This window comes from Corallococcus silvisoli (assembly GCF_009909145.1).
Classification (GTDB): Bacteria; Myxococcota; Myxococcia; order Myxococcales; family Myxococcaceae; genus Corallococcus; species Corallococcus silvisoli.
Map to the genome: position 1 here is coordinate 55,892 of NZ_JAAAPJ010000006.1, position 112,676 is coordinate 168,567.

The 112,676-nt window shown below is 70.8% G+C and carries 99 protein-coding genes (2 of these 99 running past the window's edge); 68 read left to right on the forward strand and 31 right to left on the reverse strand.

Translation table 11 applies throughout. The annotated features are described in order from the left end of the window. Nucleotides 1–923: the 3' portion of a DUF2185 domain-containing protein gene (locus GTY96_RS38225; RefSeq protein ID WP_143906531.1), read on the forward strand. The gene continues 388 nt to the left of window position 1, outside the view; only the last 923 of its 1,311 coding nucleotides appear in the window; its start codon lies off the left edge, out of view; its stop codon occupies nt 921–923. A gap of 111 nt (nt 924–1,034) precedes the next feature. Here the strand turns inward: GTY96_RS38225 and GTY96_RS11830 are convergent, their stop codons facing one another. Beyond that, a complete protein-coding gene (locus tag GTY96_RS11830; RefSeq protein WP_161664766.1) occupies nt 1,035–2,534 on the reverse strand; it encodes a sigma 54-dependent Fis family transcriptional regulator in 1,500 nt (499 codons plus the stop codon). A gap of 510 nt (nt 2,535–3,044) precedes the next feature. On the opposite strand from GTY96_RS11830, the gene GTY96_RS11835 reads away from it, so the two are divergent. The 4 genes from GTY96_RS11835 (at nt 3,045) to GTY96_RS11850 (ending at nt 5,969) form a co-directional block, all read left to right on the forward strand. Beyond that, nucleotides 3,045–3,614 (forward strand): FHA domain-containing protein, encoded by a 570-nt coding sequence (locus GTY96_RS11835; protein WP_235685557.1) that lies wholly within the window; start codon nt 3,045–3,047, stop codon nt 3,612–3,614. Between the two features lie 239 nt (nt 3,615–3,853). Next, complete coding sequence (locus GTY96_RS11840) at nt 3,854–4,168, forward strand: hypothetical protein (RefSeq protein WP_235685558.1); 315 nt, start codon at nt 3,854–3,856, stop codon at nt 4,166–4,168. Between the two features lie 143 nt (nt 4,169–4,311). Next, nucleotides 4,312–4,908 (forward strand): hypothetical protein, encoded by a 597-nt coding sequence (locus tag GTY96_RS11845; protein ID WP_235685559.1) that lies wholly within the window; start codon nt 4,312–4,314, stop codon nt 4,906–4,908. Nucleotides 4,909–5,165: 257 nt separating this feature from the next. Then, nucleotides 5,166–5,969, forward strand: a complete 804-nt coding sequence (locus GTY96_RS11850; RefSeq protein WP_161664768.1) for a lectin OAA family protein — start codon at nt 5,166–5,168, stop codon at nt 5,967–5,969. Nucleotides 5,970–6,034: 65 nt separating this feature from the next. Here the strand turns inward: GTY96_RS11850 and GTY96_RS11855 are convergent, their stop codons facing one another. After that, a complete protein-coding gene (locus GTY96_RS11855; RefSeq protein WP_161664769.1) occupies nt 6,035–7,294 on the reverse strand; it encodes a Fic family protein in 1,260 nt (419 codons plus the stop codon). A 201-nt stretch (nt 7,295–7,495) separates the two neighbouring features. On the opposite strand from GTY96_RS11855, the gene kdpF reads away from it, so the two are divergent. From kdpF to GTY96_RS11885, 6 genes are read left to right on the forward strand one after another with little or no spacing between them, the layout of a single operon-like run. Next, complete coding sequence (gene kdpF, locus GTY96_RS11860; RefSeq protein ID WP_143906525.1) at nt 7,496–7,585, forward strand: K(+)-transporting ATPase subunit F; 90 nt, start codon at nt 7,496–7,498, stop codon at nt 7,583–7,585. 9 nt (nt 7,586–7,594) lie between these two features. Beyond that, a complete protein-coding gene (kdpA, locus tag GTY96_RS11865) occupies nt 7,595–9,313 on the forward strand; it encodes a potassium-transporting ATPase subunit KdpA (protein ID WP_161664770.1) in 1,719 nt (572 codons plus the stop codon). Nucleotides 9,314–9,315: 2 nt separating this feature from the next. Then, entirely contained in the window at nt 9,316–11,376 is a 2,061-nt protein-coding gene (gene kdpB / locus GTY96_RS11870) for a potassium-transporting ATPase subunit KdpB (protein WP_161664771.1), read from the forward strand. Nucleotides 11,377–11,398: 22 nt separating this feature from the next. Continuing rightward, nucleotides 11,399–12,031: a potassium-transporting ATPase subunit KdpC gene (gene kdpC, locus GTY96_RS11875; protein WP_161664772.1), complete on the forward strand. Its 633-nt coding sequence runs from the start codon at nt 11,399–11,401 to the stop codon at nt 12,029–12,031. 37 nt (nt 12,032–12,068) lie between these two features. Then, the gene (locus GTY96_RS11880; protein WP_143906517.1) at nt 12,069–13,235 is read left to right on the forward strand and encodes a sensor protein KdpD; all 1,167 of its coding nucleotides are present in this window, start codon (nt 12,069–12,071) and stop codon (nt 13,233–13,235) included. Continuing rightward, a complete protein-coding gene (locus GTY96_RS11885) occupies nt 13,232–15,067 on the forward strand; it encodes a HAMP domain-containing sensor histidine kinase (protein ID WP_143906515.1) in 1,836 nt (611 codons plus the stop codon). The genes GTY96_RS11880 and GTY96_RS11885 overlap by 4 nt, the downstream gene beginning before the upstream one ends. 3 nt (nt 15,068–15,070) lie before the next feature. On the opposite strand, the gene GTY96_RS11890 is transcribed toward GTY96_RS11885, so the two are convergent. Together GTY96_RS11890 and GTY96_RS11895 are read right to left on the reverse strand one after the other, a co-directional pair. Then, entirely contained in the window at nt 15,071–15,532 is a 462-nt protein-coding gene (locus GTY96_RS11890) for a hemerythrin domain-containing protein (RefSeq protein WP_161664773.1), read from the reverse strand. Nucleotides 15,533–15,692: 160 nt separating this feature from the next. After that, entirely contained in the window at nt 15,693–17,042 is a 1,350-nt protein-coding gene (locus tag GTY96_RS11895; RefSeq protein ID WP_143906636.1) for a sigma-54-dependent transcriptional regulator, read from the reverse strand. Between the two features lie 193 nt (nt 17,043–17,235). Here GTY96_RS11895 and GTY96_RS11900 point away from each other — a divergent pair, with 193 nt between their 5' ends. The 5 genes from GTY96_RS11900 to GTY96_RS11920 all read left to right on the forward strand — a co-directional run bounded on the left by GTY96_RS11900 (nt 17,236) and on the right by GTY96_RS11920 (nt 21,054). Beyond that, entirely contained in the window at nt 17,236–17,646 is a 411-nt protein-coding gene (locus GTY96_RS11900; protein ID WP_255442760.1) for a hypothetical protein, read from the forward strand. Between the two features lie 35 nt (nt 17,647–17,681). Beyond that, the gene (locus GTY96_RS11905) at nt 17,682–18,005 is read left to right on the forward strand and encodes a hypothetical protein (RefSeq protein WP_143906511.1); all 324 of its coding nucleotides are present in this window, start codon (nt 17,682–17,684) and stop codon (nt 18,003–18,005) included. A gap of 178 nt (nt 18,006–18,183) precedes the next feature. Continuing rightward, nucleotides 18,184–18,537: a hypothetical protein gene (locus GTY96_RS11910; protein WP_143906509.1), complete on the forward strand. Its 354-nt coding sequence runs from the start codon at nt 18,184–18,186 to the stop codon at nt 18,535–18,537. A gap of 56 nt (nt 18,538–18,593) precedes the next feature. Further along, nucleotides 18,594–19,094 (forward strand): PTS sugar transporter subunit IIA, encoded by a 501-nt coding sequence (locus GTY96_RS11915; protein ID WP_143906507.1) that lies wholly within the window; start codon nt 18,594–18,596, stop codon nt 19,092–19,094. Nucleotides 19,095–19,461: 367 nt separating this feature from the next. After that, complete coding sequence (locus GTY96_RS11920) at nt 19,462–21,054, forward strand: methyl-accepting chemotaxis protein (RefSeq protein ID WP_161664774.1); 1,593 nt, start codon at nt 19,462–19,464, stop codon at nt 21,052–21,054. 78 nt (nt 21,055–21,132) lie between these two features. Here the strand turns inward: GTY96_RS11920 and GTY96_RS11925 are convergent, their stop codons facing one another. Next, nucleotides 21,133–22,785, reverse strand: coding sequence for a formate--tetrahydrofolate ligase (locus GTY96_RS11925; protein ID WP_143906504.1), 1,653 nt, complete (start codon nt 22,783–22,785; stop codon nt 21,133–21,135). A 177-nt stretch (nt 22,786–22,962) separates the two neighbouring features. Here GTY96_RS11925 and GTY96_RS11930 point away from each other — a divergent pair, with 177 nt between their 5' ends. Then, nucleotides 22,963–23,754 (forward strand): hypothetical protein, encoded by a 792-nt coding sequence (locus tag GTY96_RS11930; RefSeq protein ID WP_201756022.1) that lies wholly within the window; start codon nt 22,963–22,965, stop codon nt 23,752–23,754. Between the two features lie 3 nt (nt 23,755–23,757). Here GTY96_RS11930 and GTY96_RS11935 read toward each other — a convergent pair whose 3' ends face one another. From GTY96_RS11935 to GTY96_RS11950, 4 genes are all read right to left on the reverse strand, one after another. After that, complete coding sequence (locus tag GTY96_RS11935; RefSeq protein WP_161664775.1) at nt 23,758–24,513, reverse strand: AAA family ATPase; 756 nt, start codon at nt 24,511–24,513, stop codon at nt 23,758–23,760. Nucleotides 24,514–24,609: 96 nt separating this feature from the next. Continuing rightward, nucleotides 24,610–27,324, reverse strand: coding sequence for an AsmA family protein (locus GTY96_RS11940; RefSeq protein ID WP_161664776.1), 2,715 nt, complete (start codon nt 27,322–27,324; stop codon nt 24,610–24,612). A gap of 251 nt (nt 27,325–27,575) precedes the next feature. Then, the gene (locus GTY96_RS11945; protein ID WP_161664777.1) at nt 27,576–28,046 is read right to left on the reverse strand and encodes a fibril protein; all 471 of its coding nucleotides are present in this window, start codon (nt 28,044–28,046) and stop codon (nt 27,576–27,578) included. A 159-nt stretch (nt 28,047–28,205) separates the two neighbouring features. Further along, complete coding sequence (locus tag GTY96_RS11950; protein WP_143906496.1) at nt 28,206–29,123, reverse strand: iron-containing redox enzyme family protein; 918 nt, start codon at nt 29,121–29,123, stop codon at nt 28,206–28,208. 62 nt (nt 29,124–29,185) lie between these two features. On the opposite strand from GTY96_RS11950, the gene GTY96_RS11955 reads away from it, so the two are divergent. After that, nucleotides 29,186–30,124, forward strand: a complete 939-nt coding sequence (locus tag GTY96_RS11955; RefSeq protein WP_143906494.1) for a dimethylarginine dimethylaminohydrolase family protein — start codon at nt 29,186–29,188, stop codon at nt 30,122–30,124. A 68-nt stretch (nt 30,125–30,192) separates the two neighbouring features. Here GTY96_RS11955 and GTY96_RS11960 read toward each other — a convergent pair whose 3' ends face one another. Then, a complete protein-coding gene (locus GTY96_RS11960; protein ID WP_143906632.1) occupies nt 30,193–30,942 on the reverse strand; it encodes a sterol desaturase family protein in 750 nt (249 codons plus the stop codon). A 374-nt stretch (nt 30,943–31,316) separates the two neighbouring features. Here GTY96_RS11960 and GTY96_RS37175 point away from each other — a divergent pair, with 374 nt between their 5' ends. Next, the gene (locus tag GTY96_RS37175; RefSeq protein WP_201756023.1) at nt 31,317–31,655 is read left to right on the forward strand and encodes a hypothetical protein; all 339 of its coding nucleotides are present in this window, start codon (nt 31,317–31,319) and stop codon (nt 31,653–31,655) included. 124 nt (nt 31,656–31,779) lie between these two features. Here the strand turns inward: GTY96_RS37175 and GTY96_RS11970 are convergent, their stop codons facing one another. From GTY96_RS11970 to GTY96_RS11980, 3 genes are all read right to left on the reverse strand, one after another. Next, nucleotides 31,780–32,883, reverse strand: a complete 1,104-nt coding sequence (locus GTY96_RS11970; RefSeq protein WP_143906492.1) for a hypothetical protein — start codon at nt 32,881–32,883, stop codon at nt 31,780–31,782. Between the two features lie 28 nt (nt 32,884–32,911). Continuing rightward, nucleotides 32,912–34,447 carry a vWA domain-containing protein gene (locus tag GTY96_RS11975; RefSeq protein ID WP_161664779.1) on the reverse strand — a complete coding sequence of 512 codons (1,536 nt, stop codon included), beginning with the start codon at nt 34,445–34,447 and terminating at the stop codon, nt 32,912–32,914. Nucleotides 34,448–34,581: 134 nt separating this feature from the next. Further along, entirely contained in the window at nt 34,582–37,428 is a 2,847-nt protein-coding gene (locus GTY96_RS11980; RefSeq protein ID WP_143906482.1) for a PAS domain S-box protein, read from the reverse strand. A gap of 277 nt (nt 37,429–37,705) precedes the next feature. On the opposite strand from GTY96_RS11980, the gene GTY96_RS11985 reads away from it, so the two are divergent. Further along, complete coding sequence (locus GTY96_RS11985) at nt 37,706–39,421, forward strand: sensor histidine kinase (protein ID WP_235685560.1); 1,716 nt, start codon at nt 37,706–37,708, stop codon at nt 39,419–39,421. Nucleotides 39,422–39,430: 9 nt separating this feature from the next. Here GTY96_RS11985 and GTY96_RS11990 read toward each other — a convergent pair whose 3' ends face one another. Further along, nucleotides 39,431–39,946 (reverse strand): GreA/GreB family elongation factor, encoded by a 516-nt coding sequence (locus GTY96_RS11990; RefSeq protein WP_143906478.1) that lies wholly within the window; start codon nt 39,944–39,946, stop codon nt 39,431–39,433. Between the two features lie 88 nt (nt 39,947–40,034). On the opposite strand from GTY96_RS11990, the gene GTY96_RS11995 reads away from it, so the two are divergent. Together GTY96_RS11995 and GTY96_RS12000 are read left to right on the forward strand one after the other, a co-directional pair. Continuing rightward, a complete protein-coding gene (locus GTY96_RS11995) occupies nt 40,035–40,316 on the forward strand; it encodes a rhodanese-like domain-containing protein (RefSeq protein ID WP_143906476.1) in 282 nt (93 codons plus the stop codon). Nucleotides 40,317–40,384: 68 nt separating this feature from the next. Next, complete coding sequence (locus GTY96_RS12000; RefSeq protein ID WP_161664780.1) at nt 40,385–41,278, forward strand: DMT family transporter; 894 nt, start codon at nt 40,385–40,387, stop codon at nt 41,276–41,278. A 31-nt stretch (nt 41,279–41,309) separates the two neighbouring features. Here GTY96_RS12000 and GTY96_RS12005 read toward each other — a convergent pair whose 3' ends face one another. The 3 genes from GTY96_RS12005 to GTY96_RS12015 form a co-directional block, all read right to left on the reverse strand. Then, on the reverse strand, nt 41,310–42,242 hold the full coding sequence (locus tag GTY96_RS12005; RefSeq protein ID WP_143906472.1) for an alpha/beta fold hydrolase: 933 nt from the start codon (nt 42,240–42,242) through the stop codon (nt 41,310–41,312). A 145-nt stretch (nt 42,243–42,387) separates the two neighbouring features. Beyond that, nucleotides 42,388–42,960, reverse strand: a complete 573-nt coding sequence (locus tag GTY96_RS12010; RefSeq protein ID WP_255442757.1) for a class I SAM-dependent methyltransferase — start codon at nt 42,958–42,960, stop codon at nt 42,388–42,390. A gap of 45 nt (nt 42,961–43,005) precedes the next feature. Next, a complete protein-coding gene (locus tag GTY96_RS12015) occupies nt 43,006–43,809 on the reverse strand; it encodes a prolipoprotein diacylglyceryl transferase (RefSeq protein ID WP_143906471.1) in 804 nt (267 codons plus the stop codon). 535 nt (nt 43,810–44,344) lie between these two features. Here GTY96_RS12015 and popC point away from each other — a divergent pair. Together popC and popD are read left to right on the forward strand one after the other, a co-directional pair. Further along, the gene (popC, locus tag GTY96_RS12020; RefSeq protein ID WP_143906469.1) at nt 44,345–45,754 is read left to right on the forward strand and encodes a subtilisin-like protease PopC; all 1,410 of its coding nucleotides are present in this window, start codon (nt 44,345–44,347) and stop codon (nt 45,752–45,754) included. A gap of 59 nt (nt 45,755–45,813) precedes the next feature. Then, nucleotides 45,814–46,245 carry a PopC secretion inhibitor PopD gene (gene popD, locus GTY96_RS12025; RefSeq protein ID WP_143906467.1) on the forward strand — a complete coding sequence of 144 codons (432 nt, stop codon included), beginning with the start codon at nt 45,814–45,816 and terminating at the stop codon, nt 46,243–46,245. Nucleotides 46,246–46,565: 320 nt separating this feature from the next. Here the strand turns inward: popD and GTY96_RS12030 are convergent, their stop codons facing one another. Then, complete coding sequence (locus GTY96_RS12030; RefSeq protein WP_161664782.1) at nt 46,566–47,168, reverse strand: malonic semialdehyde reductase; 603 nt, start codon at nt 47,166–47,168, stop codon at nt 46,566–46,568. A gap of 139 nt (nt 47,169–47,307) precedes the next feature. On the opposite strand from GTY96_RS12030, the gene GTY96_RS12035 reads away from it, so the two are divergent. Beyond that, nucleotides 47,308–47,697 (forward strand): winged helix-turn-helix transcriptional regulator, encoded by a 390-nt coding sequence (locus GTY96_RS12035; RefSeq protein WP_143906463.1) that lies wholly within the window; start codon nt 47,308–47,310, stop codon nt 47,695–47,697. Between the two features lie 28 nt (nt 47,698–47,725). Here the strand turns inward: GTY96_RS12035 and GTY96_RS12040 are convergent, their stop codons facing one another. The 3 genes from GTY96_RS12040 to GTY96_RS12050 all read right to left on the reverse strand — a co-directional run bounded on the left by GTY96_RS12040 (nt 47,726) and on the right by GTY96_RS12050 (nt 50,330). Then, the gene (locus GTY96_RS12040) at nt 47,726–48,472 is read right to left on the reverse strand and encodes an SDR family oxidoreductase (RefSeq protein ID WP_143906461.1); all 747 of its coding nucleotides are present in this window, start codon (nt 48,470–48,472) and stop codon (nt 47,726–47,728) included. A gap of 167 nt (nt 48,473–48,639) precedes the next feature. After that, nucleotides 48,640–49,857 (reverse strand): aminotransferase-like domain-containing protein, encoded by a 1,218-nt coding sequence (locus GTY96_RS12045; RefSeq protein WP_161664783.1) that lies wholly within the window; start codon nt 49,855–49,857, stop codon nt 48,640–48,642. A gap of 2 nt (nt 49,858–49,859) precedes the next feature. Continuing rightward, nucleotides 49,860–50,330: an Lrp/AsnC family transcriptional regulator gene (locus GTY96_RS12050; protein WP_143906457.1), complete on the reverse strand. Its 471-nt coding sequence runs from the start codon at nt 50,328–50,330 to the stop codon at nt 49,860–49,862. Between the two features lie 386 nt (nt 50,331–50,716). Here GTY96_RS12050 and GTY96_RS12055 point away from each other — a divergent pair, with 386 nt between their 5' ends. The 12 genes from GTY96_RS12055 to GTY96_RS12110 all read left to right on the forward strand — a co-directional run bounded on the left by GTY96_RS12055 (nt 50,717) and on the right by GTY96_RS12110 (nt 66,078). After that, nucleotides 50,717–51,445: a TetR/AcrR family transcriptional regulator gene (locus GTY96_RS12055; RefSeq protein WP_161664784.1), complete on the forward strand. Its 729-nt coding sequence runs from the start codon at nt 50,717–50,719 to the stop codon at nt 51,443–51,445. A gap of 9 nt (nt 51,446–51,454) precedes the next feature. Continuing rightward, nucleotides 51,455–52,450, forward strand: coding sequence for a 3-oxoacyl-ACP synthase III family protein (locus GTY96_RS12060; RefSeq protein ID WP_143906454.1), 996 nt, complete (start codon nt 51,455–51,457; stop codon nt 52,448–52,450). A 37-nt stretch (nt 52,451–52,487) separates the two neighbouring features. Beyond that, nucleotides 52,488–54,044: an acyl-CoA synthetase gene (locus tag GTY96_RS12065; protein ID WP_161664786.1), complete on the forward strand. Its 1,557-nt coding sequence runs from the start codon at nt 52,488–52,490 to the stop codon at nt 54,042–54,044. Nucleotides 54,045–54,089: 45 nt separating this feature from the next. Next, on the forward strand, nt 54,090–55,145 hold the full coding sequence (locus GTY96_RS12070; protein ID WP_143906450.1) for an alpha/beta hydrolase: 1,056 nt from the start codon (nt 54,090–54,092) through the stop codon (nt 55,143–55,145). A gap of 132 nt (nt 55,146–55,277) precedes the next feature. After that, nucleotides 55,278–57,263 (forward strand): esterase/lipase family protein, encoded by a 1,986-nt coding sequence (locus GTY96_RS12075; RefSeq protein ID WP_161664788.1) that lies wholly within the window; start codon nt 55,278–55,280, stop codon nt 57,261–57,263. Nucleotides 57,264–57,280: 17 nt separating this feature from the next. Further along, complete coding sequence (locus GTY96_RS12080) at nt 57,281–58,792, forward strand: acyl-CoA synthetase (protein ID WP_161664790.1); 1,512 nt, start codon at nt 57,281–57,283, stop codon at nt 58,790–58,792. A gap of 233 nt (nt 58,793–59,025) precedes the next feature. Further along, on the forward strand, nt 59,026–59,763 hold the full coding sequence (locus GTY96_RS12085; RefSeq protein WP_161664792.1) for a response regulator transcription factor: 738 nt from the start codon (nt 59,026–59,028) through the stop codon (nt 59,761–59,763). Further along, the gene (locus tag GTY96_RS12090) at nt 59,760–61,205 is read left to right on the forward strand and encodes a HAMP domain-containing sensor histidine kinase (RefSeq protein WP_328700840.1); all 1,446 of its coding nucleotides are present in this window, start codon (nt 59,760–59,762) and stop codon (nt 61,203–61,205) included. Before GTY96_RS12085 ends, GTY96_RS12090 begins: the two co-directional genes overlap by 4 nt. Before the next feature lie 45 nt (nt 61,206–61,250). Beyond that, nucleotides 61,251–62,591 carry an efflux RND transporter periplasmic adaptor subunit gene (locus GTY96_RS12095; protein ID WP_161664794.1) on the forward strand — a complete coding sequence of 447 codons (1,341 nt, stop codon included), beginning with the start codon at nt 61,251–61,253 and terminating at the stop codon, nt 62,589–62,591. A 54-nt stretch (nt 62,592–62,645) separates the two neighbouring features. Continuing rightward, a complete protein-coding gene (locus tag GTY96_RS12100; RefSeq protein ID WP_161664796.1) occupies nt 62,646–63,392 on the forward strand; it encodes an ABC transporter ATP-binding protein in 747 nt (248 codons plus the stop codon). Next, entirely contained in the window at nt 63,389–64,621 is a 1,233-nt protein-coding gene (locus tag GTY96_RS12105) for an ABC transporter permease (RefSeq protein WP_143906437.1), read from the forward strand. The genes GTY96_RS12100 and GTY96_RS12105 overlap by 4 nt, the downstream gene beginning before the upstream one ends. Further along, complete coding sequence (locus GTY96_RS12110; RefSeq protein ID WP_161664797.1) at nt 64,621–66,078, forward strand: TolC family protein; 1,458 nt, start codon at nt 64,621–64,623, stop codon at nt 66,076–66,078. The genes GTY96_RS12105 and GTY96_RS12110 overlap by 1 nt, the downstream gene beginning before the upstream one ends. A 45-nt stretch (nt 66,079–66,123) precedes the next feature. Here the strand turns inward: GTY96_RS12110 and GTY96_RS12115 are convergent, their stop codons facing one another. Next, nucleotides 66,124–66,729 (reverse strand): DUF2378 family protein, encoded by a 606-nt coding sequence (locus GTY96_RS12115; RefSeq protein WP_143906433.1) that lies wholly within the window; start codon nt 66,727–66,729, stop codon nt 66,124–66,126. A 180-nt stretch (nt 66,730–66,909) separates the two neighbouring features. On the opposite strand from GTY96_RS12115, the gene GTY96_RS12120 reads away from it, so the two are divergent. After that, nucleotides 66,910–67,329 carry a hypothetical protein gene (locus GTY96_RS12120; protein ID WP_143906430.1) on the forward strand — a complete coding sequence of 140 codons (420 nt, stop codon included), beginning with the start codon at nt 66,910–66,912 and terminating at the stop codon, nt 67,327–67,329. A 296-nt stretch (nt 67,330–67,625) separates the two neighbouring features. Beyond that, nucleotides 67,626–67,991 carry a helix-turn-helix transcriptional regulator gene (locus GTY96_RS12125; protein ID WP_143906428.1) on the forward strand — a complete coding sequence of 122 codons (366 nt, stop codon included), beginning with the start codon at nt 67,626–67,628 and terminating at the stop codon, nt 67,989–67,991. Nucleotides 67,992–68,027: 36 nt separating this feature from the next. Here GTY96_RS12125 and GTY96_RS12130 read toward each other — a convergent pair whose 3' ends face one another. The 4 genes from GTY96_RS12130 to GTY96_RS12145 are packed head-to-tail and all read right to left on the reverse strand — an operon-like array spanning nt 68,028 to nt 72,966. Beyond that, on the reverse strand, nt 68,028–69,560 hold the full coding sequence (locus tag GTY96_RS12130; RefSeq protein ID WP_143906426.1) for an ATP-binding response regulator: 1,533 nt from the start codon (nt 69,558–69,560) through the stop codon (nt 68,028–68,030). Next, the gene (locus GTY96_RS12135) at nt 69,553–71,601 is read right to left on the reverse strand and encodes a hybrid sensor histidine kinase/response regulator (RefSeq protein ID WP_161664798.1); all 2,049 of its coding nucleotides are present in this window, start codon (nt 71,599–71,601) and stop codon (nt 69,553–69,555) included. The genes GTY96_RS12130 and GTY96_RS12135 overlap by 8 nt, the downstream gene beginning before the upstream one ends. Continuing rightward, on the reverse strand, nt 71,598–72,302 hold the full coding sequence (locus GTY96_RS12140) for a hypothetical protein (RefSeq protein WP_161664799.1): 705 nt from the start codon (nt 72,300–72,302) through the stop codon (nt 71,598–71,600). The genes GTY96_RS12135 and GTY96_RS12140 overlap by 4 nt, the downstream gene beginning before the upstream one ends. A gap of 4 nt (nt 72,303–72,306) precedes the next feature. Further along, a complete protein-coding gene (locus tag GTY96_RS12145; protein WP_143906420.1) occupies nt 72,307–72,966 on the reverse strand; it encodes a cobalamin B12-binding domain-containing protein in 660 nt (219 codons plus the stop codon). 293 nt (nt 72,967–73,259) lie between these two features. Between GTY96_RS12145 and GTY96_RS12150 the strand changes: the two genes are divergently transcribed. From GTY96_RS12150 to GTY96_RS12170, 5 genes are all read left to right on the forward strand, one after another. Beyond that, a complete protein-coding gene (locus tag GTY96_RS12150) occupies nt 73,260–73,883 on the forward strand; it encodes a hypothetical protein (RefSeq protein WP_235685562.1) in 624 nt (207 codons plus the stop codon). Nucleotides 73,884–73,892: 9 nt separating this feature from the next. Continuing rightward, a complete protein-coding gene (locus GTY96_RS12155) occupies nt 73,893–74,453 on the forward strand; it encodes a hypothetical protein (protein WP_161664801.1) in 561 nt (186 codons plus the stop codon). A gap of 179 nt (nt 74,454–74,632) precedes the next feature. Beyond that, entirely contained in the window at nt 74,633–75,112 is a 480-nt protein-coding gene (locus tag GTY96_RS12160) for an RNA polymerase sigma factor (RefSeq protein WP_143906418.1), read from the forward strand. Continuing rightward, on the forward strand, nt 75,109–75,954 hold the full coding sequence (locus tag GTY96_RS12165) for an ActD-like protein (protein WP_143906416.1): 846 nt from the start codon (nt 75,109–75,111) through the stop codon (nt 75,952–75,954). Before GTY96_RS12160 ends, GTY96_RS12165 begins: the two co-directional genes overlap by 4 nt. Beyond that, on the forward strand, nt 75,951–78,212 hold the full coding sequence (locus GTY96_RS12170) for a caspase family protein (protein WP_161664803.1): 2,262 nt from the start codon (nt 75,951–75,953) through the stop codon (nt 78,210–78,212). The genes GTY96_RS12165 and GTY96_RS12170 overlap by 4 nt, the downstream gene beginning before the upstream one ends. Nucleotides 78,213–78,255: 43 nt before the next feature. On the opposite strand, the gene GTY96_RS12175 is transcribed toward GTY96_RS12170, so the two are convergent. Next, nucleotides 78,256–78,756: a DUF6748 domain-containing protein gene (locus GTY96_RS12175; RefSeq protein ID WP_143906412.1), complete on the reverse strand. Its 501-nt coding sequence runs from the start codon at nt 78,754–78,756 to the stop codon at nt 78,256–78,258. A gap of 272 nt (nt 78,757–79,028) precedes the next feature. On the opposite strand from GTY96_RS12175, the gene dnaN reads away from it, so the two are divergent. The 8 genes from dnaN to recF all read left to right on the forward strand — a co-directional run bounded on the left by dnaN (nt 79,029) and on the right by recF (nt 88,160). Beyond that, entirely contained in the window at nt 79,029–80,135 is a 1,107-nt protein-coding gene (gene dnaN, locus GTY96_RS12180; RefSeq protein WP_143906410.1) for a DNA polymerase III subunit beta, read from the forward strand. 111 nt (nt 80,136–80,246) lie between these two features. Then, nucleotides 80,247–81,440 carry an ATP-binding protein gene (locus tag GTY96_RS12185; protein WP_255442752.1) on the forward strand — a complete coding sequence of 398 codons (1,194 nt, stop codon included), beginning with the start codon at nt 80,247–80,249 and terminating at the stop codon, nt 81,438–81,440. 79 nt (nt 81,441–81,519) lie between these two features. After that, nucleotides 81,520–82,263, forward strand: a complete 744-nt coding sequence (locus GTY96_RS12190) for a hypothetical protein (RefSeq protein ID WP_161664805.1) — start codon at nt 81,520–81,522, stop codon at nt 82,261–82,263. Then, nucleotides 82,256–83,323, forward strand: coding sequence for a site-2 protease family protein (locus tag GTY96_RS12195; RefSeq protein ID WP_161664807.1), 1,068 nt, complete (start codon nt 82,256–82,258; stop codon nt 83,321–83,323). The genes GTY96_RS12190 and GTY96_RS12195 overlap by 8 nt, the downstream gene beginning before the upstream one ends. 200 nt (nt 83,324–83,523) lie before the next feature. After that, complete coding sequence (locus tag GTY96_RS12200) at nt 83,524–84,924, forward strand: hypothetical protein (protein ID WP_235685563.1); 1,401 nt, start codon at nt 83,524–83,526, stop codon at nt 84,922–84,924. Between the two features lie 10 nt (nt 84,925–84,934). Further along, nucleotides 84,935–86,422: a hypothetical protein gene (locus GTY96_RS38555; RefSeq protein ID WP_161664809.1), complete on the forward strand. Its 1,488-nt coding sequence runs from the start codon at nt 84,935–84,937 to the stop codon at nt 86,420–86,422. 14 nt (nt 86,423–86,436) lie between these two features. After that, nucleotides 86,437–86,904: a hypothetical protein gene (locus GTY96_RS12210; RefSeq protein WP_143906400.1), complete on the forward strand. Its 468-nt coding sequence runs from the start codon at nt 86,437–86,439 to the stop codon at nt 86,902–86,904. A gap of 125 nt (nt 86,905–87,029) precedes the next feature. After that, complete coding sequence (gene recF / locus GTY96_RS12215) at nt 87,030–88,160, forward strand: DNA replication/repair protein RecF (protein WP_143906398.1); 1,131 nt, start codon at nt 87,030–87,032, stop codon at nt 88,158–88,160. Here the strand turns inward: recF and GTY96_RS12220 are convergent, their stop codons facing one another. After that, a complete protein-coding gene (locus GTY96_RS12220) occupies nt 88,161–88,505 on the reverse strand; it encodes a hypothetical protein (RefSeq protein WP_328700843.1) in 345 nt (114 codons plus the stop codon). It abuts the gene before it with no gap. A gap of 401 nt (nt 88,506–88,906) precedes the next feature. On the opposite strand from GTY96_RS12220, the gene GTY96_RS12225 reads away from it, so the two are divergent. From GTY96_RS12225 to GTY96_RS12280, 12 genes are all read left to right on the forward strand, one after another. Further along, on the forward strand, nt 88,907–89,416 hold the full coding sequence (locus tag GTY96_RS12225; RefSeq protein WP_143906395.1) for a hypothetical protein: 510 nt from the start codon (nt 88,907–88,909) through the stop codon (nt 89,414–89,416). Continuing rightward, nucleotides 89,413–90,204: an MlaE family ABC transporter permease gene (locus tag GTY96_RS12230; RefSeq protein ID WP_143906393.1), complete on the forward strand. Its 792-nt coding sequence runs from the start codon at nt 89,413–89,415 to the stop codon at nt 90,202–90,204. Before GTY96_RS12225 ends, GTY96_RS12230 begins: the two co-directional genes overlap by 4 nt. A 14-nt stretch (nt 90,205–90,218) precedes the next feature. Then, the gene (locus GTY96_RS12235) at nt 90,219–91,049 is read left to right on the forward strand and encodes an ABC transporter ATP-binding protein (protein ID WP_143906392.1); all 831 of its coding nucleotides are present in this window, start codon (nt 90,219–90,221) and stop codon (nt 91,047–91,049) included. Further along, a complete protein-coding gene (locus GTY96_RS12240) occupies nt 91,046–92,245 on the forward strand; it encodes an MlaD family protein (RefSeq protein WP_143906390.1) in 1,200 nt (399 codons plus the stop codon). The genes GTY96_RS12235 and GTY96_RS12240 overlap by 4 nt, the downstream gene beginning before the upstream one ends. A 197-nt stretch (nt 92,246–92,442) precedes the next feature. Further along, a complete protein-coding gene (locus GTY96_RS12245; protein WP_143906388.1) occupies nt 92,443–93,342 on the forward strand; it encodes a zinc metalloprotease in 900 nt (299 codons plus the stop codon). A gap of 190 nt (nt 93,343–93,532) precedes the next feature. Next, on the forward strand, nt 93,533–94,432 hold the full coding sequence (locus tag GTY96_RS12250) for a zinc metalloprotease (protein ID WP_161664810.1): 900 nt from the start codon (nt 93,533–93,535) through the stop codon (nt 94,430–94,432). A 184-nt stretch (nt 94,433–94,616) separates the two neighbouring features. Further along, nucleotides 94,617–95,777, forward strand: coding sequence for a pyridoxal-phosphate-dependent aminotransferase family protein (locus tag GTY96_RS12255; RefSeq protein ID WP_161664811.1), 1,161 nt, complete (start codon nt 94,617–94,619; stop codon nt 95,775–95,777). A 254-nt stretch (nt 95,778–96,031) separates the two neighbouring features. Then, nucleotides 96,032–96,661 carry a TIGR02265 family protein gene (locus GTY96_RS12260; protein WP_143906382.1) on the forward strand — a complete coding sequence of 210 codons (630 nt, stop codon included), beginning with the start codon at nt 96,032–96,034 and terminating at the stop codon, nt 96,659–96,661. A 288-nt stretch (nt 96,662–96,949) separates the two neighbouring features. After that, a complete protein-coding gene (locus tag GTY96_RS12265) occupies nt 96,950–98,578 on the forward strand; it encodes a hybrid sensor histidine kinase/response regulator (RefSeq protein ID WP_143906380.1) in 1,629 nt (542 codons plus the stop codon). Further along, entirely contained in the window at nt 98,575–98,952 is a 378-nt protein-coding gene (locus GTY96_RS12270; protein WP_143906378.1) for a response regulator, read from the forward strand. Before GTY96_RS12265 ends, GTY96_RS12270 begins: the two co-directional genes overlap by 4 nt. Nucleotides 98,953–99,059: 107 nt before the next feature. Further along, on the forward strand, nt 99,060–101,219 hold the full coding sequence (locus GTY96_RS12275) for a cation:proton antiporter domain-containing protein (RefSeq protein WP_143906376.1): 2,160 nt from the start codon (nt 99,060–99,062) through the stop codon (nt 101,217–101,219). Between the two features lie 5 nt (nt 101,220–101,224). Then, the gene (locus GTY96_RS12280; RefSeq protein WP_143906374.1) at nt 101,225–102,043 is read left to right on the forward strand and encodes a helix-turn-helix domain-containing protein; all 819 of its coding nucleotides are present in this window, start codon (nt 101,225–101,227) and stop codon (nt 102,041–102,043) included. A 257-nt stretch (nt 102,044–102,300) separates the two neighbouring features. Here the strand turns inward: GTY96_RS12280 and GTY96_RS12285 are convergent, their stop codons facing one another. Continuing rightward, entirely contained in the window at nt 102,301–103,053 is a 753-nt protein-coding gene (locus GTY96_RS12285) for a GNAT family N-acetyltransferase (RefSeq protein WP_143906372.1), read from the reverse strand. Between the two features lie 106 nt (nt 103,054–103,159). Between GTY96_RS12285 and GTY96_RS12290 the strand changes: the two genes are divergently transcribed. Together GTY96_RS12290 and gyrB are read left to right on the forward strand one after the other, a co-directional pair. Further along, entirely contained in the window at nt 103,160–103,615 is a 456-nt protein-coding gene (locus GTY96_RS12290) for a hypothetical protein (protein ID WP_161664813.1), read from the forward strand. Nucleotides 103,616–103,736: 121 nt separating this feature from the next. After that, entirely contained in the window at nt 103,737–106,190 is a 2,454-nt protein-coding gene (gyrB, locus tag GTY96_RS12295) for a DNA topoisomerase (ATP-hydrolyzing) subunit B (RefSeq protein WP_143906368.1), read from the forward strand. A 142-nt stretch (nt 106,191–106,332) separates the two neighbouring features. On the opposite strand, the gene GTY96_RS12300 is transcribed toward gyrB, so the two are convergent. Beyond that, complete coding sequence (locus GTY96_RS12300; protein ID WP_161664815.1) at nt 106,333–106,890, reverse strand: hypothetical protein; 558 nt, start codon at nt 106,888–106,890, stop codon at nt 106,333–106,335. 162 nt (nt 106,891–107,052) lie between these two features. Further along, the gene (locus tag GTY96_RS12305; RefSeq protein WP_143906364.1) at nt 107,053–109,896 is read right to left on the reverse strand and encodes a serine/threonine-protein kinase; all 2,844 of its coding nucleotides are present in this window, start codon (nt 109,894–109,896) and stop codon (nt 107,053–107,055) included. 299 nt (nt 109,897–110,195) lie between these two features. On the opposite strand from GTY96_RS12305, the gene GTY96_RS12310 reads away from it, so the two are divergent. Together GTY96_RS12310 and GTY96_RS12315 are read left to right on the forward strand one after the other, a co-directional pair. After that, the gene (locus tag GTY96_RS12310) at nt 110,196–111,605 is read left to right on the forward strand and encodes a hypothetical protein (RefSeq protein ID WP_328700844.1); all 1,410 of its coding nucleotides are present in this window, start codon (nt 110,196–110,198) and stop codon (nt 111,603–111,605) included. Further along, nucleotides 111,602–112,676 carry the 5' portion of a metallophosphoesterase family protein gene (locus GTY96_RS12315; RefSeq protein ID WP_255442749.1) on the forward strand. Its footprint extends 47 nt past the window's final position, so only the first 1,075 of its 1,122 coding nucleotides appear in the window; it begins with the start codon at nt 111,602–111,604; the stop codon falls past the right edge of the window. The genes GTY96_RS12310 and GTY96_RS12315 overlap by 4 nt, the downstream gene beginning before the upstream one ends.

The following is a 112,676-nucleotide window of genomic DNA, read 5'->3' on the forward strand; positions in this document are numbered from 1 at the left end:
ACAACGGCCTGTGGGCGGTGGTGGCGGGGGCGCTGCCCCGGGGCCGCGCGTTGCAAGTGGTGGGGATGCCGATGCCGCCCGGGGAGTTTGGAGGGCGCTGGCGCTCCATCGACGTGGTGGTGGACGGCGAGGCGAAGGCGGTCCGCTCCGAGGAAGTGGCGGGGGTGATGGTGGACCACGGCCAGCTCTTGTTCGCCGGACTGGGCCCGATGGGGCACTTCCGCATGTGGGAGCCGGAGGACGGGCTGGCGGACTACGTGTTCCACGGCAGGGACGCGCCCGCGCTGGCGAAGGAGCTGGGCGCGAGCGACCTGGGGGGCGGGCTGTTTGGATGGAGGGACCTGCCCCTGGAGCGGGTGGGGGAGAAGGCGACGCCGTTGCAGGAGCGCATCGAGAAGGACTCGCTCGCGGTGGGCGTGGACTACCGGCCGCACTGCAACCTGGAGAAGTTGAACGCGGGGCTGCGCGCGAGCGCGGAGGACGCGGCGTCGCTCGTGCTCGACGGTGCGCGGGTGGTGGGGTGCGGGAACCGATGGGGAGACGGGGTCTTCGCGGTCAGCCGGCACTTCGACGCGAAGGGCAGGGTGGTGCGCGTCCGGGTGGAGCTGGGCACGGAGGAGCGGCAGCGGCTGCTGCGCCGGATGCAGCTCCGGCAGCGCGGCGCGATTGTCACCCGGGCCATCCTGGATGACGGTGAACCCATCCGCTTCGCGGAGCGCATGAAGCCCAGCAACGCGCAAGACAGCGGCTGGGCGTTCTCTTCAGGCGTGGAGGATGCGGCCTACATGAAGAAGGCCTCGAACCTGGTGGTGGTGTCGCTGCGGTCGTTGCTGGGCCGGTGCAAGGAGTTGGATGCCATCCTGGACGCGCCGGTGGGCGCGGTGTTCCGGCGCGAGGGCGACGGGTTCATTCCTGACGTGTGACTCATGTCGAGACAGGGACTCGCGAATGGTGAATGGCGCGGGAGGGGTTTTCCTACGCCGCTCGGGAAGACTCTGCGGCGAAATGTGTGTGGCGCCAGTCGAGTGCTCCACTCACTCGAGGCTCAAGGCGCGCATCCGAGCCTTGAGCGTGTTGGGAGCGATCCCCAGGTCTGACGCCGCCCGGGTCTTGTTGCCCTGGTTGCGGCGAAGGCTCTCGCTGATGTCCTCTTTGGTCAGATCTCCTGGGCGCTTGCGTGGCGGAGGATAAGGGATGGCCCTAATGGATGTGTGTGTCTTGGGCTGAGCGGCCTTGGGGGATGCGCCGAATCCCTGCTCTCGCTTGGAGAGGTAGGTCTTGACTGCCTCAAGGGTGATCATCATCTTCGCTGCGCCCACGCCATCGATGTCACGAATGGCTGCTGCCCGAGACACGACAGCCCTGATGGTAGCCTCGAGCTCTCGAATCTGACCGGGCCATTCAGCCTTCTGCAGATGAGCCAGCGCATCGCTCGTGAGCTCAGCGTCATATTGCTGCCCGACGAAGAGCTGATGCAGAAAACCATCGATCAAGACGGGAATGTCTTCCCGACGTTCTTCCAGAGAGGGCAGGACGATGACGTCGCCTGCGGCAAGACGCTGAGCCAGATCAGGTCGCAGCTCAGTCTCCTGAAGTGGAGTCTTCGATGCGGAAACGAGCCTGAAGCGGGGGGGTGGATCTCTGAAATCAGGGGGCGCACCCAAAGGAGCAAAACTTCCTGAACCTTCCAGGATGTCGATAAGGAAGTCCTGGGCGATTGGGGGCAGGAACTCCACTTCATCGAGGAAGAGAGTGCCCCCATTGGCACTGAAGAACTTCCCAATCCGGGGCATGACGGCCCCCGTAAAGGCACCTTTGACGTGTCCGAGCAGTTCACTGCTGAGGGAGTTGACGTCGGTGGGGAGGCGGCCACAGTTCAGGATGACGAAATTACCGGTGGCCCGACTTTGGGTGTGGATCTCCCGGGCAATGAAGGTCTTGCCTGTACCGGATCGGCCGAGGATAAACACGGGCAGCTGATGCCGGGAGCAGATACTGACAGCGAGCTCAAGCTGCTTGGTCGCAGGTGAGCGTGACTTCGTGGTCCGAGGGTCGGCAAGAAGCCCGCGAGGCGCTTCCGCGAGGAGCGTGATGCGGCTCCTCCCGTTGCCGAGCAGGATGGTGTGCCCGGCTTCCACTACATAGTCCTCCGCGGAGGGGATGATCAGTGATGATTCCCGTTCGTCGCCTTGCCGTTGCCAGTCCCCCTCATGGAGGAAGCTTCGATTCCTGGAGTTCAGGTCTCTGTAGACCCAACGGTCGTCCTCTCGAAACGAGAGACGACCGTGTTGGCGCGATACCGCGTCATGCGGAAAGACGACAGTGGACTCAGGTGCTCGACCGAACACGTATGAGCGGTCTGGGTACAGCGGGACGAGAAGATCATCGATGCCTTCTCGTTCGACGCGGAGCGCCTTGGGCTCGCGGTAGGTGATCCTGGCGGAGTCGTCGGAGGTGTCACCTTGCTCATCCAGGAGCTGGGTCTGCTTCTCCTTCTTCGGGCGAAAATTACGAGTGGATTCCCGGCTGGTCATGGAGTGGCTCAAGTAATGGGGAGCTGCGGCCCAGCAGATTCATTCGAGGGCAGTGGGATGGGGCGCCCAGGGCTCCTCCAGGCTCCAATGGCCCCCTCATGCTTCCGTCGGCCTGACTGCTCCTGCCAGGGCCCTCGTCAATATTGATAGCAGCTTTGATCGGTGGCGCGGTGCGCCGGGGCTGATTGTTGGTTGTCCGAGCGTAAGTGCCTGAAATGACTGCCTGTCGTCCATGTCAGTAGGTCGGCACAGCCTGTGCTTAGTGCCTAGGCATGCGGTGCTCAGGACGCCGCTGCCGCTCCCCGAATAGCGAAGAGGACGCCATGAAGATCAATCCCAAGGTCGTGATCAAGCTCGTGAAGCTCGCGGTTCAGATCGCGGAGGTGATCATCAATAAGAAGTAGAGGCCATTGCGGATGGGTAGCCGGACTGTTCCTTTGTTGGTTGTGCGGGCGCGTCCGGCATCAATGCAATCTGAATGGATTGGTAGGCAAGCTCTTGGGGTAAAGAATGCTCGACATCATCGTGGGACAGCGTGGGGTCAGTCGCTCGAAGCGCGGAACCTTCGAAGTTCGTGAAGTCTTTGTCGGCCGTAGCGATGCTTGTGACTTGCATCTTGGGGATGGAACCGTTTCGGGCGTGCATTGCCGACTGGTGGCAATCGCTGGGGCAGCGGTCGTCATGGATGAGCGGTCGACCAATGGAACTTGGGTCAACGGAGTCAAGATTAGCCATCCTGTGGTGATCACGTTCGGCGATGAGCTTCGCATCGGCCCGTATGTGCTGCGGATTCAGTCGCTTGCTGGGGGAGGTGCTAGGGCTTCGACGCAGCGCGAAAAGCCATCTTCCACAACTTTCCCAACCGATTCCTATGCTGCAGTGGAGCCAAGGTTCTGGGAGGTGCTCTCCATTGGAGTCGGCTCTTCACTTCAAGATGCCCGAGCTGCCTACTATCGATTGATCGCTCAATATCATCCGGACAAGGTTGCTCATCTTGGAAACGAGCTGAGGGAGTTGGCGGCCAGCAAGTGCCGGGAGATCAATGCAGCCTGGGAGCAGGCGAGTCAGGTGTGCAGATGACGGGGCCGGGGCGGCGCGAGGGAAGCTGATGCGTGGTGTCCCGGCGGGATGGGGGACCCGTTCATTCCCGACGCGTAACTCTCAGATTTCTGGGAGGAGTGAGGTGTGCCTTCATGGCAAGGGTGCGGAATCGTTCTGAAGACCCGCTGGTCCGCGCATTGCTGGGAGCCTTGCGAAGTCATTCGGACGAAGGAGCCACGATGCGCTGGATGCAGATGCTGGGATGTTGCCTGACAGTCATGAGCTTGTCGGCCTGTGGTTCGGATGACGCGGGGAAACAGGGACGGCTGGTGCTGCGCGATGCGCAGTCGCTGGACCTGGCGCAGGAGTGTGGTGTGGACCTGCCCCAGTGTCCCCAAGGCACCGCCTGCATCGCGTTCAAGATCGAGGGGACGCTTCGGGTGCGGTGCGTGGATGAATCCAAGGTGTGTGGAGAGATCGTGTCATGCACCGGCGGCACCGAGTGCGCAATCCTGACCTCGTATCCCGGTCAGGTCATCTGCTCTGGCAAGTGCACGTCTGACTGCGACTCAGCCGTGTCCAACACCCCGTGAGTCTGTATGACGTTGTGAGTGGGGATGGGGCTGTACGTCCTGCCCTCTATTGTTCAGGATAGGAAACGAACCCGCTCCAAGGCTGGACGCCTTTTCCTTGAACTATATACATCGCGTCCCTGACTTGCTCCGTGGGGGCTGTGATGCGGAACTCCAGCAACATCATCCAGTTGTGCGTGGTGTTGCTCGTCACGGCGTGTGGCGGAGCAACCGCTCAGCGCGATCCGGCGGACGCGCAGGGTGAGGATGCGCCCGGGGCGGCCACGTCGGAGCTCTTGAGCTGCGGTCTGATCATCACCCGGGTGGTCAACCCCGGGGTCCCACTCACCTATACCATTCGGGTGCAGCGGGTGAACTGCACCGTGCCCCCCGAGTCCGTGGTGCTGGGCAACTCCATTGGCCATGACCCGGTGCTGTCGTTGGTCAGCAGCGAGCTGGGAGCCGTCGCCACCTACACGCAGAAGCAGAGCGTCAGTGGCAGTTCGCCCGTCACCCTCGGAGTGGTTCACGTCGACCCGGAGACGCTGGCCATCGTCAGGAGTACGAACCTGGCCGTGTACCTGGGGCGCGGCAACATCTCCTCGGGCACTCCGCGAATCGAAGCGGATGGAACGACCCTGACGGTGAGCGGCACCAAGAGTGGTGTCCTCCTGGGGGAGGTTGGCGGCGGAAGTCATTACGTCGCCACATACCCAGACTTCTTCACGAGCACGCTGGCTCCGACCCTCGTGGCTTACTGAGCGCGAAGGCGCGGTTGAAGCAGGGTCAGTAAGGGTAATCCCGTATGCGTCTGCGGTCGACGCGTGCGCGTCAGTCTGGAACGCAAAAGACAATCAAGAATGGCGGTGTGCTGGGCCCCGTTCGAGGGGGGCTCCCTGGAAAACACAGCGGCACGAGAGCTGCTTTGTTGTTTGAACGAACCGGACCCGTCCCCGCGTCCTGGTTCCCAACCCGTGGTTGGAAAACCCTCCAACCACCATTTGAAAGGGCGTCAAAGATGACTGCGTATGTCGTTCAGAATCAGTGGGGTGGTTCGGGTGCCCCGTGGAATCCGGGCGGTCTCTGGGTCATCGGCAGCCGGCCCGGCCAGGGCGTCGTCGCGCTCAACGTCACGTCCAGCGACGGCGGCAAGACGCTGACGGGGACCATGACCTACAACGGTGAGGGCCCCATCGGCTTCCGCGGCACCCTGTCCGACGGCAACAACTACACGGTGGAGAACCAGTGGGGCGGCTCCTCCGCGCCCTGGCAGCCCGGCGGTGTCTGGGTCCTCGGCGCTCGGAAGGGCCAGCACATCGTCGCGCTCAACGTCACGTCCAGCGATGGCGGCAACACGCTGCTCGGCACCACGACCTACAACGGCGAGGGCCCCATCGGCTTCCGGAGCGAGCAGTCCAACGGCGGCGCGTACACGGTGGAGAACCAGTGGGGAGGCGCCTCCGCGCCCTGGCAGCCCGGTGGTGTCTGGGTCCTCGGCGCTCGGAAGGGCCAGAACGTCGTCGCGGTCGCGGTCACGTCCAGCGACGGCGGCAAGACGCTGACGGGGACCATGACCTACAACGGTGAGGGCCCCATCGGCTTCCGCGGCACCCTGTCCGACGGCAACAACTACACGGTGGAGAACCAGTGGGGCGGCTCCTCCGCGCCCTGGCAGCCCGGCGGGCTCTGGATCATCGGCGCCCGGCAGAACCAGAACGTCGTGGCCCTCAACTTCACCTCCCCGGATGGTGGGAAGGCCCTGACGGGGACCACGACCTACAACGGTGAAGGCCCCATCGGCTTCCGCGGCAAGTTGAACTGACCCCCACGTATCAAGAGCAGCCCCACCGGGCGGCCCCGCTTCAGGGTCGCCCGGATGCGCGGCGTTCAGCGCGGCGACAGGTACTCGGTGATCGCGTAGGTCCAGAGCTCCGTCGCGAGCGTGAGCGCGGAGACGCCGTGCTCGACCTCGGCGTCGAGCCCATCCCGCGACACGCTGAAGGTGTGTCCGGTGGGCACCGCCGAGGAGAAATACTTCAGGGCGATGCGCTCCGGACTGGGGGCGGTCATGCGAATGCCCGGAGGGACCGCACCCGCATCCGGAACCGGTGGCATCGAGTGGAAGAAGATCTCCACCTGTCGACCCTGGTGCTGGCCACGGATGCTGAAGAGCGCCAGGGAGGTCTCTTGAAGGGGCGCCCACTCACGCTCCGTGAGCGCGGCCAGCTCGGAGGTCTGGAGCCTCGGACGACCGCTCTCGGGAGCGCGCACTTCCAGCCGTGCCGCGACCTCCCGGAGCGCTTCGTGGAGGGCGCGGGCGGCCTCGTACCACCTGCTGAACCGGGTCGGCGTCTCGGCCCGTGACGCTTCCATGTCGGGCTCGAGGACCTCACCGGCCGCTCGTTCGTACTCGTCGAAGCGCCGCTCCACCCCGTCGAGCGTCAGCTCCACCAGCGCGGTGATGTCGCTCGAATGGGAGGACTGGAGCGCCGCGTGATACCGCGCACGGTCCTCGACCCTCAGCGCGATGGGGGGATAGTGCTCCCGCATCAGCAGCAGGTTGGCGAGCAGTCTCCCTGTCCGGCCGTTCCCATCCGTGAAGGGATGAATCGCCGCGAACCACGCATGCGCGATGGAGGAGGCGACCACCGGATGCTCGGTCCTGACTCCCGCCAGCCACGCGCCGAAAGTCCGCATCGCTTCGGGCACGTGGGTCGCTTCGGGAGGCACATGCGGTGTGCCCTCCATCCTCAGGTTGAGCCGCCGGTACACCCCCGCGTCCAGGGGCTCGATGCCGCGCAGGACGATGCCGTGCAGCTCGCGCACGTCCTGCTCACCCGGAGCCGTGTCCTCGCGGGACCGGGTCTCGATGAGGTCGAGCGCATGCGCGAGGTTCACCGCCTCGAAATGGTCCTTCAGGGGCGTGCCCGCGATGACGATGCCATCCTTCAGCACCGCGTGGGTTTCAGGCAGGGTCAGCCGGTTCCCTCCCATCGCATTCGAGTGGTACGCGTGCTCGCTCCGGAACGCGTGCCGCAGACTCTCCAGCGCCGAGGGCGGAGTCCTGGCGCAACGCAGCCGCCGCAGCCGCTCGGTCGCTTGCCGAAGCCTGGGCTCGATGCGCTCGCTCCACCGGTACGGATCCACGGCACGCACCTCCAGTTCCCACGATAAGCACTCGCTTCAACCGGCCCGTCCACCATCGTGGCCTTTCACCCTGCGGACCTCGGCGGCGCCGGTTCGTGCACATTGCAACCCGGGCCCGGGGATGGCTCGCGCAACTCCCCGGAACATCTGGGCTCGACCTGGGGTCGCCCCGGTACGGCGGATGCAAAAGCCCCTCGGGTCATGACCTTCGAATACGCCGCGGGGATCGCGCTCGCGCTCCTGCTGACCGTCTATCTCGTCTACGCCCTGCTCCTGCCAGAGCGCTTCTAGGTGCCCGCCATGACCCTCATTGGCTGGCTTCAGATCCTGTTGTTCTTCGCCGCGGTCCTCGCGTTGACGAAACCCGTGGGCCTCTACCTCTTCCACGTCTTCGAGTCCCCCACCCAGCCCCTGCCCCGAGTGCTCGGCCCCGTCGAGCGCGTCCTCCTGCGCCTGTGCGGCGTGGACCGCGCGCGGGAGCAGACGTGGGGGCGGTACACCGCCGCCCTGCTCGCCTTCAGCGCCATGAGCGTCGTGGGCCTCTACGTCCTCCAGCGGCTCCAGCACGTGCTCCCGTTCAATCCCCAGCACCTGCCCGCGGTGGGCCCGGCGCTCGCGTTCAACACCGCCGCCAGCTTCACCTCCAACACCAACTGGCAGTCGTACGCCGGTGAATCCACGATGAGCTACGCCACCCAGATGGTGGGCCTCACGTGGCAGAACTTCGCCTCCGCCGCCGCGGGCATGGGCGTGGCGCTCGCCCTGGCGCGAGGCCTCACCCGCCGGCCCGGCCCGGACGGCCACAAGACCCTGGGCAACTTCTGGGTCGACCTGGTGCGCGGCACCCTCTACGTGCTCTTGCCCCTGAGCTTCCTGGTCGCCCTGTTCTTCGTGTCCCAGGGCGTGCTCCAGAACCTCTCGCCGTACCACCCGGTCACCACCGTGGAGGGCGTGAAGCAGACGCTCGCCTTCGGGCCCGTGGCGTCGCAGGAGGCCATCAAGATGCTGGGCACCAACGGCGGCGGCTTCTTCAACGCCAACAGCGCCCATCCCTTCGAGAACCCCACCCCCCTCACCAACTTCGTCCAGCTGCTGCTCATCTTCGTCATCCCCGCGGGCCTCACGCACACCTACGGGAAGATGACCGGCGACACGAAGCAGGGCTGGGCCCTCTTCGCCGCCATGTCCGTCCTCTTCCTCGTGGGCGCTGGCGCCAGCTACGCCGCCGAATCCCACGCCAACCCCGCGCTCGCGTCCGCCCACGTCCTCCAGGACGGGAACCTGGAGGGCAAGGAGGCCCGCTTCGGCGTCGCGGCCTCCACCCTGTTCGCCACCGTCACCACCGACGCGTCGTGCGGCGCGGTGAACTCCATGCACGACAGCTTCACCGCGCTGGGCGGACTGGTGCCGCTGGTCAACATGCAGCTGGGCGAGGTCATCTTCGGCGGCGTGGGCGCGGGCCTCTACGGCATCCTGGTGATGGCGGTGCTCGCGGTCTTCATCGCCGGCCTGATGGTGGGCCGCACCCCGGAGTTCCTGGGCAAGAAGATCGAAGCGCGCGAGATGAAGCTCGCGATGCTGTACGTGCTCGTCTTCCCGCTGGTCGCCCTGGGGTTGTCCGCCGTGGGCGCGGTGCTGCCGCAGGGCACGTCGTCGCTCAACAACGCGGGCCCGCACGGCCTGTCGGAGATCCTCTACGCGTACACCAGCGGCGTCGCCAACAACGGCAGCGCCTTCGCCGGCCTCAACGCGAACACGTCGTTCTGGAACATCAGCCTGGGCATGGCGATGCTCGCGGGCCGCTTCCTGATGATGGTGCCGGTGCTGGCGCTGGCGGGGTCGCTCGTGGGCAAGAAGGTCGTGCCCCCCGGCCCCGGCACCTTCCCCACCCAGGGCGTGCTCTTCACCGGCCTGCTCGTGAGCGTCGTCGTCATCGTGGGTGCGCTGACGTTCTTCCCCGCGCTGTCCCTGGGCCCCATCGTCGAGCACTTCCTCGGCGCGGCCGGAAAGGTGTACTGACCATGGCCCCCGCCTCCAAGCCGGCGTCCCTGCTGGACCCCGCGCTGCTCAAGCCCGCCGTCTGGGAGAGCCTCAAGAAGCTCCGCCCGCGCGACGTGGCCCGCAACCCGGTGATGTTCGTGGTGTGGGCCGGCAGCCTCCTCACCACCGTGTTCGTCCTCAAGGACCTGGTGAGCCCCCACGGTGGCAGCGCGCCCCTCTGGTTCACCGTGGGGGTGACGCTGTGGCTGTGGTTCACCGTCCTCTTCGCCAACTTCGCGGAGGCCGTGGCGGAGGGCCGGGGCAAGGCCCAGGCGAGCGCCCTGCGCCGCATGCGGCAGGACACCCAGGCCCGCCGACTCCGCGACGACGGCCGCGAGGAGCGCGTCGGCGCGCCCGCCCTGCGCAAGGGCGACCGCGTGGTGTGCGAGGCCGGCGACGTCATCCCCGGCGACGGAGACGTGGTGGAGGGCATCGCCAGCGTGGACGAGTCCGCCGTCACCGGTGAGTCCGCCCCCGTCATCCGCGAGTCCGGCGGCGACCGCTCCGCCGTCACGGGCGGCACCAAGGTGCTGTCCGACCGCATCGTCATCCGCATCAGCGTGGACCCCGGCGAGTCGTTCCTCGACCGGATGATTGGGCTGGTGGAGGGCGCGGCCCGCAAGAAGACGCCCAATGAGATCGCCCTGCACATCCTGCTGGTGGGCCTCACGCTGGTGTTCCTCATGGCGTGCGTGACGCTGGTGCCGCTGGCGCTCTACTCCGGCGTGCGGCTGTCCGGCACCGCGGTGGTCGCGCTGCTGGTGTGCCTCATCCCCACCACCATTGGCGGACTGCTGAGCGCCATTGGCATCGCGGGCATGGACCGGCTGCTGCGCAAGAACGTGCTCGCGCTCAGCGGGCGCGCGGTGGAGGCGGCGGGCGACGTGGACACGCTGCTGCTGGACAAGACGGGCACCATCACCCTGGGCAACCGCATGGCCACGGAGCTGTTGCCCCTGCCGGGCATCCGCATCGAGGAGCTGGCGGAGGCCGCGCAGCTGGCGAGCCTGGCGGACGAGACCCCGGAGGGGCGCTCCGTCGTCACGCTGGTGAAGGACACCTACAAGATGCGGCCGCGCGAGCTGCGCGCGCATCAGGCCACCTTCGTGCCCTTCACCGCGCAGACGCGCATGAGCGGCTGCGACCTGGTGGATCCGCACCCGCGCAGCATCCGCAAGGGCGCGGTGGACGCCATCATGCGCCACGTGAAGGAGCAGGGCGGCGCCGTGCCGGTGGAGCTGAGCCAGGCGGCGGACCGCATCGGTGACGCGGGCGGCACGCCGCTGGCGGTGGCGGACGGCGCGCGGGTGCTGGGCATCATCCACCTGAAGGACGTGGTGAAGGGCGGCATCCATGAGCGCTTCGACCGCTTCCGCGCCATGGGCATCCGCACGGTGATGATCACCGGCGACAACCCGCGCACCGCGGCGGCCATCGCGCGCGAGGCCGGCGTGGACGACTTCCTGGCGGAGGCGACCCCGGAGGCGAAGCTGGCGCTCATCCGCGCGGAGCAGGGCAAGGGCAAGCTGGTGGCGATGACCGGCGACGGCACCAACGACGCGCCCGCGCTGGCCCAGGCGGACGTGGGCGTGGCCATGAACACCGGCACCCAGGCGGCCAAGGAGGCCGGCAACATGGTGGACCTGGACTCCAACCCCACCAAGCTCCTGGAGGTGGTGGAGGTGGGCAAGCAGCTGCTGATGACGCGCGGCACGCTGACGACGTTCTCCATCGCCAACGACGTGGCCAAGTACTTCGCCATCCTCCCGGCGCTCTTCATGGGCGTCTTCCCCCAGATTGCCCCGCTCAACGTGATGGGGCTGACGTCGCCGTTCAGCGCCATCCTGTCCGCGGTCATCTTCAACGCGCTCATCATCGTGGCGCTCATCCCGCTGGCGCTGAAGGGCGTGCGCTACCGCCCGCTGGGCGCGGCGGCCCTCTTGCGCCGCAGCCTGCTCCTCTACGGCGTGGGCGGCGTCATCGTCCCGTTCCTGGGCATCAAGGTCATCGACGTGCTGCTCACCACCGTGGGCCTGGCCTGAGCCGGAAAGAGGAATCCACACCATGGTCTCCGTGCTGCTCACCGCCCTGCGCGCCAGCGTCGTCACGCTGGTCCTCACGGGCGTGCTGTACCCCCTGGCCGTCACCGGCGTGGCGCAGGGGCTCTTTCCCCATGAAGCCAACGGGTCGCTGGTGAAGGACGGCCAGGGCCGCGAGGTGGGCAGCGCGCTCATCGGTCAGGGCTTCACCCGGCCCGCCTACTTCCAGCCGCGCCCCTCCGCCGCGGGCACGGGCTGGGACGCGACGGCCTCTGGCGGCAGCAACCTGGGCCCCACCTCCCAGAAGCTCCAGGAGCGCGCGGTGACGGACGCGGAGCGGCTGCGCCGGGAGAACCCGGAGGCCCCTGGCCCCGTGCCCGGCGAGCTGGTGACGGCGTCCGCGTCCGGCCTGGACCCGCATGTGTCGCCGGAGGCCGCGCTGTGGCAGGTTCCCCGCGTGGCGCGGGCGCGCGGCGTGGAGCCCGCGCGGGTGCGGACGTTGGTGATGTCACAGGTGGAGGGCCGGACGTTCGGCGTGCTGGGCGAACCCCGGGTGAACGTGCTCACGTTGAACCTCGCGATGGATCGACAGTTCGGCGGACCCCTCCCCCCTCCCTCGTCGCCCGTGCCCACCCCCGCGGGAGGCGCGTCCCCGTGAGCCCCGCTGGCGCCGCGCCGCGAGGGAGTTTCCAGCAATGACGACGCGACGCCCTCGCGCGGAGGACTTCCTGGAGCTGGTGGAGCGCGGCCGGCGAGGCCGGCTGAAGCTCTACATCGGCTTCGCGGCGGGCGTGGGCAAGACGTTCCGCATGCTGGAGGAGGCACACGCGCTCAAGGCGCGCGGCGTGGACGTGGTGCTGGGGTTCATCGAGACGCATGGCCGCCCGGAGACGGAGGCGCTGGTGACGGGGCTGGAGGTCGTGCCCCGGATGCGCCTCACCTACCGCGACGTCTCCGTGGAGGAGATGGACCTGGACGCCATCCTCGCGCGCCGGCCGCAGGTGGCCATCGTGGATGAGCTGGCCCACACCAACCTGCCGGTGTGCCGCCACCGCAAGCGCTACCAGGACGTGCAGGAGCTGATGGCCGCGGGCATCAACGTCATCGGGGCCTTCAACGTGCAGCACCTGGAGAGCCTCAACGACCTGGTGGAGCGCAACACCGGCGTCACCGTGCGGGAGACCCTGCCCGACAGCTTCCTCAAGACGGCGGATCAGGTGGTGAACCTGGACCTCGCGGTGGAGGACCTCCAGGAGCGGCTCAAGGCGGGAAAAATCTACGCGCCCGACAAGGTGGCGAGCGCGCTGGAGCGCTTCTTCACGGGCGACAACCTCTCCACCCTGCGCGAGCTGGCGCTGCGCGAGGTGGCGGAGAGCCTGGACCGCGCCACCACCGGACGGCAGGCGCTCGCCGGCGAGGAGCCCTCCCCGAAGGGCGGTGGCGCCTGGGGCCGCGTGCTGGTGGCCCTCTCCAGTCACCCGCCGCACGCGGCGACGCTGCTGCGCCGGGGCTCGCGCATGGCGGGCCGGCTCAACACGGACTGGTTCGTGGTGTACGTGGAGACGCCCCGCGAGGCGCCGCACCTCATCGACGCGGAGGCGCAGCGCCACCTGCTGTCGAACATCGAGAAGGCGAAGGAGCTGGGCGCGGAGGTGGTGCGCCTGCGCTCCGGCGACCCCGTGGCGGCGCTGCTGGACTTCGCGTGCTCGCACGGCGTGGGCCACATCATCATCGGTCGCTCCAACCAGCCGAAGTGGCGCCAGCGGCTGGGGTTGACCACGGACGCGCGCCTCCTGCGCGAAGGGGAGGGCTTCGACATCCACATCGTGTCCTTCGAGCCCCACGAGGAGAAGCGCCCATGACGCTGCGCTCCCGACTGCTGCTGGCCCAGGCGCCGCTGGTGCTGGCGCTCCTGCTGCTGGGGGCCATGGCCGTCGTCACCCTGGCGCGCGTGGGCGAGTCCGGCCAGCGGGTGCTGGAGGACAACTATCGCAGCGTGCTCGCCACCCAGCGCATCACCGAACAGCTGGAGCGCATGGACAGCGCGGCGCTCTTCATCATCGCGGGAGAGCGCGAGCGGGGCGTGACCCAGCAGGCCGCGCAGAGGCCGTCGCTGGAGGCGGAGCTGGCCATCCAGAAGGGCAACATCACCGAGCCGGGCGAGGGGGAGGCGACGCAGCGGCTCCAGGCCGCCTGGGCGAACTACCAGTCCACGTTCGATGCCTTCCTCCAGGAGAAGACTCCGGAGGACGCGCGGACGCGCTACTTCGCCTCGCTCGCGCCCGCCTTCCAGGAGGCGAAGTCCGCCGCGTCGTCCATCCTCGCGCTGAACCAGGACGCGATGGTGCGCAAGAGCGACGGGCTGCGGAAGCAGAGCGAGCGGGTGAACACGCTGATGGCGCTGGCGATGGTGGCGGCGCTGGGCTTCGGCCTGTTCTTCACCACGTCGCTGGTGCAGCGCGCGATCCGTCCGATATCGGTGCTGTCTCAGGCGGTGCGCCGGCTGGGGCAGGGCGACGTGGAGGCGCGCGCGGTGGTGGAGGGGCGGGATGAGATCGCGCAGCTCGCCCGCGACTTCAACACCATGGCGGAGCGGCTGGGGCAGTACCGCAAGAGCAGCCTGGGCGAGCTGCTCCAGGCGCAGGCGGTGTCCCAGGCGGCCATCGACAGCCTGCCGGACCCGGTGCTGGTGCTGGGCGCGGACGGCGGCCTGCTCAACGTGAACGCCGCGGCGGAGGACACCTTGCATCTGCGGCTGGACGAGGGCGGGGATGCCCTGGGGCGCGTGGAGCCGGAGGTGCGCGCCGTGCTGGAGCGCGTGCGCGCGTACGTCGTGGGCGGGCGCGGCGCGTACCAGCCCCGGGGCTACGAGGAGGCGGTGCGGGTGGAGGCGTCCGCGGAGGGAGGCCGCTGGCTGCTGCCGCGCGGCAGCCCCGTGCACGGGGAGACGGGGGAGGTGGTGGGCGCCACGCTCATCCTCCAGGACGTGACGCGGCTGCGGCGCTTCGACGAGCTGAAGAACGACCTGGTGGCCACGGTGGCGCATGAGTTCCGCACGCCGCTCACGTCGCTGCGCATGGCCATCCACCTGGTCGCGGAGGGCGTCGTGGGGGAGGTGACGGAGAAGCAGGCGGACCTGCTCTTCGCGGCGCGCGAGGACTGCGAGCGCTTGCAGGGCATCGTGGACGACCTGCTGGACCTGTCGCGCATCCAGTCCGGGCAGCTGCAGCTGGACGTGCGCGAGGTGTCCACGGAGGAGCTGGTGGCGCACGCGCTGTCCGCCCAGCGCACGGTGGCGGAGGACCGGGGCGTGCGCCTGTCGCAGACCCTGTCACCGGACGTGGAGACGGTGCGGGTGGATCCAGACCGGCTCCAGCTGGTGCTGGGCAACCTGGTGGGCAACGGCGTGAAGCACACGCCCCGGGGCGGCGAGGTGTCGGTGCACGTCCGGCGCGACGGCATCCACGCGCGCTTCGAGGTGCGCGACACCGGCGAGGGCATCCCCGCGCAGGAGCAGGCGCGCATCTTCGAGAAGTTCTACCGGGCTCCGGGCGCCACGGGCGGCGGCGCGGGTCTGGGGCTGTCCATCGCCCGGGACGTCGTCCAGGCGCATGGCGGCGAGCTGGGCGTGGTGAGCACCCCGGGCCAGGGCAGCACCTTCTGGTTCACGCTGCCTCAGCCCGAGCAGGCCTGAGGTTCACCGCGGGGCGGAGGCATCCAGCTGGCGCATGGCCTCGCGGCGCGCGTCGGACGCGGAGCGGACGATCTCCGAGCTGGACAGGCCGAACGCGCCCGCGTCCACCTGGCGCAGCCGGGGCAGCACCTCGCGCTCCTCCTCCGCCATGTGGTTCGCCACCACCGCCTCCAGCTCCCGCACCGTGGCCTCCCTGCGGGGCACGTCGCGGCGCGCGCGCAGCAGCTCGGCGAGCAGCTGGGTCATCTCCCCGTGCTCCTCCACCGCGAAGTCGATGCGGGACCCGTCGACGACGCTTCGCGCGACCGGATACACCCAGCGCTCCTCGATGGTGCTGTGCATCGTGAGCGCCTCGGCCAGGCGCACGCACAGCTCAGGCTTCTCTTCGTCCGGGGCGTTGCGGTAGGCCTCGAAGAGGGCCTCGGCATCCCGGTGCTGCTGGATGAGCACGTCGATGAGGTTCATGAGGTATCCGTGGAGGGACACGCCAGGCGGCGGCAGCGGCGGTCCGTCCGCAGGGTTCTCACGCGCGCGCAAGGGCGCAATCCACGCTCCGGGACGAGCGCCCTTGGACGCCCCGGGCCCCGGGGTCATGCCGCCATGCACTGGCGCACAGGCCTTCGCCTCACGCGTCCGGCTTCGCGTCCGCCTCGTACTTCTTGCGCTTGCGCCACAGCGTCGACGCGTCGATGCCGAGCAGGCGGGCCGCCTCGTCCAGCGTCGGCGCGGAGGCCATCACCCGCAGGATGTGTTCGCGCTCCACCTCTTCCAGCGTGTGCGGACCGCCCAGGCTCACCCCTGGCCCCGCGGCGGACGCGATGCGCTCCGGGAAGGCCTGCGGCTCCACCACGCCCGAGGCCCCCACGATGAGCGCCCGCTCCAGGGCGTTGCGCAGCTCGCGCACGTTGCCCGGCCAGGGGTAGGCCCGCAGCATCGCCTCCGTGGCGGGTGACAGCTCCGGCGCCGGGCGCTGCGCGGCCCTGGCGAAGAAGGCGATGAAGCGGCGTGCCAGCGGGAGGAGGTCCTCGGGGCGCTCGCGCAGGGCGGGGAGCTTCAGCTCCAGGACGTTCAACCGGTACATCAGGTCCTCGCGGAAGCGCCCCTCCGCCACGTCCTTCTCCAGGTCGCGGTGCGTGGCCGCCACCACCCGCACGTCCGCCTTGCGCGTGCGGCCCTCTCCCAGCCGCTCGAACTGCTTCTCCTGGAGGAAGCGCAGCAGCTGCGCCTGGAGGGACGGGCTCATCTCCGCCACCTCGTCCAGGAAGAGCGTGCCCCCTTCCGCCTGCTCCACGCGCCCCGGCTGGTCCTTCACCGCGCCGGTGAAGGCGCCGCGCGCGTGGCCGAACAGCTCGCTCGCCAGCAGTTGTTCGGACAGGGTGGGGCAGTTGATGGTGACGAAGGGCCGCTTGCGCCGGGCGCTCATCGAATGCAGCGCCCGAGCGAGGACGCCCTTCCCGGTGCCGCTCTCCCCGCGCAGCAGCACCGCCGCGTCGGACGTGGCCGCGCGCGTGATGAAGCCAAGGGCCGCGTGCATGGCGGGCGACGCCGTCTCCAGCGTGGCCTCTGGCACCGCCTGCGCGAGCTGCCCCTCCAGGTCGCCCAGGTGCGAGGTCAGCTCGCGCTGGGCCCTCGCGCGCTCCAGCACGTGGCGGATCTGCGCGGGGGTGAAGGGCTTGGGCAGGTAGTCGCGCGCGCCCCGCTTCACCGCCTCCACGGCGGTGTCGAAGGTCGCGTACGCGGTGATGAGGATGACGTCCAGGGCGGGCGACTCGGCGAGCAGGCGGGGCAGCAGCTCCAGGCCGGAGGCGTTGCCCAACCGCAGGTCCACGAAGGCCAGGTCCGCCGGCCCCTGCGCGAGCGCCGCCAGCGCGGCCTCCGGCGTCGCGGCCTCGCGCACCTCGCAGCCCAGGCCCTCCAGGCACACCCGCAGGGTGTGGCGGATGTTTCGCTCGTCATCCACCACGAGCACCCGCATGGGGCGCTCCTGTGCTTCCGGGCCGGCACGGACTTCCATGAGGCGAGTCTAAGAGCATGCCGTGTGCCGGGCCCCATCTGTTGGATGCCAGGCGCCCGGGAGTGCCGGCGCGCACCGCGAGCCGCAAGGTCGGCCCCGGATGGCGGTTGCAAGGTGCAACCCAGGGCCGGCTGGTGTCTGCTGGGGTACGGCCGTGCGGCTGGCACGCGCCATGGATGGAATGGAGCCCATGGGCAACGACGGGACGCCCCCGGAAGAAGGGGGTGAGGACGGCAACATCTTCGCGAAGGAGCTGGCCCCCCCGCCCGACCGCTGGCTGCGCCGGGGCACGTGGCTGGGCGTGCTGCTGCTGGTGCTGGTGGGCGTCTTCCTCTGGCTCCAGGGCGGGGAGAACCGCGCGCTGCAGGCCCTGTCGCCCTCGCAGCGCGAGGCCCTGTTCCAGGAGACACAAGAGGAGTTCCGCCTGCTGTGCCTGCCTGACGGTGGCGGCACGCGCTTTCCCAAGAAGTGCGCGCGGCACGCGGACTTCCTCATCCGCTTCTCCGAGTGCGACGACGTCTGCAGGCGCGAGGTGGAGCCCTTCGTCACCAGGCCCACGCGCTGAAGTCCGCGGCATGTGTCTTGCCCAGGAGCCGGGGCATGGACTCTTCAACCCCGCGTCCCACCGCCGTGAAGGGCGGGCTGTCCCGCCCCGGGTGGAGGGACCTGCCCGGCTGGTTGCTGCTCTGGGGCCTGGCGGCCGTGGCGCTCGCCAGCACGTGCTCCGACCGGCGCGGCCTCCAGGGCTTGCCCGCTGGAGAGCGGGCCGCCCTCTTCCAGCAGACCTCCGAGAGCTTCCGGGCCTTGTGCGAGGGACCGCGCGCCGGGGACTTCCTTCCGCGCTGCCGCGAGCAGGCCCGCTTCCTCTTGGGGTTCCCCGAGTGTGACGGCGTGTGCCGCGCCCGGCTGGGGCCGTGGCGCTGAGGCGAGGCGGCACCGCGTCCTGCATGGCGCCAGCGTGCAGGATGAAACCGCGCGCGAAGCAGGGGGAGGGAAACCCCTGGAAGAACGCGGGGATGGAGTGCCGCCGCCCCGGCACGCGGGGTGCTCCTGGGGGTGGGCGGCCCGGTGGAGGAACCCGGGCAGCCAGGAGTGGAATGCCATGGGAAGCGTCGCCATGTTGAACGCGTGGGCCGCCGTGAGGCGGCCCTGGGAGCACCGCGCAGGCACCCTCGAGGAGGGCTCGCTCAAGGCGGTGCGGATGCTGGGGGCCCGCGGCCTGGGGGACGCCCGACGCCGCGCCGGACGCGCGCTGGAGAAGGCGTGGCGCTGCACCTGCTGCCGCGGCCTGCTGGCCCATGTCTTCGAGCGCGTGGGCTCCACGCTGTTCCTGGACGACGACCCGGAGGTGCTGGCGCAGGCGTTCGACGACAGCGAGCGTGACGGCTTCAGCGCGCGAGTGCTCGCCGCCTGCATCGTGATGGTGGGGCGCGAGCGCGTCGCCGTCGCCACCTGAAGTGGGGGAGTGCTTCAAGACGACATTCGCGGCCACGAGGGCCGGGAGGCATGGACATGCGGTGGATGGATTTCCTGTCGTTGGAGGCGATCCGCCCGGCCTTACGGGCGCACGACCGCGACTCGCTGTTGGACGAGCTGGCGGGGCTGATGGCCCCGGAGTCGGGCGTGGCGCCGGAGGTGATTGCCTCCCAGCTCCGGGCGCGGGAGGCGCTGGGCGCCACGGTGATGGCGGGGGGCGTGGCCATCCCTCACTGCCGCGTGGAGGGGGCACGGGGCATCGTCACCTGCCTGGGAATGAGCCGCCGCGGCCTGGTCTTTGGCGCTCCCGAGGACGGGCGGGTGCGCATCTTCGTCGGCCTGGTGGCGCCGACCGACACCGCGGGCCTGCACCTCAACGTGCTCTCGCGCATCGCGACGCTGCTGCGCGCCCCGTCCCTGCGGGACGCGCTGCTCGCCACGACCACCGCCCGCGAGGCCTACGCCCTGCTGTCCTGGGCGGAGTCCCTCCACCCCCAGCCAGTGGAGTCACCGCTCCCGGACAGCCTCCACGGGTGAGGTCCGCCGGGTCACTCGCGCCCGGGCTCCTCCCGGAGCGCTGGGATGATCGCCCCACGGGGCGCCCGCGTGTCTCCTGGCTGACGTGAGGCGTCCTCTTTCGCCTGTCCCACCTGACAGGACGAAGTGTCGCGCCTGACCCTGAGGGGTCGGGCGGACCCGTTTCGAGGATATTTCAAGGGACGCGGGCTTGAGTCGGGGGGAGAGGTGTTGTCTATCCTACGCGTCCAGGCGGAGCCTCGGCCGTCGGGGGGTCCGTCCGGGCCGCGGAAGGATGAGCGACAATGAGCTGGCGCTGCAGGCCCCGCGCGGATGCACGTCCGCGCTTCATCGGGATGTGTGACGTGGGCCCGCGAGGGGGTGTGTGATGGCGTTGAGGCTCAAGCAGAAGATGATGGTGCTGCCCGTGGTGGCCGCGGGGTTCCTGGTGGCCATCGTGGCGGTGACGGTGGTGCTGGGGTCGCGCACGCGGCAGGCCGCGGAGCGCATTGGAACCAGCCTGGCCCCGTCGGTGAGTCTGGCGCAGACGGCGCGGGCGGGCTTCGCCGCGTTGCACCAGGACGTGGGCGACGCGGTGGCGTTGCACGCGGTGCAGCAGCAGACGCTGGACGCGGAGGTGGCGGAGTTCACGAAGGGGCTCACGGCGCTGGTCGCCCTGCCGGACGTGGACGCGGGCCGGGTGGAGGCGGTGCGCAAGGACTTCACGCGCTACTGGCAGGAGGCGTCCGCGGTGGTGGCGCTGGCGGCCCGGAGCGACGCGACCGCGGAGGCCGCGCTCGCGAAGCTGGAGCCCGCGTACAAGGCGGTGCATGGCGGGCTGGAGGCGGTGACGGCGCAGCAGGAGGCGTCGCAGCAGGAGGCCTTCACGGAGGTGTCGTCGCTGCACGGCACGACGCTGACGTGGGTGTTGGTGCTGGCGGTGGGCTGCATCCTGGCGCTCGCGGTGGCGACGCTGTGGCTGCTGCGCGAGGTGACGACGCCGCTGGCGCGGCTGACGGTGACGGCGACGCGCATCGCGCGGGAAGGCGACCTGTCGCTGAGCATCGACACCAGCGCCCAGGACGAGGTGGGCGAGCTGGCGCGCAGCATCCAGACGCTGATGACGCGGCTGAGCGCGGTGCCGGGCACGCTGCACGCGGTGGTGACGGAGCTGACGGCGGCGGCGGCGCGGCTGAACTCCGCGAGCCACGAGCAGCTCAACTTCCTGACCAGCCAGTCGCGCAGCCTGACGGAGGCCAGCTCCACCATCGCGGAGATCGCGCAGACGTCGGGCATGGCGGCCAGCCGCGCGGAGATGGTGTTGAAGGTGGCGGCGCAGGCGGACGCGTTCAGTTCATCCGGGCAGCTGTCCATCGAGCGGAGCGCGGAGGGGTTGCAGCAGATCCGCGCGCGGGTGGGCGCGCTGGTGGGGAGCATCGGGCACCTGTCGGAGCAGGCGGTGCACGCGGGTGAAATCATCGGCAGCGTGAAGGACCTGGCGGACCAGTCCAACGTGCTGGCGTTGAACGCGGCCATCGAGGCGGCGCGGGCGGGGGAGGAGGGGCGGGGCTTCGCGGTGGTGGCCAAGGAGATGCGGGCGCTCAGCGGGCAGTCGCTGCAGAGCACGCAGCGCATCGGGAAGATCCTCCTGGAGATCAACCAGGCCATCCGCCAGACGGTGGGCATCGCCGAGGGGGACAGCCAGAAGATGGAGGAGGGCATCGAGCAGGTGCTCGCGTCCGCGACGACGCTGAAGGACATCACCCAGGTGGTGCAGGAGAGCAGCCAGGCCGCGAGGCAGATCGTCGCGTCGGTGACCCAGCAGAACGCGGGCATCACGCAGATGACGGAGGTGGTGACGCAGCTGTCGGAGATGATGAGCGACGTGGTGATGGCCACCACCAACGCCGAACAGGCGGTGGGGCAGATCAACACGTCCCTGGGCAAGCTCCAGGAGCTGTCCACCACCTTCCGCGTCTAGCCGCGGTCCGCCCGGCGGACGCCGCGGGCCCACGGGCCGTCCCGGAATGCACCGGGGCGGCCCGTTTTCGTTGGGGGGCTATTCGCCCTGCATCAAGCCCGTGATGCGGCCGTCCGGGTGGACGGTGACGCGCCGGGCGGCGGGCTCACGGGGGAGGCCCGGCATGGTGAGCAGCTCTCCGGTGAGCGCCACCAGGAAGCCCGCTCCCGCGGACAGGCGCACCTCGCGCACCGTCAACGTGAAGCCCCGGGGCCGCCCTGTCTTCGTCGGGTCGTCCGACAGCGACAGGTGCGTCTTGGCCATGCACACCGGCAGCCCCGCGCCTCCCAGCGCCCGCGCCGTCTCCAGGTCCTTGCGCGCCCCTGGCGTGAACGCCACGTCGTCCGCGCCGTACACCGTGCGCGCGATGGCGCGGATCTTCTCCTCCGGCGTCTGCTCCAGCGCGTACAGGAAGCGCGGCTTCGGCGGCGCCGCGTCCGTCGCGTCCAGCATCGCCAGCACCGTGTCCGCCAGCTCCAGCGCGCCTTCGCCGCCCCGGCCGAAGCCGTCGCACACCGCGATGCCCACGCCCCGCGCCTTCGCGAACGCGCGCAGCTCTTCCAGCTCCGACTCCGTGTCCTGCGGGAACTTGTTCACGCACAGCACCGCCGGCAGGCCGAACGCCGCCACCGACTCCAGGTGCTTCTCCAGGTGGTCGAAGCCCTTCAGCAGCGCCTCGCGGTTCGGATCCGCGACCTGCGCGGGACTCGCGCCGCCGTGGTGCTTGAGCGCTCGCAGCGTCACCACCAGCATCACGCCCCGGGGCCACACGCCCGCGCTCCGGCACTTGATGTCCAGGAACTTCTCCGCGCCCAGGTCGAAGCCGAAGCCCGCCTCCGTCACCACCTCGTCCGCGTACGCCAGCGCCAGCCGCGTGCCCATCACCGACGAGCACCCGTGCGCGATGTTGCCGAACGGCCCCGCGTGCACGATGGCCGGGCCCCCCTCGCGCGTCTGCGCCAGGTTGGGCATCAGCGCGTCCTTGAGCAGCGCCACCATGGACGCCGCCGCGTTCACGTCGTTCGCGCGCACCGGCGAGCCGTCCGGCGCCTGCCCCACCACGATGCGCCCCAGCCGCGCCTCCAGGTCCTGGAGGCTCTCCGCGAGCGCGAGGATGGCCATCACCTCGCTGGCGGCCGTGATGTCGAAGGACGTCTCGCGCGGAACGCCGTGCGCCTTGCCGCCCAGCCCCACGATGACGTTGCGCAGGAACCGGTCGTTCATGTCCAGCGCGCGTCGCCACCGCACCCGCGTGCCCTCCAGCGCCACCGGGTGGCCGTAGTACAGGGCGTTGTCCACCAGCGCCGCCAGCAGGTTGTGCGCGCTGGTGATGGCGTGCAGGTCCCCCGTGAAGTGCAGGTTGATGTCCGCCGCCGGCTCCAGGCTGGCCTGCCCGCCCCCCGTGCCGCCGCCCTTCACCCCGAAGACGGGCCCCAGGGACGGCTCGCGCAGCGCCGCCACCGCCTTGCGGCCCCGCTTGCGCAGGCCCATGGCCAGCGCCACCGACATGGTCGTCTTGCCCTCTCCCGGCGGCGTGGGGTTGATGGCCGAGACCAACACCATGCGGCCCTGGCCCGAGCGGCGGCCCAGGGCGTCCAGCGACACCTTGGCGCGGTCGCGGCCCCAGGGGAGGACATCTTCCGGCGCGAGGCCCAGCTCGGCGCCGACTTCTGCGATGGGACGGAGCGTCATGGCGGGGGACTCTCGGTGTCCCGACCGGAGAGGTCAACGCTCACGGCACGGGGAGCGGGCAGGCACGCGCGCCAGGCCGTTTCCCCGTGAGGCGGGCGGGTGGGAGGATGCCGGCGCTGGACGAACCCCGGGGACGCGATGGAATAGGCGGCGGGGAGTTCCGTCAGGGAGAGCATCATGAATCGGATTCTCGGCATCGCATCGGTGGGGTTGGCTTCGCTGGCGCTCGGGGTGTCCCTGTGGGGGCCGGGGAAGTCGGAGGCTCCCGTGACGCAGGAGTCGCCCCGCGTGCAGGACTCGGCGGCGGACGTCCGGGCGCTCCAGACGCGCATGAAGGCCCTGGAGGAGACGGTGCAGCTCCTGTCCCGGCGGCTGATGGCCTTCGAGCAGCAGGGCGGCACGGTCGCGACCGGCACCGGCACGGGCCCCGCGCCCGTGGGCCTGGAGGCCGAGGTGGCGAGGCTCCGCGAGGAGGTGCGCGGCGTGATGGTGGGCGAAGCGCTGAACACCGACAGCGGGCGGCAGTCGCTGAAGGACATGATGCGCTCGGTGCAGGAGGAGCAGCGCAACGAGCAGCGCCAGCAGTGGCAGCAGCAGATCGACCAGATGCGGACGCAGGCGGTGGCCGAGCAGGCCGAGCGCGTCAAGGCGTTCGTCACCGACGCCCGGCTCAGCTACAGCCAGGAGCAGGAGCTGACGAAGCGCCTCCAGGCGGAGGAGGCGAAGCGCCAGGAGCTGATGGCGGGCCTGGCGGGCGCGGGCAACGGCCGGCCGGGGCGCGAGGTCCAGCGCGAGATGCGCGACCTGCGCGCGCAGAACGACCAGGAGATGCAGAAGGTCCTCAGCGCGGATCAGCAGGCCAAGTACCAGGAGATGCGCCGCCAGGAGATGAGCCCGCGAGGCGGCGGTCTCCGGGGCGGTCCGGTGGGCGCGGGCGGCTGGGAAGCGCGCGGTGGGCCCGGGCAGTAGCGCTCAGGGGTCGCCGGACTCCTTCCGGTCCAGCAGCGGCCGGAAGGAGGAGGTGCCGTCGGAGGTGCTCACGCGCAGGACGTCCTCGGGGTCGAAGGCGTCCGCCAGGGCCACCGACGGGGTGCACAGCAGCACGGGGACCCGTGAGGACGCCGCGCGAGCGGACTGGCTCCGGTCCCAGACGGCGTTCCCGGGCAGGGCTTCGTCGGGTTCCTCCAGAACGAGGAACGACACTCCCTCCACGTCGAAGCCGCTGGCGGGCTGGGCGCGGAAGCCACGCAGGAACCCGTTCGTGTCCCGAGACACCCGGTCCGCGACTTCTCCCAGCCACTCCGCCTCGCCTCCGCCCTCGCTGCTGGGGGTGGGCCCGGGTGGGAAGGTGGAGAGCCGGGCCTCCTCGCACGGGGGATGGGAAGGGGGCTCGACGAAGGGGAGCGACATTCCCGCGAGCAGGTGCAGCTCCTCGCGGAAGATGCGCCAGCCCTCCGGGAGGTGTCGCAGCTCCACCTGGTAGTCATCGTGGTGGACGCCAAGCCCCAGCTTCACGGGGCCGCGCAGCCCGTCCATCACGGCCGGCTGGGACAGGTGCTGCTGGAGCCGTCCGTGCGCCAGCTCCCGCAGCAGCGTGAAGAAGGCCACCAGGTCCCGGGTGGCCTCTCCGCGTGGATCCAGGACGACCTGCAACGGGCGGGGACGCAGCTCGACCTCGCGCAGGGAGCGGAAGCCGGCGGCCTCGATGCGCGTGAGCCGGAGGAGCATGGGCGGCGAGCCTATGCCACTCCGTGGAAGCGCGAACGCCGCGAGGCTCCCCTGGGAACCCCGCGGCGCGCGCGTCACTCCCGGACCTTCGGGCGGCTACTTCCCGCCGAAGAGGCCCTTGAGCTTCTTCTTCGCTTCCTCGGACGCGCGCTGCTTCGCCTTCTCCTGCTCCGCGCGGGCCTGCTCCTCCAGCTTCTTGCGCTCCTCGTTGGCGCGCGCCTCCAGCTCCTGGCGCTTCGCCTCCGCTTCGGCCTTGGCCTTGTCCTGGCCGCCCGTGATGACGTCCTGGACGATCTTCCCCTTCTCACCCAGCAGGCTGCCCGCGAGCGCCGCGCCCGCCAGCTTCGCGAGGGTCGTCGCCGCCGGCTTCACGTCCACGCCCGTCACGTCCGGGCTCCACGCCTTGCCCGCGAGCTTCAGGCCCACCGGGATGGCCTCCGTCGTCGTCACCTTTCCCAGCGTCAGCGCGTGGATGGTCGCGGGCGTCAGCGACACGCCGCCCGTCAGGTCCAGCGTGCCGTCCAGCTTGATGCCGCCGTCGAAGCTCATCGCCGCTTCCGGCCGCGTCCAGGTGATGGGCTTGCTCAGCTGCGCCACGCCGTTCTTGATGGTCACGCTGAAGGGCAGGTCCCCGCCCAGGGACGTCACGTCGCCGCCCTTGAGCGCCTTCGACGCGAACGGCAGGGCCTTGGACAGCGGCCCCGTCACCGACGACACCAGGTCCTTGCCCAGGAACGTGCCCTCCAGCAGGTTGCCGCTGATGCCGCCCAGCAGCGTCTGCTGCAGCTTGTCCGGCGTGTAGCCCACGCCCTGCACGTCCACGTTGCCGTTGAACTTGCCCGTCAGCACCTGCTTCGGCGTGCGCGCCGCCAGGGCCTGCGCGACCTCCAGCCCCTGCACCTGCACCTTCGCGGAGAAGGGCCGCGCCTCCGGCACGGGGCCCAGGCGGATCGTCGTCCCGTCCGCCACCACCTTGCCGCCGTAGATGCCCGTCGAGAACTTCTCCACCGTGATGAGGTCGTCCACCATCTTCACCACGCCCGTCACGTTGGACAGGTCCATCGCCGTGTAGCGCAGCGACGCGATGGCGAACTGGATGTCACCCCGGTAGCCGTTGAAGCGCGCGGCGTCCACCGGCGGCTCCGGCGGCGGCTTGCCGCCCGTGCGCGCCAGCACCTGCTCCTCGCTCATCAACAACTTCTCCGCGTCCAGCCGGGCGCTCTTCACGTTCGCCTTGAACGTGGTCGTCGCCTTCTTGCCCGTGCCGGCCAGGGCCACCGTGGCGGTGCCCGTCATCGTGTCCTCCAGCGCGTTCAGGGTCATGCTGGTGACGTTCACCGTCATCCCGCTGCCCGTCTTCGCCGGCGCGTACGTGCCCGCCGCCGCGACCTCCAGCCGCTGCCCCGGCGCCTTGTTCACCAGCAGGCCCGGCCGCAGGTCCACGCCGTCCAGGTCCGCCTTCGCGTCGAAGCGCAGCGCGCCGCCGCTCGCCGCCGCGCCCGTCAGCTTCGCGTGCAGCTTCATCGCGCCGCCCGCGTCCTTCGTCAGCTGCTCCGGCACCCGCAGCCGCACCGGCGTCAGGTCCACCGCGATGTTCAGCGCCTGCTCCGCCTGCGTCCCGCTGCCGCGCACGTCCAGGCCAATGGGGCCGGCCACCATGCCGTTGAGCTGCTTGCGCAGGGGCGGGTAGTACTCGGCGAGCACCGCGGGATCCAGGTTGCGCCCCACCAACTCGAAGCCCTCCACCGCGGGCTTGTCCGTGAGCAGCCCCTTCACCTTGCCCTTGCCGGAGAGGGTCGCGGGGCCCAGGTCCAGCTTCAGCTTGTCCAGCGCCAGGTCGCCCGTGGCCAGGTCGCCCGTCACGTCTGTGTCGAGCACCACGTCCAGCGCCTTGCCGCCCTCCGAACCCGCGAACTTCATCCCCAGCGCCTTGATGACGCCCACGAGCTTCGTGGGGCCCTTGCCGCCGGGCACCGCGCCGCCCAGGTCCGCCTTCCAGTCCGCGTCCAGCGTGCCCGCCTGCAGACCCACGTCCGGCGGCAGGAACGGCCCCAGCGGGGACAGGTCGATGTGCTCCGCCTTCAGCGTCACCTGCTCCGGCGTGGGCACCAGCGTCGCCGGCAGCGGCGCCGCCTGGAGCGTCATCTTCAGGTTCTGCTGCTCCGCCAGCACCGCCGCCGCCAGGTCCACCTTCAGGGGCTGGCCCACGCGCAGGTCCTTCACCTCGATGTCCAGGTCGCGCACCGCCAGCTCGCGCGCCTGCTGCCCCGCCGCGCGGTCCACGAAGCGGATGGTGCCGTCGGTGAGCGCCGCGCGCTCCACGTGCACGCCCGACAGGTCCGTGGGCGGCGACTCCTCCTCCGGCGCCTCCTCCTTCGGCTGCTGCTGGGCCAGCTTCTCCTGGAGGCGCTGCACGTTGGTGGTGCCATCCGCCAGCCGCAGGACGTTCACGGTGAGCCCGGACACCTCCGCGTTCTGGACCTGGATGTCCTTGCCCTTCGACGTGAGCAGCGGCATCGCCGCCACGCTCACGTCCACGGACTTCAGCTCCACGAGCGGCAGGTCCTCGCCCTCGGCGGCGCCGACGGTGACGTTCTCAATCTGCGCGCCCACGTGGGGGAACAGCTTCGTGGAGATGTCGCCAATCTCGATGGGACGCCCGAGCTTCTGGGAGTACGTCGCCGCCTGGTCCCGCGCCGTCTTCAACAGGAGGGCGTCCAGGCGCGACAGCACCACCGCCACGATGGCGACCAGGAGGACGAGGACGCCTCCCACCACATAGGGCCAACGCTTCTTCTTCACAGCCGCCACGGTTCCTCCTCCGTCGGAGAGCGGTCGAACGCTTAGCGCAGCGCCGAGAGTGCCGCACCTCCCTTGGAGACAGGGAGGTTGCCAGCGTGACGCTCAACAGCCGGAGGAAGGTCATACTCCCGCGAGCTTCCGCGGCCATGCACGGCCGCCCTCCCACGGAAGGGGCGGCGCATGGGTCCTGAAAACCCATGGATTCTTGGAATTCAACCGGGCCTGGGCGGGGTTGGGCGGAGGCGAGGCCCTGGGAGCGCCTACAGGTCGATGACCTCCGGCTCCGTCCCTGTCGGGGGCGGCGCGTCCCCCTGGCCGTCCAGCAGGAAGCCCCAGGGCGCGTACACGCTGCCTCCGGTGAAGGCGTCCACGTAGAGGACCACCGGCGTATCCAGGCCTTCGTAGGTCACCTCGAAGATGGTCAGGCGGCCCTGTTCATGGGCCTGACCATCCACCTGGGTGAACTCGCAGCAGTCCCCCATGCGGCGCCACGCCACGGCCTGGCCCTGGGGCCCACGCAGCAGCTTGAAGTACGCCATCACGCCCTTGTCCCCCCAGCCCACCCGCACCGGGTTCTCCGGCCGGGTGCCGTAGGTCAGCGGATCCGGCCGCGCCGGCGTCGGCAGCTGGGGCTTCGTGCGGCGCATCACGTCCTCGAAGGACGTGCCCGGGGAAGCGCACGCCGCCATGAGGAGCAGCACCGCGGGACAGGTGAATCGGAACAGGGACATCGGGCCTCCAGCTTCTGCCTGGGAAAACCCCCCAAGCTGGCGTCCGCTCCGTTCCCGGCGCATCCCCTCCACCCGGAGGCACCGTCGTGCGGTAGACGCACCCCGGGGCCAGCGCACACGCGCAAGGGCCCAGGGGGAAGGACGGCCAGGCATGCGCTGTCAGCGGAGCGACTTCAGCTCCAGGCCCAGCTCCCGGCGGTAGCGCTCGAAGCACCGCGCCCCCGCGTCCAGCCGCAGCAGCGCGCCCTCCGCCAGGGGCCGCGCGCAGGCGGGGTTCGCGGCCACCAGCGGGTGGAGCACCTCCCGGTTCCACGTCGCGGAGTGCTTCACGTCCAGCGTCGAGTGCACCGCGTAGTAGCGCCGCACCCGCATGTCGAACCCCAGACGCTTCAGGCCCTCGTTGACGCAGGCCGTGCGGCCCGGCGCCGTCTCCTCCACGATGCCCAGCGCGCCCACCGCGTGGAACGCGTAGCGGCGGTTGAAGGCGAAGGCGCAGAGCAGGTTCGCCTGCGCGTGCGCTTCCCACACGGTGTCCGCGTCGGTGGGCTTCAGCCCCAGCCTCGCGGCCATCTCCGCGAGCATCGGCCCGTGCATCGCGTCCTCGCGCCCGCGGCCCATCTCGTCCCAGTAGTTGCGCGCCAGCTCCAGCTTCGCCCGCGTGGGGAGCTGAAGCTGGGTCAGCGCCACCAGGTCGTCGAAGCCCGCCTCGCCCGCGAGCTCCTGCGTGAGGAACCAGCGCAGCTGCTCCAGCGATGCCTGCGTCGCCAGCCAGGGGAACAGCGGATCCCTCTGGCCGGGTCCTGACACCCTCAGGTCCTCGAACCAGGCGAGGAACCCGTCCGCGTCCTCCGGCGCCTCGGCGGCCCAGGCGGCCACGCGCTGCCGCTCGGCCTCCACGTAGCCGCCTTCCAGCAGGCGCAGGCGCGCCTCCGCTTGCACGGTCACCTGCCAGCCGTCGGTGGGAAACCCCGGCGCCAGTCGGGACTGGTTGAAGCGCAAGAGGGCCCGGTGAAGGCGCTCAGACAGGCGTGCGTCCTCCGTCTCCGCGCCCTCCGCCACCTCGCCAAGCCCGCTCATGGTGCGCACCCTCTCCCCACGTCTTCGGAAGGCGGGAGTGCCTTCCGACCACATGTATGGGGATGACCTTGCACACAGGCCACATCGCTCCCGCCACCTTCGCCGTCAGTCAGGTGCGCTGCGAGAAAGACCATGTCCGCTCTCGCGACTGCGCGTATCAGGTCGCCTGGAACATCAACCCGCACATGAAGCCCGGCGCGGTCGCGTGGCGGCGCGCCTGCCGCCAGCACCGGGCCTTCCTGCGCGCGCTGCGCGACGCGGGGGCGGGCTTCTTCGAGCTGCCCTTCGTGCACGGCGCGTTCGACTCCGTCTTCGCCAAGGACAACGCGGTGCTCGTGTCGCAGGAAGGCGAGCTGCGCGCGCTGCTGGCCACCATGCGCCACGGACAGCGCCGGAGCGAGCAGTGCGCCCGCGCCCGGTGGCTGTCCGCGCGCGGCTTCGACGTCATCGAGCCGCCGCGCGCGCACATCGAAGGCGGGGACGTGGCCATGCTGCCCGCGGGCCGGGGCGCCCTGCTGGGCTTCGGCCCGCGCTCCACGCAGCGGGCCGCGGGCGTGCTGGAGGCCTTCCTCGCCGTGCCCGTCACGCCGCTGGAGCTGTGCGACCCGTACCTCTTCCACCTGGACACCGCGCTCACCGTCCTGTCCGACGGCACCGCGCTCGTGTGCCTCGAGGCCTTCACCCCCGAGGCGCTGCGCACGCTGTCGCGCACGGAGGGCATCCAGCAGCTGGTGCCCGTCCGCCGCGAGGACGCGCTCGCGTTCGGGCTCAACCTGGTGGAGGTGGGAGACACCGTCATCATCGGCGCGCGCTCGCCCCGCGTGGAGGCGCTGCTGCGCGGCCTGGGCCGCTGGCCCGTCTGCGTGCGGTTGGATCAATTCCACCTGGCCGGGGGCAGCGCGGCGTGTCTCGCGGCGCGCGTGCACCCCCTGCCGCCCCTGTCCGCCAGGCTCTTGCGCGAGGGGCGCGAGCGCGACCGGACCGGGTCGCTCTCCGCCTGACGCTGGACAAACGAAGACCTCCCCGGCGGCGGGCGCGCGGGGAGGTCCGGGTGAAGCGGGGCGGGGCGCTACGGCTGTTCGCCGGAGGCGTCCGGCGCGCTCAGCCCTTCGGCCTGCCAGAAGCGGCGCGGGTGTCCGTCCCCGCGGGTGCCGCCGGAGAGCTTGTCCACCCAGGGGTACTTCTGGGCCTCCTCGGCGGTGTAGCCCAGGTTGAAGACGGTGGCGCTCTTGGGCTTGTCCGCCGCCTTCTCGTACAGCGTGCCGAACACGCGGTCCCAGAAGTAGTTGGTGATGCCGTAGTTGCCCTGCTCGTTGTGGAAGTGGTGGGACATGTGCAGCCGCTTGATGTCCTTCAGCCACTTCTGCTGGGGCGCGTAGTTGAGGTGCTGGATGCAGTGGCAGAACTCATAGAAGCACGTCGTCACCATGCCCCAGCCCAGCGCCGCCGCCGCGCCCGAGCGCCCGCCGATGAGGTAGCCAATCGGCGTGAGCACCAGCGCGATGGTGGGCAGGGTGGTGTGCAGCGCGCCGAAGAGCACGCGCAGGTCGTGCGGGTCCTGGTGGTGGTCGAAGTGGATGCGCTTCCACGTCACCGCCGTCGCCGCGGACTTGTAGAGGAACCGGCCGTGCAGGATGTACCGGTGGATGAGGTACCAGCCGAACGGGTACGCCACCGTGGCCACCGCCACCGCCGCCGCCATGCGCGCCGGGTGGTCGAACCACTTCACCGACAGCACGATGCAGGTGATGCCGATGAGGATGTAGGCAACGACGGCGTAGTAGGTGAAGAACGAATAGACCAGGTCGCGCAGCGACATCCGGTCGAGGTTGTGCTTCCGGTTCAGGAAAGAGACCGCCACGGGTATCCCCTCACGATGGCTCCGGCGTGAAATCCCATCCGCCGGAGGTGCACAGGGCACGAAGGCTCGCTCGCATCCCGGCCCTGGGGCGATGCGGCGGTTCCTGAGCTATCAGCCCGGAGGGCCCTTGGCTCAAGAACGGCGAGGCACCTCTTAGCGTCTTCCTGGAAGCATTGAGAAGCCCCACTGCTGACGCAACCGTACTTTGTCGGGCGGTTCGGGCGTCTGGCAGGCCGGACTCCCTCCGACCCGGGGCCAGACTTCCGTGCCGGGAGCCCACACCCCACCTTTCCGCTCACAGACGCGAGCGATCGCACGAGGGGGCGGGACAGATGGCGCGCAAGGCACAGGAGCATCCGGGCGGTGGGACCCAGGCGGCGGGGCGCCCGGCGCGGCGCAAGAGCGCCCCCAGGAAGACGGCGAGCGCCCCGGCCCTCAACGAGGGCCGCCGCGTCGTGCGCCCGGACATCGCCGAGTACCGCGCCGCCGCGGAGGCCCAGGCCGAAATCGTGCGCGAGCGCATCAACGCCGCGCTGGAGGTCAGCCGGCGCACGCGCGAGGACATCGAGCAGCGCATCGCCGACCAGCTGCACACGCCCCACGTCGCGAGGAAGGCCGCCGTCCCAGCGCGCAAGCGCACGCGCGCCTCCCCGCGCCCTCCCGCGAAGTGACCGGCGGCGCACCCGGGGGCGGGAGCGAAACCAGAGGTCGCGATTCCTGGACGTCCGGTCGGTCGCCGGGGCCGAGTTTTCGGCCTCGGACGCCACCTGCCGAGCGAGAACCGTGAGCCGTCGTCTAGGCCCGGCTCGCGGGGACGCGCGGGGCGGCCTGCGGCACCCCCTCCGCGCCGGAGGACTCCAGGTCCAGGGCGGAGAGCTTGTCGGCCAGGGCCTGCGCTGTGTCGCCCGCGCCCGGCAGGGACGTGGCCCGGGCCCCGATGAAGCACACGCGGGCCCGCTCCAGCAGGGCCACCTGGGCATGCAGCTGGGCGAAGAGGCGCTCCTGCCGCCGCGACAGCGCGTCCAGGTGGTTGAGCTCCTCTCCCAGGGAGGCGGCGGCGCGCTCCAGCTGGCGCCGGGCCACGCCGTCCTGTGCGTCCTGGGCGCGCTTCTTCAGCTCCTGCACCTGCGAATCCACGCTGCCCTGGGCCGCGGCGGACAGCTGGGCTTCCAGTTCGGCGTGGGACTCCGCGAGCGTGAAGGCGCCCCGGGCCAGCTTCCTCAGCACGGCCTGGAGCTTCGCGCCGCCCGGACCCGTGGCCAGCTTGCGCGACTCCGCCAGGCTCTGGCGGTAGAGGGTGAGCGCGCGGGTCACCAGGCCGCGCACCTCGCCGGTGAGCGTGGCCTCCAGTCGCATGCCCCACGTGGCCACCGGGTCCAGGTCGATGGCCAGGTTCACCGGCAGCGTGCCGATGCTCCAGAAGAGCGCCACCACGGCGTAGTCCACGAGCAGCGGGAAGTAGCCCAGGTTCGGGAGGAAGCGCGCGTTGAGCACGTCCTGGACGTACAGCCCCAGCACCGTGGTGACGGCGGCGGCCCCGGCGCCGAGCGCGAGCTGGGCGGGGGTTCCCACGCCGTCGCGCCCGTGGCCGCGCCACGCGAGCAGGCCCGCGGCGATGGCGCCCGCCGCCGCGTGCCGCCAGGGCGACGGCGCGCCCAGCACGTAGGGCAGGGCCGGCAGCAGCACCACCGCCGCGCGCACCAGGAAGCTGTACGCCGCCTGGGGCCTCACGGCGGTGACGGCCGCCGCCATCAGCGCGAAGTAGCCGGGCTCCACCGGGACGCGCAGCACCTGCCGCGCGACGCCGGCCACCAGGGCCATGGCCCCGGCCCCCACGAGCGCGTACAGGCAGCGCGACTCGAAGTCCTCCCGCCGGATGAGTTGGATGGAGAGCGACATGGCGCACCGTTCCGTACGGCTGGAGTGACTAGTAGGTGTTGTTCTGTCCGAAGTTCTTCATCGTCTTCTTCTTGAGGCTGAAGACCTCGCGCCGGACGTCATCGTCGCTCTGGGCGTTGCGATAGGCTGCCTGGGTCTGGTCCAGGTCCGCAAGCTCCCCCGCGAGCGCGTCCGCCGAGCTGCCGAAGAGTCGACGCGCGCTGCCCAGCAGGTCGAGCGCTCCGCTGCGGTTTCCACTCTTCATCGCCTCCGCGGCCGCGTGCAGTTGCTGCGTGCCCAGCGCGCGGATGGCGTGCACCCGAACGTCCCGGTCCAGGTTGGCGTGCACCACCTGGTCGTCGTTCGTCACCTTCGCGCCCAGCGCCAGCTTCACCTGGGCGGGCAGGTCCGCCGTCACGTCCACGTACGACAGCGCCGCGTCCAGCACGGTCAGGTCGGTCGCGTCCGAGGGCGCGGCCAGCGTCACCTTGGCCACCACGCGCGCGGACTGGCCGCCCGTCAGGTCGTACAGGGGCACGTGCACGGTGTTGCCCGTGCGCGTGGAGGGCAGGCCCATCACCTCCAGGCCGCTCACGCCCGGCGGCAGGGTCAGCGTGAGGCTCACGTCGCGGGCGACGGTGCTGGCGGCCTGGTCCAGCTCGCGCGTGAAGATGGCGGCCAGCTCCGCCGAATCGTTGATGAAGCCGGAGAAGCCGCCGCCGCGCTCGGCCATGCCGCGCATCAGCACGTCGTCGAAGCCCGCGCCCACGCCCAGCGCGCTCACGGTGATGCCCGCCTCGCGCATCTTGCCCACCACGGAGAAGAGGCCCTCGCGGGAGGTCACGCCGTCGGTGGGCTGGCCGTCGCTCAGCAGGATGGTGCGCGTCACCCGGTACTGCTTCGCGTACGGACGCAGCGCCTCCGCCGCCGCCGTCAGGCCGCCGCTCATGTGGGTGGAGCCGTTCACCTGGATGGCGTCGATGGTCTTCAGCAGCGTGGCGCGCGTGGCGTCGTTGATCTCCACGCTGGGCGCCACCGTCACGTCGGAGCCGAAGTGCACCAGGGCCAGCCGGTCCCCCGTCTTGAGCTGCTTCACCAGCGCCTGGGAGGCGCGCTTCGCGTCGGCCAGCTTGCCACCCTCCATGGAGCCGGAGCGGTCCACCACCAGCGCCAGGTTCACCGGCACGCGCTGGGGGTTCTCCGGAGAGCGCGCCGACAGCTCGAACCACGCGAACGCCTCACCCGGCCCCGCCTTCACGTACGCGCCGGACAGCTTGCCCGTGAGCTCCACCGGCCCGGCCCTGCCGGACGCCGGCTGGCCCACGGTCACGGGCAGCACCAGCTGGATGGGCGCCTCGCCCGGCTGCACCACCGTGTGGGTCTGGTCCACAGGGGACGGGGCCGCCGCTGGCGCGGGGGTCGTATAGCGCCGGCGCAGGTGCCCGTTGGGGAGCCGGTCGAATTCGTATCCGGAGTCCGTGGGCTGGGTCGCCGGGGCCTGCCGGAAGGTGGAGAACGCGTCGAGCGCCAGCGCGCCCACGAACAGCAAGCCAGCGAGGGACAGCAGCAGTTTGGTGCGGTTCATGCGCGGCACGACCTTGTGATGGGAGCGGGCGGACGAGCACACGCTCGCAGAGCCCCTCCCCCAGCGCATCGGTCAGCGGGAGGACCCTCCTCCCGATGACCGATGGAGCGGATCCGCGCCGCTTCGCCTCCGCGTCAGGCCGCGTCCGGCGGGCCGTGGCGCACGAGCTCCTCCACGGCGCCGCGCACGCGGGCCTCGTCGAAGGGCTTCTCCAGGAGCGGGTTGGGGATGCGCTCCAGGAACTCGCGCGCGCCCGCGGTGAAGGCCCCGCCGGACACGAAGACGAAGCGGCGCTCCAGCCCCGGGTGGTCGCGCCGCACGGCCTCGTACACGTCCCGGCCGGCCAGGTCCGGCATCATCACGTCGCACAGCACCGCGTCGAAGTCCGGCGCCCGCGCCATGCGCTCCAGGGCCTGCCGGCCGCTGGTGGCCACCTCCACGTCGTGGCCGCGCAAGAGCCGCTGCAGCACGCGGCCCACCGCGGGCTCGTCATCCACCACCAGCACGCGGCCCCGGGGCACCGCGGGCGTGGCCGGCGCGGGGGCCTCCGGTGCCTGGGGCGCGGGGGTGGGCGGCGGCGCGGGCAGCACCACGCGGAAGGTGCTGCCCTGGCCCACGGTGCTGTCCACGGCGATCTCCCCGCCCAGCCCGCTGATGATGCCGTGGCAGATGGACAGCCCCAGGCCGGTGCCCACGCCCACGGGCTTGGTGGTGAAGAACGGATCGAAGATGCGGCCCAGCACCTCCGGCGCGATGCCGCTGCCCGTGTCGCGCACCTCCACCACCACGTGTCCGCCCTCCGCGCGCGTGGCGAGCACCACCTCGTGCGCGTGCGCGGAGCCCTCCGGGATGGCCTGCGCCGCGTTCACCACCAGGTTGAGGAACACCTGGCACAGCCGGCCCTCGTTGGCCATCACCTGGGGCACCGTGCCGTAGTCGCGCCGCAGCCGCGCGCGGTGGCGGATCTCATTGGCGGCCATCATCACCACCGAGTCCAGCACCGCGTGCACGTCCACCGGCGTCATGCGCTCTTCGTCCGGCCGCGAGAACGTCTTCAGCTGGCGGACGATCTGCCGCACGCGCTCGGCGCCCTCGCACGCCTCGCCCAGCACCTCCTGCCACTCCGTCACGTCCGGCGGGCGCACCCCGCGCGAGGACGGGTGGGGCGACAGGTGGTGGCGGAACTCATCCGACAGGAAGGCCAGGTTGGAGAGCACGAACGCCAGCGGGTTGTTGATTTCGTGCGCGATGCCCGCCGCCAGCGTGCCCACCGACGCCAGCCGGTCCGCCAGCGTCAGCCTCGCCTGCATCTGGCGCTGCTCCGTCACGTCGCGCGCGATGGACACCACCGCCGGCTGACCGTCGAAGCGCAGGGGCAGCGACGCCAGCTCCACCACGCGCGTGCGCCCGTCGCGCAGCACCAGCCGGCGCTCGCTGGTGAGCGTCGGCGTGTCGGTGGAGGGCGTGCCCGGGCCCGGCACGTCCGCCAGGAACTCCGACAGCCGGCGGCCCACCAGCTCCTCCGCGCGCTCGAAGCCCAGCGTGGTGACGAGCACCGCGTTGGCGTAGACGATGTGGCCGTCGCGCTCGATGGCCGCGGGGTCGGGGAAGCCCTCCATCAGCGCGCGCAGGCTGGCCTCGGAGCGCTTCAGGGCCTCCTCCACCTGGCGCCGCTCGGTGATGTCGCGCGCCAGGCCCTCCACCGCCACCACCCGGCCCGACGCGTCCGTCACCGGCGCCACCACGTGCTCCAGCCACAACAGGCGCCCGTCGGGCCTGAGGAAGCGCAGCTCCACCGTCGCGCCGTCCACCGTCTGGGGCGACTCCAGCAGGCGCTCCAGCGCGCCGCGGTCCTCCGGGTGCACCTGGCGGTACCACAGCTCTGGATCCGCGTAGTGCGCCTCCGGGCCCAGGCCCAGCTTGGCGTGCGCCACGCGGCTGACGTACGCGAAGCCGCGCGGCGGCTCGCGGCGGTAGAGGTACAGCACGTCGGACGCGTTCTCCGCGAGCTGGCGGAAGCGGTGCTCGTGCTCGCGCAGCGCCCGCTCCGACGCGCGCCGCTCCAGCGACACGGAGATGGCGCCGCTGGCCGCGGACAGGAGGTCCACCTCCAGCCGGTCCCACTCGCGCGCCTCGAAGCAGTTGTCGAACCCCACGAAGCCCACCAGCCGGCCCTGCATGCGCAGGGGCAGCACCAGCAGCGACAGCACGCCCTGTGGATCCAACAGCGCCCGTTCGCTGGCGGGGAAGGTGGCCACGCGGCCGGTGACGACCTCGCCGCGCTCCAGGATGGGCACCCAGCGCTCCAGGTCCGGCTTCACCGGCAGCTCCTGGAGGAGCGGGTTGTCGATTTCGGGCGTCACGCCGGGCGCGCACCACTCCGCGCGCTGGCTGCACACGAGCGTGCCCTGCGCGTTGGTGTGCGTCTCGAAGACGTAGACGCGGCTCGCGCCCGCGGCCTGTCCCAGCGGCGCCAGCGCGGTGGCGTACAGGTCCCCGCCCCCGGGCACCGACAGCAGGCGCTGCTGCATGTCCACCAGCGCGGTGAGGTAGCGCTCACGCCGGGCCAGCGCGTCGTCCGTGCGCTTGCGCTCGGTGATGTCGTTGAGGGTGCCCGCCATGCCCCGCAGCGTGCCGTCGTCGTCCACCGTCACCCGCGCGAACACCTCCACCCAGCGGAAGCCCCCGTCGCGCGTGAGGTAGCGCACCTCGTGCTGGACGTACTCGCGCTCGCGCGTGAACAGGGCCTGGCACACCGCCAGGGCGCGCTCCCGGTCATCCGGGTGCACGAAGTCCAGCGCGGGCCGGCCCAGGCACTCCTCCACGGGGAAGCCCGTCACCTCCGTCCACGCGGGATTGAGGAAGGCCCAGGTCCGCTCCGCGTCCGTCTGGAAGACGACCTCCTGGAGCGTGTCGATGACCTGCCGGAAGCGGCGCTCGGTGGGAGTGGTGCCGTCAGGCCGGGTGAACGGCGTCTGCATGCGGAGGGCTCGCGGTGGAAGAACTTGGCCGTGCGGACGGAACGTCCCGGGACGCGGACGTGGACAGGCGAACGATTGAGGATCGCCGCCATGCAGGCAAGGGGCCTATGGGAAGAGCGTGAGGATGCAAAGCATTCCCTGTGATTGAAGGTGAAGCGGGCTTTGGGATCCGTCTTCCTTCCCGGGAGGCGGAGATGACACCATGATGCGTGCGGAGAGCCTCGGCATGTCTTCTGGCGCCACGTCCAAAGCCTCCCGCCCGGAGTCGGATCCCCGCATGACGGACGCGGACGCACCCACCCTGTCGGCGCGCGTCATGGACGGAGGGAGCCCCGGGGGCTCCGACGAAGGCTTCGTCCTCGTGGACCGCACGGGCCGCGTCATGGCCTTCAACGCGCAAGCCACGGTGCACTTCGGCATTCCGGCGCCCCCGCACCTGGACCAGGCCCGTCTGCCTGGGTGCGAATGGGTGCGGGATGACGGCACACCGCTGCCTCCGCACGAAGCGCCGCTGGCGCGGGCCCTGGCGGGTGAGGCGGTGGCCGCGGCGGTGTGGCGGGTGCGCCGCCCGGACGGGGCGCACGCCCTGCTGAAGGCCGAGGCGGTGCCGGTGATGGGGGGAGATGGACAAGCCGCCGCGGCGCTCCTGCGCACCCGCGCGGTGGAGGTGCTGCCCGCTCCGATGCGGGACGCCTCGCGCCTGCTGGCGGAGGCGGGCGCGCTCCTGGGCGCGTCGGTGGACGCGGAGGCGCCGTTGGAGCCGCTGCTCCAACTGCTGGTGCCCGCGCTGGGCGATGGTGCCGTGTTCATCCTGAGGGCTCCGGGCGCCACCCCGCTGGAGGAGGGCCTGCGCGTGGCGGCGTCGCTGCACCGGGACTCGGGCCGGCACGGGCTCTTGCGCGAGCTGCTCGGCCGCCATCTGCCGGATCCCTCCGTGTCGGGCGACCTGCCCGCGGTCTTCTCCTCCGGGGCGGTGGGGCGCCTGCCCATCCTCTCCGAGGAGCACGTGGCCGCCGCCGCGCGGGACGCGGAGCACGCGCGGCTGATGCGCGAGGTGGGCCCGCACGGATGCCTGAGCGTTCCTTTGGGCGCGCGCGGCGGCGTGCTGGGCGCGCTGCTGGTGCTGCGCTCGGACGTACGGCATGCCTTCGGCGCGGACGAGGAGTCCTTCCTGGTGGAGCTGGCCCACCGCACCGCGCTCTTCCTGGAGAACGCGCGGCTGTTGCGCGAGGCGCGCGAGGCGGTGCGCCAGCGCGACGAGTTCCTGGGCATCGCGAGCCACGAACTCAAGACGCCGCTCACGCCGTTGAGCCTCAAGGTGCAGTTGCTCCAGAAGCAGGTGGTGGTGCTGGCGCGCGAGGGCAGGGAGGTGCCCACCGAGCGCGTCGCGGAGGCCCTGGACGTGGTGCAGCGTCAGGTGCGCCGGCTGTCGGGGCTGGTGGACAGCCTGCTGGACGTGTCGCGCATCACCGCGGGCCGGCTGCGGCTGGAGCTGGAGGAGCTGGACCTGGCGAGCGTGGCGGCGGAGATCCTCTACCGCTTCTCCGCCGCGGCGGCGCAGAGCGGCACGGAGCTGGGCCTGGAGGCGCCGGTGCCGGTGGTGGGCCGGTGGGACCGGCTGCGGCTGGAGCAGGTGGTGACGAACCTGGTGTCCAACGCGCTCAAGTACGGCGCGGGCCAGCCGGTGGTGGTGGGCGTGGAGGCGCGGGGCACGCTGGCGCGGCTCACCGTGAAGGACCACGGCATCGGCATCGCGCCGGACGACCTGACGCGCATCTTCGAGCGCTTCGAGCGCGCGGTGAGCGACCGGCACTACGGCGGTTTGGGGCTGGGGCTCTACATCACCCGCCAGATTGTCGAGGCGTTCGGCGGCACGGTGCGCGCCGCCAGCGCTCCCGGCGAGGGCTCCACGTTCACCCTGGAGCTGCCCCGGGGCGACATCCCGGAGGAGTGGCTCACCGCGCAGGCGGCGCCGGGGCCCACCGGGGAGTAGCGGGCGCCTTCAGGCGACCTCCAGCACGGTCCATTCGCGCACCTCTCCCGCGAGCGTCACCTCCACGGTGTCGCCCGCGCGGCGGCCCAGCAGGGCGCGGCCCACGGGAGAGCTGGGGGTGATGACGGAGAGGAAGCCGTCGCCGCCGGGGCCGGTGAGCTCCGTGCCCGCGCCGGCGGGGAGGACGAAGAAGGTGCGCTCGGCGAAGCCGTCCTCGTCCTCGGTGCTGACGTCCACCAGCGCGCCCAGGCCCACGGGTCCCTGGCGCGGGAAGCGGGGCAGCTCCTTCTGGCCGAAGGCGGTGAGCGCCTGAAGCTCCTCCTGGAGGCGGCGGGCGCGCTGGGCCTGCCCCGTGGCCAGGCTGCCGTACTCGATGGCGGCGCGGCCGTCCTCCTTTTTCTCGGACTCGGTGGCGAGGCTGCGCGCGGCCTCGCGGGCGTCGGCTTCCGCGCGGTGGGCCAGCCGGTCGCTCTGCTGAAGCCGGTCGGCCAGTTGGTGGAGCAGGGTGTGCTTGTCGAGTCGCATGGGTGTCGTTACAGGACTGTAGCGTCCAGGGAAGGGGGCTCCAGTTTTCGGCCCGGCCGGGCCGGGGGCTTGGGGTTACGATGAAGGCATGACGCCTCAGGAACGCTCGCAGAAGGCCCACGAACTGGTCGCCCACGGCGCCGTGCTGCTGGACGTGCGCACCCCGGAGGAGTTCCAGCAGGGACACCCGGACGCCGCCCGCAACATCCCCGTGCAGGTGCTGGCCCAGCGCCTGTCGGAGGTGGGCCCGGTGGGCACGCCCGTGGTGGTGTACTGCGCGGCGGGCGGCCGCAGCGCGGTGGCCGCGGAGCTCCTGCGCAAGGGCGGCTTCCCGGACGTGTTCGACCTCCAATCCGTGAAGAACTGGTAGCCAAGGGCCCTCGGCCGGGGCCCGCGTGACAGCGGGCCCGGTCTGGGTCAGCGTGCGCCCCGCGCGCCATGCAGACCCGCACCACTGGCTTCCTCCTCGTCGCTCTCTCCGGCGCCTCCTTTGGCGCGCTGGGGCTGTTCGCGCGGCTCGCCTACGCGGCGGGCGCGGACATGCCCACGCTGCTGTTCCTGCGCTTCACGCTGGCGGGCCTGGTGCTCGCCGGGGTGATGGTGGCCAGGGGCGGGCGCTGGCCCCGGGGCCGGGTGCTGGGCGGCCTGGTGCTGCTGGGCGCGCTGGGCTACTTCGCGGAAGGCAGCGCCTACTTCATCGCGCTCCAGCACGCGTCCGCGGGGCTGGTGGCGCTGCTGCTGTACCTGTTCCCCGCGCTGGTGGCGGTGCTCCAGGTGGCCCTGGGCCGCGAACACCTGAGCCGTCCGCGCTGGCTGGCGGTGGGGCTGGCCCTGTGCGGCACGGCGCTCACGGTGGATCCCGGCCCGGACGCGGAGCCGCTGGGCATCGCCCTGGGCGTGCTGTCGGCGGTCATCTACGCGCTCTACGTCCTGTCCAGCGCGCGCGTGGTGGGCCCGGCGGGGCCGCTCGCGGCGAGCACCGTCGTCCCGCTGTCGGCGGGGCTCGCGTTCGGCCTGCTGATGCTGGTGAAGGGCCCGTCCTTCCCCCGGACGCCGGGGGGATGGGGCGCGGTGATGGGCCTGTCGCTGCTGTCCACGGTGGTGGCCATGCTCACCTTCTTCGCGGGCCTCAAGCGCATCGGGCCGGTGAACACGTCGCTGCTCTCCACGCTGGAGCCGGTGATGGCCGTGGTGCTGGGCGCGCTCTTCCTGGGCGAGCGCCTGTCGCTCCGTCAGGGCCTGGGCGGCCTGCTCATCCTCGTGGCGGTGGCGGTGCTGGCCCGGTCCGACCCGGGCCCGCAGACCTCCGCGTCACAGGCAGCCGGGGCCTGAGCGCGGGGGGCGCCCTCCCGTCAGGCCGCGGCTACAGGCGCTCCAGGAAGTGGCGCACGTCGTCCACGAAGCGCCGCGGGCGCTCGGCGTGCGGGGCGTGGCCGGTGTCCGGATAGAGCAGGTACTTCGAGCCACGGATGGCGCGGGCCAGGGCGCGCTGCTCGTCCACGGAGAAGAAGCCATCGTGGTCGCCGCTGATGATGAGCGTGGGCACGCGCAGGCGTCCCAGGCGCGCGGCGTGGTCCTCCGCGATGAGGCCGTCCAGCGCGTCCTGCCACACGCGCGCGGGCAGCTTGGAGCTCTCCGCCACCAGCGTGTCCAGGTAGGACGCCGGTACCGGCGCGTGGAAGGTGCTGGCCTGGAAGTCGCGGATGAACGCCGGGTCCACGGGGTCCGTCAGCGTGTCGACGAACTCCTTCAACCCCAGCGCCACTTCGTTGCCCGCCACCGTGGGCGCGGAGCCCACGAGCACCAGCGCCTTCACGCGGCCCGGGGAGTCCAGCGCCACCTGCTGCGCGATGAAGCTGCCCATGGAGTGGCCCACCAGCACGGCGCGCGAGAGGCGCTTCGCGTCCAGGAAGGCCACCACGTCCTTCGCGAACGCCTGCTGCGTGTAGCAACACGCCGGGCGGGACGAATCGCCGTGGCCCCGCTGGTCCAGCGCGTAGACATGCACGTCGCGCGGGAAGTGGGGCAGGTCCAGGTCCCAGGTGTGGTGTGAATCCGTGTAGCCGTGCAGGAAGACGACGGCGGGCCCGTCGCCGCGGCCCTGCTCCACGTAGCGGAGCGTGACGCCGGTGGGCAGCCGCACGGAGCCCTCGCGCGGGGTGGTGCCTCCCTGGCGGTCGGAGTCCTCCAGGGCCTCGGAGGCTCTCGCGAGTCCAGGCTCGGCGCCCGGGGCCGCGTCGGGTCCACAGCCGGCGAGCAGCAGCAGTGCGAGGAGTGAGGGAAGAGTGCGCGTCATGCGTCAGGGCCTCGGGGATGGGACGCGGTGGGTCGGTCCACCGCGACGCACGCCATCCTAAAGTGACCTCTGACATCGCTTCCGGAAACCTGCCCTGGCAGGTCACTTCCGACCTGTCAGGACGGGTCGGTTCCACCCAGGGGCTTCAGGGCCGGCGCGCGAAGATGAACTCGCCCACGCCGCCCAGGCGCTGCTCGCGCTTGAGGATGCGGAAGCCCGCGCTCTCCACCAGCCGGAAGGTGTCGCGGTTGAGGCGGCAGCCGCCGGACAGCTTCCGCCACGCGGGCGTCAGCAGGTCCTGCGCGGTGGCCAGGGCCCCTTGGGGCGCGCGCACGTGCTCCAGCAGGCGCAGCTCGCCGCCCGGCCGCAGCACCCGCATCACCTCCGCGAGCGCGGTGGCCGGCGCGTCCACGCAACAGAACACCAGGCTGGACACCACCGCGTCGAAGGACGCCTCCGTGAACGGCAGCGCCTGCGCATCCGCCTGGAGCAGCGCGACGCCGCTCCTGCGCGCCCGCGCCCGGGCCAGCGCCCCCAGGTCCACGTCCACCGCCGTCACCGACGCCACCGTGGCCGGGTAGCCCGGGAGGGCCAGGCCCGTGCCCGCGCCCACCTCCAGCACCTTGCCGGCAAGCCCCTCCACCAGGTGCCGCCGGGCGGCGTTGAGCCCCACCCACCCCAGCGGCGCCATCAGCGCGTCGTACGCCAGTGCCTTCACGTGGAAACCCCCTCCGTCACGAAGCCAAACGCCAGACGCCCGGACCTAGCGCGCGGTCTCCACCCGTCCCTGCGGCGCCGGCGGCTTGTGCGAAGGCGCGCTCGCGGTCTGCTTGCGCAGCAGCCCCCACACGCCGTACGCCACCAGCAGCAGGCTGCCGTACTGCGCGGGCGTCAGGCCGAAGTAGCGCGCGTCCACGTACGACAGGTCCGTGGCCCGGAGGAAGTCCAGGCAGAAGCGGGACACCGCGTACAGCAGCGCCAGGAGCGGCAGCAGCCGCCCCTTCATCCGAGGCATGTCGCGCACCGCGTAGAGGATGCCGGTGAGGGTGAACAGCACGATGGCGTCGTAGAAGCCCAGGTCGTGCCGGTTTCCGTTGGGGAACTGCACGGCCAGGAAGAAGTCCGTCAGCTTGCCCGGATGGTCGTGCACCGCGAAGCACCCCAGCCGCGCCACCGCCCACCCCGGCGCCACGCCCAGCGCGAAGCTGTCCGCGTAGTCGCCGAAGCGCAGCTTCTTCATCCGGAAGAACACCACCGCCGCCAGGATGCCGCCCAACAGGCCGCCAAAGGACGACAGGCCATCCCAGAACTTCAGAATCTGGAACGGGCTCTTGGACAGCTCCTCCGGGTGGTAGAAGAACAGGTGCACCCAGTGGCCGAAGAGCATTCCGGCCGCCACCCCCCACATCGCGAAGTCCGCCAGCGGGTTGGGATCCAACCCCTCGCGCTCCGCCTGCTTCGTCAGCAGCTTCGCGGCCAGCAGGATGCCCGCCGCCACGAAGACGTTGAAGGGGTTCAGCTCCAGGGGCCCCAGCTTGAACGAGGGGGCATGCCAATAGGGAATCAAGGGGGCTCCAGAAAGGCCAGGGACCCGCCCGGGCAAAGGCCCGGAGGATGGAACGCGAACAATCGGCGCATCCCGGGCTTCCCTCCACCTCTTTTTCCACCCCACGCCCGCTGGATTCGCAAGCCCCACGCGAACGCCCCCTCGCGCCCACGCCCCTCCTGCCTGCCCCTTCCCCACATCCGCTGGCGGACAGACCCCCTGTGCGACCCCAGGCATTGCCCTCGTTCCACGGGGGGAATCCGTTGTCTTTCCGGAGGTTCAGGGAAGCCGAGCGAGGACCGAGACACCAGACAAGAGGTGTCTATTACGGAAATCCCGTGATTTTTTGTCAGGGGGCCGCGGTCAAATCACACGGTTGGGCCCCGCGAGCGGGGAGAGGGGAGGGCAGGCGATGACATGGCTCCGGGCGACGCCCGCGAGCCCAACCCACCGGAACCCGAAGGGGCTTGTCAGGGTCCCCAGGTGGGCGCGGTCTTCACGCGGGTGCTCCCCCTTCGGGGCCCTGCGCGGATTGGTGGTTCAAGGAGCACACCTCATGAAGTCTTTCTTGTTGGTACCCAAGGAGTCCATCGAGACGCAGGCCCGGGCCGGAGTGCGTGGCACGGCACGGGGCGAGCGCGTCCTCAGCCGCAGCACCGCGCTGCGCTTCAGCTCCGCCGAGAAGGCCCCCGAAGCCCTCACCGCCCTCGGTTTGAGGTCGGCCACGTTGCCGGGCGAGAAGCCCGCCAGCGGCGGCAAGGAGGCCCGCGGCCGCAAGCGCGCGAGCAGCAAGGTCGCGCGCGACGTCGACGCCACGCCCATGCCGGGCGCGCCCGTGACGGAGCCGACCGGCGCGGAAGCCGGCAGCTATCGCTTCATGCCGCTCATCGGCGCCACCATGGCGCACTTCTACTCCCAGGACGCGGAAGCGGCGGCCCGGGGAGAGCTGGCGAAGGAGTTCGAGTTCATCCCGGACGTGGTGCCCCTGTCCTTCCCGGGCCCGGTGTCGGCCGGACAGACGGGGCCGCGCAACCGCGGCATGAGCTCGCTCGCGCAGCGCGAATGGCCCGACGAGTCCGGAGTCCCCCTGGCGCACGCCCAGGGCATCCGGGGCGCCGGCGTGATGCTGGGCATCCTGGACACCGGCGTGGACGCGGACCACCCGGAGCACGCGAGCAAGACCATCCAGTTCCGCTACGTCTCGCTCTTCCCCAACTCGCCTCACAACCCGGCGCGCGACGTGCGCGGGTTCGATCCGGACGGCCACGGCACCCACGTGTGCGGCATCGCCGCGGGCGTGCACCACGGCGTCGCCCCGGAAGTGGACCTGTACGCCGCGTCCGTCATCGAGTCGGAGACCATCCGCACCAGCCTGGGCCGCGTGGCCGCCGGCATGGAGTGGCTGCTGCACCAGTTCAGCCGTCCGGAGAACGCCTCGCGTCCCGCCGTGGTCAACCTCTCGCTGGGGTTCCCCCTCCAGCCGCCGCCGGGCATCTCCGAAGCGGACTACCTGCTGAATCAACGCGCGCTGCAGGCCATGCTGCGTCGGCTGTTGGACAGCAACATCCTGCCCATTGTCGCCGCGGGCAACAGTGGACCCGACACGGTTGGTTACCCAGCGGCCTTTCCCGAGGCACTGGCTGTAGGGGCAGTCGACTTCGAGCGCAACGTGGCCACTTTCTCCGCGAGCGGCGCCGTGGGGCGGCGCGTCGTGCCTGACGTCATGGGCTACGGGGTGAATGTGTATTCGTCTACTGAACGCCGCTGCAACAATCAGGCGTTCTATGAACGAATGAGTGGCACAAGCATGGCGGCGCCGTATGTCGCAGGTATCGCCGCGCTGTATCGTTGCCGTGCCCCTGACTTGACGGCGTTGGAAGTGAAGGATTTGATTCTGGGCAATGCCATCAAGCTTCCTCGCTCGGCCAACCACCGGACGGGGAAGGGCCTGGCTGTGTTCAGGTGACGCGGTAGTTGCCAGGGCCGGTGCCAGGTGAGCACCGGACCTGGGGGAGGATGTAGGCCATGCGCAGGAAGAATGGCGTGCCGGGCGGATCTCAAGACTTATCGGCCCGGATGTCCTCCGTCGCCGTCGTGCGCGCGCTGCCGGGCTCCGGTGCCCAGGAGCGCGACGCACAGCCAGGGGGCGACATCGACGTCACGGTGATGCCCCGGGAAACGGCCGCGCCGAAGCGTGGCTCCGCGTCCTCACGGGCTCCCTTGCGTTCGCGCGCGGAGGTCTATCAGGCGGGCCTCGCCGAAAACGCCCGCTTCCGCGAGAGCTTCATGCTCTGGCTGGAGGCTCACCAACTCGTGGGCTCCGTGCGCGCCATGAGCGAGCCGGGCGGTTCCCTGCCCATGCTGCACCTGAGATGCGCCCCGCGCGTCCTGGACCAGCTGCGCCGCGCGCCGGAGTTCGAGGCAGGCACCATGATGCCGCTCGAACGGCAGTACTAACGTCATTCCACCGCAAACAACCTCCCGTCACAGGCCCCGCGCCCACCCTGGGCACGGCTGGCGTGCCTCCGTCAGCCTCCGGGCCCCGCTTTCCTTGTCAACGGAAGGCGGCCCCCGGCGGTCTAAACCACCCGTCGGAAGGAGCGCCCTCGTTGGGGGGCGCTCTGGCTTCCGAACCCGGGAGAACCGCCCTCACCGAGGTCCACCGGTGGAACCGACGGAGGAGGCCGCTTCTTCCTGATTAACCTAGAAACTCGGGATTGCTGAGCCCGAAAGCCACTGCACGGGGGACCCATTCATCTGTCTGGGATTGAACACGTTCAGTCCACCCGGCAGGCGTCCTCGAAAGCCAGACGGGGGTTGCGCGGGAAGAGCTTCGCCGGGTCGCCGTAGCCCAGGTTGATGAGGAAGTTCGACTTCCAGCCGGTGCCCTGGAGGAAGGCCTCGTCCACCTTCGCCTTGTCGAAGCCGCCCATGGGGCCGCAGTCGAGCCCCAGGGAGCGCGCGGCGAGGATGACGTAGGCGCCCTGCAGGGAGCCGTTCATCAGCGCGAGCTGCTCGCGGGCCTCCGGCGTCATCGCCGTGAAGACGCCCTTCATGTCGCGCGCGGGGAAGAGCTTCGGCATCTGTTCGTGGAACGCGGTGTCGTACGCCACGATGGCCGTCACCGGCGCCTGCATCGTCTTGTCCACGTTGCCGGGGTTGAGCGCGGGCTTGAGCCGCTCCTTGGCCTCGCGGCTCTTCACGAACACCAGGCGCACCGGCTGGGTGTTGACCGCGGTGGGCGCCATGCGCGCCAACTCGTAGACGCGGCGCAGGGTCTCGTCCGTCACCGGCCGGTCCTGCCAGCCGTTGTGCGTGCGGGCCGAGGTGAAGAGCTGCTCCAGCGCGCCCGCGTCCAGGGCCGTGTTCGTCGGTGCCATCCGTGTCCTCCTGTCGTCGTGACACCGCATGGGTACCGGTGAAGCTTTTATTTTGCAAGTTACTTCCTAAGAGTAAGCAAATGGCCTCGTCCCTGACGTGGGAGAGGGGCGGCGCTATACTCAGGTGGGAGGCCACGTGATGCATGACGACCTGAAGCCGATGTGCGCGCGGTTCCTGGCGGCGTCCGAGCTGCTGGGCCGGCGGTGGACGGGCGTCATCCTGCGCATCCTGCTGGACGGGCCGTGCCGCTTCGGGGAGCTGACGGAGCGCATCGGCACCATCAGCGAGCGCGTCCTGTCGGAGCGGCTCAAGGAGCTGGAGGCCGAAGGGGTCATCGAGCGCCACGTCGACCCGGGCCCGCCCATCCGCTCCGAGTACCGCCTGACGGAGAAGGGTCAGGCGTTCTGGAAGGTCATCGACGAGCTGGGCAAGTGGGCGCAGCGCTGGGCGGACGTGAAGCCCTCCGCGCCCAGGGCCGTGGCGGCGAAGGCCCCTCGGGCCGCGACCCGGAAGCGCAAGGCGGGCTAAGCGCTTCCGGACGTCCTGCTTCGCGGGACTAGAAGTTGAGGCCGCCGTCCACGTCGATGGTGCGGCCGTTGAAGTAGTCGCACTCGATGACGAACTTCACGGCCACCCAGATGTCCTCCGGCAGGCCGATGCGGGCCACCGGGATGGAGGCCACCAGCGCGTCGCGGGCCTTCTGGTTCATCCCCTGCGTCATGGGCGTTTCAATCATGCCCGGGGCGATGGCGCCCACGCGGATGCCGAACGGGGCGAACTCGCGCGACCAGGTGACGGTGTTGGCGGCGAGCGCGGCCTTGGCGGACACGTAGTTGGACTGGCCGCGGTTGCCGTGCCGCGCGATGGACGACATGTTGACGATGACGCCGGGGCGCTGGTCCGTCTCCACCATCTTCGTCACCACCTCGCGCACCATCAGCGTGGCGCCGGTGAGGTTGACGCCGATGACGGCGTTCCAGTCCGCGGTGGACAGCTTCTTCACCTGGCCGGTGGTGCGGTCCTTCTTCACGAGCAGCGCGTCGCGCAGGATGCCCGCGTTGTTGATGAGGCCGTTGAGGCCGCCCATGGCGCCGTGGGCCCACTGCACGAAGTCCGTGACGTCCTGCTCGTTGGACACGTCCAGCTTGCGCCGGTGGATGCCCGCCGGCAGCTCCGCCAGCCGCTCCTCGTTGACGTCGCCGACGGCCACCTGCCCGCCCGCCTCGTGGATGCGCTGGGCGAAGTGCGCGCCCATGCCCTGCGCGCCACCCGTCACGATGATCTTCAGGTCCTTCAGCTGCATGTGCCTCTCCTTGGGCGTGTCCGAAAAAACGCGCGCAGGGTACGCACACCGCCCCGGCCCTGGCCAGCGCCGTGGAGCCTGAAACCTGAATCGCCCTTCAACTTTTTCGGGACCCGACCCCCGACGCGGTGCGTTGGGGGCGGGGAGGGGCGGCCGCGGCGCGTCGGCTACAGCGCGTCGGAGATGACGGCGCCCAGCCGGCGCATGCCCTCGGCGATGAGGTCCGGCGGGCGGTTGGAGTAGTTCAGGCGCATGAACTGGGGCTGCTGCGCGTTGGCGAAGAAGGGCGCGCCGGGCACGAAGGCGACCTTCTGGTCGATGGCGCGGGGCAGCAGCGTGGCGGCGTCCAGGCCCTTGGGCAGCTCCACCCAGAGGAACATGCCGCCGTCCGGCCGGGTCCACTGGGTGCCCTGGGGCATGTGGGCCTCCAGGGCGGCGAGCATCGCGTTGGCGCGCTCGGCGTAGATGGGCATCAGCGCCGCGATGTGGCCCGCGTAGTCGAAGGTCGACAGCAGCCGCGCGGTGGCGCGCTGGGCGAGCGTGGCGGTGTGCAGGTCGGTGGCCTGCTTGGCGATGGTGAGCGACTTGAGCAGCGCGCGCGGCCCCGTCACCCAGCCCAGGCGCAGGCCGGGGGCCAGCGTCTTGGAGAAGGTGGACAGCGACAGCACGACGCCCTGGTCATCCAGCGACGCCAGCGACGGCAGGTGCTCGCCGCGGAAGCGCAGCTCGCCGTACGGGTCGTCCTCCAGGATGAGGAAGCGGTGCTCCTGCGCCAGCCGCACCAGCGCCTTGCGGCGCTCCAGGGACAGGGTGGTGCCCTTGGGGTTCTGGAAGTTGGGGATGACGTAGAGCAGCTTCGGCTGGCGCTTCTTCACCAGGGCCGCCAGGTCGTCCGTGTCCATGCCCGCGTCGTCGCTGCGCACGGTGGCGAAGTCCACCTCGTAGCCGCCGAAGGTCTGGAGCGCCGCCAGGTAGCTGGGGTCCTCCACCACCACGAGGTCGCCGGGGTCGAGCAGCACCTTGCCCACCAGGTCCAGGCCCTGCTGCGACCCGCTGGTGATGAGCACCTGGTCGCTGGCGGTGTGCTGGCCCTTGCGCGCCAGGTGCGCGCTGATCCACTCGCGCAGCGGGCCGAAGCCCTCCGTGGTGCTGTACTGGAGCGCCGGGCGGCCCTCCGTGGCGAAGGTGTCCTCGAACGCCTTCGCGATGGCGTCCAGCGGGAAGAGCTCCGGGGCGGGCAGGCCGCCCGCGAAGGACAGGATGTCGGGGCGCTCCGCGACCTTGAGGATCTCACGCACCGCGGACGTCTTCATCCGGGACATGCGCTGGGACAGCCGGTAGGCCGGAGGAGGGGGCAGGGGTGCACTCATAGCGTCCGCGCTCATGTTCATTCTCCGTTCAGCAGCTCATCGGGGACACGCACATGCGTGTCTTCCTTCAGGGTCGACAGGACGATGGTGGTGCTCGTGCGCGTCACGCCCGGGATGGTGCGCAGCGTCTCCACCAGCAAGGTGTCCAGCGTCCGCGTATTGGCCGTCTTCACCTTCAGGACGTACGAGTCCTGTCCGGCGACGCGGTGGGCCTCCAGCACGTCCGGCAGCTCCGCCACCTTCCGAGCGAAGCCCTCGAAGTGCTTCGGGTGTTCGATGCTCACCCCGATGAAGGCGGTGATGTCCTTGCCCAGCTGCGTCGCGTCCACTCGCGCCGTGTAGCCGGTGATGACGCCCTTCTCCTCCAGCTTGCGGATCCGCTCCGCGACCGCTGGCTGGGACAACTTCACCCCGCGTGACAGCTCCAGCTGCGTGGCCCGGCCATCGCGCTGAAGCATGTCCACGATTCGATAATCCAGGGCGTCCATGGGGCGCTGAACCTTATTTTTATAGGCAGTTCTGGCGAACGACGGTGAAGTTATATGCAATCGCCAGGGAGTGCAAGGCCGTTTGTACGCAAAATTGTCGAAGGTGGCGAACGGTTTTCTTCCTGACCGTTCACGTCCCCTGAAAGGGCCTTCATGGGTGCCTGCCCGCCAGGTCTCCGGGGCCGGAGCGCCCCGGCGGAAGGTGGCATCGCGCAAGCGCCATGGCAGTCCCCCCGTGGGGAGGGGTGGCCCGGGTGGACACTTCGCGAGAGGGGGCGCGCGTGGTCCGGAGTGTTGACGCCCCGCGTTCATGTCTGTCGTTGACGCAGGGAGCCATCCGTCCGCTTTTGACAGGGCGGTCTTACGGGTGTTACCCGTCCTGAAAGATGAATCGCCCTTCAACTTCAGAACGCGTTCCGGTCACCCCTCGCGGCCAGCGGACGCGGCAGAAGCTGTTGAAGGCCGCGGAGGCGGTGTTCGGGGACAAGGGCTACGAGCGCGCGTCCATCGCGGACCTCACGCGCAAGGCCAGCGTCGCGCTGGGCACCTTCTACGTGTACTTCCCGGACAAGCAGTCCATCTTCGTGGAGGTGGTGGACGAGCTGGGCGCGCGCCTGCGCCGCCTCATCGCGGAGTCCACGGTGTCGTGCGCCACGCGGCTGGAGGTGGAGCGCGAGGGCCTGCGCGCCTTCTTCCAGTTCGTGCGCCAGCACCCCAACCTCTACCGCGTGGTGCGGCAGGCGGAGTTCGTGGACGCGGACTGCTACCGCCGCTACTACGACCGCTTCGCCAAGGGCTACGTGCGCGGCCTCACCCAGGCCATGGACGCCGGCGAGGTGCGCCGCATGGACCCGGAGGCGCTGGCCTACTGCCTGATGGGCATTGGCGACTTCCTGGGCATGCGCTGGGTGCTCTGGGAGGAGGACCCGGGCCTGGAGCGCGTGCTGGACACGGCGATGACGCTCCTGTCCCACGGCCTGCCCCCGGACGCCTCCGCCGCGCGGCCCCACCTGCACGCCGTGCGCGCCCCGAAGCCGGCGTCGAAGTCTCCGAAGTCCCCGAAGCCCACCCCCCCGAAGTCGTCCCGCCGTCCGTCACGCGGTCCCCGGAGCTGAAACACCGTCATGCGTTACGCGAACATCCTGTCCACCGGCCGCTACGTCCCCGAGAAGCTGCTCACCAACGCCGACGTGGAGAACATCCTGGGCGAGAAGGTGGACGAGTGGCTCCAGCAGAACGTGGGCATCAAGCAGCGCCACGTGATGGCGGACGACCAGGCCACCAGTGACCTGGCCGTGGCCGCCGCGAAGGAGGCGCTCGCCCGCGCGAAGGTGGATCCGAAGGAGCTGGACCTGGTGCTGGTGGCCAGCGACACGCCGGACTACCTGAGCCCCGGCACGTCGTCCGTGGTGCAGGCGAAGCTGGGCGCGGTCAACGCGGGCACCTACGACATCAACGCGGCGTGCGCGGGCTGGGTGACGGCGCTGGACGTGGCGTCGAAGACGATCTCCTCGGACGACAGCTACCAGCGCATCCTGGTGGTGGGCGCCTACGGGATGACCCGGTACGTGAACTGGAAGGACAAGAAGACCTGCACCCTGTTCGCGGACGGCGCGGGCGCGGTGGTGCTGGGCGCGTCCGACAAGCCGGGCTTCCTGGGCGCGAAGCTGCTCGCCAACGGCGAGTACCACGACGCGCTGGGCATCTACACGGGCGGCACGAACCGGCCCGCCACGGCGGAGACGCTGAAGCTCACCGACGGCAAGCCCGCGGTGCAGTTCGTGCGCAAGTTCCCCTCCACGTTCAACACCGAGCGCTGGCCCATCCTGCTGGACACGCTGCTCAAGCGCGCGGACCAGACGCTGGACGACGTGAAGCTGTTCGTCTTCACGCAGCTGAACCTGCGCACCATCGAGGCGACGATGAAGGCGCTCAACCAGCCCATGGAGAAGGCGCACTACACGATGGACAAGTGGGGCTACACGGGCTCCGCCTGCATCCCGATGACGCTCGATGACGCGGTGATGCAGGGCAAGGTGAAGAGGGGCGACCTCGTGGCCTTCTGCGCCAGCGGCGGTGGCCTCGCGATGGCGTCCGCCCTCTACCGCTGGACGGCCTAGGCGGTTCCACCCCACGGGTCCGCCAGGAGGTACGCAGATGTTCATCGGTGACTGGATGGGCCGGGGTGCCCTCTACTGGCCGGACCAGGTGGCCGTGGTGGACGTGGCCCGCAAGGACGCGGGCCGCTTCACCTACCGGCAGATGGACGCGCGCGCCACGGCGCTCGCGGGCTGGCTGCGGGACGTGGCCGGCGTGCGGCGTGGCGACCGGGTGGCCATCGTCGCGCACAACGGCGTGGAGTACCTGGACACGCTGTTCGCGTGCGGGAAGCTGGGCGCCGTCTTCGTGCCCTACAACTGGCGGCTGCACGCGGCGGAGCTCGCGGACGGCGTGCGCGCCATCCGCCCGCGCGTGCTGCTCTTCGGGGACGACTTCAAGGACGCGGTGGCCCAGGTGCGCGAGCACGTGGGCGAGGGCCTGCGCCTGGTGTCGCTGGAGGAGCAGGGCCTGCCGGGCGCGGAGGCGTACGCGACGGCCATGGCGCACGTGCCCTCATCGCCCGTCACCAACGACGCGGTCAGCGAGGAGGACATCCTCTGCCTGCTCTTCACCGGCGGCACCACCGGCCGGTCCAAGGGCGCGAAGGTGTCGTACCGCATGGTGGCGTGGAACACGCTCAACACGCTGGTGCATGAAATCCGCCAGGGCGACGTGACGGTGACGCACACGCCGCTGTTCCACACCGGCGGCCTGCTCGTCTACACGCTGCCGCTGCTCACCGTGGGCGGCACCGTGGTGCTGATGCGGCGGTGGGACCCGGAGGAGATGCTGGGGCTGGTCGCGAAGGAGAAGGTGACGCTCTTCTTCGCCGTGCCCACGCAGTACCAGCAGCTGATGGACTCGCCACGCTGGCGCGGGACGGACTTCTCCTCCGTGCGCTTCGTCACCAGCGGCGGGGCGCCGCTGCCGGTGACGCTGCTCCAGGCGTGGCAGGCGGTGCACCCGGTGCCCTTCAAGCAGGGCTTCGGGATGACGGAGTTCGGCCCGGGCATCTTCAGCATGGGGCCGGAGTTCGCGGTGTCCAAGGCGGGCTCCATCGGCCGGCCCAACTACTTCATCGACGCGAAGCTGGTGGATGACGCCGGCCAGCCGGTGCCGCCGGGCGGGGTGGGGGAGCTGGTGCTGAAGGGGCCCTCCATGTGCTCCGGCTACTTCGAGGACGAGGCCGGCACGCGCGAGGCCATCGACGCGGACGGCTGGTTCCACACCGGGGACCTGGCGCGCGTGGACGCGGACGGGTTCTTCACCATCGCGGGCCGCAAGAAGGACATGTTCATCTCCGGCGGGGAGAACGTGTACCCGCTGGAGCTGGAGTCGGTCCTCTACGAACACCCGGCCGTGCACCAGTGCGCGGTGGTGGGCGTGCCGGACGCGAAGTGGGGCGAGGCGGGCCGGGCCTTCGTGGTGCTCAAGCCGGGCGCCGAGGCCTCGGCGGACGCGCTGCTGGAGCACCTGCGAGGCCGGGTGGCCCGCTTCAAGGTGCCCAAGCGGGTGGAGCTGGTGAAGGCCCTGCCGGTGTCCGCGGCCGGCAAGATTCTCAAGCGGGACCTGCGCGAGGCGGCCATCGCCGCGGACGCGCGGGCCGCTTCGTGACGCACGGTTTTTCTCTTTCCCTCAACGCAACCAGGAGCGGCGCACATGGCTGACACTTCCAGGAAGGTCGAGATCCGGGACATCCCCACGACGCGGCTCCGGGTGCGTGCGCGGCTCGTGGGCGAGGAGGGATTTCCGGTCATCTTCGTGCACGGCAACTGTTCCTCGTCCGCGTTCTTCGAGTCGCTGATGAAGACGCTGCCCCAGGGCTTCCGCGGCATCGCGCCGGACATGCGCGGCTATGGCCACACGGAGGCGAAGGCCATCGACGCGACGCGCGGCATGCGCGACTTCAGCGACGACCTGGTGTCGCTGATGGACGCGCTGTCGCTGAAGCGGGCGGTGTTCGTGGCGCACTCGGCGGGCGCGGGCATGGTGATGCAGCTGTCCATCGAGCACCCGGAGCGCGTGGCGGGGCTGGTGGTGGAGGCCCCCCTGTCTCCGTATGGCTTTGGCGGCACGCGCGACACGGACGGCACGCCGTGCTGGGCGGACTTCGCGGGCTCCGGCGGCGGCACGGCCAACCCGGACTTCGTGCAGCGGCTGAAGACGAAGGACCGCTCCACGGAGTCGCAGACGTCGCCGCGCAACGTGATGAACGGCTGCTACGTGAAGCCGCCGTTCCGCCACCCGGACGAGGAGATGCTCCTGGACTCCGTGCTGGACACGCACGTGTCGGACGAGCTCTACCCGGGCAACTTCGCGAAGTCGGCCAACTGGCCGGGCGTGGCGCCGGGCACCACGGGCATGAACAACGCCATGGCGCCCAGCTACTACAACACCTCCTCCTTCGCGGCGCTGAGGAACGGGCCGGACGTGCTGTGGATCCGCGGCGCGGACGACGCCATCGTCTCCGACACGTCGCTGTTCGACTTCGGCTTCCTGGGCAAGCTGGGCGCGGTGCCGGGCTGGCCCGGCGATGAGAAGTACCCGCCGCAGCCCATGGTGTCGCAGATGCGCGCCGTGATGGAGCGCTACGCCGCCAACGGGGGCCGCTACCGCGAGGTCGTCCTGCCGGAGACGGGCCACAGCCCGCACCTGGAGAAGACGGCGGAGTTCCACGGGCTGCTCGTCCCGTTCATCCAGGAGCACGCCCGCTAGCGGTTCCTGACGCACGGTGAGTGAGGGAGGGCCCCGCCGGGACGCCCCGGGGGCCCTTCGTGTGTCCCGTGCCTGCCCTGTCGTTGTCGCACGTCTGCTGTCGCCGCACCCCTTCACCCATCGGAGGTAAGCATGCGAAGCACCTGGACGTTGTCGCTCACGGCCGCATTGCTCATGGCAGGTTGCGGGGCTGAACCGCCCGCGGAGGCGCCTCCGGCAGCGGAGGCCGTCGGGACGGCGGAGGCCCCGCTGGACGCGGACCTGGCGCCGTACTTCGACGCGGTCACCACGCCCACGAACAGCTACCGCGTGGTGGGCACGCTGACGCCGCCCTCGTGGTCCTGGGGGCAGATTGAGCTGCTGGAGGGCTACCAGCGCTTCCGCAGTGAGTACTACAACCCGCGCACGCTGAAGCTGCGCTCGCAGGACACGTACCAGTCCAGCGACTACCCGGTGGCGACGTACTTCGGTTCGCTCAACCAGCAGCTGGTGGACGGCTTCAACCTCTACTACGGGAACAGCTGTGCCACGGCGGCCGGGTCCACCTGTCCCACGCCCGGTCCCACCAAGCCGGAGGCGCGCTTCGTCCTGCTCCACAAGGGCCGGGCCACCGCGGCGCGCACCTGCAACGTGAACCTGACGCCGACGCTGCTGGTGCACGGCGCCATCCAGGACGCGAACGTGTGGCTGTTCCCCAACGGCAACAACGGCTCGGGCGGCACCTACGGCGGCGCGGCGCAGCTGACGGGCCTGGTGCAGGACCTGGAGTCGAAGGGCCGCTGCGTGTACGCGGTGACGTTCGGCTCGTTCCACGGCGACAACTTCAACCACGCCATCCACGTGGCCAACGCGGTGAAGCGCGTCAAGGCGCTGCACCCGGGCGTGGCGCGGGTGGACATCGTGGCGTGGAGCAAGGGCGTGCTGGCGGTGGACCCGTGGATGGAGAACGCGGCGACGTGGGGCGGCTTCAGCGCCACGCGGTTCTTCGAGCGGCTGGCGAAGGAGCAGGCGTCGCAGGTGCCGGCGTATGACGACTCCGTGCGCGTGTACGTGCCGCTGTCCGGGCCGCACAAGGGCATCGACCTGAACTTCCGCCACCCCATCCACACGCTGACCATCGCGAGCACTGCCTCCAACGCGCCGGTGGGCCGTGGCCCGATGCCGTGGACGTACTTCTCCGCGTTCCAGTGCGTGACGTTCGGGTATGACGTGCCCTGGTTCAAGAACCCCTACGCGGAGAGCGTCTGCGCGGGGTCCGGCGGCACGTGGCCGGACTACTTCCGCCGCATCTACCTGTCGAACATCACGGGCCTGTCCAGCACGGGCACGCCGGTGTCCGCGAGCACGCTGCAGACGCTGAACACGAACCAGGGCCTGTCCGCGTCGTCGTTCAACTTCGACGATTACAACATGAGCCTCTTCGGCGCCGTGAACAACAGCGGCAAGTACGTGACGGCGTACGCGGGCCAGCTCCAGGCGGCGTATGACCTGCGCGCCACGTACCCCATTCCGGACCGCAGCGCGACCGCGTGGGACAACATCGACCCCGACGAGAACCGCTACTTCCCCTGGATGGACACCAAGCTCATCTACAACCCGCTCAACCCGTTCATCGCCGCGGGCTACATGGCCGCGAGCGACCACCGCGTGTGCCGCACGACGGCGTTCGACCCCACGGGTTCGCCGTGCTTCGCGTACCACGCGTACAACACGAACCAGAACCGGGAGGCGTACGACTCGCTGGGCTACGGGAAGTACCGCATCATGGAAGGCCTGGGCATGGCCGCGGCGATGGAGATGGGCGGCAAATTCATCACCCGTCTGGCCGAGCACGGCCTGGATTCGCGCCTGCCGTCGCTCTACGTGCTGTACGGCACGACGGGCGGCTCGCAGCCCTTCGAGACGGACGGCATGACGTCCACCACGTCCGCGCTGCGCGGTGACGGCGTGCTCTTCGAGGCGAGCATCGCGGCGATGACCCAGCTCACCCAGGGCTGGACGACCGCGAAGAAGACCGCCGACGCGAAGCAGGAGGGCATGGCCTACGACCACCTGAGCATGGGCATCACGCCCGCGGTGTGGAACAAGATCTCCGCGCACTTCGTTTCGCGGGATTGATGAAGGAGCCGCCGGGCATGCCCATCGTCCACGACTGGCTGGCCCGGCGGGCTTCGCTCGCCCCGGAGCGCACGGCGCTCATCGACTCGCTCCGGGGCGGGCGGTGCATCTCATGGCATGAGTGGAACACGGCGGCGCACCAGACCGCGCTGCTGCTGCGGGACCTGGGCGTGGGCCTGGGGGACCGCGTCGCGGTCCTGGCCTTCAACGGCGTGGAGACGCTGGACCTGGTGTTCGCCTGCGCCAAGCTGGGCGCGGTGCTCCAGCCCCTCAACTGGCGCCTGGGCACCGAGGAGCTGCACGGCCTGCTCTCCGACGTCGCCCCCCGCGTCGTCTGCTTCGGGCCGGAGTTCCGCGAGCAGGCAGGGGCGCTGCGCCCCCGGCTCCCGGCGCTCGCGCACTGGGTCCCCTTCGCGGAGCCGCTCCCGCACGAGCGCCCCTTCTTCTCCCGCGAGGTCCTGTCCGGAGCGCTGCCCGCCATCGAACTGGAGCCGGACGCGCCCTGGGTGCTGTGCTCCACCGGAGGCAGCACCGGCCTCCCGAAGTCCGCCGTGCTCACGCATGGCTCCCTGACCGCCAACGCCGTGAACACCGTGGTGAGCTGGGGCCTGTCCCAGGACGACATCGCGCTGCTCAACGCGCCCCTGTTCCACACCGGCGGCCTCAACGTCTTCACCCTGCCCCTGGTGTACGTGGGCGGCGCCTCCGTCGTGTGCCGCGGCTTCGACGTGGAGCAGTGCCTCGACCTCATCCACTCGGGCGCGGTCAACGCCGTGTTCGGCGTGCCCACCATGTTCATCGAGCTGCAGCGGCACCCCCGCTTCGACTCCGTGGACTTCTCCCGCATCAAGCTGCTCATCAGCGGCGGCGCGCCCTGTCCCGCGCCCGTCTTCGAGCGCTTCTTCGCCCGAGGCATCCCGTTCCGCACGGGCTACGGGCTCACCGAGGCCGGCCCCAACAACTTCTTCCTCCCCGTCTCCGCCATGCACTCGCACGCCGGCTTCGTCGGCGTGCCCCTGTTCCAGGTCGAAGCGCGCGTCGACGGGGAGCAGCGCCCCGGCGACGTGGGCGAGCTGCTCCTGCGCGGCCCGCACCTGTGCGCCGGCTACTGGGGCCGCCCGGAGGAGACCGCCCGCGCCTTCGTGGACGGCTGGCTGCGCACCGGCGACCTGGCCTCGCGCGACGCCCAGGGCTACTTCCGCATCGAGGGCCGGCGCAAGGACCTGATCATCTCCGGCGGAGAGAACATCCACCCCTCCGAAGTGGAGAGCGTCTTCGCCGGCCACCCCGACGTCGCCGAGGTCGCCGTCATCGGCGTGCCCGACCCGAAGTGGGGGGAGACGCCCCGCGCCCTCGTCGTTCCCCGGCCCGGGGCGGCGCCCACGCTCGAGGCGCTGGTGGAGTTCTGCTCGGGGCGGCTCGCCCGCTACAAGCTGCCCCGCTCCCTGCGGCTCCTCACCGCCCTGCCCCGCACCCCCGCGGGCAAGGTGGACCGGCTGGCGCTCGCCCGGCTGCACGGCGACGCCTGAATTTCCAAGCGTTGCGGCCGTCCCCCTGGAGCGGACAAGACACCGCTGGGAGGCCGTCTGGGTGTCCGGTCGGACATGGATTCGTAATATTTCGTCATGAGCCCGAAGCCCGATGGAAATGTGGGGGTGACAGGGTGCAGGTCGCGGCCGGAGGCGGACCGCGGGGTCCCGGCTTGGGAGAGAAGCCTGGGCCCCTCCCGCCGCCGGTCCGCGTTCCGAGCGGAGACCCGACCATGGAGATGCCCCCCCGCCCCACGACCTCCGAGGAAGCCACCATCCAGGTGCTGCTCGTCGAGGACGACGAACGCCTGGCCCGGCTCACCGCCCGCTACCTCCAGGAGCACGGCATCATCGTCACGGTGTCCGCGTCCGGCACCGACGCGCTGCTTCAGACGTCCCGCCACACCTTCGACGTCATCCTGCTGGACCTGATGCTCCCCGGCCGGGACGGCCTGGAGGTCTGCCGCGAGCTGAGGACGCGCACGGACGTGCCCATCATCATGCTCACCGCGCGCGGCGAGGAGGCGGACCGCGTCCTGGGCCTGGAGTCCGGCGCGGATGACTACCTGCCCAAGCCCTACTCGTCGCGCGAGCTGCTGGCCCGCATCCGCGCCCAGGTGCGCCGGGCCCGGGGCAAGGTGGGCCCCACCAGCCACCCCGTGCACGCGGGCCGCCTGGTGCTGGACCCCCGCAGCCTGAGCGCGTCCCTGGACGGCAAGCCGCTGTCCCTCACCACCTATGAGTTCAGCCTGCTGCGCGTGCTCGCGGAGCGGGCCGGCCGCGTGCTCAGCCGCGAGCAGCTCCTGGACCTGGTGAAGGGCAGCGCGGACGAGGTCTTCGACCGCTCCGTGGACGTGCACATCTTCCGCCTGCGCCAGAAGCTGGAGGTGGATCCCCGCAACCCGCGCCTGCTCAAGACGGTCCGCGGGGCCGGCTACATGCTGGCCACCGAGACCGAGGCGGACGCGTGAAGGGGGTCCGCCGCTTCTTCCGCCTGCCCATGGGCCTGCTCCCCCGCATCTACCTGGTGGGGGTCATCCAGATCGTCCTCGTGGGCATCGCGCTCACGCTCGCGCGCGACCTGCTGCGCAACGAGTCCTGGCGCAACCGCTTCGACGACGAGCTGTCCTACTTCGTGGACGAGTGGGCCAACCTGCGCGACGACCCCGCCGCGCTCCATGCGTCGCTCGACCGCGCGCAGCAGCGCATGGGCATGCGCGTCACCCTGCGCGCCGCGGACGGCACGCTGCTGGGCAACACCCGCCCGGAGCCCGCGCCCGCGCTGAGTCCCGAGGAGCTGCACGTCAGCACGCGCGTCACCCGCCGCGGCCCCTCGGGGCCCTTCCCCGGCCCCGGCGGCCCGGGGCGCCTCCTGGTGGTGAGCCCCTACCCGGGCCCCATCCAGGTCTACGCCTCCGTGTCCCTGCCCCCGCCGCCCCCGCCGCCCGACGGCGACCGCCAGACGGCCATCATCGTGGGGCTGGTGCTGGCGTGCACCGCCATCACCTCCGTCGCCTTCGCGCGCACGCTCGCGGGGCCGCTGGAGAAGCTGGCCTCCGCGGCGCGGGCCTTCGGCGCGGGGCGGCTGGACGTGCGCGCGGGCCTGCGGCGCAAGGATGAGCTGGGCCTCGTGTCGGAGGCCTTCGACGAGATGGCGGGCCGCATCACCCAGCTCTTGCGCTCGCAGAAGGAGCTGCTGGCCAACGTGTCGCACGAGCTGCGCACGCCCCTGTCGCGCATCCGCGTGGCGCTGGACCTGGCCGCGGAGGGCGACGCGCAGACGGCGCGCGAGCTGCTGCCGGATATCACCGAGGACCTGTCGGAGCTGGAGCGCCTGGTGGAGGACGTGCTCACCACGTCCCGCCTGGAGCTGGTGACGGAGGGGGCGAGCGGCGGCGTGCCTCCCCTGCGCCTGGAGCGCGTGGACGCGAACGCGCTGGTGGACAAGGCCGCCGCCCGCTTCCGCACCGCCCGGCCGAAGCACCGGCTGGAGGTCCAGGTGGACGGAGCGCTGCCATCGCTGGAAGCGGACCCCGTGCTGCTGAGGCGCGTGTTGGACAACCTGCTCGACAACGCGGGGAAATATTCGGAGGTCGGCACCACCGTGCGGCTGCGCGCCCGGGCGGAGGGCGACAGCCTCCAGGTGGAGATCCGCGACGAGGGCATCGGCATCGAGGCGGACGACCTGGCGCGCGTGGGCACGCCCTTCTTCCGCACCGACCGCAGCCGCGCCCGCACCACCGGTGGAGTGGGGCTGGGACTGGCGCTGGTGCGCCGCATCCTGGACGCGCACCACGGCCGCCTCACCCTGGAGAGCCAGCCCGGCCAGGGCACCACGGCGTGCGTCGTGCTCCCTGGAGCGGGGGCGGTGGACACACCGGACGGCCGCCTCGCCGCCGGTCATCTTTCGTAATAGAGACGAGATTCGCCGAAACATTCCGGAACATACAAAAGGGGCATGAAGGCCTTGAGCGAGATGCCGCGAGAAGCGCCGGCCCTGGCGCCGGTGGAGCTGGACGAGGACGAGGGTCGCAAGCGCGGCGTGCCGCGCTGGGCCTGGGTGGTGGGCCTGCTGGTGGTGGTCGGGCTGGTCGCGTTCTGGCGGGTGCGCGCCAGCAACCAGGCGGACGCCATCACCTATGAGACGACGCCCGCGGAGGCGCGGAAGCTCACGGCCAAGGTGACGGCCACGGGCAGCGTGGCGGCGCTGGTGACGGTGCAGGTGGGCAGCCAGGTCTCCGGGCGCATCCAGGAGTTGATGGTCGACTACAACTCCCAGGTGAAGAAGGGGCAGGTCATCGCCCGCATCGACCCGCAGCTGGTGCAGGCCGCGCTGGACCGGGCGAAGGCGAACATGATGGCCTCGCGCGCGAACCTCCAGAAGGCGCGCGTCAACGCGGACGTGGCGAAGAAGCAGGCCGAGCGTTCGCGCGAGCTGCGCGCCCAGCAGTTCATCTCTCAGTCGGAGCTGGAGACCGCGGAGTCCGCCGCCTCCAGCGGGCAGGCGGAGGTGACGGCCGCGGAGGGCTCCGTGGCCCAGGCGCAGGCCGCGCTGAACGAGGCGGAGGTGAACCTCAAGTACACGACCATCGTGTCGCCCACCGACGGCATCGTCATCTCGCGCAGCGTGGACGTGGGCCAGACGGTGGCCGCGTCGCTCCAGGCGCCGGTGCTCTTCACCATCGCGGAGGACCTGCGCAAGATGCAGGTCAACACCAGCATCGCGGAAGCGGACGTGGGCAAGCTCCAGCCCGGCATGAAGGCGACGTTCACCGTGGACGCCTTCCCGGGTGAGACGTTCGAGGGCGTCATCCGGCAGATCCGCAACGAGGCCATCACGGTGCAGAACGTGGTGACGTACCTGGCCGTCCTCGACGTGCCGAACCCGGACCTGAAGTTGAAGCCGGGCATGACGGCGAACGTCACCATCGTTACGCAGCAGAAGGACCAGGCGCTCTCCGTGCCCAACACGGCGCTGCGCTACCGTCCCGCGCCCGCGCCGGGGGCTCCCGCGCAGGCCGTGGCCCCGGCCACGAAGGGCATGCGCACCGTCTACGTGCTGCGCCGCCAGCCGGAGCAGAAGCCGGAGCCCGTGGCCGTGAGCGTGCGCACCGGGATGACGGACGGCACGTACACGGAGGTGGTGGAGGGGGAGCTGAAGGCCGGCGACCGCGTCATCACCGCCGCGAACTCAGCGGCCGGCGCGACGACGTCCGCGCCTCCGGCGGGGGGCCCAGGCGCGGGCCCTGGCGGCGGTGGCCGGGGAATGGGCGGCGGCATGCGCCGCGGCCCGTTCTAGGCGCCCGTTCCAATCACTTTCATCGAGGGCAGGGGAAGGGAGAGAGGCAGAAAGATGGACGCGGAAACGAAGCAGGCGCCCCCCGTCGTACAGCTGCGGAACGTGACGAAGGTGTACCGCACCGGCGACGTGGAGGTGCGGGCCCTGCGCGGCGTGGACTTCACGGTGGAGCCGGGCGAGTTCGTCTCCATCATGGGCTCCAGCGGTTCGGGCAAGTCCACGCTGATGAACATCCTGGGCTGCCTGGACCGCCCTTCGTCGGGGGAGTACCTGCTGAACGGCCGCGAGGTGGCGCGGCTGGACCGGGACGGCCTGGCGCGCGTGCGCAACCGCACCCTGGGCTTCGTCTTCCAGAGCTTCAACCTGCTGGCGCGCACCACGGCGCTGGAGAACGTGGAGCTGCCCATGCTGTACGCGGGCGTGCCGTCGAAGGAGCGGCGCGCGCGCGCGAAGGAGGCGCTGGAGCGCGTGGGGCTGGGGGCCCGGTTGGATCACCATCCCAAGCAGCTCTCCGGCGGCCAGCAGCAGCGCGTGGCCATCGCTCGGGCGCTGGTGGGGCGGCCTCGCGTCATCCTCGCGGACGAGCCCACGGGCAACCTGGACTCGCGCACCACGGTGGAGGTGATGGCGTTGTTCCAGCAGTTGCAGAAGGAGGGCCTGACGCTGGTGCTGGTGACGCACGAGCCGGACGTGGCCGAGTACACCCAGCGCGTGGTGGTGGTGAAGGACGGGCGCATCGTGAACGACAGGCGCCAGACGCCGCACCCGGCGGTGGTGCCCGCCGAGGAGGTGGGGTCATGAACCTGCTGGAGACGGTCGTCCTGGCGCTGCGGGCGCTGCTGCGCTCCAAGACGCGCTCGGTGCTCACCGCGCTGGGCATCATCATCGGCGTGGGCGCGGTCATCGCCATGGTGGCCATCGGCGACGGCGCGAAGGCCAGCGTGCAGAAGGTCTTCGACGCCATGGGCACCAACATGCTCATCATCCTGCCGGGCTCGTCGAAGTCCGGTGGCGCGCGCGGCGGCTTCGGCAGCCAGCCCACCATCACCTGGGACGACCTGGAGGCGGTGCGCACGCAGCTGGCCACGGTGCGCGGCGCCGCGCCGGAGATGCGCTCCAACGCGCAGGTGTTCTCCGAGGACCAGAACTGGAACACCAGCATCATCGGCACGACGACGGACTACTTCATCGTGCGCAGCTGGACCATGGCGCAGGGCGCGCGCTTCACGGACGCGGACAACGAGGCGGGCGCGAAGGTGGCCGTGCTGGGCCAGACGGTGGTGGACAACCTCTACGGCAAGGGCTTCAACCCGGTGGGGCAGGTCATCCGCATCAACAAGACGCCCTTCACCGTGGTGGGCGTGACGGCGCCCAAGGGCCAGTCGCCCGTGGGCCAGGACTTCGACAACACGGTGTTCGTGCCGGCCACCACGTTCCGCCGGCAGGTGCAGGCGCAGAGCCTGGGCACCTTCATCACCGGCGCGGTGTTCGTGCAGGCGGCGAGCGCGGACCTCACCGCCAAGGCGCAGGCGGACGTGACGCAGCTGCTGCGCGAGCGCCACCGGCTGGGGGAGAACGACGCGGACGACTTCGACGTGCGCAACCTGGCGGAGGTGGCCAGCGGCCAGCAGCAGAGCACGGAGACGTTGAGCCTGCTGCTCGCGGCCATCGCGGCGGTGTCGCTGGTGGTGGGCGGCATCGGCATCATGAACATCATGCTGGTGAGCGTCACCGAGAGGACGCGCGAGATTGGCGTGCGCGTGGCGGTGGGCGCCCGGCCGCGCGACATCCTGGCGCAGTTCCTCATCGAGGCGCTGACGCTGGCGGTGCTGGGCGGCATCATCGGCGCGGCCGTGGGCCTGGGCGTGGCGAAGCTGCTGGCCGCGCAGTTCGGCTGGCCCATGCTGGTGCGCCCGGACGTGGCGGTGCTGGCCATCGTGTTCAGCGGTTTGGTTGGAGTCGTCTTCGGGCTGTACCCGGCGCGCAAGGCGAGCCTGTTGGATCCCATCGATGCACTGAGGTACGAGTGATGCGCGCGCTTCCCTTGACGCTTTCGTTGTGTGTCCTGCCCGTGGTCGCGGGGGCCCAGGGGGCCTCGGCCCCGCGAGCGCAGGCCCCAGCGGGCGCGCAGCCGACGGCCCCACAGCTCCAGCCGAAGCAGCCGGAGTCGACGCCGGCGACGCCCCCCGCGGTGAAGGAGTCCCTGTCGCTGTCCACCTCCGCCGAGGGGCCCGTCATCTCGCTGGCGGACGCGGAGGCCGCGACGCGCGAGCACCTGCCGCTCCTGCGCTCGGCGCAGGCGACCACCGACGCGGCGCGGGCCCGCGTGGATCAGGCCTTCTCCAGCTTCCTGCCGCAGGTGAGCGCCAGCGCCAGCTACACGCTGGGCACCAGCAACCGCGACGTCATCCAGTCGGTGCCGGGCGGAGGCATTGGCGTGGTGTCCAACACCACGCGGCGCTTCAGCGGCGGCCTCTCCGCCAGCCAGCTCATCTACGACTTCGGCCGGACGTCCGGCCGCTACGACGCGTCCAAGCAGAGCGCGGGGGCGCAGGAGGACTCGCAGCAGCAGGTGCTCCAGGACGCGCTTCGCAACGTGCGCGCCGCGTACTTCACCGTCCTCACGCAGAAGGCCCTGCTGGGCGTGGCGCGCGAGACGCTCCAGAGCGAGGAGGCGCGGCTGGGCCAGGTGAACGCGTCCGTGCAGGTGGGCACGCGGCCGGAGATCGACCTGCTCCAGCAGCGCACCGCGAAGGCCAACGCGCAGGTGCAGCTCATCCGCGCGCAGAACGCCTACGCCAGCGCGAAGGCGCAGCTCAACCAGACGATGGGCGTGGAGACGTCCACGGCCTACACCGTGCAGGACGTGACGGTGGTGGCCGTGGCGGGTGAGGACGAGGCGCTGGACGCGCTGGTGACGCGCGCGCTGGAGTCCCGCCCGGATGTCGCGGCGCGGGAGCGGCAGATCCTGGCGCAGGAGTCCCAGGTGAGGGTGGCCAAGAGCGGCCACTGGCCGACCCTGAGCGCCACGGGCAACCTGTCCGACGTGGGGGAGAACCCGTTCAACGGCGCCACGCTGAGCGCGCAGGGAGGCCTGTCGCTGAGCTGGGCGTTGTTCCAGGGCGGGCTGGTCAACGCGCAGACGCGCGAGGCCAACGCCAACCTGCGGGACCTGCAGGCGCAGAAGGACACGCTCCGGCAGCAGGTGCGGCTCCAGGTGGAGCAGGCCCGGTTGAACGTGGTGGCCACGCGCGAGGCGCTCTCCGCCGCGGACGAGGCCCAGGTCAACGCCCGGGAGCGGCTGCGGCTGGCGGAAGGGCGCTACCGCGCGGGCGTGGGCAACATCATCGAGGTCAGCGACGCGCAGGTGGCCTACACCAACGCCTCCGCCCAGCAGGTGCAGGCGACGTATGACCTGGCCACCTCCCGCGCGGAGCTGGCGCGGGCGCTGGGCTCGCTGGAGCTGAACACCGTGGCGTCGCGGTAGCCGCGGGCGCCCCCCGCACGCTGCGTCGTGCGGAGGGGCGAGCCGCTACAGCGTCACCAGGAAGCGCGTGGCGGCGTTCACCGGGTCGTGGTCCAGCACGTCCACCCTGGCGTGCACGGCCCCCGCGTCCTGGAACGCGAACGTGAGCAGTCCCTGCGCGAAGCGGGGCGGCTCCGCGGACAGCCAGGCGCTGCCCACGAACTCCGCGCGCGGTCGGATGACCAGCTCCCACGCCTCCCCTCCCGGGCGCGGCACCACCGTGGCGTCCAGGAAGGTGTGCCCCCACTGGACGTTGTGGGCCATGCGCTGGAGCATCCGCTCCGCCCCCACCACGCGCGCGAAGTCATGCAGCGACGCGCCCATGCGGGACACCTTCACGCTGGCGCCGTAGCGCTCGCCCAGCAGGTAGAGCGCTCGCGCCTCCCCCAGGCCCGGGTTCAGCACGCGCGCCATCCCATGGACGAGCCGGGGCCACAGCCGCGCGGGGTAGGCCGCCTGTGACGGCGCTCCCTCCGGCAACCCCAGGGACCGCAGCAGCTCTGGGAGCCCGGGCGTCCCCACGTCCGCGCAAGCAAGCATCGCCTCCACCGCCTGCCCCAGCACGAGCGGCACCGGTGTCTCCTCGGGGAACGTCGTCCAATCCATTCCCATGGCGATAACGCCCCTCCGCGTTTCGCTGCATCACCCTTGCGTGAAGACATGTTTCGGCCGCGCTTGGACGGTGCTCGCTCCGTGCGTATTTCGCCCGTTCATCCACCAGAACCCCTCGGTCATCGCCCGTTCATCTTCGGCCGCTATTCCCAGGGCTCCACGGTCGTCACCGGAGCGGACATGGACGCGAACACGGCAACCGACAGGGAATCCGACGCGCGGGTCCGCAAGGGACTCCTGGCGTTCCTGGTGCTGATGGGAGGCCTGTGCGGGGGCTGCCCCGAACCGCCGCTGTCGGGCGCGCCGGACGCGCGCTTCAGCACCCCCATGTTCGCGGAGCAGGTGGCGCCGGACGGCGGGTGCGACCTCGACGGTGACGGCCATGGAGAGACGGTCACCGTGGACGCGCCGGTGCCCGTGACGGTGCGCTGCCTGGGGGACTGGGATGGTGACGGCTACGCGGACGTGGCCGTGCTCCCGCGCGACGACACGCGCGCCGTGTATCTCTTCCGCGGGGGGCCCACGCGCACCGGAGCCCTGTCGCTGGACGCACCCGACGCGGTGTATCTGGGCGGCACCGACAACATGAACCAACCCTGAAGGGTGGCAGCGGCGGCAGGACGCCGGGATACCGTAGGAAATCGTGGCTCCAACCCGCTGAGTCACCTCCGGACAAGCCGGAAAATGAGCGGGGATGCATTCCACGGAGGTCATTTTCAGAGGGCGTTCCGTCTCAGAAGTGGCCTGGGTGTCGGGGTTGCCCGGACTCCGAAAGTCCACCTTCCGCGCAGCGACCCTATGGGTGAACAATGGGAGACTGACCCGGCAAGTTCTGTCTGTCTGCCTCTATACGTCCTATGCCGTCGGCCAAACGTTTCGGGTCGGCAAGCAAAGGCATGGACAAGAAACTCGCAACCACCATCGGCGCATCAGCAAGGGTCGCCCGGGGTCGCATGGAGCTTACGCAGGCCGACGTGGCCGAGCGAATCGACGTGGCCACGGAAGTGTACGGCCGCCTGGAGCGAGGCGGCATGCTCCCCAGCGTCCAGACCCTGATGAAGCTTTGCCACGAGCTGCACGTCTCCGCGGACGAGTTGCTGGGACTCGCCGCGCAAGGCGTCACCCCGTCGCGCTCCAGTGAAGCCCCACCGCCCACGCCAGAGCGTCCGGAAGTGCGTCGGCTGCTGCGAAGCGTGCGGCAGTTGGATCCGGCCCAGGTGAAGCTGCTGGGATTGGTGGCCAACGCGCTGACGCGGCGGTGACGGGGCGCTCATCCACCGGGGCTCCCCGCCCCCCTTTCACAGGTCCGACAGGACACGCTCCAGGTCGGTGGGCCGCACCGGCCGGGTGAGGTGCAGGTCGAAGCCGGCCTTCAGCGCCCGCAGGTAGTCATCCGCGTCGCCGTCACCGCTGAGCGCCACGAGGCGCAGGTCCTGTCCCATCCGGGTGCGCAGGGCCCGCGCCACCTGGTAGCCGTCCAGCCCCGGCAGGCCCAGCTCCACGAGCACCAGCTCTGGCGACTGCTCCATCGCCAGCGCCACGCCTTGCGCGCCGTCCGGGGCCACCGTCACCTGGTGCCCCCACAGCTCCAGCAGGTCGCGCAGCGACTGGCGCGCGTCCGGGTGGCCCTCCATCAGGAGGATGCGCCGCGCGCGGCGCGCGTCCGCGTCGCCCACTCCATCCAGCCGGCGGAGGCGGTCCTCGCGCAAGAGGGGCAGCCTCACCACGAACTCGCTGCCCTGCCCCAGCCCTCCGCTGGTGGCCTCCACGCTGCCGCCGTGCATCCGCACCAGGGTGCGCACCAGCGTGAGCCCGATGCCCAGGCCCCCGCGGGAGCGCTCCAGGGACGTGTCCGCCTGCGCGAACAGGTCGAACATCGCGGGCAGCTTCTCCTGCGGGATGCCGATGCCGGTGTCCTTCACCCGCAGCACCGCCTGCGCGGAGCCGTCCACGCCCTCCTGGAACAGCTCCACCGTGATGGTGCCCTGGTCGGTGTACTTGGCCGCGTTGTCCAGCAGGTTGGTGAAGATCTGCTCCAGCCGGGTGGCGTCCCCCTGGAGCCACAGCGGCGCGGACGGCAGGTGGGCCTCCAGCTTCAGCCCGCGCTCCTCCACGCGGGGGCGCAGGATGGAGAGCACCTGCTGGAAGCTGTCCGTGAGGTTCACCGGCTCCTGACGCAGCTCCACCTTGCCCCGGGTGATGCGGCTGACGTCCAGCAGGTCATCCACCAGCCGCGCCAGGTGGTGCGTCTGGCGGTGGATGATGCCGTGCATCCGCGCTTCCTTGTCGTCCGTGGAGCCCCTGCGCTCCAGGATGCCAATGGCCGTCATGATGGCGGCCAGCGGGTTGCGCAGCTCGTGGCCCAGCATGGCCAGGAACTCGTCCTTGCGCCGGTCCATCTCGATGAGCTGGTCCGTGCGCAGCCGGGCCTGCTGCTCCGCGTGGCGCAGGCGCAGGAGCGAGCGCACCGTGGCGACGAGCTCCGACGGCTCATAGGGCTGGGTGAGGTACGCGTCCGCGCCGCCCTCCAGGCCCTGCACCTTCTTGTCCGGCGTGACGAACGTCGCGGACGTGTGCATCACCGCGATGGAGGCCGTGGCCGCGTTGGCGCGCAGGCGGGCGCAGACTTCATAGCCGCTGATGTCCGGCAGCTTCACGTCCAGGACGATGACGTCCGGGCGGTGCTGCTCCGCCAGCAGGATGGCCGCCATGCCGGTGGCGGCCTCCAGCACGTGGTAGCCGGACATCCTGAGGACGCGGTTGACGAGGTAGCGGTTGGCCTCATCGTCGTTGACGTTGAGGACCGTGGCCAGGCGGGGTTCTTCAGCCACGGGGGTTCACCTCCCGCAGGTCCCGGTGCCCCAGGCCCGCCTTGGTCAGCGCGTCGCGGATGCGCGTGATGGCCACCTCCCGGCTGAGCGTGTGCTTGGCGAGGATGGCGGAGGTCTCGCGCGCGAGCCGCGCCCGCTCCGGCTCCTGGAGCTGGTGGGAGGTGTGCAGGATGATGGGGATGTCGCGCGTGCGTGGATCCGCCTTCAGTTCGTCCAGCACGTCGAAGGCGGTGATGTCTGGCAGCACGAAGTCCAGGAAGACGAGGTGCGGGGCGCTCTCGCGGGCGATGCGCACGCCCTCGCGGCCGCCGGAGGCCTCCAGCAGTTGGTAGGACGTGTCCTTGAGCAGCTGCTTGAGCAGGTAGCGGTGCACGTCGTCGTCGTCGATGATGAGCAGCCGCTCCACCGGCCCGGTGCGCGCGAGCGACGTCAGCTTCTTCTGCAGGCGCAGCTCGTCCACGGGCTTGAGCCAGAACTCGTCGGCGCCCAGGGCGCGGGCCTTCTGCTCGCGGTCCGTCACGGTGACGACGAGGATGGGGATGTCGCGCGTCTGTTCGCCGTTCTTCATCTCCGCGAGGAAGCTCCAGCTCGTCTCGCCCTCCAGCATCACGTCCAGCACCATGGCGGCGGGCCGCACGCGCTGCATCACCTTGCGCGCGTCCTCCACGGTGCGCACCGGCAGCACCTGGAAGCCGGAGCGCGCCAGGTACTTCTCGTAGAGGAACAGCGTCTGGCGGTCGTCCTCCAGCACCAGCACCGGCGAGCGCCCGGGGTCCAGCGCCTGGCTGCGCTGGGTGAGGCCCGTCATCTCCGACACCTCCGGGTGGACGCGCGGCAGGGTGATGACGAAGGTGGAGCCCTCGCCCAGGGTGCTCCGCACGGTGAGCGCGCCGCCCAGGAGCTCCGTCAGCTTGCGCGCCAGCGTCAGGCCCAGGCCGGTGCCCTTCACGCGCCGCTGCAGGTGGCTGTCCACCTGGATGAACTCCTCGAAGACGCGCTCGTGGTTCTCCGGGGCGATGCCGATGCCCGTGTCCTTCACGGTGAACACCACCGTGTCCTTGGGCCCGGGGGCCACGGACACCGTGATGGCGCCGGACTCGGTGAACTTCACCGCGTTGGAGACCAGGTTGCGCACCACCTGGCTGAGCTTGGCTTCGTCCGTCTCCAGCTCCAGCGGCTCGGCGGGGCCCTCGAAGTCGAGCGCCACCTGGGACTCCGGTGGCAGGAGCGGCCGCGTCATGCCGCGCAGCGCGCTCATGAAGTCGGACACGACGAAGCGGCTGTGGCGCAGCGCCGTCTTGCCGGACTCCACCTTGGACAGGTCCAGCAGGTCGTTGACCAGCTCGAAGAGGGCCTCCGCGGAGCCGCGGATGAACTGGACCTGCTTCTCCTGCTCCGGCGCGAGGCTGCCGTTGAGCGGATTGAGCAGCACCTTGGACAGCCCGAGGATGGAGTGCAACGGCGTGCGGAACTCGTGGCTCACGTTGGCCACCACGCGGCTCTTGATTTCAGACGCGCGCTGAAGGCTCTCCGCCTTCTCGTCCAGGGCGGCGTGCAGGCTCCGGACGCCCCGGTTGGACTCCTCCAGCTCCCGGTTGAGGCGGGCGAGCTCCTCCGCGCGGCGCTTGAGCTCGTGCTGCTGGCGCTCCGTCTCGCGGTGGAGCGCGGCCAGCTCTCCCAAGGTGGTGCCCACCTGGATGAGCGCGGTGCCGTAGTCCTCCGGCACCAGGCTGCCGACCAGGACGACGCCCCCCTCATGGGGCCGGGCGCGGAAGGCGAAGGTGGTGGGCTTGTGGTCGCGCTGGAGGATGAGCTCCCAGCCGTCCACGGCTTCGTCGCGCGCCTGCACGAGCAGCTTCTCCACCTTGCCCTCGCTGCCGGCGCTGGCCAGGCTCCGCAGCGACTGACCCGGCGTGATGCCCAGCAGGCGGGCGGCGCGCTCGTCGCGCCAGACGACGGTCCCATGCGCGTCGCAGGCCAGGGCCAGCTCGCGGCTGAGCGCGTCGACCATCCCAGAGGCGCGGTCATCCAAGGGCGTCATGAGTGCGTCTCCTCCCCAGCGTCGGGGATCCGCGCGAACACCGTCCGCGCTTCCGGGTGGCCTGTCCCCAGCCCTGCCCGCAGCGCCTCCAGGAGGTGCGGGAAGGTCAGGGGGGAGAGCCCCCGGCGGGGCCAGAAGCTTGAGTACCACTGGATGTGCGCGTCCCACAGGTCGGCGCGGTCCAGGGCGAGCGCATCCGACAGATAGGACAGGTGGAGGCGCGCCTCTTGTTCCAGGCGGAGGGGATTTCCCGGAGGGAGTGTCCGCTCCAAGGCAGGAATGACAGCGGCGATGAGCGCGGGTGTGTGCGCCTCCAGGAGGTGGGCGGGCCCTTCGGTGTAGCGCAGGGCCCCTCGGGCGGCCTGGACGTAGGTGAAGGGGAGGGTGTCCGGGCCGAAGCCCTCCGCCTGGAGGGCGTGGGCGAGCCCATCGAAGTTCTGGTCCAGGTGCAGGGAGCACATGCCGCGCGTGACGAGCAGGGTGCGCAGCCAGCGCGCGTAGGTCTCCAGCAGGGCGGGGTGGGCCGCGTCGAGCGCCTGGACCAGATAGCGGACATGGTGGACGGCGTCCTCGTCACCGAAACGGCGGGCGCGCTGGGGCCCGTAGCGGGCGTCCCAGAACGGATCCGCGTACATCGGCTGGACGGAGGCGGAGGCGAGGGACGCGGCTCGGGCCTCTACCTCGCGGCTGACGGTGGGCATGGCGTCACACTCCCAGGGTTCGACAGGTGGAGGCGACCAGTTCCCGGGCGCTCTTGCCGAAGAAAGACACTTTCAGCTCCTCCTCGATGACGGGCGTCCAGTCGAAGGCGAGTCCCCCCACGGCGATGGGGAGCGCCGGGGCGACTTCGCGCACCTTGCGCACGGACTCGCGCACCTGGGGCAGGTGGAAGGGCATGGTGACGGAGAGGGCCAGCAGGTCCGGCGGCGCTTCGCGCACCATCCGGGCCAGGTGATCCGCGGGCACGTTGGCGCCGATGAAGCGCACGTCGAAGCCGGCCATCTCCAGGAAGTCGCTGGCCATGCGCGCGCCCACCTCGTGCAGTTCGCCCTCCACGCACGCCATCATCACGACCTTGCCGTTGGACGGGTCGCGGGGCAGGTGGCGGTACAGGTGGGCCAGGACGAACTGGGAGATGGCGGTGGCCATGTGCTCCTGGGCCACGGAGATGTGGTTCTCCTGCCAGAGCCGGCCAATCTCGTACTGGGCGGCCTGGATGATGCTCAGGTGCAGGTCCTGGAGCGGCACGCCGCACAGCAGCCCTTCATCCACGAGCAGGCGCAGGGCCTCCTGGCGGTTTCCGGAGAGCTGCGCGGTGAGGTACCGCGTCCGCAGCGATTCGATGACGGAGGGAGATGGGTGCAAGGGAGCCGTACGAAGGGCGGAGGGGGCAGGGTAGGGAGGTTTCGGTGGGGGATAAACCCTGGAGACGAGGCTCGCATCCGTGAGTGAACATTCACCGGGCAGGCCGCCGCGGCGGCGGCTTTTCCGCTTGCAGGGCAGGCGGGCGGTGGGGAAGGGCGCGCTCCTTTCAATCGTGCTACGTGAAATGCATGATTGGCCGCTTTTCCCTTCTTGTGTGGCTCGGGATGGGCGCGCTGGGGTGTTCAGCTCCGCGACCCGTGGAGGGCGTCTGGCAGCCAGGGCCTGATGCAACGTTGGAGGCCATTCCCGGGCCCCTGAAGAACTTCGGGCCCTATGACCTCGCCGCTGACGCGTTATCGGCCGCGTGTCCGCTCATCCTCTCCAAGCCGAACGCGACCGTGGTCGCACTCCAGGAGACGCAGCCCGAGGTGGCCCTCCGCACCGCGACGGAGTACTGCGCATGGCTCTACGCCACGCCCGAGGGGCGCTACGAGATGAGCATGCTGTCGGACTCGTCCCGCCCCGGAGACGCGGTGCGCGGCTTGAAGAGTTGTTCGCTTCCCCCGTTCGTGGACGATCCCCGCTATGCACGCGGCAGCCTCAAGCAGATCTTCGCGCTGCACAACCATCCCTTCGGGACGCGCCTCTCACCGAGGGACCTGCGCTTCATCGAGTCGATGGCCACGGTCCACGACTGGGAGGTCCTGACGCGAGAGGGCCGCATCCGCCTGTCCATCATCGCGTTCTTCTCCCGGTCACGGGATGCGAGCGCGCCCACGTGCGACGGCTTCTATCAATACGTTCCGGCGACCCGGGAGATGATGCTCTGGACGCATTCGGATGGCAGGTGGAGGCAGGAGTCCCATGGCATCGTCACCTGGCTCGATGAGCGCACCTATCGTCTGGATGCGCGGTAGGAGGGCCGCATGCGAACGCAGATCATCTCGCTGAGGACGGTCGCGCTGGTGCTGGGGCTGCTCGGGTGCGCCCGGCGGCACGACCCTCTTTCGACGCCGGTCCTCGATGACCGGTCCATCCGCTTCCCGGTCTCCTCCGACGCGAGCGTCATCCCGGCGGGTACCCCCGTCGTGCTGGACGGCGAAACGCTGCGCGCCTTGATGATCGTCTCACGGGACCTGTTCCCCCTGGGGAGCGCGGCGACGTCCTGTGACAGCCGTCCCGAGTCCTACTCGTACCGGGTCCTCCGGCAGGAGGGCCTTCTCTTCGTCTACGTGGAGGAGAACCCCACCGCCTGTGGCCGGCGGTTTCCGTCGCTCGATTCTGGTGCGAAGTACGCCCTGCGTTCGGATGGACACATCCTCCGGCGCATCGTCGACGGCGTGGACGAGGAGGACGACCTGCGGGGTGTGATGCTGCCGGACGGCGGGGTGGAGACCGTCCTCGTGCCTCCCAGCCAGGGCGTCCTTCCGGAGGATGCGGGTGTCGCGAGCCCGCTGGACGCGGGGGCGTCTCCCGTCGTGCGATGAGCTTCTCGGGTGGGCACGTGTGCTCCGCGTGCTCATCCTGGCGACCGGCCGGGCGGTGCTCCACTGCTCAGGGGTGGCCGGGCCGGTGGGAAACAGGGTAGGCACGCCACTTCGGAAAGCAGCCGGTGACAGATTTCCAGGGCACGGGTGTTCCCTGCTCCAACCGGGAGGCGCGTGCGGTGTCCGTCGATGTGGAGGCCTATTACCGGCGCTATGGCCCCCAGGTGCTCCGGCGCTGTCGCTTCCTGCTGCGCGACGAGGAACAGGCCGTGGACGCCATGCATGACGTGTTCGTGCAGCTGCTGCGCTACCAGTCCGCCCTGAAGGACGCGGGGCCCTCCAGCCTGCTGCATCAGATCGCCACCCGCGTGTGTCTCAACCGCCTGCGCGGCGCGAAGCGACGCCCGGAGGACCGGGAGGATGAGCTGGTGTTGCGCATCGCCGCGTCCGGCGACGTCGAGGCCCGCACCGCCGCTCGGGGCCTGCTGGACCGCCTCTTCGGGCGCGTGCCCGCGTCCAGCCGCGACATCGCCGTGCTCCACCTGGTGGATGGCATGACGCTGGAGGAAACGGCCCGCGAGGTGGGCCTGTCCGTGTCCGGAGTGCGCAAGCGCCTCCGGGCCCTGTCCGCTGTCCTGCAGGAGCTGGAGGCCGCATGATGTCCCCCCACCGCACCCCGGATTGGCTGCTGGAGCGCATCGCGCTGGGAGAGCTGCCCCCGGACGAGCTCGCCGCCGCCCGCGACCGCCTGGCCCACGAACCGGACGGCCCCGCGCGCCTCGCCGCCCTGGAGGCCGACTCACGCGCCACCCTGGAGGCCCTGCCCCCCGACCGCGTCGCCCGCGAGGTGAAGGCCCGCGCCGCCCGCAAGCTCCAGCTCGTGCCCCCCCACGCGGAGGCGCCGCCGTCGCGCCCTTCGTGGCGCTTCCTGCCCGCCCTGGTGCCGGTGCTCGCCGCCGCCGCCGTGGTCGTCCTCGCGAGGCCGGGCTCCTCGCCGGAGGGACAGGAGGCGCCGCACTCGCCCTGGCCGGGCACCGAGGCCCCCCCGGGTGTCCTGGAGGCCACGCGCAGCAAGGGGCTCCAGCCTCGGCTCGACGTGCACCGCCAGGTCGCCTCCCGCACCGAGCGCCTCACCGACGGCGCCCCCGCCCAGGCCGGTGACGTGGTGCAGCTGTCGTACACCGCCGCCGGCAGGGTCCAGGGCGTCATCGTCTCCGTGGACGGCCGGGGCGCCGTCACCGCGCACCTGCCGGATCAGGGCGACACGTCCGTGCCGCTGGCGCGCTCCGGCACGCACCTGCTGCCCCGCGCCTATGAGCTGGACGACGCCCCCGGCTTCGAGCGCTTCTTCCTCATCACCGCCGACGCCCCCTTCGACCGGGAGGACGTGATGGCCGCCGCGCGCGTGCTCGCCGCATCCCCCGACGCCCGCACCGCGCCGCTGGCCCTGCCCTCGGGCCTGGGCCAGACATCCTTCCTGCTGGAGAAGCCCTCGCGATGAGAGTGCTCGTCATCCTCCTCTTCGCGCTGGGCCTCGCGACGTCCGCGCGCGCCGCGGAGCCGTCCGCCGTGCGCCGGCTGGCCCTGCTCGTGGGCGTCAACGACGGCGGCCCGGAGCGCGTGAAGCTGCGCTACGCGGACACCGACGCGAAGGCCTTCTCCCAGGTGCTGTCGGAGCTGGGCGGCGTGCTGCCCCAGGACCGCGTGCTCCTCACGGACGTGGACCGCGCGGGCGTCCTCGCGGGCTTCGACCGGCTGCGCCACCTGGCCGAAGGCGCCCGCGCCACCGGGGCCCGCCGCGTGGAGGTGCTGCTGTACTACTCCGGCCACTCGGATGACGAGGGCCTGCTCCTCAAGGGCCAGCGCCTGGACTACGGCGAGCTGCGCCGCGCGCTGGAGGGCCTGCCCGCGGACGTGCGCATCGCGGTGCTGGACTCCTGCGCGTCCGGCGCGTTCGCGCGGCGCAAGGGCGGCGTCGCGCGGCCCGCGTTCCTCGTGGACTCCGGCATCCAGGTGAAGGGCCACGCCATCCTCACCTCGTCCAGCGCGGACGAGGCGTCGCAGGAGTCGGACCGGCTGGGCGGCTCGTTCTTCACCCACCACCTGGTCTCCGGCCTGCGCGGCGCGGCGGACGTCACCCACGACGGCCGCGTCACCCTCACGGAGGCCTACCAGTTCGCCTTCCACGAAACGCTCGCGCGCACGGAGCGCACGCAGGGCGGCGCGCAGCACCCCAACTACGACATCGAGCTCGCGGGCACCGGCGACCTGGTGATGACGGACCTGCGCGCCACCACCGCGGGCCTGGTCCTCGCCGAGCCGCTGGAGGGCCGCCTGTACGTGCGCGACGCGGTGGGCACGCTGGTGGTGGAGGTGCAGAAGCTGTCCGGCCGCGCCACCGAGCTGGGGCTCGCCCCCGGCGCCTACCGGGCGCGGCGCGAGCTGGACGGCGGCGTGTCCGAGGCGACCTTCACGCTGAAGGAGGGCGTGCGCACGTCGCTGGCCCCCGGGGACTTCCTGGGCGTGGGCCACGAGGCCACGGTGATGCGCGGCGGTGGCGCGCTCACGGGCGCCTCGCAGGAGCGGCGGATGTTCCCGGTGAACCTGAGCCTGGTGCCCGGCGTGAGCACCAACACGCTCCGCGCGGGCCGCGCGCCGGTGGAGAACCGGTTCGCGCTGGGCGTCGTCAACGGCGGCACGGCGTTGGGGGGCGGGCTGGCGTTGGGGCTCGTGGGCAACGTGTACGACGCGGAGGTGGTGGGCGCGGCGATGGCGCTGGGCTTCAACACGGCGGGCCGGGAGGTGTCCGGCGTGCAGCTGTCGCTCGTGACCAACGTGGCGGGCGGCGCGGTGAGCGGCGCCCAGGCGTCGCTGGGGCTCAATGTCGCCAACGGGGACGTGGACGGCGTGGGGCAGCTGGCCCTGGGCGCCAACGTCGCGCGCGGCGCGCTGGGCGGTGTGCAGGCCGCGCTGGGCGCCAACATCACCACCTCGGATGCCACCGGCATGCAGCTGTCCCTGGGCGTCAACCACGCCAACGGGACGATGCGCGGCGTGCAGCTGTCGGTGGGCGTCAACTCCGTGGCCACGGAGGCGCGAGGCATCCAGGGGTCGGTGCTGCTCAACCGCGCCCCCTCCCTCACCGGCATGCAGCTGGGGTTGATCAACGTGGGCGGCGACGTCACCGGCATGCAGCTGGGGTTGCTCAACGTCGCGGGCGTGGTGCACGGCATGCAGCTGGGGCTCGTCAACGTCTCCGAGGAGGTGCACGGCGCGCCGGTGGGCCTGGTCACCTACGAGAAGAAGGGCCAGCTGCACCTGGAGGTGTTCGGCAGCGACGTGCAGCTCACGAACGTGGCGCTGAAGTTCGGCGGCAAGTTCTTCTACACCACGCTGCTGGCCGGCCTGGGGCCGGACGACCGCTTCGAGCGCTTCAGCCTGGGCCTGGGTCTGGGCGGTCACATCCCGCTGGGCTCGCGCTTCTGGGTGGACGTGGACGTCGCGAGCAGCCAGGTGCTGTCCACGCGCAAGCCCTTCTCCGGCGACACCGGGAACCTGCTGGGGCAGCTGCGCGCCATGCTGGGCTTCCAGGTGATGCCGCGGCTGGCCGTGTTCGGCGGCCCCACCTACAACGCCTGGATAACCTGGGACGAGCCGCGGTTCGCGAAGCTGTCCACGCTGTCCGTGCGCACGCACGACATCAACGCCACCACGCGGGTGCAGCACTGGCCGGGCTTCCAGCTGGGCGTGCGGCTCTGAGGCGCCGGGACCGCCCGCGAGGCGGTCCCGGGAGCGGCGGGACTCAGCCGACGACGCGGGTGGCGCGCAGCACGGTGGCGTCGCCACCGGGGCCCGCCTTGAGCTTCTTGTCCAGCGAGCCCTCCAGCTTGAGGCCGCCGGGGGCGAAGGCCCGCTGCATCAGCTCGCCCGCCTTCGCGTCGTCCCCGCCGGTGACGGCGCTCAGGTCGATTTCATGGAAGGACTGGAGCTTCTTGTCCGGCGCGTCCGCGCTGAACAGGTCGTAGTGGTCGCAGGGCGGCGCGAAGCAGCGCTTTCCGTTGTCCTTGACGATGTAGACGGTGTTGGCGGTCATGGTGGCGTCTCCGGGTGAAGGGGTGGGGGCGGCCGTGCCCGGCTCGTTGGCGGCGCCAGCGGGCGGGTCCACTTCGGTCCGCTTCAGGTCGGCGGGGGCCGCCGCGCCGGACTCGTCGCTGGACGGCTGAGCGGTGGGGGAAGGCGGCTTGCTGCACGCCACCGGGCCCAGCACGAGCACGGCGGACAGGAGCAGGGAGCGGGCGTTCATGGCGACTCCGGAAGGGGGCGGGTGTCCTCCTTCAACGCGGGAGGGGCGCGGCCGGGTCCACTCTGCCCGGCCGTGCGCCCGCCGGCCAGGGTGACGCGGGCGATTTTTCCCGGTGTCCCACCTGGACGCCCGGGCAGTCCGCTCCCAGGGCCTCCGAAGGGGTCCGCAAGAGGGAACATGGGCGATTCCCTTCGTTGACGCTCCTGCATGCGCAGGCTACATCCGCCCCGTCGCACCGGCTTTCAGGGCCGTGACCTGTAAGGACGCCCACGATGGAATTCCGCATCGCCTCCGACGAGCTGAAGAAGGCCCTCTATCGCGCCCAGGGCATCGTGGAGCGCAAGACGACGATGCCCATCCTCGCCAACGTGCTCCTCACGGCGAACAAGGGCAGCATCACGGTCACGGCCTTCGACCTGGACATCGGCATCGTGTCCGAGCACTCGGCGGACGTGTCCAAGCCGGGCGCGGTCACCCTGAGCGCGAAGTACGTCTTCGACATCGTGCAGAACCTCCCGGACGCGGAGGTGACGCTCAAGAAGCTGGCGAACAACTACGTCGACATCTCCTCCGGCTCCGCGCACTTCAAGATCGTCGGCATGGCCGCCGAGGAGTACCCGAAGCTGCCCAAGGAGGAGAACGCGCCGCTGGTGCAGATCTCCGGCAACACGCTGCTGGAGATGATCAAGAAGACCCAGTTCGCCATCTCCAGCGACGAGACGCGCTACATCCTCAACGGCGTCTTCTTCGAGCCCCAGGCCAGCGGCAAGGTGCGCATGGTGGCCACGGACGGTCACCGGCTGTCGCTCATCGAGCGGGAGATGAACGGCGACTTCAAGTTGAAGAGCGGCGTCATCATCCCGCGCAAGGGCCTGATGGAGCTCAAGCGCCTGCTGGACGAGGCCCCGGACGCCGAGTGCCATCTGGGCTTCGCGGAGAACTCGGCGCTGTTCAAGAAGCCGGGCCTCACCATGGTGATGCGCCTCATCGACGGGCAGTTCCCGGAGTACCAGCGCGTCATCCCCAAGGAGGGCGAGAAGGTCGTCCTCGTGCCCAAGGTGCGCCTGCTGGAGGGCCTCAAGCGCATCGCGCTCTTGTCCGCGGACAAGAGCAACGCCATCCGCATCGGGCTGGAGAAGGGCAAGCTGCTCATCACCGCCAGCAACCCGGACCTGGGCGAGGCGCGCGACGCGCTGGACGTGGACTACAAGGGCAATGACATCACCATCGGCTTCAACGCCCGCTACCTGATGGACGTGCTGGGCGTCACCGACACGGACGAGGTCAGCTTCGAGCTGGGGGACGAGCACAGCCCGGGCGTGCTGCATGGCCCCGGCGACCGCAGCTTCACCGCCGTGGTCATGCCCATGCGCGTCTGAGCCGGACCTCCGTCCACCTTCCCACGCCGCACCTGAAGCACCGTTCCACGTTCGACGCTCCGCGCCATGGGGAGGCCTGCGCCCGGCGCGGGGTCTCCCTATGATGGGGGCGTGGCCACCCGTCCAGACGACCTGAGAGCGCGGCTGGAGGACCGGGCGGACCTCCTGGAGGCCACGCGCCTGCGCTACCGCGCGCTCAAGGGCGTGCTGGAGTCCTTCTTCTGGAAGGACCGGCTGCGCAACCACTTCGAATTGTTGCGGGAGGTGGCGGCGTCCCAGCCGGAGGTGGACGCGACGCTGAGCGCGCTGAAGCGCCGCGCGGAGGCGGAGGCCTGGCCGCGCGACGCCGGGCCCGTCCGGTTGATGAACGAGGTGGCGCGCCTGCGCGAGGCGGTGGCGCGCGCGGCGGAGCGGCGGCTGTCCATGCAGGAGGCCGTCCCGGCCACGCTGGGGGAGGTGTTGCTGCGCCTGGAGACGGAGGTGCTGGACGCGGCGCCGCTGCTGGGCGGAAGGGTCTGGGCCCAGGCGGTGGAGCTGTTGCCGCGCAACCTGCCGGAGCTGCGGGCCGCGTGCGCGGCGGGCGAGGTGTTCGAGCGGGTGTTCAAGCGGCCCGTGGCGGAAGGGGCGCCGGCCTTCTCCGAGGACGAGGCGCGGGAGCTGGCCCGGGCGCTGCCGCTGGGCGCCGCGGCGCTGGTGTCGCTGTGGGAGCGGCTGGAGCGCTATGACACGCGGGGCCGGGTGAAGGACTTCCTCCAGCGGCGCATGCGCCGCGCGCCGACGCGGGTGGCGCGCAGCGGGCCGGAGCTGCTGTTGCACGCGGCCTTCTGGCACGACGTGGCGCGGGTGCGCGTGCGCGCGGTGCTGGAGGCGGAGCTGGCGCCGGTGGTGCCTCGCGAGGCGGAGCTGCCGGCGCTCCTGTCGTGGCGGGCCGCGCGCACGGAGGACCCGGCGCTGCGCCTGGCGGCGAGGGACGTCTTCACGGAGGGCCGCGCGGGGCTGGTGGAGGCCGCGGAGGCGCTGGCGGCGCTGTCGCGCGAGAGGCCCCGGGGCGCCTGGAGCGAGGAGATGGCGTGGGCGCGGCTGGAGCAGGCGGCGCTGCGGGCCCGCACGGAGGAGGGGCCGGAGGCGGAGGCCCTGCGCGACGCCCTGCGCCTCTTCGTGTTGCTGCGCGGACAGGCGAGCACGCCCGCGCGGCTGTTCTCTCCGGAGCACGCGAAGCCGGCCGGGGGGGACGTGGCTCGGGCTGGGGACCTGGTCGCGCTGGTCCAGGCGGCGCGTCACGCGGCCCTGCGGAATGGTGGCTAAAACCAAACGTTGATTTGGGGCGGGTGGAAGGCTTCTGTTAGGTTGATTTGCGATTCACTTCCCGTCGCGAATCCAGCCTATGACCTCACCTGTTCCTCCATCCGCCTCCGACGCGGCTCCGCTGCAGTTCGACCAGGCGGAGTTCACCGAAGCGCCGCCGGTGACGAAGTGCACCGTCTGCCAGCGCGTCATCAAGAGCCTCTACTACGAGGTGAACCAGCGCCTGCTGTGCCCGTCGTGCCGCGAAGACGTGCTGGCGTCGATGGAGGGCGGCTCGAAGCTGAAGCGCTTCATGAAGGCGTCGGTGTTTGGCTTTGGCGCGGCGCTCGCGGGGGCGCTCGTCTACTACCTGGTGAGCCTGAGCGGATACAACATTGGCCTCATCGCCATCCTGGTGGGGTGGATGGTGGGCACGGCGGTGTTCAAGGGCTCCGAGTCGCGGGGGGGGCGGTTCTACCAGCTGCTCGCCGTGGTGCTGACGTACTTCGCGGTGGCCGCCTCGCTCGCGCCGGATGTCTACAAGGAGGTCTCGGAGCAGCCAGTGGCGGAGGCGGGGGCGGAGTCTCCCGCCGAAGACGATGAGCCTCCCTCGCAGGCGGTCAAGGTCGTCCTCGCGGGGGTGATCTCCGTGGCGGCGCCGGTGCTCGTGGGGGTGAACAGTCCCATCTCGGGGCTCATCTATGGCTTCGCGTTGTTCGAGGCCTGGCGCCGCACGCGGCGCACGGAGCTGAACATCGCGGGTCCGTTCAAGCTGGCGGACGCGTCCGGGGCGCCGGCCTCGGAAGACGCGGCGCCCGTGCCGGAGGAGCGCACCGTTGGCTGAAGCGCTCGCGGCGGAGTCCACCCAGCGCTGCGAAGGGTGTGGTTCGGAGCTCGCGCCCCGGCTGCTCACCTGTCCTTCGTGCCGGAAGCTGGTGCATGGAGCGCGCTTGAAGCAGCTGGCGGCGGACGCGCAGGCGGCGTCGGAGCGGGGTGCGCCGGCGGAGGCGCTGGTGTTGTGGCGGGAGGCGCTGGAGCTGCTGCCGCCGGGGACGGGGCAGCACGCGCAGGTGACGGCGCGCGTGACGGCGCTGAGCCAGGAGGTGGACGCGCGGGGGCTGTCGGTGCCCATCGCGGAGGCGGAGCGCAAGCGTTCGGGCATGCCGAAGGTGCTCGCCGGCATGGGCGCGGTGGGCCTGACGCTGTGGAAGTTCAAGTTCGTGCTGGCGCTGCTCCTGGGCAAGGGGAAGCTGTTGCTGCTCGGGCTCACGCAGGCGAGCACGCTGTTCTCCATGTTGCTGGCGTTGGGCGTGTATTGGACGGCGTGGGGCTGGCGCTTCGCGCTGGGGTTGGTGGCGTGCATCTACGTGCATGAGATGGGGCACGTGGCGTCGCTGCGCCGCTTTGGCATGAAGGCGAGCGCGCCCATGTTCATCCCGGGGCTGGGGGCGTTCGTGCGCCTGAAGCAGTCGCCGGTGGATGGGCGCGAGGACGCGCGGGTGGGGTTGGCGGGGCCCATCTGGGGCAGCGCGGCGGCGGTGGTGGTGCTGGTCGCGGCGCTGGTGACGGAGTGGAAGGCGCTGGGCGCCATCGCGCACGCGGCGGCGTGGCTCAACCTGTTCAACCTGCTGCCGCTGTGGTCGTTGGATGGGGGGCGGGGCTTCAGGGCGCTGGCGCGCAAGCAGCGGTGGGTGGCGGTGGCGGTGCTGGGCGCGACGTGGTTCCTCACGGGGGAGAACCTGTTCCTGCTCATCGGGCTGGCGGCGGTGTTCCAGGCGTCCATGGCGAGCGCGCCCGAGGAGGGCGATGCGCGCACGCTGGTGGAGTACAGCGCGCTGGTCGTGGGACTGGGCGCGCTGGGCTGGGCCGCGAACCACTGGACGGGGGCGACGGCGGCGCTGTGACGGGGCGGGACGGAGGCGGTTCACCGGTTGTCATTGCGCGGGATCCCGCTCGACAAGCTGCCCTTCATGAGATGAACCCCAGCGGGTCTTCAGCCTCCGCGCCGTCTCCCTCCGTCCCAGGTCGTCAAGTCAGCCTGCCCTGATAGTCCCTGTCGCGCATGGCCATGCGGAGGCTTCGCGGCTGGCGAGGGGGACTGTCCATGAGCGGAAGGTGGGTTGTGGTGCTGTGCCTCCTGTCGTGGGCATGGTCCGGCCGAGCAGTTGCTCAGGGGCGGTCGTTGGATGAGACCGTCAACGAACGGTCCTCCGCCTCTCGGCCAGCGAACAGCGCTCCCCTCCTTCGCGACCCAGAGCTGGACTCGCCCGTGACACCGGAGGAATGGCACTTCCTGACCCGGCTCGATGTTTCGGGCCTGGCCCTGCTGCCTCGCGGCGACGGCGGAACACGCGAGGGTCTCGTCCAGGTCGTTCCCACCCTGATGCTGGATGGTGGCGCGGAGTTCGGTGTCAACCTGGAGGCTCCGGTGAGGCTGCGCCTGTGGGGCGGCGAGCGGTACGCGGGCGTCATTCACCAGGAGGATTGGGACAGCCTGTCGGACTGGGGCCAGGTGATTCGGGCCCTCAAGCTGGGGTCGAACGAGGCGCCCCTGGCGTTGTGGATGGGGGCGCTGGACAGCTACAGCCTGCTGTCCGGGCACCTGGTGCGGCGCTACTCCAACCGCATCAACCCCGACTACCACCCGGCAGGAGGCTTCCTCACCGGGACGCTCGGCCCGCTCTACGTGGAGGCCTTCGCCTCGGACGTCCTTGGCGCGCGTCTCTTCGGAGCGGAGGCCGAGGTGGACCTGGAGCACGTCCTCTTCGGTCGGTCGGTGCAAGCGGGGCGGTACACGCTGGCCGTGTCCGCGGTGCACGAGGGAGGCAGGGGGGAGGGGACCTCGCCTGAAATCACGCTGGCCCACCTGGACGGGACCGCGGTGGTGTGGGCGCGCTCGAGCTTCGAACTGCATCTTCTGGCTGGCTGGGGAGGTCGTCCCGGGACGGGTGGTGCCTGGGGCGCGGTGGCTGGGGTGGGCGCGGACGCGGAGACACCGAGTTTGAACGCGCGGCTGCGCCTGGAGGCGCGGCGGCAGCATGGAGGCTTTCGCCAAGGCGCCTTCGGTCCGGATTACGAGCTGGCGCGCTTTCGCGCTGCGGGAGCTTCCAGACAGCCCCTGGCGGAGGCGCCCTTTCCGGAGGGTGCCTCTGTCTACGCTGAAGCAGACGTGGGTTGGGACGCGGAGCGGTTGGTGGGGAGGATGCAGCGGCACCTGTCCTTTTCCTGGGCGGTGGAGGTCTTCACCTCGCGACGCGTGGACACGGACGGACGAATCGCCCTCCAGCTCTTCGAGCGGAACCTGGAACTCGCCCTGAGCGTGCTGGGAGTGGGGCTGGGACGGCCGGGGGCCCGCTACCTCGTGGCTGGAGAGCTGCGCTGGCGCTTCGCGAGCAGGCTGTACGCGCTGGGGCGAGGAGGGACGCCGTTGTTCCCACAGACGGATGGTTCGCTGCGCCCGGGTGCCCAGGCCTCGCTGGGAGTGGGGGTGGACAATGCGCGTTGAGGTGTTGCTGTTGAGCGCGATCCTGCTCGTCACGGGCTGTGTCTCCGCAAGGCCACCGTTCGGTCACCCCAACGTCCTGAAGCAAGGCTCGGGTGTCGTGCCGTCCACGTCCTCCATCGAGCCGCTGAGAGGGACCTCACGGCTGCGCCGCCATCACACCGAGCGCTCCCTGGACACGCAAGCCGCGCGGAGCACACGGGCCCAGGTCGCCGAGCAGGCCGCCATCCACGGCACCGCGGAGGCAGATGCCTTCGAGCGCTTGCTGGTGCTCGCGGGACTGGACCCCTGGGACGAGCTGCCCTTGCGTGCGTCCGCGCTGACGCCGACGCAGGCGGCGCGAATGCTGTCGGTATTGCTGAAGAAGCCCGTGACCCTGGGCAACCTCCCGCCTCGCATGGGCGCGAGCCTGCTGCTGCGCGAGGTGCTGGCGGGTGATGCTGCCTCACGGGAAGACCTCCTGCGCCGGATGACCCGCCTCGAACGGCTCGCGGTGTTGAGGCCCGATGGCTATCTCGCGTGGGTCATCAATGGACGCACGCAGCAGCGTGTGGGTCAGGTGGAGTGGAAGGACGGAGCGTTCGTTGCGCTGGGCTTCGAGTTGGGGCGCTTCTACGTCAACACCGGTGGTGTGTTCCGGCCGACAGATGAGCAGCTCCATCCCGTGTTCAATGGATTCGTCGTGGAGGTGTACGACGACGCGGACATCCTCGGCCGCTCGCTGGACGGCGCCGAGGACGCGTTCTTCGAACTGGCCATGTCCATCGGGAGGTTCTTCACCTCCCCAACGGACAGCCTCCTGTCACTTCAACATCTACCCGAGGGTATCGCCGCCCTCGTTGCTTCCTCGCCCGAGTACCTGGAGCGCTTCTCCTCCATGACGCGAGGAGAGCAGGTGAGAGCCGTCGCGAAGCTGTTGACGACGCTCTATGCCGGAGGGGGTGTCGTCAAGGGCTCCACGGGCGCTCTGACCTCGGTGATGGGAGGAGCGGGGACCCTGCTCCCAGTGCTGTCCCTCACTGGCGAGGGTGCGCTGGTGATGGAGCGCGTCGCGGTGCCAGTCGGGCGGATGGCCTACGCGGTGGGGACTGGTGTTGGAGGACTCTACGTCCTTGCCTCGGCGGACCCAGGGGGCGGCGGAAGTGGCTTGAAGGTCGCGCCACCGGAGCGTGTGGTGAACGACCTCAAGGACTTCTCGGGGAAGCGATTCCAGGCGGGCTCCGAGACATTCCTGCTCGACAAGAAAGGGCTCCAGCACATCCTCGAGCGGCACCATCCCCGGTACTGGAATGGGACGACGAAAGCGGCTCAGAGTTTCTTTGGCGCGAAGATGAACTTCGAGGACGTGATCCGTTCCATCGAAGCGGTCCTTCAGCAGAACCGGGAGCGAATGGTCGGGCGAGGGACGCGAGGGATGTACCAACTGACGGGTGTCGTTGATGGGGTAGAATACATCTTGGGGCTCAATCAGGGCCGGGTCGGCCAGTTCTACCCTCGATAGGTGAAGCAAGACGCATGATCACGCTCGCCACATACTTCCGGCAAGGAGAAGACTTCGTGCCAGTCGATGCCTTCGTCGGTCCAATCCCTGACGAGGACTACATCGAGGGCGCCATGGAGTTCTCCATTGACGGGCGTTCGATGCTGACCCGCAAGGAGTGGGACTACATCGATCAGCTCTGGGCCTATCTTGTTGGAGGCATGGCCGAGCTTCAGCGGGGTGAGAAGTTCCAGATCTTCTTCCCCGATCAGCCCATCGAACTGAGCGCCACACCCGATGAGGTGGGGGGACGTGCCACGGTCCGTGTCGTGATGGGGGGGGACGTTCGCGAAGCATCGGTCGAACGCGCCGTCCTGGTCGCCGAGGTCCTGAAGGAGGCCAGGCACTTCTTCGAGCGGATTCAGAAGGTGTTGCCCCGCGAGGGCTACGCACAGACGCTCCAGGAGATCTCCACGCTGGAGCGAGCGCAAGGCTCAGCCTGAGTTGGAGGGGGATGTGCCTGTTGAACCGGCACCCGCGCCCACCGACCAGGCGGTCCACGCGGAAACCCGCGCCCCGCCCGCCGCCGCATCTGTAGTACGAAGGGCGGCCCCTTCACGGTGACGCTGTGCGCCTCCTCTCGCTCCAGGTTCAGGACTTCCGCAACCTCCCGACGGTGCAGCTCGCACCCAGCGTCCACGCGACCATCGCCGTGGGACAGAACGGGCAGGGGAAGACCAACCTCCTGGAGGCGCTCTACTTCCTCGCCACCCTCAAGCCCCTGCGCGCCGGACGCCTGTCCGAGCTCGTCCGCTGGGGCGCCTCCGCCGCCCGCGTCACCGGCCGCTTCCTCCTCAAGGGCGCCGAGCGCGAGATCTCCGTGGAGGTCGGCGGCGGCACCCGCCAGGCCCTCGTGGACGGCAAGAAGGCCTCCAGCCTGGAGGACTACTTCGGCGGCGTCTCCGTCGTCGCCTTCACTCCCGACGACCTGGAGGTCATCAAGGGCGGCCCCGACGCGCGCCGCGCCTTCCTCGACCGCGCCGTGTTCAACCGCTTCCCTGCCTTCCTCAAGGAAAGCCGCGAGTACGCCCGCGCCCTCAAGAACCGCAACCGCCTGCTCCGCGACGGCGCCACCGTGGATGCCGCGTACCTCGACGCCTACGATGAAACACTCGCCCGCTCGGGCGCCCGCCTCTACGCCCGCCGCCGCGCGCTGATGGCCGAGCTCGCCCCGCGCGCCCAGGCCACCTTCGCCTCCATTGGCCGCACCGCCGACCCCGCCGTCTACGGCTACCACCCCGCGCACCTCGGCGCCGACTTCGCCCAGGCCGACGAGGCCGCCCTCGCCGCCGCCCTCCGGGAAGCCCTCTCCGCGCGGCTGCGCCGCGACCTGGACCGCGGCTTCACCTCCGTGGGCCCCCACGTGGACGACGTCTCCGTCACGCTGGGGGGCCGCAGCGCCCGCGCCTACGCGAGCCAGGGGCAGCAGCGCGCCCTGGTGCTGGGATGGAAGATCGCCGAAATCGAGAACCTGGAGGGGGCCATGGGCTTCCTCCCCCTGCTCCTCCTGGATGACGTCTCCAGCGAGCTGGACCCCGAGCGCAATGCCTACCTCATGGGCTACCTGGCCCGGAGCGGCGCGCAGGTCTTCCTCACCACCACCGACGCGGGGCTCGTGAGAGCCGCCGCCGCCGATGACTCCCTCTGGCTCACCGTCCACGCGGGACAGGTGGCCACCGACGCACCGTCACGACCCTAGTCAGGGCACCCGCCGCCGCTGCCAGGGCCAGTGCACCGGCCCCCGGCGCGCGTGGTGCGGCAACTCCTGTCGCGTCACGTGGCCGAAGTATTCGAAGCGGAACTCCGCCCACAGCAGCCCGAACGCCATCGTGAACAGGAACATCGCCAGCGACAGCCACCACACCGTGCCTGTCGCCAACGAGACGATGAACAACACCCCCAGGGCCGCCGCCACCCACAGCGGCACCTCCCGCAGGCGCTTCGACTCGCTGAAGGCCATGCCCATCGTCAGCATGGAGATGGCCAACACCGGCCACGCCAACCAGTGCGCGCTGCGCGCGTACAGATTGGCAATCGATAACATGAACAGCCCGAACCCAAGTATCGCCAGCCCGCCGTCCATTGAATCCTCCTCGTGAGAATCCCCCCGGCTCCTCCGCTAACGTGCGTCTCACCCACGCCCGCATGCACGCCCCCGGAGGCCCTGCCTCCCCAAGTCCGACCGGAGACGCGGCGGGTGAGCAACCCCCTCCACCCCCGCGGAATACGCCGCCGTGACACGCGGTCCACCGCGCGTCCCCACGCCCATGCGCCTGGCCGCGCCCGGTGTCCTTCCGGGACGCCGGGCCCTCGCCCAGGGCACGAGCCGTGAATGGGCCCGGAAGTCGACGTTCTTCCTGACGAAGTTCTTGCGGACCCGCCGGGCGTGCACCATGACGGGCAGGCCGTCCCACCGGGAGAACCCGGGACGAACGAAATGGTGCCATGTCGCGGATGCTGCTGACGCTCGTGCTGTCCGGCCTGCTCGCGGGGTGCCACCACCGTGCGACGTTCGAGGAATCGGTGCTCCGCAAGTCCGACGTGGAGTACCGCGTGGGGCCCCTCTCCAGCGACATCTGGGAGCGCAAGGGCTTCAACGACAACGACCTCGCCTTCGTGGAGAGGGGTGACACCGGACGCGTCATCGCCGCCAACTCCACCTGCAAGGACCACGACGACCCGCCCCTGCCCATCCTCACGAAGCACCTGCTCATGGGCTTCACCGAGCGCCAGGACCTGGGCCAGCAGACCTTCATGTTGGACGGCCGCGAGGCCCTCCGGAGCCGCTACGTCGCGAAGCTCGACGGCGTCCCCGTGTCGCTGGACCTCGTCGTCGTCAAGAAGGACAACTGCGTCTTCGACTTCAGCTACATCGCGCCCGTGGGCGCGGCCGACGCGCGCATGGCCGACTTCGACGGACTGGTCGCGGGCTTCCGTTCGGAGCGCCGGCGATGATGCCCGGCGCCAAGGTCTCCGGCGGCCCGTCCCTCAAGGAGCGCCTCCGCGAGCGGATGGAGTCCCTGGGCGCCCTGTCCGTGATGACCGGCCAGGTGTTCAGCCGCGCCGTGCGCCCGCCCTACGACTGGACCAGCCTCATCTTCCACACCGAGTCCCTGGGCGTGCGCTCGCTGCCCATCGCGCTGCTCACCGCGACGTTCGCGGGGCTCGTCATCTCCTTGCAGTTCGGCTACTTCCTCGCCCGCTTCGGCGTGCAGTACACCGTGGGCCGCGTCGTCATCCTCACGCTGTTCCGCGAGCTGGCCCCCGTGCTCACCGCCCTCACCGTGGGCGCGCGCATCGGCTCTGGCATCGCCGCGGAGCTGGGCTCCATGACCGTGACGGAGCAGGTGGACGCCATCCGCGCGCTGGGCGCGGACCCCTTGCGCAAGCTGGTGGTGCCGCGCGTGTTCGCGTGCCTCATCGTCATGCCGGTGCTGACCGTGTTCTCGGACGTGGTGGGCCTGGTGGGCGGCGCGCTGGTGGTGAAGTCCCAGTACGGCATCGCCCTGGATCAATTCTTCCAAGGCGCGCTGGGCGCGGTGCTGATGGGCGACTTCGTCTCCGGCGTCATCAAGGGCGCCGTGTTCGGGCTCATCATCGGGCTGGTGGGCTGCTTCAAGGGGCTGGCGGTGGAGGGCGGCACGGAGGGCGTGGGCCGCGCCACCACGCAGACGGTGGCCATCACCTCCGTCTCCGTGTGCCTCGCGGACTTCTTCATCACGAAAATCACGCTCTACTTCTGAAGCCGCCCGCACCCATGCGCAAGGCCCCGCCCCAGCACGTCGACCCGTCCGCCCCGTTCGAGTTCCGCAAGCCCACGCCGGGCGAGGAGCTCATCCGCTACGAAGGGCTGATGAAGCAGTTCGGTCCCAAGCGCGTCTACGACGGCGTGGACCTGGACGTGCGCGCCGGGGAGACGCTCGTGGTGCTGGGCGGTTCGGGCGCGGGCAAGAGCGTGCTGCTCAAGTGCCTCATCGGCCTGATGCACCCGGACGGCGGCAGCATCTTCTTCGAAGGCCATGACCTGGCCCACTTCACCGAGGAGCAGTTCCTGGAGGTCCGCAAGCACGTGGCCATGGTGTTCCAGGGCGCGGCCCTCTTCGACTCGCTCAGCGTGGGGGAGAACGTGGCGTACCCGCTGCGCGAGCACTTCCCCACCCTGTCGCGCGCGGAGATCCAGAAGCGCGTGGCGGAGAAGCTGGAGCTGGTGGACCTGCCCAACACGGAGAAGCTGATGCCGTCGGACCTGTCCGGCGGCATGCGCAAGCGCGTGGGACTGGCGCGCGCCATCGCCACCGACCCGGAGGTCATCCTCTGGGACGAGCCCACCACGGGCCTGGATCCTGTCACCACGCAGACCATCAACGAGTTGATTCAGTCCATGAAGCAGCGGCTGGGCGCGACCTCCATTGTCGTCACGCATGACATGGTGAGCGCCTTCGTGCTGGCGGACCGGATGGCCATGCTGGCCAACCGGAAGATCGTCCAGGTGGGCACCCCGGAGGAGATGCGCCGCTCCCAGGTGCCGGAGGTGCGCGCCTTCATGGACGCGCGCCGCCTGGAGTTGAACCCCCGGGGAACACCATGAGTCTCTTCACCTCGACCTCGAAGGAGAAGCGCCTGGCGGTGCGGGCGGGCCTCTTCGTCGCCATGGGCCTCGCCGTGGCCGGCATCGTCGTCTTCTTCATCGGCCAGGAGTCCCACCTCTTCAAGCGGCAGGTCATCTTCCACGCGTACTTCGACAGCGTGGATGGCCTGAGCGACCAGTCCCCCGTCTGGATTGGGGGCCTGAAGGTGGGCCGCGTCAACGGCGTCAGCTTCTCCGAGGACTTGAAGGACACCCGCCTGGATGTGGAGTTCCAGGTGGTCAGCGCCTACGCGGATCGCGTCCGCGCGGACTCCGTCGCCAAGCTCACCAGCATGGGTGTCCTGGGCGACAAGGCGGTGGACATCTCCCTGGGCAGCGCGAACCAGCCGGCCGTGGAGCACGGCGGCGTCGTCAAATCCGTCAGCGGCGGGGACCTGACCAAGCTCGTGAGCAGCGCCAGCCGCGTGATGGACAACTCCGTCGCCATCAGCGAGTCCCTCAAGGACGCCGTGAAGCTCTACGCGGACCCGGCGCTGTCGCGCGACCTGGCCAAGAGCATCTCCTCCCTGCGCGCCATCATGGAAGAGGTGGAGAAGGGCAACGGCGCGCTGCACGCCCTCATCTACGACCCGCGCACGGGCCAGGAGATCAACACCCTGCTCGCCAACGCGTCCGGCGCCGCGCGGCGCCTGGACGGCGCGCTGGGCCACGTGGAGGCCCTCCTGGGCGAGGTCCGCCAGGGCGACGGCACCGCGCACGCGCTCATCTACGGCCAGGACGGCGCGGTCGCCCTGCGCGAACTGGGCGCTGCCGCCGGCCAGCTCGCCGGCCTGCTGGAGGACGCGAAGAAGAGCCCCAATGGCGCCGTGCACCAGCTGGTTTATGGCGACGCGAAGGGCATGTTCGCCGACCTGGGCAGCGCCGCCGCGGACATCAAGCAGATCACCGCCACCGTGGCCCGGGGCGACGGCACGCTGGGCGCCCTCGTCGCGGACCCCTCCGTCTATGACGACCTGCGCGAGGTGCTGGGCAACGTGAAGCGCAACCGCATCCTCCGCGCGCTGGTGCGCTTCTCCGTCAGCAACCGCGGGGCCCTGGAACATGTGGGCGCACCCCAGACGGCGCCCACGCCGCTCACCCCCGCCGCCGCCACCCCGACCCCCGCACCGCCCCCGCCCGCCGCGCCGACGCACTGAGCCACCTCGCCGCGTCAGGGATTGCCGTGGTGCGAAACATCCGCTGGGGGTGAGACATGTGTCATGGCTCACCCAGTGGGATGTTGTGCGAGCCCATAAAATTATTCAGGTGTTTCAAACGGCTGTCTGTGCATTGACTTCAACGGCCCGGAAGCAGTATTCCCAGCTCCCCCTTATTTTTCCGAGGAGCTGGGAAAATGCTTCGTAGCGTCGCGCAGCGCGGTGGCCGTGTCGCGGTGGTCCTTGGCACGCTGATGTCCCTGGCGGGTTGCAGCAGCAGCGCTCCGGCTCCGGAGCAGCAGCCGCCGGCGGAGGAGACCACCCCCACCCAGCAGGAGCTGCCGCACCGCGGCTGCGCCACCGTCGAGCCGTCCGCCGATGAGAAGCTGGAGATCGAGGCCGCGATCGCGGGCCGCGTGCAGGCGAAGCGCGCGGTGGGCTCGGTGAACGTGCCGGTCTACTTCCACGTCATCAACAAGGGCACGGGCGTCGCGAACGGCGACGTTCCGGACTCGCAGATCACCGCGCAGATGAACGTGCTGAACGCGGCGTACTCGGGCACGCCGTTCAAGTTCACGCTGGCCGGCACGGACCGCACGACGAACGCGTCCTGGTTCGCCCTGGCCCAGGGCAGCACCAACGAGAAGAACATGAAGAACGCCCTGCGCAAGGGCGGCAAGGAGTCGCTGAACATCTACACGGCGAACCTCAGCGGCGGCCTGCTGGGCTGGGCGACCTTCCCCTCCAGCTACACCAGCCAGCCGAAGATGGACGGCGTGGTCATGCTCTTCAGCAGCGTCCCCGGCGGCACCGCGTCTCCCTACAACGAGGGCGACACGGCCACGCACGAGGTCGGTCACTGGGTGGGCCTGTACCACACGTTCCAGGGCGGCTGCTCTGGCGCGGGTGACTCCGTCGCCGACACGGCCCCGGAGGCCTCGCCTGCCTATGGCTGCCCGGCTGGCCGTGACACCTGCTCCGGTGGCGGCGTGGACCCCATCTACAACTTCATGGACTACACCGACGACAACTGCATGAACTCCTTCACCCCCGGCCAGAGCACGCGCGCGGACAGCCTGACGGCGACGTACCGCTAGTCATCGCCCGCGGCCCTGAATGGGTCTGGACGCCGGTGTCTCCCATTACCCGGGAGGCGCCGGCGTTTGTGTTTCACCCATTCCCAGACGTGTATTTGTTTTATTGTTGTTTCAACTTTACAGCGCTCGTTGACGCTTGATGACTAAGCGGAGTATTTTCGACTCCCCCATTTTCCGTGGAGTCGGGCTCATGCTTCGTAGCGTCGCGCAGCGCGGTGGCCGTGTCGCGGTGGTCCTTGGCACGCTGATGTCCCTGGCGGGTTGCAGCAGCAGCGCTCCGGCTCCGGAGCAGCAGCCGCCGGCGGAAGACACCGCGCCCACCCAGCAGTCGCTGCCGCACCGGGGCTGCGCCACCGTCGAGCCATCCGCCGACGAGAAGCTGGAGATTGAGGCGGCGCTGGCCCACCGCGTGATGGCCAAGCGCGCGGTCCACTCCGTGAACGTGCCGGTCTACTTCCACGTCATCAACAAGGGCGCGGGCCTGGCCAACGGCGACATCCCGGACTCGCAGATCACCGCGCAGATGGACGTGCTGAACGCGGCGTACGCGAACACGCCGTTCTACTTCACGCTGGCGGGCACGGACCGGACCACGAACGCCGCCGCGTTCGACCTGGGCGAGGGCACCCAGGCGGAGAAGAAGATGAAGCGGCAGCTGCGTCAGGGAGGGCCGGAGGCGCTGAACATCTACACGGCCAACCTCCAGGACGGCCTGCTGGGCTGGGCGACCTTCCCCTCCAGCTACGCCAACAAGCCGAGGCTGGACGGCGTGGTCATGCTCTACACCAGCCTCCCCGGCGGCACCGCGGCCCCCTACAACGAGGGCGACACGGCCACGCACGAGGTCGGCCACTGGCTGGGCCTGTACCACACGTTCCAGGGCGGCTGCTCCGCCAAGGGTGACTCCGTCAGCGACACGCCCCCGGAGAAGTCGCCCGCGTTCGGCTGCCCCGTGGGCCGCGACACCTGCGCGGGTGGCGGCGTGGACCCCATCTACAACTTCATGGACTACACGGACGACAGCTGCATGAACGAGTTCACGCCGGGCCAGGTCGCCCTCGCGGACAGCCTGACGGCGCTGTACCGCTAGGCTCGTTCGTCCTGGCTGCTTCCGACGCCGGAGTCTCCCCGCGCCATGCGGGGGGCTCCGGCGTCTTCGTTTCCTTCGCCTGGGGAGTCTGGCGCCAGCCGGGCGTGGACAAGCAGGGCCCGCGCTGGCCACAGTGGGGGACCCCCTCCGCTGCCCGGAGGGGGCTCCAGGAGGATGTGGCGCCGTGAGAGACCTGTTGATGATTCCCGGGCCGGTGGACGTGGACGCGGAGGTGCTGCAGGCGCTGTCCGCGCCGGTGCCGGGGCACCTGGACGCGGGCTTCATCGCCACCTTCGGCCGGGCCCTGAAGCGCCTGCGGGAGGTGTCACTGGCCCCCGGCGCGCAGCCCTTCGTCGTCTCCGGCAGCGGCACCCTGGCCATGGAGCTCGCCGTGGCCAACCTCATCGAGCCCGGCGACGCCGCGCTGGTGGTGAACACCGGCTACTTCAGCGACCGCATGGCCCACATCCTGGAGCGCCACGGCGCGAAGGTGACGCACGTGCGCGCGCCCCCGGGTGGCGCTCCGGACGCGGCCCAGGTGGACGCGGAGCTGCGCAAGGCCCGCTTCAATCTGATGACCGTCACCCACGTGGACACGTCCACCGCGGTCCTGGCCCCCGTGGAGTCATTGGTGAAGGCCGCGCGCGAGCACGACGTCCTCGCCGTGGTGGACGGCGTGTGCGCCACCGCCGGCGAGGCCTTCCACCAGGACGCGTGGGGCGCGGACGTGTACCTCACCGCCAGCCAGAAGGCGGTGGGCGTGCCGCCGGGCCTGGCGCTCCTCACGGTGAGCCCCCGCGCGCTGGACGCGTGGCGGCGGCGCAAGGCGCCCGTGGCCAGCGTGTACTCGGACTGGGCGGAGTGGCTGCCGGTGATGGAGGCCTACGAGGCCGGCAAGCCCGCCTACTTCGCCACGCCGCCCACGTCGCTGGTGTGCGCGCTGGACGTGAGCCTGGGGCAGATCCTCGCGGAGGGCATGGAGGCCCGCTTCGAGCGCCACCGCCGCATGGCCCGCGCCTTCCGCGCCGCCTGGAGCGCGCTGGGCCTGCGCCTGGTGCCCACCTCCGAAGCCCTGGCCGCCAACACCCTGAGCGCCGTGTACTACCCGGACGGCGTGGACGCGTCGCTCGTGGGCCGCGTGAAGGCCCAGGGGGTGGCCATCGCCGGCGGCCTCCACCCCGAGCTGAAGACGCGCTACTTCCGCGTGGGCCACATGAACCGCGTCTCCGCCGCGGACGTGCTCGTCACCGTGGGCGCCATCGAAAGGGCCCTGCGCGCCTCCGGCCACCGCGCCAGCGCCTCCGGCACGGGCGTCTCCGCCGCCCAGGCCGCCCTCTCCGACTGACGCCTTTCACCCACTCACTTTCTCGTGATTCGAGAATTCTTCTGTCCCCACATTAGATTTGTGTACGTTCCCAGATAATTTCAGGTACTTCTGGGCTTACTTGAATTTCTTGTAGGTGCGGTAGAAATATGTGAATGGGCTGCACGGTGTGGGCGGGGCGAGTGCCCCGGCACCTGTGAGGGGGAAGGCCGCGCTGGCGGAAAGGACCCGAAGTCGGGGGGGGCCGGTTCCAGCGCTAGAAGGAGGAGGTCGGAATGGATCGCGGACCGGTCGTGGGTTCGACGCGGGTTGCGGGTGGTGCGGATGAGAGCGCGGCGTGGCACTTGCGGGAGCGGTGCCTGGCCGCCACGCCAGAGGATGGCGCTCGGGGGATGTTCTTCCAGGGAGTGGTGGGCGTGGTGGGCTTTCTCCAGGGAGAAGCGGCGGGGGCGCGCTGTCTGGAGGCGTCCGGCCTGGAGAACCTGAACGCCGCGGAGCTGTACCCGGTGACGCGCTTCCTGGCGATGGCGTCGGAGGCCACGCGGCTGCTGCGCCCGCAGCTGGGCGACTGGGCGCAGTCGCTGCGCTACATCGGGACGCAGGCCACGGTGGACTTCCTGGCCTCCATGTTCGGCCGGGAGCTGATGCAGGCGGCCCGCCGCAACCCGCGGCTGCTCCTGCAGCACCTGGCGGACGGCTACCGCACGGCGGTGAGCTACGGTGATCGCAGCGTGCTCTGGACGGGGGACCACAGCGCGCGCTTCGTGATGCGCCGGGACTTCATGCCCGCGCCCTACCACGAGGGCGTCCTGGTGGGCGCGCTGGAAGCCGTGGGCGCCACGGACATCCAGGTGCACGGGCGGCAGCTGTCCCTGCTCGACACCGAATACGACGTTTCCTGGTAGTTCTGGCTCACCCCACCTGAAGCGTGGGGTGGGCCGCGGGACGTTCACCAGCCAGCGCTCGGTGATGAACGTCCACCATTTCTCCCGCTGGCGTGACAGGCAGGGCCACTAGCATGCGCGCAACAGGCCCACCGCCGGAAGGACGCACCGTCCGGCCCACCCCAGGGGAGGAGTCACGCGAATGGATGCGGCACAAGGCTCCCGGCCCGTGGGGCGGTGGGCCCCGGGTTGGAGCCGGAGCGCCCCGCGAGGCCCTGTCCCACCCCGGGTGACGGCTGGAGCGTGGGCATGACGCCCATCCGGCTGTTGCTGGTGGAGGACAGCGCCAACGACGCGGCGCTGGTGACGGCGGAGCTGGAGCTTGCGGGCTATCTGCCGACGGCCCGGCGCGTGGAGACGCTCGACGGGCTGCGCGCGGCGCTGGCCACGGAGCCGTGGGACCTGGTGCTGTGCGACTACCGGCTGCCGCGCTTCACCGCGCTGGAGGCGCTGGGGGAGCTCCGCGCGCGGGAGCGGGACGTGCCGCTCATCGTCTTGTCCAGCCAGCTGAGCGAGGAGCAGGCCGTCACGCTGATGAAGGCGGGCGCGCGCGACTGCTTCTCCAAGGACCGGCTGGCCCGGCTGGGCCCGGCGGTGGCGCGCGAGCTGGAGGAGACGCGGGTGCGGCGCGAGCGCGCCCGCGCGGAGGAGGACCGCGACATCCTGGCGAAGGCCAGCGAGCTGCTCACCGCGTCCCTGGAGCAGGAGGCGCGCCTGGACCAGCTGGTGCAACTGGTGGTGCCCCGGGTGGCGGACTGGAGCGCCTTCTTCCTCCAGGACGCGGGCCGGGGGGCGCTCCGGCTGGTGGCGCTGGCGCACCCGGACCTGGAGCGGCGCGCGCAGGCGTGGAGGCTGGACCAGCGCTTCCCCTTGGATCCGCGGGCCGCCGCGGGCCCGTCCTGGGTCGTGCGCACCGGCCAGCCGGAGTTCGTGCCGGACGTGCGCGAGCGCCCCGAACCCATCACCCAGGACCCGGCGCACCAGCGCGCCATCGACGGGTTCGGGCTGCGCTCGGTGGTGAACGTGCCCCTGCCTGGCCGCGAGGGCGTGCTGGGCGTGCTGTCCGTGGGCACGCTGGGGGAGCGCACGCTGGGGCCGGTGGACCTGGCGCTGGCGCAGGAGCTGGCGCGCAGGACGGGGCTGGTCCTGGAGAACGCCCGGCTCTTCCAGGAGGCGCGCGAAGCGGTGCGCCTGCGCGACGAGTTCCTCACCGTGGCCGCGCACGAGCTGCGCACGCCGCTCACCACGCTGAGGCTCCAGCTGGGCACGCTGCTCCAGCGCTCGGACGCGCACCACCTGGAGCCGGACGTGGTGACGCGCCTGGAGCGCAGCGTGCGGCAGGTGCGCCGGCTGGGCACGCTGGTGGAGGGCCTGCTGGACGTGTCGCAGCTGTCGAGCGGCGAGCTGTCGCTGATGCCGGAGCGCTTCGACCTGGAGGAGCTGGTGGCGGAGGTGCTGGAGCGCCACCAGGCGGAGGCCCGGGCGGCCGGCTGCGAGCTGCGCCAGTCCGCGCGCCGCGGGCTCTGGGGGACATGGGACCGGCTGCGGGTGGACCAGGCGGTGGGGGCGTTGATATCCAACGCGCTCAAGTTCGGTCCGGGCCGGCCGGTGGAGGTGGACGTGGGGCGGGAAGGGGGCTTCGCGCGCATCCAGGTGCGCGACCGGGGCATCGGCGTGCCCGTGGATCAGGTCGAGCGCATCTTCGAGCGCTTCGGCCGCGCCGTCAGTTCGCATTCGTATGGAGGCCTGGGCCTGGGCCTGTACCTGGCGCGCCGCGCGGCGGAAGCGCACGGCGGCCGGGCCTGGGCGGAGCCGGGGACCGCAGAGGGCGCGCGCTTCACGCTGGAGCTGCCGCTGGAGAAGGAGACGCGCGAGTGAGCCGGCCGCTGTTGGTGGTGGATGACGACACGGACCTGCGGGAGGCGCTGGAGGAGGTCCTGCGCGACGCGGGCTACACCGTGCTGGGGGCGAGCAACGGCCTGCAGGCGCTGGAGGTGCTGCGGCGGCAGGAGCCGGCCCCCGCGCTGGTGCTGCTGGACATGATGATGCCGGTGATGGACGGCGCGACCTTCGGCCGCCAGATGCGGGAGGTGGACGGGTGGCGCGACATCCCGGTGCTCGTCTTCTCCGCGTCCGCCAACGCCCGCCAGGTGGCCGAGGAGATGGGCGCCTGCGGCTACCTGCGCAAGCCCGTGGACGTGGACACGCTGCTCAAGGCGGTGGCGGCCAACAAGGCGCCTGAAGCCTCCTGAGCCTGGCCGGGTGTCCTCGGGCGGCGGCTCACCGCGCACGCGCGTTGACGCTGCGCGCGAGGGGCTGATAAGCGACTCCTTAACAGCTTTCCAGCGAGGCCCGTCCGATGAACACCCACATGCTCGCCCAGCTCCTGGTCCAACTCATCGTCATCATCGGCGTGTCCCGGTTGATTGGCCGGGGGGCGCGGTGGTTGGGCCAACCCCTGGTCATCGCGGAGGTGGTGGCGGGCATCGCGCTGGGCCCGTCCCTGCTGGGGTGGTTGGCCCCGGACGCGATGCACTGGCTGTTCCCGGCGGACTCCATGCCGTTCCTGAAGATGCTGGCCGAGGTGGGGCTGGTGCTCTTCATGTTCCTCATCGGCCTGGAGCTGGACCCCAAGCTCTTGAAGGGGCGGGGCCACGCGTCGGTGGTCATCAGCCACTCGAGCATCATCGTGCCCTTCGGGCTGGGGGCGGTGGCGGGGGCGCTGTGGCTGTACCGGACGCTGTCGGACCCGTCCGTGCCGTTCTCGTCGTTCGTGCTGTTCATGGGCGTGTCCATGAGCATCACGGCCTTCCCGGTGCTGGCGCGCATCCTCACGGAGCGCGGGCTGCTCCAGTCGAAGCTGGGGGCCATCGCCATCGCGTGCGCGGCGGTGGACGACGTGACGGCGTGGTGTCTGCTGGCGTTCGTGGTGTCGCTGGTGCGCGCGTCGAACCTGGCGCAGGCGGGGCTCACCACGGTGTTCGCGCTGCTCTACATCGCGTTCATGCTGGTGCTGGTGCGGCCGTTCCTGGCCCGGCTGGGCGCGCGCGTGGCCAGCCGTGAGGGCCTGACGCAGAACGTGGTGGCGGGCACGCTGCTGCTGCTGCTCGCGTCCGCGTGGACCACGGAGCGCATCGGCATCCACGCGCTGTTCGGCGCGTTCCTCTTCGGCGCGGTGATTCCGAAGGAGGGCGGGCTGGCCGCGGCGCTGGTGGAGAAGCTGGAGGACGTGGCGGTGGTGCTGCTGTTGCCGGTGTTCTTCGCCTTCAGCGGCCTGCGCACGCAGGTGGGCCTGCTGGACAGCGTGCAGGCGTGGATGACGTGCGGGGCCATCATCCTGCTGGCGTGCCTGGGCAAGTTCGGCGGCAGCGCGGTGGCGGCGCGGGTGACGGGCCTGCGGTGGCGGGAGGCGGGCGCCATCGGCATCCTGATGAACACGCGCGGGCTGATGGAGCTCATCGTGCTCAACCTGGGCCTGGACCTGGGCGTCATCTCCCCCACGCTCTTCACGATGATGGTCATCATGGCGCTGGTGACCACCTTCATCACCACGCCGCTGCTGCGCTGGATGTATCCGCCGGAGGAGCTGGCGCGCGACCAGGTGGCGCCGGCGCCGGACGTGGCGCTGGCCTCGGCGTCGTACACGGTGCTGCTGTGCGTGTCGCACGGGCAGGCCGGGCCGGGCATGGCGGTGCTGTCGCGCGCGCTGTCGGGCGAGCGCAACGAGGCGAACCTCTACGCGCTGCACCTCCTGTCGCCGGACCGGGTGCTGCGCACGCGCGGGGACGAGCCCGCGGACCTCACCGGCGGCGCGCTGGCGCCGCTGATGGGCCGGGCGGAGAAGCTGGGGCTGTCGGTGCGCACGCTGTCGTTCGTGTCGTCGGAGCCGGCGCGGGACATCTGCCGCACGGCGCAGGCCAAGCGCGCGGACCTGGTGTTGCTGGGCTGGCACAAGCCGCTCTTCAGTCAGACGGTGCTGGGCGGCACGGTGCACGAGGTGATGCAGGAGGCCGGCGGCACGGTGGCGGTCCTGGTGGACCGGGGCCTGTCGCAGGTGCGGCGGGTGCTGGTGCCCTTCGTGGGCAGCCGGCACGACCGGGCGGCGCTGGGGCTGGCGCGGCGCCTGTTCAAGCAGGCGGGGGCGGAGGTGACGGTGCTGCACGTGACGTCGCCGGAGGGCGGCGGCGCGGGGCGGGCGCAGGTGGACGAGCTGTTCCCCTCCGAGGAGAGCGCCGCCGTGAAGTTCAAGGTGGTGCGGCACGCCTCTCCGGAAGAGGCGGCGCTGGAAGAGGCGAAGGCGGGGTACGACCTCGTGGTGGTGGGCCTGGGGGCCGAATGGGGCCTGGAAGACCGGTTGTTTGGCGTGCAACGCGAGCGCATCGTGCGCGACGCGCCCGCGTCGCTGCTCCTCGTGAGGCATCCCGAGGGCTCGACGGTGCTGGCGGCGACTCCGGAGAAGGCCCAGGCGCCGCGGGGCGAGGCGTCGGACGTGACTCAGCCGCTCGGCGCGCGGAGCTGAGCGCCGTGCACCTGGGAGCCACACTGCGCCTCTTGCGCGTCGACGCGGGCCTGTCCCTGCGCGACCTGGCGCGTCGCATTGGCGTGTCGAGCGCGTACCTGAGCCGGGTGGAGAACGGCGTGGACGCGCCGCCCACGCAGGAGCGGCTGACGGCCATCGCCCGGGAGCTGGACGTACCCCCGGCGCTGCTGATGGACGTGGCCAACCGGGTGAGCCCGTACGTCGCGGGCTACCTGGAGGACGTGCCCGCCGCGGGGACGCTGCTGTTGGACATCGCGCGACGGAAGCTCACCGGCGCGCAGCTGGCGCGCGTGCGGGCCTTCCTGGACGCGGAGTTCCCCCTGCGCGAGGTGCGCGGCGACGAACCCGTGCCGCCCCTGGGACCGCTGCTGTGCGCGGAGCGGGTGGTGGTGCAGCTGAGTTGCGGGGACTACGAGGACGCGCTCGACGTGGCGGCTGGCCGGCTGGCGTCGGCGTTGCCAGGGGTGGACGCGGCGGCGCTCGCGGAGGGCCTGCGGCAGCGCGAGGGCGAGGCCCCCTCCCAGGTGGGCAACGGCGTGGCGGTGCCTCACGCGTTCGTGGCCGGCGCGGCCCCGGTGGCGGCGCTGGTGACGCTGGCCCGGCCCCTGAAGGTGGACGCCCCGGACGGCCAGCCCCTGCGGCTGGTGGTGGCGCTGGTGGACGGCCACGTGGGCCGCGCCAGGCTGATGCGGCTGGCGCACGTGGCCCGGCTCGCGGGGCGCGGGCTGGCGGACCGGCTCCACGGCGCGGAGGAGCCCCAACGGGTGCTGGAGACGCTGGAGGAGCTGGAAGCGCTGCGCTGAGATGCTGGAAGAGCCTCGGCGCGAGTGCTGGAAGAGCCTCAGCGCAAGTGCTGGAGGCGCCTCGGCGCGCGAGAGCCGGAGGAGCCTCGGCGCGAGGGCCGGAGGAGCCTCGGAGCGCAAGTGCTGGAGGCGCCAGACGCGCCGCGCTGGGCGGCTGGAGGACCGCCCCAGCGGGTGCCCGAGCTCCTGGAGGATCCAGAAGCGCCGCGCCGGGCGGAACACAGGTCGCGCCCGGGCGGGAGTCAGGCGGTGGTGGCTCAGCGCCCCGGGGGCACCCAGTGCTCCCAGAGCCCGATGTCTCGGTAGCCCAGGTTCCGGTAGACGTGCAGGCCCGCCGGGGTGGACTGGAGCACCGTCGCGGTGCACCCGCGCCCGCGCGCCCCGGAGATGAGCCCGCGCATCACCGCGGACGCCAGCCCCAGGCCCCGCGCCTCCGGATGGGTGGCCACCAGATACACGCCCGCCGTGTCCGCCACGTCCACCGCCAGCCCGCAGGACAGGGCCCTGCCGGCCTCGCGCGCCACCACCGTGTGCACCGGCAGCCGGGGGGGCCGCTGCCACACGGAGAGGATGTCCCGCCACTCCGGGCCGTAGGCCTGGACGTTGATCTCCACCAGGTCGTCCAGGCCGTCCGCGGACTCCACCGGCACCCCAGGCTCCGCGTCTGGCAGCTCCTGCAGCCAGGCGCCCATGGCCACCACGGTGAAGTCCGGACGGTAGCCCGCGGCGCCCAGCACCCGCGTCGCGTCCCGCTGCCCTGGCGTCAGGGTGACGCGCCAGCGCGACAGGCCCAGGCCCCGGTAGAAGTCCGTGATGGCGGGCAGCGCCTGGGCCAGCGCGTCCTCGTGGGCGAAGAGGACCTGCTGGAAGTGCGCGTCCTGGTAGGCCGGCAGCGCGAACGCGTCCACGCCGGGGAGCCGCAGGTGGCGCAGCGAGTCGCGCTCGGCCTGCAGGCGCTTGAAGGTGATGAGGTTGGTGTGCAATCGCGAGGTGAGTTCGGCATCCGTCATGCGGGCCGGCAGCCTAGACGCGGGGGCGACAGCCAAAGAACAGCCTCGGAGGAAAGGGCGCGCGTACCGGACGCCAGGGGGTTAGGTTTCCACCCCACGCCTGCTTATGACCCCGCGCTTCTTTTCGTTCGATCCGCGTCCCACCCGAATCGCCCTCTTCCTGGGCGCGTGCCTCCTGGCGGTCCTCACCGCCTGGGCCCTGGCGGACTTCCGGGGCGGCGGGGGGCTGGTCGCCATGGCGCGGGCCGGCATCAGCGCCGGCCTGATGCTGACCTTCCTGGTGTCCCGCCACCGCCTCCGCCCTCGCGCGGAGTGGGGCGTCACCCTGGACAGCACGGGCGTGCGAGTGGCCCGGCCCTTCAGCGGTCAGCCGCTGGAGCTGCCCTGGGGACAGATTGATTCCGTCCGCCGGGTCGGCCGCAAGGGGAGCGTGCTGGGCCTGTTCCTCAAGGAAGAGGGAAGGGTGCTCGTCACACGACATCTTTTCGCCCGCAAGGCTGTTTATGAAGAGTTGATCGCGGCGCTGGAGGACCGCCTCCCGCCCTCGCGTTTCGACGCCTGATTCTTGAATCTTTCCGCAGCCTTGCGCGGGCTCCCGGACCTTGTTCGGGATGCCCGGTGGTGGTAGGCACAACAGGCTCAGCCCTGTCGCAACGGCAGCCTTTCCCAAGGACACGCTTCACATGGAAAAGACCCCCGCTACCGGCGCCGCGCTGGCCGCGCCGCCCGCCGAGTATGGGACGGACAGCATCACCAAGCTCGAAGGGCTGGAGGCCGTCCGCAAGCGCCCTGGCATGTACATCGGCGACACGATGACCTACGGCCTGCACAAGCTGGTCTACGAGGTCGTCGACAACTCGGTGGACGAGGCCCTGGCCGGCCACTGCACGGACATCGACGTCATCATCCACGTGGACGGCTCGCTCAGCGTCCAGGACAACGGCCGCGGCATCCCCGTGGGCCCGCACCCCGACCCCAAGTTCAAGGGCAAGGACACGCTGGAGGTCGTGCTCACGGAGCTGCACGCCGGCAGCAAGTTCGGCAACGGCGCGTACAAGGTGTCCGGCGGCCTGCACGGCGTGGGCGTCACGTGCGTGAACTTCCTGTCGGAGTGGTTCAAGGTCCGCGTCCAGCGCGCCGGCAAGGTCTACGAGCAGTCGTACGCGCGCGGCGTCGCCAACGGGTCTCCGCAGGAGGTGGGCGTCACCGACAAGCCCGGGACGTTGATCCACTTCAAGCCGGACACCCAGGTGATGGAGACGGTGGACTTCAACTTCGAGACGCTCAGCCAGCGCCTGCGCGAGCTGGCGTTCCTCAACGCGGGCCTGCACATCACCATCCGCGACGAGCGCACCCAGAAGGAGCACGACTTCAAGTTCGACGGCGGCATCTCCTCCTTCGTGGAGTACCTCAACAAGGCGAAGGAAGCGCTGCACGACAAGCCCGTCTACATCAAGTCGGAGCGCGAGGGCGTGTCGCTGGAGATCGCCATGCAGTGGAACGATGGCTACGACGAGCGCATCTTCACCTTCGCCAACAACATCAACACCCACGAGGGTGGCAGCCACCTGTCCGGCTTCAAGGCCGCGCTCACGCGCACGCTCAACAGCTACGCGGAGAAGGGCGGCCTCTGGAAGGACCTGAAGGAGACGCCCACCGGCGAGGACGCGCGCGAAGGCCTGTCCGCGGTCATCTCCGTGAAGCTCTCCAACCCCCAGTTCGAGGGCCAGACGAAGACGAAGCTGGGCAACAGCGAGGTGAAGGGCCTGGTCGAGCAGATGGTGAACGACCAGCTCGCCACCTTCCTGGAGGAGAACCCGCCGCTCGCGAAGAAGGTCGTCGTGAAGATTGGCGACGCGTGCCGCGCGCGCATCGCGGCCCGCAAGGCCCGTGAGACGGTGCGCCGCAAGGGCGTGCTCGACGGCGGCGGTCTGCCCGGCAAGCTCGCGGACTGCCAGAGCCGCGACCCGCATGAGAGCGAGCTGTACATCGTGGAGGGCGACTCCGCAGGTGGCTCCGCCAAGCAGGGCCGGGACCGGCGCAACCAGGCCATCCTCCCCTTGCGCGGGAAGATCCTGAACGTGGAGAAGGCGCGCTTCGAGAAGATGCTGACCAGCGCCGAAATCGTCACGCTCATCACCGCGCTGGGCACGGGCATCGGGGCGGAGGACTACGACCCGGAGAAGGCGCGCTACCACCGCATCATCCTGATGACGGACGCGGACGTGGACGGCAGCCACATCCGCACGCTGCTGCTCACGTTCTTCTACCGGCAGATGCGCGAGCTCATCGACCGGGGCTACGTCTACATCGCGCAGCCGCCGCTCTACAAAGTCACGCGCAACAAGAAGGACAGCTACGTCAAGGACGAGCGCGCGCTCAATGAGTACCTGCTGCGCATCGCCGCGGAGCACTGCCGGGTGAAGACGCCCGCCGGTGAGCTGGGCGGCGCGGAGTTCAAGGCGCTCCTGGAGAAGGTCATCACCTACGAGGAGCGGCTGGAGAAGCAGGCCAAGCGCCGCGACGCGCGCATCGTGGACGCGCTGGTGCAGGCGACGAACCTGCGCGCGGCGTCGCTGGTGGACGACTCGGCGGTGGAGGTGGAGCTGACGGCGATGCGCGAGTACTGCCAGCGGCGCATGCCGGAGGTGGTGGGCCGGCTGGCCACGCGGCTGGAGCAGGACGCGGAGAACCAGGCCCGGCGGCTGGTCGTCACCACGGACGTGAACGGCTCCATGCGCGAGTCCGTCTTCGACCACGCGTACCTGTCGTCGCCGGAGTACCTGGAGCTCGTCTCCCTGCGGGAGGCCTTCCACTCGCTGGGCCGGGCGCCCTACCGCGTGCAGGTGGACGCGGGCGAGGTGACGGCGTTCTCCGTGCAGGAGGTGCTGGCCGCGGTCCGCAAGGACGCGCAGAAGGGCCTGGGCTTGCAGCGCTACAAGGGTCTGGGAGAGATGAACCCGGAGCAGCTCTGGGAGACCACCATGAACCCCACCACGCGCACGCTGCTCCAGGTGCGGGTGGAGGACGCGGTGGAGAGCGACGACATCTTCTCGCTGCTGATGGGCGAGGCGGTGGAGCCCCGCCGCGAGTTCATCGAGCGCAACGCGCTGGACGTGCAGAACCTGGACATCTGAGGTCCACCGCGCGCCCCTGAAGTCCCACGCCGGGCCCCGGGTCAAAGACCCGTGGGCCCGGTGCCGTTTTCCGGCTCCGCGCCCACGTGCCCTTCCCATCCTTGTCGAGCCGGGCCGCGCGAGCGGCGGCCCCCGTGAGCCCTTACGGAAGGAACCTGGAGACCCCCGCCCAGCGCCACGAGCTGCCCGCGCGCATGTTCAGCAAGGCGGTGACGCCGATGACGCCCGCCAGGGTGAAGAGGTTCACGACGCCGCCCACGTCCAGCGCCTGCATCGTCCGCGCGGCCTTCTCCGGTGTGCGCACCGTGGGCTTCAGCCCCATCTCCACGGGGACGGCGCCCTCGGGGGCCTGCTTCGCCAGGGAGGCCCCACCGAGGATGTTGGCCGCGCCCAGCGCCACGGTGGCGCCCAGCAGCAGGTCCTTGGCGAGCACCAGCCGGCGCGTGGTGCCGTCAATCTCCCGGCCCGTCAGCCGCGAGCGGCCCACCAGCCAGGTGAGGGCCGCCACCCCCACCGACGCCGCGTTGATGACGTTGAAGCCGTTCCAGGCGGCGTTCACCACCCGGCCCCGCTCCTCCTGCGAGCCCACCCCCCGCACCGCGGGGTTGAGGGCCAGCTTCCCGAAGAGCGAGCCACCGAACCCGGCCGCGAGCCCCAGGTTGTGCAGCACCAGGCCGGTGGACGACAGCACAGGCGTCATGGACGGACTCCGTGAAGAAGAAGTGGATGTCCGTGAGGGTAGCCACTGCCCATGCCCGCGGGAGCAGCGCGTCAGGGTGACGCCCGGTGTGGGGCGGGGGCTCGCCTGCCCGTCAGTCCTCCGGAGGGAGTCTGGGAGGCCCGGCCGCCGCCGCGCGGGCGTCTACCGTTCGGAGCTTCGGGCGCCGCGCAGCGCCTCCGCGCGCTCCTTGCGGGACATGTTCGTCACGTCGACGATGTCGAAGTCGAGCGCGCCCTGGTTGTCCCCCAGGTGCAGGTCCGGGAAGACGCAGCGCAGGTCGTTCACGCCCGTCACCTGGTAGCGCTTGCCCGTCTCGAACAGGCGGTGCGTGCTGCGCACGGACTCCGCCTTGGGGCCCTTCTCCACGCACAGCACCGTGTGCACGCGGCCCAGGGCGCCGGGCCGCACCTCGGCGAAGTCGTCGCGCACGGTGAAGAGGTAGGTGGACTTGGGGTTGAGGCCGCGCAGCAGCATCTGGTGCCGCGGCTTCACCTGGAGGGCGTTCTTCTCCGGCTCGAACAGCACCGAGCGCGGCGGGATGTACGCGGACTGCCGCAGGTGCACGCGGATGGCGCCGCGGTTGTCCTCGGGGCCGGTGTCATCCAGCGCGAAGAAGTGGAGCTTCTTCGCGCCCTTGATGGTGCGAGGGGAGCTGTTGATGAAGCCCACGGCGGCGTCGGCCGCGACGTCCCCTTCCGCGTAGTAGACGAGCGTGCCGGACGTGGTGCCGTCGCCGTCCGCCAGCGCCGCGCTGCCGTCGGTCCACACCGAATAGGCGGCCCCGGGCGACACGTCGATGGTGGCCGTCGGGTACTCCGACAGCGGCAGCGCGTTGTACATGGGCCGCAGCACCAGCAGGCGCGTGGGGTAGTCCACGATCCGCATCGCGTGGTCCGCGTCGCTCTCCGCCGGCTCCGTCCCGGCGCCCGCGTCGCCCTGCGCCTCGGCGCTCGCGACGGCGGCGCTGCCGCCGTCGTCCTGGGGCCCGGCGGTGCCCGCGTCGTCCCCGGGCACGCCCGCGGCGGCGACGGCGGCGCTCCCCGAGTCCGCGGCCGGCGCTCCGGCGTCGACGGCGGTGGTGGGGATCTCCGACGCCATCTGGGTGGTGCCGGGCGCCACCTCCAGCTCCGCCTTGAGGTGCACCTCCGGCTGGTTGGGCGTGAAGCGCCGCGTCCAGGCGCGGTAGCCCGGCTTGGTGATGACGATGGTATGGGACGTCTTCTGCTCCGCGCCGATGACGCGGCTGGGCGTGTTCCCCACGGGCCGGCCGTTGACGACGATGGAGGCCCCTTCCGGCTTGGAGGTGAGCCACAGGACGACGGGCTCTCCCTCGCCCTCGACGACCTCCGGCGGGGACAGGAAGTGCACCAGCAGGCCGATCAGCACGACCACGGCGGTGACGCTGAACACGACCATGCTCAGCAGGCGCACCTGCTTCAGGCGCTTGCGCTCGCGCTCGGCGGCCTCGGCGGCCAGCTTGTCGCGGGCGTCGTCCGCGGAGGTGCGCGCCCGGGGGGCCTCGCGCTCCGGCGGCGCTGGCGGCTCCGGCGCGACGGCTGTCTCCACCGGCGTGTCACGCGGGGCCGCGAACGTGGGCAGCGCCCGCGGCATCGCCGTGGGCTCCGTCCCGGAGTCGGTGTCCGGCTCCGGGGGCAGCTCGGGGGGCAGGGGGCGCTTGCCGGTGCCGGTGGTCTCCCGGGTACCGCCCGCCGTCACCCGGCGCACGCCGGTGGTGCTGCGGCGCACCGTGGTGGCCTGGTTGGAGCTGGAAGTGGAGGAGCGGCGCGCGCCACCTTCGCTCGCGGGGCGCTGGCCGGCATCGCTGCCGGGGGCGCGCACGCCGGGGCTGGACGGGCGGGAGACGCCGGGGCTGGACGGACGGGTCACGCCAGGGCTGGAGGGGCGGACCACGCCGGGGCTGGAGGGGCGGCCGTTGCTGGAAGGCAGGCGCGCGCGGCCCTGGGACGGCTCCGACGACGGCGTCTGCCACGCGGCCAGCTGATCCTTGAAGGTGGGCGGCAGCTCCACCTTGCGTCCCTCGCCAGCCAGCTCCTCCGCGAAGAGGTACGTCATGAGCTGGCTCAGCATCGTGGGCGTGAAGCGCGGCGTGTCGCGGTAGAGCATCTCCACCAGCGACTCGCTCAGGTCCTTCGCCGTCTGGTAGCGCGCCTCGCGGTCCACCGCCATCGCGTGCGCGACGATGCTCTCCAGGTCCTCGCCAATGGACGGGTTGATGGCGGACGGCGGCAGGCAGTCGCCCTGGATGATGCGGGGCAGCACCGTGACGAACTCGCCCTCGAAGGGGCGCCGGCCGCACAGCATCTCGTAGAGGACGATGCCCGCGGCGTACACGTCCGTGCGCGCGTCCAGGTCCTGCCGCCCCTGGGCCTGCTCCGGGGAGAAGTACGGGTACTTGCCCTTGAGCGTGCCCGGCGACGTCTTGGCCTCCACCGCGCTCGTGGCCTTGGCGATGCCGAAGTCGATGACCTTGACCTCGCCCTCGTAGGAGATGAGGACGTTGTCGGGGGACACGTCGCGGTGGACCAGGCCCAGCGTCTGGCCGTCCTCGCCCACGTGGCGGTGCGCGTAGTCCAGGCCCTCGCACAGCTTGCTGGCGATGTGCAGCGCCAGCGGCTGGGGCAGGAAGCCCACCCCGGCGCGCGCCGCGCGGCGCAGCACCTTCGACAGGGGCTGGCCATGCACCAGCTCCATGGCGATGAAGTACTGCCCCTCCACCTCACCGAAGTCGAAGATCTGCGCGATGTTGCCGTGCGTGAGGCCGGCCGCGACGCGCGCTTCGCTGATGAACATCTCCACGAAGTCGTGGTCGTCCACGAAGTGCGGGAGGATCTGCTTGATGACGCATGGCTTGGTGACGCCAGCGGCACCGGTCAGGCGTGCGCGGTACGTGACGGCCATGCCCCCAGCGGCAATCTTGGAGACGAGGACGTACTTGCCGAATTGCTGGGGACTGGGTTCTGCCACGGGCGGGGAGGCGTGCCGGTAAAGGGGAAAGCCCGAGCATACTCGCCTTCCATCGAAAGTCCCGGACGCGCTCGCATGGCATGCGAAGATTTCGCTCCGGGTGCTGTCCCGGTGTGGCAGGCAGCCTGGTGGGTCAGGAAGACCCTCGGAACGGACACGACGCCCAGGGTCTCGGCGGGGCGGGTGTGAGGGGGACTGCTGGGGCGGTTCACACTTCTTCACGCGGGTTCGTGACGTGCGTGCGGGGGGCGGCGTTATCACCTGCGCCATTCCGGGCCTCGGGCCGTGGGATGGGGGTGGTGGAAGGCCGCTCCCAGGGAAGCGAGACGACGGCCATGGGGCATGGGCGCCCGGTGTGGAGTGCGCGGGCCACCTTCGCGGTGGTGCTGGGGCTGGTGCTGGCCTCGGGGGCCGCGTGGGCGCAGGACGGGGACGGGTGGCCGTCCGCGTTCGACCTGCTGGCGAGCGGTCCCGAGCTGGGCGGCGGTGACGTGCCCCGCGCCGCGCCGCCGCGCCGGGGCGCGAACGCCTCCGGGGTGCCGCCGGAGGTGATGGCCCGGGTGCTGACGGAGGAGGGGCCACGGCCGGTGCCCATGGCGTCCGCGGCGGAGTCCGGTCCGGTGGTGGCGCCGGACGCGGAGACGGACGACGCGCCGGGGCCCCCGGGGCGCCGCGTGTCGGCTCCCCGGACGCGGCTGGTGGAGGACGCGCCGAGGCCGCCGTTCAAGGCGGTGCCGGTGGTGGTGGCGGTGGTGCCCGGGTTGGTGCTGCACGGGCTGGGGGCGTGGACGGCGGGGGATGGTCAGACGGCGCGGGGCCTCTTCGTGGCGGAGGCCACGGGGCTGGGGTTGCTGGCGGCGGGGGTGGTGCCCCTGGCGCTGACGGGCGCGTCGCGCAGGACGGTGGGGCCGCTGTACGCGGTGGCGCTGACGGGCGCGGGGGTGTTCTCGCTGTCGATGCTGGCGAACCTGTACGCGGTCATCTCCCCCGCGTTCGACCCCGGGCAGGTGCCGGACACGCTGCCGCCGTTGGAGTTCGACCTGGGCTACCAGTACGTGCACGACGTGTCGGCGGACTACCGGAACTTCTTCGCGCTGGGCGCGGTGGCGCGGCTGTCGGCGGTGCGGCTGGAGGCGTCCGCGCGGCTGGCGCCGGACGATGGCAACACGCTGATCCGCGCGGGCGCGGCGTACCGGCTGTGGGGCGCGCCGGAGCGGACGCCGGGGCTGGGGGATGGGACCGCGCTGGAGGTGGAGGGCTTCGCGACGTACCACCGCTACCCGACGGAGGGCTTCACGCTGGGCGGCGGGGAGGTGGCGCTCCGGGGCCGCTACGCGATGGAGCGCTTCGGTCCCAGGTTCATGGGCTCGTTCGTGGAGGGGAGCGTGGGCCTGTCGCTCCAGGGCTACAGCTATCCGGGGCGCGTGGACGACGACAACCTGTACGGGCAGCTGCTCTACACGTTCGGCTATGGCGTGTGGCTGGGGCGCGGCGGGCCGCTGAAGGGCGAGGCGGTGCTCTTCTACGACCACCGCAAGGACGGGCTGGTGGGCGGCATGCGCGGCCGGGGCGGCGGCGTGGTGGGCTCGTTCGGCGCGAGGGGCCGCGTGCTGCTGACGGAGCGCTGGGGCGTGGCGGCGGAGGCGCAGGTGGGCGGCGCGCTGATGGGGCGGGTGTCGTTGTTGTACGCGGTGGGAGGTGACACGTGAGCGGCGGGGTTCGTGCGCTGGGCGCGGTGGGACTGGCGGCGGCGCTGCTGTCTTCGGGCTGCATGCGGCCCGGCGAGGACCGCGCGGTGCGAGACACGCGCGTGGGCCAGGCCGAGGGCGACGCGCTGACGGTGGAGGTGGAGGGCGGGCTCGCGTCGGTGCGGACGCTGGCGTCGGGGACGCTGGAGCTGTGGGGACAGGCGCCGGTGTTCACGGTGCGCGTCAACGCGGGCGCGCAGGCGCGCGCGGACTGGCTGTTCACGGTGCACAACGCGATGCCGGGTGCGCTGCTGGAGGCGGTGGACGCGTCGGGCACGCCCCTGGCGGTGGTGGCCCTGCCGGACGCGCACCCCACGGTGAAGGCGTGGCGGGTGGCGCTCGCGCCGGGGACGTCCGCCCGGCTGACGGTGGCGCCGCCGGACTGGGACACGCGCGAGCCGTTCCGCTTCGCCGCGCTGGCGGACGTGCAGGAGGCGCTGTCGAAGGTGGGGGACATCTACGCGCGGCTGAACGAGGACCCCACGCTGCGCTTCATCTTCTTCGCGGGCGACCTGACGGAGTACGGGACGCGGGAGCAGTTGGAGGAGTTCCAGCAGCGGCTGGAGGCGGACTCGCGCATCCCGCTGTACGCCACGCTGGGCAACCACGAGACCTTCACCGACGACGCGCGCGAGTACCAGCGGCTGGTGGGGCGGGGCAGCCAGCACTTCGTCTTCCGGGGCGTGCACTTCAGCCTGGTGGACTCCGGCAGCAGCACGGTGGATCCGCTGGCGGAGGAGGCGCTGGACGGGTGGCTGGAGGAGGCGCGCGACGCGGTGCACGTGGTGGCGATGCACATCCCGCCCCTGGATCCGATCGGCGTCCGGGGCGGCGGCTTCGCCGTGCGCAACGAGGCGGCGGGGCTGGTGGGGAAGATGGCGAGGGCGGGCGTGGACCTGACGCTCTACGGCCACATCCACTCCTACTATTCGTTCTCCAACGCGGGCATCCCGGCGTTCATCTCCGGAGGGGGCGGGGCGATCCCGGAGCGCTTCGACGGGGTGGGCCGGCACTTCCTGGCGGTGGACGTGG

What these genes read in the sequence shown, in the direction of transcription:
- GTY96_RS11830 (WP_161664766.1), bottom strand. Translation starts at nt 2,534, where the DNA reads ATGACCAGCCGGGAATCCACTCGTAATTTTCGCCCGAAGAAGGAGAAG.
- GTY96_RS11835 (WP_235685557.1), top strand. Translation starts at nt 3,045, where the DNA reads ATGCTCGACATCATCGTGGGACAGCGTGGGGTCAGTCGCTCGAAGCGC.
- GTY96_RS11840 (WP_235685558.1), top strand. Translation starts at nt 3,854, where the DNA reads ATGAGCTTGTCGGCCTGTGGTTCGGATGACGCGGGGAAACAGGGACGG.
- GTY96_RS11845 (WP_235685559.1), top strand. Translation starts at nt 4,312, where the DNA reads ATGCGGAACTCCAGCAACATCATCCAGTTGTGCGTGGTGTTGCTCGTC.
- GTY96_RS11850 (WP_161664768.1), top strand. Translation starts at nt 5,166, where the DNA reads ATGACTGCGTATGTCGTTCAGAATCAGTGGGGTGGTTCGGGTGCCCCG.
- kdpF (WP_143906525.1), top strand. Translation starts at nt 7,496, where the DNA reads ATGACCTTCGAATACGCCGCGGGGATCGCGCTCGCGCTCCTGCTGACC.
- kdpA (WP_161664770.1), top strand. Translation starts at nt 7,595, where the DNA reads ATGACCCTCATTGGCTGGCTTCAGATCCTGTTGTTCTTCGCCGCGGTC.
- kdpB (WP_161664771.1), top strand. Translation starts at nt 9,316, where the DNA reads ATGGCCCCCGCCTCCAAGCCGGCGTCCCTGCTGGACCCCGCGCTGCTC.
- kdpC (WP_161664772.1), top strand. Translation starts at nt 11,399, where the DNA reads ATGGTCTCCGTGCTGCTCACCGCCCTGCGCGCCAGCGTCGTCACGCTG.
- GTY96_RS11880 (WP_143906517.1), top strand. Translation starts at nt 12,069, where the DNA reads ATGACGACGCGACGCCCTCGCGCGGAGGACTTCCTGGAGCTGGTGGAG.
- GTY96_RS11885 (WP_143906515.1), top strand. Translation starts at nt 13,232, where the DNA reads ATGACGCTGCGCTCCCGACTGCTGCTGGCCCAGGCGCCGCTGGTGCTG.
- GTY96_RS11890 (WP_161664773.1), bottom strand. Translation starts at nt 15,532, where the DNA reads ATGAACCTCATCGACGTGCTCATCCAGCAGCACCGGGATGCCGAGGCC.
- GTY96_RS11895 (WP_143906636.1), bottom strand. Translation starts at nt 17,042, where the DNA reads ATGCGGGTGCTCGTGGTGGATGACGAGCGAAACATCCGCCACACCCTG.
- GTY96_RS11905 (WP_143906511.1), top strand. Translation starts at nt 17,682, where the DNA reads ATGGACTCTTCAACCCCGCGTCCCACCGCCGTGAAGGGCGGGCTGTCC.
- GTY96_RS11910 (WP_143906509.1), top strand. Translation starts at nt 18,184, where the DNA reads ATGGGAAGCGTCGCCATGTTGAACGCGTGGGCCGCCGTGAGGCGGCCC.
- GTY96_RS11915 (WP_143906507.1), top strand. Translation starts at nt 18,594, where the DNA reads ATGCGGTGGATGGATTTCCTGTCGTTGGAGGCGATCCGCCCGGCCTTA.
- GTY96_RS11920 (WP_161664774.1), top strand. Translation starts at nt 19,462, where the DNA reads ATGGCGTTGAGGCTCAAGCAGAAGATGATGGTGCTGCCCGTGGTGGCC.
- GTY96_RS11925 (WP_143906504.1), bottom strand. Translation starts at nt 22,785, where the DNA reads ATGACGCTCCGTCCCATCGCAGAAGTCGGCGCCGAGCTGGGCCTCGCG.
- GTY96_RS11930 (WP_201756022.1), top strand. Translation starts at nt 22,963, where the DNA reads ATGAATCGGATTCTCGGCATCGCATCGGTGGGGTTGGCTTCGCTGGCG.
- GTY96_RS11935 (WP_161664775.1), bottom strand. Translation starts at nt 24,513, where the DNA reads ATGCTCCTCCGGCTCACGCGCATCGAGGCCGCCGGCTTCCGCTCCCTG.
- GTY96_RS11945 (WP_161664777.1), bottom strand. Translation starts at nt 28,046, where the DNA reads ATGTCCCTGTTCCGATTCACCTGTCCCGCGGTGCTGCTCCTCATGGCG.
- GTY96_RS11950 (WP_143906496.1), bottom strand. Translation starts at nt 29,123, where the DNA reads ATGAGCGGGCTTGGCGAGGTGGCGGAGGGCGCGGAGACGGAGGACGCA.
- GTY96_RS11955 (WP_143906494.1), top strand. Translation starts at nt 29,186, where the DNA reads ATGACCTTGCACACAGGCCACATCGCTCCCGCCACCTTCGCCGTCAGT.
- GTY96_RS11960 (WP_143906632.1), bottom strand. Translation starts at nt 30,942, where the DNA reads ATGTCGCTGCGCGACCTGGTCTATTCGTTCTTCACCTACTACGCCGTC.
- GTY96_RS37175 (WP_201756023.1), top strand. Translation starts at nt 31,317, where the DNA reads ATGGCGCGCAAGGCACAGGAGCATCCGGGCGGTGGGACCCAGGCGGCG.
- GTY96_RS11970 (WP_143906492.1), bottom strand. Translation starts at nt 32,883, where the DNA reads ATGTCGCTCTCCATCCAACTCATCCGGCGGGAGGACTTCGAGTCGCGC.
- GTY96_RS11975 (WP_161664779.1), bottom strand. Translation starts at nt 34,447, where the DNA reads ATGAACCGCACCAAACTGCTGCTGTCCCTCGCTGGCTTGCTGTTCGTG.
- GTY96_RS11980 (WP_143906482.1), bottom strand. Translation starts at nt 37,428, where the DNA reads ATGCAGACGCCGTTCACCCGGCCTGACGGCACCACTCCCACCGAGCGC.
- GTY96_RS11985 (WP_235685560.1), top strand. Translation starts at nt 37,706, where the DNA reads ATGACGGACGCGGACGCACCCACCCTGTCGGCGCGCGTCATGGACGGA.
- GTY96_RS11990 (WP_143906478.1), bottom strand. Translation starts at nt 39,946, where the DNA reads ATGCGACTCGACAAGCACACCCTGCTCCACCAACTGGCCGACCGGCTT.
- GTY96_RS11995 (WP_143906476.1), top strand. Translation starts at nt 40,035, where the DNA reads ATGACGCCTCAGGAACGCTCGCAGAAGGCCCACGAACTGGTCGCCCAC.
- GTY96_RS12000 (WP_161664780.1), top strand. Translation starts at nt 40,385, where the DNA reads ATGCAGACCCGCACCACTGGCTTCCTCCTCGTCGCTCTCTCCGGCGCC.
- GTY96_RS12005 (WP_143906472.1), bottom strand. Translation starts at nt 42,242, where the DNA reads ATGACGCGCACTCTTCCCTCACTCCTCGCACTGCTGCTGCTCGCCGGC.
- popC (WP_143906469.1), top strand. Translation starts at nt 44,345, where the DNA reads ATGAAGTCTTTCTTGTTGGTACCCAAGGAGTCCATCGAGACGCAGGCC.
- popD (WP_143906467.1), top strand. Translation starts at nt 45,814, where the DNA reads ATGCGCAGGAAGAATGGCGTGCCGGGCGGATCTCAAGACTTATCGGCC.
- GTY96_RS12030 (WP_161664782.1), bottom strand. Translation starts at nt 47,168, where the DNA reads ATGGCACCGACGAACACGGCCCTGGACGCGGGCGCGCTGGAGCAGCTC.
- GTY96_RS12035 (WP_143906463.1), top strand. Translation starts at nt 47,308, where the DNA reads ATGCATGACGACCTGAAGCCGATGTGCGCGCGGTTCCTGGCGGCGTCC.
- GTY96_RS12040 (WP_143906461.1), bottom strand. Translation starts at nt 48,472, where the DNA reads ATGCAGCTGAAGGACCTGAAGATCATCGTGACGGGTGGCGCGCAGGGC.
- GTY96_RS12045 (WP_161664783.1), bottom strand. Translation starts at nt 49,857, where the DNA reads ATGAGCGCGGACGCTATGAGTGCACCCCTGCCCCCTCCTCCGGCCTAC.
- GTY96_RS12050 (WP_143906457.1), bottom strand. Translation starts at nt 50,330, where the DNA reads ATGGACGCCCTGGATTATCGAATCGTGGACATGCTTCAGCGCGATGGC.
- GTY96_RS12055 (WP_161664784.1), top strand. Translation starts at nt 50,717, where the DNA reads ATGAATCGCCCTTCAACTTCAGAACGCGTTCCGGTCACCCCTCGCGGC.
- GTY96_RS12060 (WP_143906454.1), top strand. Translation starts at nt 51,455, where the DNA reads ATGCGTTACGCGAACATCCTGTCCACCGGCCGCTACGTCCCCGAGAAG.
- GTY96_RS12065 (WP_161664786.1), top strand. Translation starts at nt 52,488, where the DNA reads ATGTTCATCGGTGACTGGATGGGCCGGGGTGCCCTCTACTGGCCGGAC.
- GTY96_RS12070 (WP_143906450.1), top strand. Translation starts at nt 54,090, where the DNA reads ATGGCTGACACTTCCAGGAAGGTCGAGATCCGGGACATCCCCACGACG.
- GTY96_RS12075 (WP_161664788.1), top strand. Translation starts at nt 55,278, where the DNA reads ATGCGAAGCACCTGGACGTTGTCGCTCACGGCCGCATTGCTCATGGCA.
- GTY96_RS12080 (WP_161664790.1), top strand. Translation starts at nt 57,281, where the DNA reads ATGCCCATCGTCCACGACTGGCTGGCCCGGCGGGCTTCGCTCGCCCCG.
- GTY96_RS12085 (WP_161664792.1), top strand. Translation starts at nt 59,026, where the DNA reads ATGGAGATGCCCCCCCGCCCCACGACCTCCGAGGAAGCCACCATCCAG.
- GTY96_RS12095 (WP_161664794.1), top strand. Translation starts at nt 61,251, where the DNA reads ATGAAGGCCTTGAGCGAGATGCCGCGAGAAGCGCCGGCCCTGGCGCCG.
- GTY96_RS12100 (WP_161664796.1), top strand. Translation starts at nt 62,646, where the DNA reads ATGGACGCGGAAACGAAGCAGGCGCCCCCCGTCGTACAGCTGCGGAAC.
- GTY96_RS12105 (WP_143906437.1), top strand. Translation starts at nt 63,389, where the DNA reads ATGAACCTGCTGGAGACGGTCGTCCTGGCGCTGCGGGCGCTGCTGCGC.
- GTY96_RS12110 (WP_161664797.1), top strand. Translation starts at nt 64,621, where the DNA reads ATGCGCGCGCTTCCCTTGACGCTTTCGTTGTGTGTCCTGCCCGTGGTC.
- GTY96_RS12115 (WP_143906433.1), bottom strand. Translation starts at nt 66,729, where the DNA reads ATGGGAATGGATTGGACGACGTTCCCCGAGGAGACACCGGTGCCGCTC.
- GTY96_RS12120 (WP_143906430.1), top strand. Translation starts at nt 66,910, where the DNA reads ATGGACGCGAACACGGCAACCGACAGGGAATCCGACGCGCGGGTCCGC.
- GTY96_RS12125 (WP_143906428.1), top strand. Translation starts at nt 67,626, where the DNA reads ATGGACAAGAAACTCGCAACCACCATCGGCGCATCAGCAAGGGTCGCC.
- GTY96_RS12135 (WP_161664798.1), bottom strand. Translation starts at nt 71,601, where the DNA reads ATGACGCCCTTGGATGACCGCGCCTCTGGGATGGTCGACGCGCTCAGC.
- GTY96_RS12140 (WP_161664799.1), bottom strand. Translation starts at nt 72,302, where the DNA reads ATGCCCACCGTCAGCCGCGAGGTAGAGGCCCGAGCCGCGTCCCTCGCC.
- GTY96_RS12155 (WP_161664801.1), top strand. Translation starts at nt 73,893, where the DNA reads ATGCGAACGCAGATCATCTCGCTGAGGACGGTCGCGCTGGTGCTGGGG.
- GTY96_RS12165 (WP_143906416.1), top strand. Translation starts at nt 75,109, where the DNA reads ATGATGTCCCCCCACCGCACCCCGGATTGGCTGCTGGAGCGCATCGCG.
- GTY96_RS12170 (WP_161664803.1), top strand. Translation starts at nt 75,951, where the DNA reads ATGAGAGTGCTCGTCATCCTCCTCTTCGCGCTGGGCCTCGCGACGTCC.
- GTY96_RS12175 (WP_143906412.1), bottom strand. Translation starts at nt 78,756, where the DNA reads ATGAACGCCCGCTCCCTGCTCCTGTCCGCCGTGCTCGTGCTGGGCCCG.
- dnaN (WP_143906410.1), top strand. Translation starts at nt 79,029, where the DNA reads ATGGAATTCCGCATCGCCTCCGACGAGCTGAAGAAGGCCCTCTATCGC.
- GTY96_RS12190 (WP_161664805.1), top strand. Translation starts at nt 81,520, where the DNA reads ATGACCTCACCTGTTCCTCCATCCGCCTCCGACGCGGCTCCGCTGCAG.
- GTY96_RS12200 (WP_235685563.1), top strand. Translation starts at nt 83,524, where the DNA reads ATGAGCGGAAGGTGGGTTGTGGTGCTGTGCCTCCTGTCGTGGGCATGG.
- GTY96_RS12210 (WP_143906400.1), top strand. Translation starts at nt 86,437, where the DNA reads ATGATCACGCTCGCCACATACTTCCGGCAAGGAGAAGACTTCGTGCCA.
- GTY96_RS12220 (WP_328700843.1), bottom strand. Translation starts at nt 88,505, where the DNA reads ATGTTATCGATTGCCAATCTGTACGCGCGCAGCGCGCACTGGTTGGCG.
- GTY96_RS12225 (WP_143906395.1), top strand. Translation starts at nt 88,907, where the DNA reads ATGTCGCGGATGCTGCTGACGCTCGTGCTGTCCGGCCTGCTCGCGGGG.
- GTY96_RS12230 (WP_143906393.1), top strand. Translation starts at nt 89,413, where the DNA reads ATGATGCCCGGCGCCAAGGTCTCCGGCGGCCCGTCCCTCAAGGAGCGC.
- GTY96_RS12235 (WP_143906392.1), top strand. Translation starts at nt 90,219, where the DNA reads ATGCGCAAGGCCCCGCCCCAGCACGTCGACCCGTCCGCCCCGTTCGAG.
- GTY96_RS12240 (WP_143906390.1), top strand. Translation starts at nt 91,046, where the DNA reads ATGAGTCTCTTCACCTCGACCTCGAAGGAGAAGCGCCTGGCGGTGCGG.
- GTY96_RS12245 (WP_143906388.1), top strand. Translation starts at nt 92,443, where the DNA reads ATGCTTCGTAGCGTCGCGCAGCGCGGTGGCCGTGTCGCGGTGGTCCTT.
- GTY96_RS12250 (WP_161664810.1), top strand. Translation starts at nt 93,533, where the DNA reads ATGCTTCGTAGCGTCGCGCAGCGCGGTGGCCGTGTCGCGGTGGTCCTT.
- GTY96_RS12260 (WP_143906382.1), top strand. Translation starts at nt 96,032, where the DNA reads ATGGATCGCGGACCGGTCGTGGGTTCGACGCGGGTTGCGGGTGGTGCG.
- GTY96_RS12265 (WP_143906380.1), top strand. Translation starts at nt 96,950, where the DNA reads ATGACGCCCATCCGGCTGTTGCTGGTGGAGGACAGCGCCAACGACGCG.
- GTY96_RS12275 (WP_143906376.1), top strand. Translation starts at nt 99,060, where the DNA reads ATGAACACCCACATGCTCGCCCAGCTCCTGGTCCAACTCATCGTCATC.
- GTY96_RS12285 (WP_143906372.1), bottom strand. Translation starts at nt 103,053, where the DNA reads ATGACGGATGCCGAACTCACCTCGCGATTGCACACCAACCTCATCACC.
- GTY96_RS12290 (WP_161664813.1), top strand. Translation starts at nt 103,160, where the DNA reads ATGACCCCGCGCTTCTTTTCGTTCGATCCGCGTCCCACCCGAATCGCC.
- gyrB (WP_143906368.1), top strand. Translation starts at nt 103,737, where the DNA reads ATGGAAAAGACCCCCGCTACCGGCGCCGCGCTGGCCGCGCCGCCCGCC.
- GTY96_RS12300 (WP_161664815.1), bottom strand. Translation starts at nt 106,890, where the DNA reads ATGACGCCTGTGCTGTCGTCCACCGGCCTGGTGCTGCACAACCTGGGG.